Below are 100,975 nucleotides of genomic sequence, written 5' to 3' on the forward strand. Positions count from 1 at the left end.
ATGCTGTTGAAAAAAGGTATGATTTCATTTTCCCCGGCAGAATTGTATCGATTTTCTGCCACACTTTTTCAAAGGAATCCTGCACTATATCGCGTGCCTTCTCCTCATCTCTTATGTTCTTAAGGATAAACCTGAACAAGGCATCTGAGTGCTCATCCACACACCTGTTGAAAGCATCTATTCCCATTTACCGGAGAAATTTTAATTATGTGACGACATTGCAGGGGGAAAAGTTACACCAGGCATGAAAAAATTCCATCCCTCTTCCGGTGCCGCCCCTGACATGATAACTGACAGAGAGTAAACCCACGGTCACAGGGCCTGCATAAGAGCCCTTACCGGAATGCACCGGTCATACTTGCCGGACCAGTGTGCTCAATCAGACTGTCTTGCCATTTCAAGCGCACTTGTAGTAATGTAATACTTGGCTATCATGTTCGGAACTTCCCATTCCGGCATCCTGCCGTCAACCAGAAAGCGGAGGTATTTCCGGGTTACACTGGCAAAATGGGCTTCATGCCCAACATCATATACATCAGGCACATTAACCTTCCAGGAATCATCAATCCTTTCAAGCTCAATTCCCGGATATTTCTCCTGCACTGCAGTAAACTCTTCAGCAAGGATTTCCTCAAAATCATCCATTTCAATATGCCCGGCAGGCCTTATATACAATACCGGCTTGTAATCCTGCTCCTCACCCTGTTTTATGATCAAACTGGCATTGGTTCCCCTGGTAAGGGAATAGTGTGTATCACCTGCTCCCTCAGGTGCGCTGTAATCCCACTTTACAATTACGCGGGCGTGAACCCCGTTGAGAACATAATCCATTTCGCCGTTTGCGTATACCTGAAGAATTCCATCACTGTCAATGTACTCTTCAAGATAGTCAGGAAAAGCCTCTACACCTGTAACCCTCTCAAACTGTTCAGCTTCAAGGCCTGTGGGCCATCTGCTTGCCGAAAGCATTTCCACATCATTCTCATAGTCGATTATGACCCCGTGGAAACAAGACCACTGGATCAGGTCAACAAGATGTGTTGTTACATCAACAATACCATCGCCCTGCTGGTTGACATCAAAAAACCATGGCGGACGACGAAGGACCTGACCTGAAACATATTTGAAAAAATGGTGTACGCTTTCCTTGATTACAGCTGGGTTTTGCGGACTGCCCTTTTCGAGCAATCCGAAGACACCGGGAAGGCGCATGATCTCCTTTTGAAGAATGCTGGTAATTTCGTATCTCTCTGTCATTATATCATAAAGAAGTACATTATTCTTCCCGGCCGTTTCGAATGCCTCAACAAGAAGGTTAAAGTTCTTCTTATTGATTGCCATCGGCTTATCTGACAATACATTCAGTCCTGCATCAACTGAATTCATTATATAATTAGTCTTTAGTTGGTTATTCCCGGCCAACACCACTACATTTCCCGGTCTTTCCCTAAGCATCCTTTCGAGGTAGTCGCTTCCTGTATATACAACCTGATCCCATGAAGTGGGATTTTCTGCACGGGTGTTGTAGTTCTCTATCATAGCCAGATGCTGTACAACCTCCGGACTTTCAGGAGCATAAACATGAACTGTCGGGTTCACCTGATCGTACATATCCTTCTGAACCAAATATGCATGGAAGTGTCCGGGTGCAACAGTGATCAATTCAACTTCGCCTGGTGCACCTGTAAAGACCCGTTCTTCCCTGGGTCCGCAGGAACTTGTGAGTACTGATACCATGATTACCAATAAAATCTTTTTAAATAGTGTAATGTTCAACATAACTTAAAGTTTTAGTGCATTAGAAATTTTATATACCCATGCGTAGGGTGAAGGATTTAAACCAGGAGAGAGTGAGGGTGGAGTTATGGTTATACCCGTGCTGGTGACGGAAAAATCAATCTTCCCTTCATAACCAAGCATGCGTACACCTGACGGAGCACCAATTCCACTCACAATTATATCATTATCACTCCATTTTGTAACTATAAGAAAAAGATCGCTGCCTTTTCTTGTAAAATAGCTTGTTGTTTGTGCATCAATAACAGGGGCATCTTCCCAGGTACGGGTGCCATAGATCCCCTCGCCGTTAATCCTGAGCCAGTCACCAATATCCCGGAGTCTTTGCTGCTGGATCACCGGTATCCTGCCGTCAGCAGTGGGCCCGACGTTAAGCAGGAGGTTGCCTCCGCGTGCAACCTTATCGACCAGGTAATGTATAAGGAACTCCGAACTTTCATAGTCATCAAGAGATTCGTTCCTGTTGTAACCGAAAGAACCTCCAATTCCCCTTGTTTCCTCCCATGGATGGGTGATTACATCTCCACTGATAACCTGATCGTGGATCAGATCATACTCGGTTGTATAAAAGCCCCCATGCCTGCTTCTCGTTTCACTTCCCCAACGGTCATTTACAACTACATCAGACCTTGCAGGAGAATCGTTGTAAAGCCATGCCAGAAATTCAGTGCTTCTCCAGGTTTCACTTGGATGGTCCCATTCACCATCGGGCCAGAAAATATCAGGTTCATAACGAGTAACGAGGTCCTTCATCTGCGGAAGCATATGCTGGTCGACATATTTTTCAACATTTTCATGATATAGCGGATTAAACCATTCATAGAGGGAAAAGTAAAAACCCATCCGTAATCCATGCCCTTTAACAGCCTCACTCAAATCCCCTGCCAGGTCACGATGAGGGCCAACATCCCATGAGTTCCAGTTCCAGGAATGTTTGCTTGGCCACAGGGCAAACCCCTCATGATGCTTTGAAGTCAGGACAACGTATTTTGCACCTGCATCGGAAAAGATCGAAGCCCACTGATCAGGATCAAACATTTCAGCCCTGAAACCACTTACAAAATCCTGGTACATGAATTTATCCCCGTAAACACTATCGTGGAAATCCCTGAACTTGGCCCCCGCACTGGTTTCAGGCTGCATCATGCGCCGCCAGTACCACTCAGCATACTTTTCATAAACAGAACCGTCAACCGGACCCCATGCCGGAACTGAGTAGAGACCCCAATGAAGGAAGATACCGAATTTGGCATCAGAGAACCACTCCGGGACAGGGCGGCTGTTTATCGATTCCCAGTTGGCTTCATATCTCTCCTGTGAGTATGAGGCACAACAAATTGTCACAACAATGAATAACAGAATTGAACGCACCATATACTAAGTTTTAAATTATTTAAAATAACTGATCGGTTTTTTACAACGATTAAAGAATTATGCCAGCAGAGTTTCCGGGTTTATTATCTGTTTTGTCATTCCAGTTACTTAACAAGCCTTCCTTTCCAGTCAAATACTGCATAAAAGGAGGTGATAACAGTAAAACTAATATAAAATAAATAGAGAAGCTGCACTACCGGAAAATATTTCATGAGATTCTGCTGCCCGAAAAACCGGGAAACTGATAGAAGAAACGGAAAATCAATAACAGATTTTACTGCAATTATAAAACAGGCCGTCAGCAATAGCTGCGGGAAAACGGGAGAAACCAATATACATGCCGCAGCCAAAAAATTCACAAGGAATACAAGCAGCGCAGTAAACACTGATGCAGGATTCCTGTAATAACGGCTTTTCGAAGTCCACCTTCGCCTTTGCTTAAAAAACTCCTCCATTGTATCAATCGTGACAATACGAACGATTGCATTGCGGTCTTTCAGAAAGGAGATTTTTTTATCTCCCTTACTTTGCATGGCCATAAGCAGAAAGACATCATCGCCTGAAGCAATATCCCTACGAATCCCTTCCTTAACTTCAATATAGGCATCCCTTTTAAATGCAAGGTTGGCAGAACTGCACATAACTCCCTTACCAGCTGCGATCGACCCGGCAGTTGAGCCGGTAAGACTGAGAAATTCAAGTCTTTGAAATATTGAAAAGAAAGTATCCGGGCCATCCATCAGCACCGGACCGGAAACCAGGTCAGCACCAGAGCTGCAGAGTTTACCGGCCATTGCTTTTACCCAGCCGGGTGACGGAATGCAGTCGGCGTCGGTAGTGAGCACAAGCGGATAACGGGCCATTGAGACTCCCTTGATAAGTGCATTCTTTTTACCTTCCACACCATCTCCAAGCCTCAGATAACGGATGTTCCTGAATTTTTTTGCAAAAGACATAACCATCTCAAAGGTAAGATCAGTTGAGTGATCATCAATAATCATGATCTCCATAAGGTTCTGCGGGTAGTCCTGATCCTTCAGGGAATTTATCAGTGAAACAATGTTCAGCTCTTCATTTCTTACAGGAATTATTACAGAAACTTTACCCGTGGATACAGGGCTCCCCATAGAAACAGCAGGCATCCGGACCCATCCGGAAAAGAAAATCCCGATCAGTAAAAGATAGAGACTTGCAAGTATTACCGCAGTTATCCACAATACGGTCATAGGCAGTTCAAAATAACACCATTGAAACAGGTTCTGCCGGTTACTGAGGGATCCACTCAAACAGCTGATAATGTTCACTGTCCATCCCGAAATGTCGGTATACCTGCATTGCCTTTTTGTTGGTAATATCTACATACAATCTAATCCCGCCCAGTCCGGGATCATCTTCAACCCTTTGTTTAATATGTTCGTATAAATGACTAAATAAGCGTTTATTACGATGTTGCTGAACCACATAAACGGATTGTATCCATAAAATTGTGCGGTTCCTCCAGTCACTCCATTCATAGGTGATAAGAAGTGACCCGGCTATATTTCCATCGAATTCGGCTACATAGTAACAACCTTTACCGGGATCTGAGAATACAGCTTTCACTCCCTGCTCCACATCTGCAGGATCAAGCTCAAGTTGTTCCGTTTCCCTGGCCAAAAGGATCTGAAAAGATTCAATTATTCTGCTGTCACCCTCCTTCGCTTTCCTTACTACAATCATACTATACTGACATTAAGCCTATCCGAGAAATCAGTATGCAATATGAAGAAATTAATTAATAAAGCAAAGGGCTTATGACCAAAAAGATAAAGTTCGTCAGGCTCCCTGAATGTCTAAATTTGTAAGTCCCGCACGCCTGGCGGCGTTAACAGCATTACGGTACTCCCCTGTCGTTATTCTCCGGCTGATCCCGGGATAATCCCCGGCCTTGTACATTGGACGGTACTGCGACATTATGTTGATATAGGTGTCTTTCGGGAGATTCTCCCCAATCCAGTTCATTACCTGCTCAGATCCACCTACATTATTGGGCATAACCAGGTGTCTTACCATCAGGCCTCTCTGCATGATACCGTCGTTTGTTGTCTGCCCGGCAACACCAACCTGCCTGTTCATCTCGATCAATGCCTTTTTCGTAACTTCAGGGTATGATTCGGCACCGGGAGAGTATTTATCTGCCATCTCAGGATCAAAGTATTTAAAATCAGCAAGATAAATATCAACAATCCCGTCGAGCATATAAAGTATCTCCAGTCGCTCCCACCCGTGCGTATTGTATACAAGAGGCAGATTAAGTCCTTTTGATGCTGCTTCGTCAAGTGCAAGAAGTATATGAGGTGCGTAATGTGTAGGTGTAACAACATTGATGTTATGACACCCCATCCGCTGAAGCGAAAGCATCATATTCGCCAGCCTGCCTACGCTTACCCTATGTCCTGCACCTCCCTGGCTGATCTCCCAGTTAATGCAAAACACACAAAGAAGACCGCAATGAGTAAAGAAAACCGTTCCCGAACCGTTCCTGCCTACAAGCGGGCGCTCTTCACCAAAGTGGGGACTGAAGGATGCGACTTCCAGCCTTGAAGTTGCATTGCAATAATCGCCCTTCTGGCCCCTCAGCCTGTCATTCTCGCACTGGCGGGGACAGAGCCGGCAGGCAGCCATCATATCCCACATAACTTCAGCCCTGGCTTTAAGTTCACCCGTCCGGTGAAGTTTAAGGTATCCCGGCTCAAATTCACCGTTTTCAAAATTGTTTTTTGGGTTCATTACAGTCCCTGATTTTTCATTATCACTGCCGGAGTTTCCTGAAAAACAAGCTGCCATGGCAGGCATGGGCAACAGTCCGGCACATGATAACGATGCCATCTTTCTGCAAAACTCCCTGCGGCCTGATTTGAATCTGTCCATAATAGGATAATTTTATTTATTTTTTAACGGCAGATACCCTTTGAAAATTGCAACACGGCCCTTTGTTCTCCCTGTGCCGGCAAATTAATTGATTACAACGGCCCTTCATACTTTTATTTCCAGGCAGGCTTTTGATCTATCCCTATAATATGCCGGTATATAAACCGTTGGTAAAAAACAGTTAATTTTACACTTTACATTTTTTAAAATTTGGTTAACTAAACAACACAACTGTGAACAAATTTAGCAAATCATTTAAAAACCTGAGGTTATTGCCGGTATTTGCAACTATACTGATCATAACCGCAGGCCTGCTTACAGTATCGGCAACGCGGGATTTCCGCCTTGCACGGAACATGGATATCTTTTTCTCAATGATCAGGGAAATCAGCATATTCTATGTTGATGAAACAGATCCCGAAGTGCTCATTGAAAGAGGTATTTCAGGAGTTCTTGATGGTCTGGATCCCTATACAACCTATATTCCTGAATCTGAAAAAGAGAACTTTGCCACCATGACCACCGGCAGGTACGGAGGTGTTGGCGCCCTGATCAGACAAGTGGGAGACCATGTTGTGATAATCGAACCATACGAGAATTTTCCTGCGCAGAAATCAGGTCTCAGGTCAGGAGATATAATTATTGAGATTAACGGGGTATCTGTAAAAGGAAGGCTTGTAAATGAAGTAAGTGAAATGCTTAAGGGCCAGCCGGGAAGCAATATATCAATTACCGTAAAACGAGAATCTGAGAACAGCCTTGTTACAAAAGAACTGACCAGAGAGGAGATCAAGATAAACAATGTCACATGGGCAGGGACAGTAACTGATGGAGTCGGATATATCCAGCTTAACGGATTCACAGAAAATGCGCACCGGGAAGTGCGAGAAGCATTGGACAGATTAAAAAAAGAGAGTGAAATCACATCGCTCATTCTTGACGTACGAGGCAACCCGGGCGGATTGCTTATGGAGGCAGTCAGTGTCTCCAATCTTTTTGTGGATAAAGGAGAAGAGATAGTGAGCACAAAGGGAAAGGTAAGGCAATGGGATCAAACATACAGGGCCCGGAACAACCCCGCAGATACAGAAATCCCGCTGGTCGTGCTTACAGCACGCAGTTCAGCCTCGGCTGCCGAAATCGTTGCAGGCGCCATGCAGGATCTTGACAGAGGTGTTGTGGTAGGTCAGCGGACATTCGGTAAGGGACTTATCCAGACAACCCGTCAGCTCAGCTATGATGCTCAATTAAAGATCACAACAGCGAAATACTATACGCCCAGCGGAAGATCCATACAGGCAATGAATTTTTCAGACGATGGCGCTTCAGCTGCCATACCCGACTCACTTATAAATGAATTCAGGACAAAAAACGGACGGGTTGTTTATGATGGTGGAGGGATAATGCCCGACATACTGATAGAAGAAGAGAGGCCATCTGCTATACTTGTAAATCTTTATACACAGAATCACATATTTAATTATGCAACTCTCTACGCATCAAGAAATCCGGAAATACCGTCTGCAAGGGATTTTGTTCTTTCTGATGATGATTACCAGGATTTTTTGGAATACCTGGACCAGAACCGATTCGAATACCAGACGCAGACAGAAGCGAATTTCAGGCAACTTGTAAGCACAGCAAAACGGGAAAACTACTATGAACATTCTGAAAGCCTTTTTAATGAGCTTAAAGAAAGAATCAAGCTTGACAAAACCCGCGATTTTAAACTCTATCGCAAGGAAATAAAAAGATTGCTCGAAGAGGAAATTGTAAGCAGGTATTATTATCAGAAGGGGCGGGTTGAAGCAAGCCTAAAAGGTGATCCGTACATCGATAAAGCTTTGGACATCCTGCAGAACAAACAGTTATACGACTCGATACTCGGGGGGTCTGTTGTTGCTTCCAGATAGTTCAGGGCTCAGGTTCAGCCTGCCCGCTGATGAAAAAGATGACATATTTACGGTCTACCCTCACACGGGGCTGTTAAATTGTTTCATAAATGCTTAAGCACCATCAGTCGCAACAACGGTTAAGACAGTCTACTATCTGCGTGAGATTCTGATGCTTCAGATAATAATAGGTATTCTTGCCTTCACGTTTTGAAGAGAGCACTCCTTTGTCTTTAAGAATACCCAGGTGATGTGATGTTGTAGATTGCTCAATCTCGAGAAGCTCGTGTATTTGCGTGACAGTCAGTCTTTTGCCGTCCTCCAGGTATTTCAGGATTGCAATTCTCATCGGATGTGCAATAGCCTTAAGCATATTGGCAGCCTTTTCAAGCTTCTCGACATTTAATTCGCTTATTTGCATGACATTATCATTTAAAGTTAAAGTGAAAGTTAAGACCGGTTAAAGACAGCAGCGGTTAAGGGGGACCTGTTATTCACCGTTAATTAGTAATATGCAAATATATAAATACGTCTCATGTGGAAACATGATAATTATCAGAATGACCTGCAATTGATCCGGCCCGCTATAGGGCCAATGATCCTTTAAATTGCTATTTTTACAGCAAATTGATAACCATGAGCCTAACAAACATAATGGCACCGGTAAGCAGTGAAATGAAGGAATTCGAAAAATTCTTCAGATCAACTGTCAAAACAGATATTCCGCTGCTTGACCCTATCACGAACCATATCCTGAGGAGGAAGGGAAAGCAGCTTCGCCCGATGCTTGTACTTCTGTCGGCAAAGTTAACCGGCAAGCCAAACAAGTCAACTTTTACAGCCGCTGCAATGATAGAGTTACTGCATACGGCAACACTTATTCACGATGATGTTGTAGATGATTCTTATGAAAGAAGAGGCTTCTTTTCCCTTTATGCTATCTGGAAAACAAAGATTTCCGTTTTGGTGGGTGATTACCTTCTTTCACGGGGATTGCTCCTGGCGGTTGAGAACAAGGAATACCGTGTTCTTGAAATAATATCACAAGCCGTTAAGGAGATGAGTGAAGGGGAATTGTACCAGATAAAAAAATCCCGGAAACTTGATATTACAGAAAGTGAATATTTTGAGATCATAAGAAAAAAGACCGCAACACTTATGATCGCATGCACCGCTGCAGGAGCAAGTTCTGTCAACGCTCCCGGCAATGAGGTTGAAATGCTGCGTCAATATTCTGCACATGCGGGAATAGCCTTCCAGATAAAAGATGATCTCTTTGATTACCAGAAGAAGGGGATCACAGGGAAGCCTGCTGCAAATGACATAAAAGAGAAAAAATTAACGCTTCCCCTCATACACGCTTTATCCATTGCCCCGGGAAATGAAAAAAGAAAAATTATCAATCTTATCAGAAATAACAGGAACAATTCGCAGAAAATTGATAAAATCATAGATTTTGTGATCAGTAAAAACGGCATTGAATATGCGACGGCAATAATGGAAGAACACAAGGTCAAGGCAATTGAATCACTTATCAGCTTTCCTGATAATGAAGCCAAAAAGTCATTGACTGATCTTGCCATTTACATCACCGAACGAAAAAACTAGCAAGAAAGAGGCAGTTATTCATTCCATATCTGCTTGATATTATGTATCATACAATCTCGCACAGGATCTTTACTTTCACCCTTCTTCTCTATCTGTCATATATTCAGCTAGTTTACGTGCCCTTGCTTGTCCGATTACGGCCGATATCTCAACTTCTGAAGCAGCTGCGATGGCATCCCAGTTTTTGAAATGGTCATATAGTTTCTCTACTGTTCGCTTTCCAAGTCCGGGAACAGATTCAAGAACTGATCTGGCAAATACCGATGAACGTTTCTGCCGGTGGAACATAAGGCTGAACCTGTGTGCCTCATTCCGAAGATGCTGTATAAGTCTGAGTGTCGAGGAGGTTTTGTCGAGATAAAGAGGAACAGGATCACCCGGAAAGAATATCTCCTCAAGTCTCTTGGCAATAGCAATTACCCTTATCTTTTCGTCTAACCCGATATTTCTCAGGGCAACCATTGCAGCGCCAAGCTGGGCCTTCCCTCCATCGATAACAACAAGATCCGGAAAATCTTTATCTTCATCCTTAAGGCGTCTGTAACGGCGTCCGACAACCTCAGACATTGAAGCATAATCGTCGGGGCCCTTCACGGTATTTATATTATAGTGACGGTATTCACCCTTGCTCGGACGGCCATTTCTGAATACCACACACGCAGAAACCGGACTGGTGCCCTGGATGTTTGAATTATCAAAACACTCGATATAAACAGGCATACGGTCAAGCCCCAGATCTTCCTTTGCCTGTTTCAGAATCCTTTCAGATGGCTCTTCCCTTTTCTGTTCAGACAATCTTCTCTCCTTTTCTTTGATATAAAGTCCGGCATTCCTGGTTGAAAGATCAAGCAGTTTTTTTTTATCTCCCTTTCGGGGAATTGTAAACTTCACACCCGGGAATCCGGCATTCACAGGAAATGGTGTTATAACCTCACGTGCAGGAGTGAATTGTCCGCTCCTGATCTCAGCCATTACCAGCGCCAGCAGATCAGCCTTATCCTCACCAAACACTTTCCTGATCTCAATTGTACGTGACTGGACAACCGCGCCATCAACAACCTTGAGGAAGTTTGAAACTGCAATATTACCAGCATCTATAAAAGAAAAGACATCCAGATCACGCATTGCCGGATTGACTACGGTTGATTTGCTCTGGTACTTTTCAATAACATCAAGTTTTTCCTTGATCAGCTGCGCGTCTTCAAAAGCGTGGGATCCGGCAAGTAATCTCATGCGTTTCATAAGAAACTCCCTTACGCCCCTGATGTTTCCTTTAAGTATATCTCTTATCTGCGAAATATTCCGTTCATAATCTGCTGCTTGCTGTTTGCCTTCGCAAGGCCCCAAACAGTTACCAATATGAAATTCCAGGCAAACCCTGAATTTCCCCGATTTTATATTTACTTCAGACAAATTGTAATTACATGTTCTGAGGGGGTATAACTGCCTGATCATTTCAAGAACAGTTCTTACCATATGTAAAGAGGTATATGGCCCGAACCAGTCAGATCCGTCTCTTACAGGATTGCGTGTAGAAAATACCCGCGGAAAGGACTCGTTTTTTATACATATATATGGATAAGATTTATCATCTTTTAAAAGAACATTATATCTTGGTTTATACTCTTTTATCAGGTTATTTTCGAGAAGAAGGGCATCTGATTCTGAATCTACCACAATGTGGTCGATCGAACGGATTTGCTTGACAAGCACACGCAGCTTATTATTGTCGAATTGCTTTCTGGAAAAGTAAGACCCTACCCGTTTTTTAAGATTTTTTGCCTTCCCGGCGTATATAACCTTCCCATTTGAATCTCTGAAAAGATAAACACCCGGTAGTGCAGGCAAATTGGCTGCAGTCTTGATCAGCTGTTTTTTTTCAGGGTTGTCCATAAAATTCAACATTCAGGTATCGCAAAACAGATCAGTATAAGAGAACTCAGACACATCGAAAAGTCCCTTGTCACTGATTTTTAGCTCTGGTATAACCAGCAGGGCCATAAATGATAACGTCATAAAAGGTGATTTAAGAGTTGAACCCATTTCCTTAGCAAACCTCTCTACAGACCTGTATTTTTCAGATACATCGGAACCATAGGAATTAGTCATCAAACCACCAACCTCGAGACTTAATTCTTCACTCCGTCCGTCGGCTAAAGCAACCAGACCTCCCCGCATATCAATGATTCTGTTTATGGCTGCAGCAATCTCTTCATCGCTTGCTCCAACAGCAATAATGTTATGACTGTCATGGGAAACAGATCCTGCAATAGCTCCTCTATTCAGACCAAATCCCCTGATGAAGGCAGCCGCCGGAGGAATATCCCTGTACCTGTTAACAACAACTATTTTACATATATCTTTTTCAGGATCAGCAGCTGCTATTCCCTCAATTAAATTTGCTCTTTCAATACACGACCCGGTAAACAGCTGGCCGTCGAAGGCCGTTATCACTTTTATATTCCCACCCCTGGCCACAACTTTCAGATCATCAATGTCAATATGCCTTTTACGAAACGGAAAATCAATATTAATCTCAGATGCATTGAAATTAACCCTTCCATCACTATACACAAGCTCACCATTAATCCAGCTATCAGATACAATAAAATCCTCAAGACTATTAATAGCTATCATATCGGCCGGGTCACCTACCCTTAGCAATCCTACCGGTAAACCATAATGAAAGACCGGATTGACTGTTGCCGCCCGCAGCATCCTGAAAAGGTCAATCCCCTTTTTGACACCCCGGCTAACAATCTTATTTATATGTCCTTCCATTAGATCATCCGGATGCATGTCATCCGAACACATCATAACTGATCCTGGAAATTCATCAAACAATCTGCTAAAAACATCAAACCCTCTGGCAGCACTGCCTTCCCTTACCTGTATAATCATCCCGGCCCTGATTTTCTCTACAGCTTCTTCATACGTCAGACATTCATGATCAGTACTGATACCAGCCTTAATATATTTTTTCAGTTGTTTACCCCTTAGTCCGGGAGCATGACCATCAACAGGTTTATTCAAACTATGGGAGGCCCCTATTTTACTTAAAACTTCGGGGTCTTCATTCAAAACACCGGGAAAATTCATAACCTCAGAAAGAAACCAAATATCCCTTCGTTTAAGAAGATCGGAGACACTCTGTGAATTAAGAATTGCACCCGAAGTTTCAAACCCGGTTGCAGGTACACATGAAGGAGCGCCGAAAAAGAATTTTAAAGGTACAGTTTCACTGTTCCTGATCATGAAGTCTATCCCATCTTTTCCAGCAACATTGGCTATCTCATGAGGATCAGAAACCACCCCTACAGTTCCGTGCTTAACAGCAAGACAAGCGAATTGCGCGGGGGTTAGCATTGAACTTTCAATATGAATGTGAGAATCTACAAATCCAGGCATCAAATACCGATCGTAATTTTTCGAGGTGCCATTAATACCAATGATTTTCCCGCCTGCAATTATGATTTCTGCAGGATAAATCTTTTCATTCAACACATCTACAATATTCCCTTCGATTTTTTTATCCATTCAGAAGTAATTATTAATCTTTTTTCAGATTGTTCCACGTGGAACATAAAATTGCATAACAAAACAATAGCATTTACCTCCCAAGATAAACAAGAAGCACGCTTATGTCGGCCGGCGACACACCGCTGATTCTTGAAGCCTGACCTATAGTAACAGGTTTTACTTTTTTCAATTTTTCACGGCCTTCATGAGAAATAGATTTCAGACTGTCATAATCAATATTATCATTTATCTTAATATTTTCAAGACGGCTGATTTTACCAGCGATCATCTTCTCTCTCTCAAGATAACCCCTATATTTAATACTAATCTCAGTACTCTCTATAATATCACTATGGTACAAATCGTTTGAAACGATATATTCTTTAAATTCAGGTACATAATCAATGAGCTCTCTTAAGCTTACCTGGGGCCTAAGTAAAACATTGTTCAGTTTTACCTTTTGCTTCAACGGACTGGTGCCTTTCATCTCAAGCAATTCATTAATGACTTCAGGTCGACAGCTAAAGGATTCAAGAAAATTATTAATCTTCTCCTTTTTGCCAGTTTTACGCTGAAGCGCCATCATTCTATCCTCTCCGGCCAACCCCATATCATATGAGATTGGAGAAAGCCTCTCGTCAGCATTATCCTGTCTTAGCAGCAGGCGAAATTCGGCTCTCGAGGTAAACATTCTGTATGGCTCATCAACGCCTTTTGTAATAAGATCATCAATAAGAACACCGATATACGCAACATCCCTTCCCAAAATAAACGATTTCTTTCCCTGAATCTTTAAGTGTGCATTTATGCCGGCAATTATTCCCTGACCGGCAGCCTCTTCATAACCAGTTGTCCCATTTATCTGGCCGGCAAAATAGAGATTCTCAACGATCTTAGTCTCCAATGTGGGTCTTAATTGCACAGGTGGATAATAGTCATATTCGATTGCATACCCCGGCCTGTATATTTTAACATTCTCAAGTCCCTTAACAAACCTTAATGCTGATAACTGAACATCTAAAGGCAATGAAGATGAGAAACCGTTAATATAGTACTCGTTGGTATCGTAACCTTCAGGCTCAAGAAAAAGTTGATGTCTTTCCCTTCCGGAAAATGTAACAATCTTGTCTTCAATACTCGGACAATATCGTGGTCCGGTTCCCCTGATCCTCCCGGTGAAAAGAGGGCTTTTATCAAACCCTTCAGCAAGTCTTTCATGCACCTCACTGTTCGTATAGGCAATATAGCAGGGTAATTGCTTCTGAATTGGCCTACTACTATCAATAAACGAAAATTTTGAAGGGTTCTCATCTCCATCCTGCCTCTCAAGCTGATCAAAATCGACACTCCGGCCATCAACCCTGGGAGGCGTTCCGGTTTTCATTCTTCCTGTATTGAAGCCATGCCCAAGCAATACAGAAGTAATTCCTTCGGATGCAGGTTCTGACGCGCGCCCACCCCCGATTTTTACATCTCCAATGTGCATTAATCCGTTGCCGAATGTTCCGGTTGTTAAAATAACGGCGTCGCTATAAAAAAAACTTCCATATTTAGTCCTGACACCTTTTGCCGATTTACCGACAACCAGTAATTCCGTTACAGAATCTTGCCATAAATCAAGATTCGGCAATGATTCCAATATTTTTCGCCACTCAATTGAATACCCGGTCCTGTCACATTGGGCCCTGGGACTCCACATTGCAGGGCCCTTGCTTCTGTTCAGCATCCTGAATTGTATGGTAGTACGGTCGGTTACAATACCGGTATATCCTCCAAGTGCATCTATCTCCCTAACTATCTGCCCTTTAGCTATGCCGCCAATTGCGGGATTGCAACTCATGTGTGCAAACTTTCCCATATCCATGGTAATCAGTAAAACCCTGCTTCCCATATTTGCCGCAGAGGCAGCAGCTTCACAACCAGCATGGCCCCCACCAACAACAATTACATCATAATATTCACTGTGCATATATCCCTGTAACAATGTTATAGACCAAAGGCACCCTGTTCAGTTGTCAAAATTAATAAAATTTAATCTAAATAATAAAAAGGGCTGATCCTCCGACCCTGGTTATAAAAAACAACAGACCAGCTAATTATGTTCCCGGGGAGTTTTTAATTCATATACATCAAAATTCCAAATGAGGTTATCATAATGTTCCACATGGAACATTACAAATCATTATTATTTAAAATTAAAGAATCTCTATATAAGCCCCTGGAAGCAGGCCTTATCAAGATAATATGTCTCTTTCTCTCGCATAATCAGGCGATTTTTATCGTCATTATCATTGTATCCGATTATATGCAGAATGCCATGAGCAATAATCCTGCACAGTTCACGATAAAAACCTTCGCCATACATCTCTGAATTCTCCTTTACCCTGTCAATACTGATAATAACATCACCGCTAATAATATTGCCTTCACGGTAGTCAAAAGTAATTACATCGGTATAATAATCCTTATCAAGATATTGCATATTAAGAGAAAGCAAATATTCATCTGTAGTGAATACCACTGACAGATCACCCTCTTCGAATCCTTCATTAACAATCAGATAATTAATCCATTGTTTGAGGCTTCTGTTCCCCGGGGGTTCGAAATCTGCTTCGTGCGAGGTAATATAAACCGGCAATTTTATTTATTAGCTATAGATTGAAGACCATTTCAGAGACTCGCCCGTCATCATGAAAAGTAATTTCATCTGACAACTGCTTCATAAGAAAAATACCTCTTCCATTAACGTTTTCAATATTCTCAGGGGAAGTTGGATCAGGGACATTCTCAAAATCAAATCCCGGGCCTTCATCCCGGGTAATAACAGTCATTCGTTTATTATTTATACTGAAAGTTACATCAACTTTTTTTGTAGGATCAAGCTTATTCCCGTGAGAAATTGCATTATTAACCGCTTCGAGGCAGGCAATAAGAATATTGCCGTAGATTTCCGTAGCAATATCAAATTCTGCTGAGATCTCGTCGATGACTCGTTCTACTTCACGGAGATTATCAATTTTAGAATACAAGTTTAATTTCTTCTCCATATGGTACTAAATTAAACTGCAATGGTTCAGTGTGCAATAATTCATACATGCCACAATTATATTGACATCTGCATTTGTTAAATGCAATATCTTTAATATACTGTCTGAACGCCTTAATTGTTACAAAAAAGTGCGGATATTTACGGATAACATTATTTTTCATTGCCGGCTGAGCCAGAGCATGGGATCAAGTTTCCGGTTCTCTTCCCATATCCCGAGGTGAAGAACACTCTTATTACCTTCATCGGCATCAGTGAAAACCCGGCCGATAAGCTGACCTGTCCTCACAGTATCACCTGATCGAACAAACACATGAGATAAATTTGCATATACACTAAGGAAATTGCCATGCCTGATTAGAACAACATTGTTTAAACCCGGGATGGTTCTGACCTGGCGTACATCGCCGTCAAAAACAGCTTTCACATCGGCATTCTCAACAGTGCTTATAATAATTCCATCATTCTGTATCCTGATGCCCCTTAAAACAGGATGCGGATGTTCACCGAAAAAACCAGTAACAACACCTCTTTCCGTTGGCCAGGGCAATGCTCCCCGGTTATTCTCAAATCTGTCAGATAGAATTTTCTGCTCAGGGGTTAATTCATAAACTCGTGCTTCAGCAGCCCTGCGGGCCTCCTCCCTGAGTAAATCCTCTATAGCCTGTTGAAGGGATGCAGCAATTTTCTGTTGATTCTCCAGTTCACTTTTTAATTCCCTCTCACGTTTACGCAAATTCCTGACCATTTCATCATGTTGCTCTGACTCCCTGGCTATATTACGGGTCTCTTCCTGATGTCGGCGAAAAAGTAGAACCTGCTCCTGGCGATTACTTTCAAGTAATTCAATTTCAGACACGATTTCATTGGTCAACACTGATATTCGCTCAATCTGATTCCTTCTTGAAGCCGCATATTGCTGTAAATATTTATATCGGCGATAGGCCTGATTAAAATCATTCGCGGCGAGTATAAACATAATTCTTTGATGCGAAAATCTATGTTTATAGGCGATTTGTATCAATCGTGCGTAGGCAGCCCTTGCCTCTTTTAACTCATTTTCCAGTTCAGAGATACGTAACCTTTTATTCTCGATACCGTTTTCAATGTAACGTATCTCCGACTGAAGGGTTGCCGTTAAACTTTGCCTTAGTTGAAGTCGCCTGTTGAGAATGTTAAGTTGTTCCATTGAACTTTGCCGGGTAACACTGGTCTGTTCCAGCAACTTTGAAGTATTATCAATAATCTCCTGCGTCTCTTTTCGCCTTCTCTCCAACTCCTCCTTACTTTGCGCGTGCCCGTTGACACAAGCAAGTATAACCAATGAAACAGCTATGACAAAATACTTATTCACAAACATACTATTTGATTTCACGGAACCGGGAAGGCACATTAAATGGAAAACTAACATTATTTCCGGTTTCTATTCTTCCTATGGTAATATCTGCAGTCAAAGGAACATTATGTGATATAAAATAGAAGCCGATATCTACAGGCAAAAATCCATTGTCATAATTACCATAACTCCTGAAATCTATTCTTCCATACATATCTCCTTCACCGGAAATTTCTACACGGCTGGCTAGAAAATCTTTACCGACAGTAAGCCGGAACATCTGATTCCCTGTAAGATAAATATTGTTTTCAAGTTGTATATCTCCAGAAGATATAATAATTTTCCCATCTTGAAACCGGTAAGTTATATCAGGACTAAAAACCCTCCAATTCTTGTCAATAAAAGGAGCGGGTGACCCTGTAAAAACAAACTCAAAAAGCTCAAATGGCAATATATAAGGATAAAGCCTTGCAGCTTGCTTATAGTTCCCCTTAAAATATGAATTATTCAACCGGTCAAGTACCTTAACACTATCCCTTGTTAAAACGACCCGAGCAATTTCTATTCCGGCAAATGCACTTATGCTGGCCAGAATAGCGGAATCCCGCTTAATCCTGACATTAGCCCTGAAATTGACAGCATCTTCTCCTTCCTTTACCTGTACACTCACCCGTCCGGCAGAATAGGTATCAAACCCCGGATTACTATTGATTATGTTTTCAAATAATTCTTTTCCGCTGATCTCAGCATCCGTAACCACTGGCCTCAACGTACGGCAGGCGGCAGCTAAAACAATTATTGCAAATAAAATCTGCAAAAAATACAAGGACCTTCGGATATAATAATTTCGCATTTTTGCTTATTAAAACAATAAACTTGTGATCTGCTACTTTATCCAATCAACGCAATCCAGAAAAGCAAATCATAATAGCGCAAACCATAAACAGTACCGGAGTATCATAATTTCTTTCTGACAGTTTCAAGCAATATTTCAATCTCCTCTTCATCATCAGCCAGATCCCTGGCTTTGATAAAGTATATCTCGGCCTCCTCATTCCTTCCAAGCTGAATGAGTATTTGTCCGTAATGCTTTACAATCTCATATCTTTCAGAACCGGTATACTGATAAGCCTTTTCAATATAACTCAGAGCCTCATCGTACTCCCCAAGATTATAAAGAACCCATGCATAAGTGTCCAAAAATGCTGAATTGCCAGGTTCAGAATCAACTGCAATCCTGCTTAATTCGAGAGCCCTGTCAAGCTTTTCGCCTCTCAAAGCAAGATAATAGGCATGGTTGTTCATTGCAACAATATTATTACCGTCAGCATCCAATGACATCTTAAAGTATTGATCTGATAATTCAAACTCTTCCTTATTATTATAAATATCACCGAGAAGTGCGAATATGTGAGATCTCATTTCCAGTTCAATATTCTCATTACCTGCAGCCTCCGTAAGTAATTCTATTGCTTCATCTCTCAACTCCTTGCTGTTAAATGCATTACCGGTAAAATAAACAATAATTCCACTACCCGGAAAGCTATTTACCAATTTCGGACCTATTTCAACTATTTTGTCATTTTTTTCAAGGAATGAAAGCACACTGATCAGTTGCTCAGCAATTATAATATTCCCGGTATCATTTTCGTACAATTCCAGCAATACAGGGACAGACTCCTCGTATTGTCCTGACTGTATATGATACTCTGCGAGAATAATTCTTGCAGTATTGTAGCCGGGGTATTCATCAACAAGTAACCTGCCCAGCATCATGATGTCATTAATATCCCGGTTATTTATGCTTTCATCATATATTAATGCCCTTAGCACCTGTGCTTTGTCTGAATATTCGATCCCGGGATTCCGGAAGGCATTCACTAAATAATGAACAGCTTCATCAAACTTTCCGGTCCTCAAATAAAACTCCGCAACAGACAGCTGAGCCATCCCGTTTTCAGGGTCGAGCCTGAATACAGTCCTATAGCTTTCAAGCGCTTCCGAAAACATTTCCATTTCAGAATAAAGCTCAGCTAGTACACCATGATAGGCAGGCTCAAGAGGAAATTTATCAATAAGCCCGATAATCTCTTCGTGAGCTTTTTCATACTGCCCGGTTTCCATGTAGATACTTTTCCGCGAAAGCGAAATCTTCTCATTAATACCTGTTATTTCCTGGGCACGGTTGTATACTAAAATGGCCTCATCATACCGTTCTGTGTAACCAAGCATCGCCCCAAGTGTCATAAAAAGGTCTATTTCCCCGGGAAAGTATTCAAGTGCACTATAATAGACATTTATTGCATTATCAAAATCATCCAACTCCCTGTATATTCCGGCGAGATGCAAATAGTACCAACGGTTTTCAGGATCGAGTTCAAGCGCTCGGCCGGCATATTCCGTGGCATTCTCCTTTTCACCGGCGACAAAATAGACATAAGATAACTCATAATTTGCTACATCACTAAAAGGAAAAATATTCAGACTACGTTTCAGATAGTAATATGCATTTTCATAATCACCAATGATACGATATTTTATACCTTCATTCAGAGCATAAACATATTCTATCTGCCTAATCTCATTTAGTTTATCAAAATCCTCGCGACTTGTTATATCAACGCTACGGCACCCGGAAAAAATAATAATGGGATATATTAAAACTAATATAGATTTGGCTAAAGAGATTTTAACTGCCATTTTAAAATTTTCTTCTGTTAATTCTTTGGTTTAAGCCAAAAGGCATAGGTAGTATAAAGAAGGTCTAAAACAATATTTCTTTCAGGATCTGCCGGTATGTCCGAAACCACCGCTACCTCTTCCTGTTGAATTAAGCCCTTCGGTCTCTTCCCAGTCAATTTTGGTATATTTATTTATGATCATCTGGCAAACCCTTTCTCCGTTGTTAACAACATATTCTTCGCCGGACAAATTAACCAGTATAACCCTTATCTCTCCCCTGTAATCAGCATCGACTGTCCCCGGAGTATTCAATACTGTAACCCCGTATTTCGCAGCAAGCCCGCTTCTTGGCCGTATCTGAGCCTCGTAACCTTCAGGCAGCTCAATAAAAATTCCCGTCGGTATAACCTTCCTTTCCATAGGCTTCAGGGTTACTGGTTCATCAAGAAAAGCGCGAATATCCATTCCAGCCGATAAAACTGTTTGATATTCAGGTAACGGATTACCGGAGGTGTTTCTTATTTTAACAATCATATTATAAAAATTATTACTATAGTCAGCAGATGCATTTACCGCAGACCCAACAATTCCTTGATAAAACTCCTTTCCCTGTATATAATAAACCCTGCAAAAATAACAAGAATTAGGGTGTTTACAGTATATTTGAACAGAGCGTTTTCTCCACGGGTAACAGTAGAAATTAAATATACTGCCAAACCTGCCAAAATCATTATAATAATCTCTTTCAACCTGTAAGGCACAGGATAAACACTTCTGCCAATAGTAAATGACATAAGCACCATGCCAAAATAGGCCAGAAAATGACCCCATGCAGAGGCCATGTATCCATACTCAGGTATAAAAACCCAGTTTACCGTAATTGTAATAATTGCTCCACATACTGCGAAAAGAGCGCCGTAAGCAGTTTTTTCATTGAGTTTATACCATACCGACAAATTATAGTATATGCCAAGCATCAGATACCCGCCAAGAATAACCGGTACTACCCTGACTCCTTCATGATATCCGGAATCAATAATGTGTTTGAAAATGTCAATATAAAGTGTAATGACCAGAAAAACCAGAACGCCGGCTGCTACAAAATAATACATAACATCAGCATATATTTTGGGTCCCGATCGATTTTTCTCCTGGCTGAATATGAAGGGCTCAAACGCAAAACGGAACATTTGTATAAACAACATCATAAGAACGGCTATTTTTACATTTGCCCCATAAATACCTATCTGCTCAAGTGCATTAACATCATCTGGTAACCGGTATCGCAAAAGTATCCTGTCCAGAAATTCATTCACTGTCCCCGCAAGTCCGGCAACAAGTAACGGTATCCCATAATAAATCATTGACCTGAAAAGACTTGCCGAAAAACCATATCGCATTTTAAGTATCTCACCAGTGAAAATAGCCAGGGTCACCAGAGATGCCAGGAAATTGGAAAGAAAAACATACCCTACCCGGAATTCGGGATCATATAAAACTTCAACCAGCCAACCTCTGAGCCCGTTTTTATACATCCAGGGAAGGACAAGCAGGAACAGAACATTGAATAATATATTGACTACAACGTTCAGAAGTTTAATAAGAGCAAACTTTACCGATTTCTCTTTATACCGGAGGTTGGCAAAGGGAATGGCTACAAGTGCATCTGCCCCCAGTACAAGTCCGAGTAACAAAACAAAGGAACTATTATTACCATACCCAATAATGTGCGCAATTTCCTGATAAAAAAGTACAACAGCAATAATAAACAGCAATGAAGTAATTGATATTGAAGTAAGCGCCGTTGAATAAACAAGCCTTTGATTACTGTATCTGGCGGAGTACCTGAAGAAAGCTGTCTCCATGCCGTAAGTCAGTATAATGATAATGAAAGCTACATAAGCATATAGCTCGTTCACGATACCATACTCAGCTGTATCGGTAAATATCCGTGTATAGAACGGTACCAGCAAAAAATTAAGCACTCTCGCAATTACACTGCTAAGTCCGTAAACAGCAGTCTGACCGGCAAGCTGTTTTAAAGGATTCAATTCATTCAGGTTTCAGTAGGCAGTTATTGTTTTAATTCCTCCTTATATGCATCTATATAGATAGTAGCAACAATATCCAATTCACTCCTGATCCTTTTAATGAACAGGGCGGTAATTCTATTTGCATTATCAAGCTTGTAATTGCCTGGTAATTTTATATGAAAAGTAAGTTCCGTATGGTTGCCATATTTATGAATATTAAAATGGTGCGAATAAAGCTCTCCGGAATATATCTCATTTCCAATATTATTGATCTTATCAATCAATTCCTTATCGGGTTTTTCACCGAGTAGCGGATCAATACTATCCTTTACTATCCTGAAAGCAAGTATAAGTATCATAACCGATACAAATGCTCCAAGTGCACCGTCAATCCACCATATATACCGACCAAGAAGAATACCTACCAGTATAATCAGACTTGTAAAGGCATCTGACCTGTGATGCCATCCGTCGGCAAAAAGGGCCTTGGACCCTTCATTTCTGCTGGCATAAAATGAAATCTGGGCCATAATCTCCTTTACAACAAGGGAAATTGCGGTGACCGTAATAGCTAAATAACCAAATATAACAGTTTCTCCGGTGATTATCCTGTTTACACTTTCGTATAAAAAATTTATAGCAATAAGAACAAGTATAAGTCCGATAAACAGTGAGGCTATAACCTCAGCACGACCATGGCCATATGGATGTTCATTATCAGCTGGTTTTGATGATACATATATTCCGATCAAAAGAATAACCGATGATACAGAGTCAGACAGGGTGTGCCATGCATCTGCTATAAGGGCTACTGATCCGGTAACAAGACCAGCCCACAATTTGAATGCAAACAATACGGTGTTTCCGGCAATCGAAAAAAAACCGGCAAATTTTCCGCTGATGTTTCGGCCTTTGCTTTTTACAAATATCATATCTGTTTCAACAGTCCGATGATGTAAAAAAATCATCTAACTTTGTAAAGTTAATCAGGATTATGAAATATATTAATCTTAAAATTATGTTAAAGTATTTACCCCTGCTTTTAATCTGCGTAAGCTACGCATGTTCAGGCACTACAAATGATGACGGCGATAAAAGGATAGTCCGTGTCGAAACTGTTTACGGCAACATGGATATTATGCTTTTCAATGAAACACCCCTTCACAGGGATAATTTCATCAAACTCATTGAGGACGGATTCTACGAAGACCTTCTTTTCCACAGGGTTATAGATAATTTCATGATCCAGGGCGGAGATCCCGTGTCGAGGAATGCCACAGGGGATACGCAACCAGGTTCAGGAGGCCCGGGATATACAATACCGGCAGAAATTCATGACCACCTTTACCACCGTAAGGGTGCTTTAGCAGCTGCAAGACTTGGTGATAATGTAAATCCCGACAGGGAATCATCCGGATCACAGTTTTATATTGTCCATGGATCACTTTTTACAGATCAACAGCTTGATGAAATGGAGCAAAGGATACAGGCAATGGAGGAGCATGAATTTACCTCCCGTAACTTCAGGCGGCTTGAAAAAGAGTACCTCGACCGTGATGAGGTTCCTGATTATGCAGCAATTGCTTCACGTATTGAGGAGCTGGGAAATGAATATTATTCCTCTGGTAATCATTTCAAGTTTTCTGATGAAATGAGAGAGTCCTATACCACTGTTGGAGGGGCACCCCACCTTGATGGTTCATATACCGTATTCGGACAGGTAATAGAGGGTTTTGAGGTAATAGATAAAATCGCTTCTGTTGAAACCAACAGCGCCGCCCGGCCCCGTGAAGACATAAAAATGAATATCAGGGTCATAAGGTAACCTGTAGAACAATAAAGACCGTTACAATGCAGGATTTGATAAATAATTTACAGAAGGAGGCCGATCTGTTTGAGATAAAAGATATCTCTGATCTGGAAAATTTCAGAAACAAATATTTAAGCAAAAAAGGAGAGATCGCTGAGCTTTTCAAAGTGTTCAGGAATCTCTCCCCTGAAGAAAAAAAGATAACGGGAAAATTACTGAACGAGGTAAAAATCAGCATCCAGTCAAAATATGACAATTTTTTTTCCTCTCTGTCCGGAAATATCAAAGATCATGGAATACCGGACCTTACGCTTCCGTCAGATCATATAGCTGCTGGCAGCAGACATCCAATTTCGGTAGTGAGAAAAGAGATAATTGAAATATTCAGCCGCATCGGTTTTACAATTTCGGAAGGGCCCGAAATAGAGGACGACTGGCATGTGTTTTCAGCCCTTAACTTTCCTGAAGAACATCCTGCGCGGGATATGCAGGACACCTTCTTTATCGAAAAAGATCCGGATATTCTGCTCAGAACACATACTTCATCGGTACAGGTCAGGGTCATGCAATCAGTTGCTCCCCCTATCAGGACAATTTCACCTGGCAGAGTCTTCAGGAACGAGGCTATATCAGCAAGGTCGCATTGTATATTTCACCAGATCGAAGGTCTGTATATTGATGAAAAGGTATCATTCGCTGATCTTAAACAAACCCTTGAGTTTTTCGCCAAGGAGCTCTTTGGTGAAAAGACCAGAATACGCCTTCGTCCTTCCTTTTTTCCGTTTACAGAGCCTTCGGGCGAGATGGATGTTTCATGTACCTGTAACAGTAAGGGATGCCGTTTGTGTAAATACACCGGCTGGCTAGAAGTCCTTGGTTGCGGAATGGTTGATCCCAACGTTCTCAGGGATTGTGGGATTGATCCTGATAAATTTACCGGCTTTGCTTTTGGACTTGGCATAGAAAGAATAGCACTTCTGAAATATGATATCAAGGATATCCGGATGTACTTTGAAAATGATGTCCGTTTTCTTTCTCAGTTTAATGGAATAGTCTGATTAAACTACAACTTCCATTACTTCAAACGGTTTAAAATAATTACTGTTTACTGTATATCTTAACATATTTCAATTTATTTACTAAATTTACGCATTAGGTACTATTTTGTTCATATCACTGATCCGGTCATGATCAAACATACTGCAAATACACTGAATTGCGAGGGCTGCAAGAGCGAATTCAACAGTATCTTCAAGCATCTTACCTCTGAGCAGCACGAAATGATCTCTTTGGACAAAAATTGCGAACCATATAAAAGAGGATCCATAATATATCATGAGGGCAACAGGATTTCAGGATGCTACTGTGTCGGGAGCGGAATTGTTAAAATTTACAAGACCGGTATAGATGGAAAGGAACAGATAATAGCTTTTGCAAAAAAGGGTGATATCATAGGGTTCAGATCTGTTCTCAGTGGAGAACTGGCTTGCACCACTGCCAAAGTAATAGAAGAATCCCACCTCTGTTTTATACCTGGCGATACCTTTATTGACCTCTTCAGGGAAAATCCTGATTTCTCAATGGATCTTATGCAGCTTGCCTGCAAGGAGCTTGGTGAAGCGAATGCCTATATTACTGATATTGCCCAGAAAACTGTACGTGAAAGACTTGCAGAAGTTCTTCTGATACTGATGAAAAACTTTGACCTTGATGCGGAGCATTTTCTTCAGATAACGCTTACAAGGGAAGAACTTGCAAATATTGTCGGAACTGCAACCGAATCTGTTATCAGGTTGCTGTCTGAATTTAAATCTGATAATCTAATTGAACTTCACGGCCGAAGAATCAAACTACTTGATATAAAAGGCCTTAAAAAAGCGGGTAACGTCTTCTAAGATAAGCTATCCCTAGTCTAAGATCTTATTCACAATCACATGTGCTGCCAGTCCGGCTACAATCAATACACCGCTCAATATTAAAAGGGTATTGTTCGCCCTGTCCTGTATCAACAGCGCCAATGCAAGTATTAAAATGGCAATCAAAAATATTATCAAACCAATGTTTTGAATAATTTGCTTCATTTCCTTAGATATTTAACATTGCTTATTTATGTTGCCAAAAATAACTAATAATTTCAAAAAAGATAATCAAGTAATTGCATATTTCTACAGATATCAGAAAAGCAATGCCTGTCCGCCTTTAATATCCCTTCCAAGATGCCTTAAACCCAGCTCTGTTATTTCTCTTCCGCGTGGTGTTCTTTTAATGTACCCCTCTTTTATCAGAAAAGGTTCGTAAACCTCCTCGATAGTACCCGCATCCTCACCTATTGAAGTTGCGATTGTGGAAATCCCAACAGGTCCTCCTCCGAATTTATCAATTATAGTAAGCAATATCCTGTTATCCATCTCATCAAGCCCGTGCTTATCAATGTTCAGGGCTTCAAGTGAATATCTGGCTATTTCCATATCAATTTTACCATGCCCTTTTACCTGCGCAAAATCCCTTACCCTTCTCAGAAGTGCATTTGCAATTCTTGGTGTGCCCCTGCTTCGTCCGGCAATTTCTATTGATGCATTATTATCAATTTCTATATCAAGAATATATGCAGATCTCTTGATTATGCCATCAAGAATCTCAGCGTCATAATATTCCAGGTGTGAATTTATCCCGAAACGTGAACGAAGGGGCCCTGTAAGCAATCCGCTTCTGGTTGTTGCACCTATCATGGTAAACGGATTAAGTTTCAGTTGTACTGATCTCGCACCAGGACCTTTATCGATAAGTATGTCAATTTTAAAATCTTCCATTGCAGAATAGAGATACTCTTCGACAACCGCACTAAGCCGGTGAATTTCATCGATGAAAAGTACATCCATTTCGTCAAGGCTAGTCAGAAGTCCCGCGAGATCACCAGGCTTATCAAGAACAGGACCGCTGGTAATTCTTATATTGACCTCCATCTCATTGGCAATAATATTGGCCAGTGTAGTCTTTCCAAGTCCGGGTGGTCCGTGCAGCAGAACATGATCCAGGGCCTCATCCCTCATTTTAGCAGCTTTAACAAAAACCTTAAGATTTTCCACTGTCTTTAACTGCCCGCTGAAGTCCTCAAATACAATAGGCCTTAGCTTCTTCTCATACTCCAGGTCCTGGTTGTCAGGCATATCTTTTCTTATGTCATACTCGCCATCCATTTATTCAAAACTGTTGACAGTTCATTTTACATGTATGCAAATCTAATCTATTTATCTGCTGTTAACACACTATTATTATCATTAAAGTTAATTAAAATTAATAATGATGATGTATATAGCCTGTTGATACTGTTGAAAAATAAAACCGGTTAAAATACTCACATGTAATGAGCAGTAAGGCAATTTATCATTAACAATTAAGATTGTCATACATAACACTGTGTCAATAATATAAGAATATAAATTAACAATTTTGAGTAATGTTGAAAACCACTTTGTTAATTAAAGGCCGGCTTGGCCGTGTTAAGAAATTATTGATTCTTTATCTGATAAATACCTTTAGAATATTTTCAAATCACCACAATTTTTTTATAGGAACAATTAAACTTCAGAATCAATTATTTTAATAAAAATTTATCACCCGTTTTATTAATAGTAATTGTTAATTTTGTATTTCTTATCATAAACGCTGATAAATAATGCCTGAGAATATAAGATTAGCTTTAGGATCCGACCATGCAGGGTTCAAAGTTAAACAAACAGTCATTGATCATCTTAAAAAACATGGATACAGTTACCGGGATTTTGGAGCATATTCCGAAGATGCTTCAGATTACCCTGATTTTGCTCATCCCGTGGCACAGGCTGTTGAGAGCGGAGAATATGATTTTGGTATAGTCGTTTGCGGAAGCGGTAATGGTGTGAATATGGTGGTAAACAAACATTCGGGCATCAGGTCGGCTCTGTGCTGGAACAGCGATGTTGCCCGGGTTGTCAGGTTGCACAATGATGCCAATATATGTGCGCTTCCGGGCCGGTACATAGACGGTGAGCAGGCAACAGAAATAGTAAAGGTGTTTCTAAATACTGGTTTTGAAGGTGGCAGGCACCTGCATCGCATAAACAAGATACCGGTATAAACATATTCCCGTGACACAGAACCGGGGTAGTTGGTTCGCATATGGCAGGCATATATATTCATATTCCCTGGTGCAGGAAAGTCTGTATCTATTGTGATTTCCATTTTTCGGTATCGTTGAGGGACAGGAAAGAGATGCTTGATTGCCTTTCGGCGGAATTGCATATGCAAAAAAACTACCTTGCCGGTGAAAAAATATCTTCAATATATTTTGGTGGTGGAACACCTTCTGTACTTGAGGCAAGGGAATTAAGGATATTGCTTGACACGATATACAGCATTTTTGATGTTGACTGCAATGTTGAGATCACGCTTGAAGCAAATCCTGATGACCTCTTTCCCGGTTATCTGCTGGATATTAGTCATGCCGGAATAAACAGACTTAGCCTGGGTGTGCAGTCATTTTTCGGGGAGGATCTTGCCTGGATGAACAGAAGACATGACGAAGCTGCATCAATTGCATGTATTGAAAGAAGTATATCGGCAGGTTTCACAAATATAAATATTGACCTGATTTACGGGCTGCCGGGGATGGATGATGCCAGATGGAAAAGAAATCTGGGGTTCTTTTTCGGCACCGGAGTTAATCATCTCTCCGCCTACCACCTGACCCTTGAAGAGAAGACAGTCTATTACCACAGGGTAAAGAAAGGAATACTGACAAAACCTGACCAGAACAAAGGGGCACGACAGTTTGAGATGCTAATGGACAGGGCTGCCAGGGAGGGATTTATCCATTACGAGATATCAAATTTCTGCCGGCCAGGCAATTTTTCAAGACATAATACAGGATACTGGCTTCAGCATCATTACCTGGGAGTAGGTCCTTCTGCCAATTCTTACAATGGCGGCTCCAGGCAATGGAATGCCCGTAATAATACGCTTTATATAAAGAGCATCAAGGCCGGGAAAATACCCTTTGAATATGAGGAGCTTGACAAAGCAACCCGCTATAACGAATATATCCTTACATCACTTCGGACTGTATGGGGGGCTGACCCGTCATACGTGGAGAGGATTTTCGGAGAAGAGTATACCGGTCATTTCCTTAAGGAGACAGACAGGCTCACCGGTAAAGGCTTTATTGAGATGAGGAAAGGGAACATGGTGCTGACCAGGGAAGGCAGGAAGCTGGCTGATGGTATAATATCGGGGCTGTTCAGGGAAAATGAGTGATACGTTTTTGGGAATTATCCTTAACTACCTGCTAATGTTCACATTAACTATTGGATCATATCTTCTCTGATAATTCCCACCAGCCTGATTATTTCTTCAATATTCCGTGGATTGTAGACATATTGGCGCTCTTTCGAAACGATTGTCCTGCTTGCCGTATCAATAATCAGGTCATCCTCTTCGAAAAGGATCTCGACCGAGTCAAAGACGTTTTTAAGCTGCCTGAACATTAGCAGGTACCTGGCTATGAAAGGATCATCCTGATAGTTTGCAAGCAGCGCTGTCAGTCTGTCAAGAGAATATTTCTGGGCAAGTATTTGCTGTTCAAGGTTCAGGTCAGGATCTTCAGGATCATGAAAATGGCAGGCAATATACAGACCCTCAACCCATCCTCCTGCAATAATGAGCGCTGCTGCTCCGTGACGTTCGTTCTGCCTGAGCTGCCTGTCAGCTTCAATATAGAGACTGCTGGCTATTCTGAAAAGAGAATCGGGTTGATAGATAACCCCGTCGCGGACTGCCTCAGCCTGGTTGATTATATTGCCACCTATACCAAGTCTGTCGGCCATCCTGTAAATGACAGACATATAATTGATCGCTTCCTGTGTCTGCCCGAACATGTGTGCGAAACTCATGGCGGTTCCGTAAATACCAAGGTTGACAGCTATCTTGTTGCTCGAGTTATACCTGTAAATGTTTTCAGGCTGATTCAGAATATTCTCATCAAAGAGAATATTGATTTGCTGAAAAAGCCTTTGCGATTCCATGGGTGAAGCAAGATCATAGAATATGGCCCTTATCTCTTCAAGGTCATTTATGTCGAGGTCAATTTGGGTAACCTCAGGCATGAATGTTCTTGTTTCCTCCCTTTGCCTGCATGAAAAGGCAGTTATCACAATAAGGGCTGCCAGCATGGGCAACAGTACTTTAAGAGCCGGTTTTCGAGGTTTTGCCATATGTTCATTAACTGCAGTCATAATTATATTACTGTTCAGTTAGGTGATATAAAAATACAAAAAAAAGCTTACCGGCAACTGTTTGCCCGGATATTTGACTTTAAAAGAGCGTTTGGCAAGGAGTGCTTTGACTTTAGTATGCCGCGGCTATTGTCAGGAAACTATACGGTTGCCCAGTTGTTTTGCCAGCTGAATGCTTGCTGTTTTAAGTATCATATGACGTTGCTGAAGCAACAGAGATTCTTCGCTTTCTGCTGTTCTTAGCTTTTCTTCGGTATCCTTCAGCTCCTTTCTTACAAGGAAGCTCTTGAAGGCAAGGATTGTTGAGGGAACCAGCTGACCGAGCTTCATCTCCTCTGTTTCAATATTTGCTTCTTTCCTTCTCCATATCCTGCTGATATCGTATGAGGTGCTAAGCAGATCAGCTGCAGTACTGCTGATTGTGGTATCAGGGTGGTTGGAGAACTGTTTTCCCGAAACTTCACCGTTCTCAGCGATAATTAAGGCAGTCTCCCTTATAATGGTGTTGTAAACCGGATTTTCCAGTTCGAGTTCATCTCCCTGGAGCTCGCCGATAATATAGGCAGCCACTTTTACCGGTTTGTTGCCGGTATTCTCATCAGGCGGGAAAAGCTCAATGTTGCCATAATTCATCAGCAGACGGATTATTTCCCTTTCAATGGTCTCCCTTTCGGAGCGTTTGCCGGGCGATGCCTGTGGGCCTGACTTTGTCTTGGAGGACTTGAAACCGGCATCATTGTACCTGTAATTAAGCCTCTTTTCTGAATCCTTTCTTCTGATCTCGTCAGCCTCCCTGTAGAGGATACTCTCTTCCACGTTCAGTATTACGGCACACTCCCTTATATATACCATCCGTGTGATACGGTCGGGTATCCTGGCCACCGACCTTACAATGTCGGTTATCATCATCGATTTCCTTACAGGGTCGCTCTTTGCATCTTCACTTAGCAGCCGTGTTTTGAAGAGGACAAAGTCGAGCTCATTCTCATTGATGTAGCTGGTTATTTTGTCAGAATCGGTCTTTCGCGCGAATGAGTCAGGGTCTTCGCCTTCGGGAAACAAAAGGACCCTTACATTCATGCCCTCTTCGAGTATCAGGTCAATACCCCTCAGGGAGGCTTTAAGTCCGGCCTCGTCACCATCATACAGGACAGTAATATTTTTGGTGAAGCGCTTGATAAGTCGGACCTGCTCAGCTGTGAGCGCCGTACCGGATGAGGCGACAACATTTTCAATCCCTGCCTGGTGGAGCGAAAGTACATCGGTGTATCCCTCGACAAGATAACACTTGTCATTCTGGACAATGGCCTTTTTTGCATAATAGAGTCCGTAAAGAATCCGGCTTTTATGGTATATCTCCGACTCGGGCGAATTGAGGTATTTGGCGGTATTCTTGTCCTGCTTCAGTGTACGGCCACCGAATGCCGTTACCTTCCCCGAAAGGGAATGGATTGGAAACATCACCCTGCCGCTGAACCTGTCGAACAGCCTGTCGCCTTTACGTATTGACAAACCTGTTTTTTCAAGGAACTCTTCCTTGTAGCCGTTTTTCAGTGCTTCTCCGGTGAATTTATCCCAGCCTTCGGGAGAGTATCCGAGCTGGAATTTTTCTATCATGTGCTGCCTGTAGCCCCTCTCTTTCAGGTAAGCCAGGCCGACTGCCAGTCCCTCGTCGCTGTTGTTAAGGCTGTTGCTGAAGAAACGCTGGGCATATCCGGTAACAAGCATCATGCTTTCGCGTTCGTTCTGTTTCTCCTTTTCCTTGTCGCTTACCTCTGTCTCGACCACCTCAATGCTGTATTTGCGGGCCAGGAACCTGAGTGCTTCAGGCCATGAGACATGCTCGTGTTCCATTATGAAATTCACCGCGTTGCCACCCTTGCCACACCCGAAACACTTGTAGATCCCCTTGGCGGGCGAAACGGTGAAGGAGGGAGTTTTTTCGTTGTGGAACGGACAAAGTCCGAGATAATTGACACCGCGTTTCTTCAGGGTTACGAAATCCTGCACAACATCGGTAATCTCTGCCGTATCTATTATTCTTTCTATGGTTGCAGGATCGATCATTTGCACAGATCAGGGTTATATGTTCTGACGAAGAAAAAAAGAGCCGTGGTAAAGTTAATCAATAATCAACTCACATTTACAGCACGGGGGACTGTTGTTGTATTTTAGGCCGGAACTCATTATATTGTGCAATTGTAATAACAACAGCCGGCGGAATCAAACATTTTTTGCTATGGAGGGCAAATTGGAGATGTTGTGTAATGACCTATTGGCAGATATGAAAGCCCCATCAGACTTCGTCAGACAAAATAACATAAACAAACCATGCGGGTTCCATACGTTCAAGGCACTGAATACCGATAGTATGCTAAACATAATTCACTGATTATTAATTTGATTAACATGATTTGCACGTATGAATATGTAGCCGGATGTTAGTCTGAATTTTACACATAAAATACCCGGGCAGGATGGAAAAACTGGTTGTTTTATCCGGAGCCGGCATAAGCGCCGAAAGCGGCATTAAAACATTTCGTGATATGGGGGGGCTATGGGAAGAGTACGATATCATGGAAGTTGCAAGTCCGGAAGGATGGGCGCGAAATCCTAAGCTGGTTCAGAAATTTTATAATGACAGGCGAAGGCAGCTTCTGGACTGCAAGCCGAACAGGGCGCACCTGCTGCTTGTTGAACTTGAAAAGTTCTATGACGTTGAGGTCGTAACACAAAATGTTGACGACCTGCACGAACGGGCAGGCAGCAGCAGGGTGCTTCATCTTCACGGAGAGCTGAGGAAGGCGCAGAGCACTCATGATCCTTCGCTGGTTTATGATATTGAGGGGTGGGAGATAAAGGAGACTGACAGGTGTGAAAAGGGCTACCCGTTGAGGCCTAACGTAGTATGGTTCGGCGAGCCGGTGTATGCCATGGAGCCGGCAATGGACATTGTGTCAAAGGCCGGCATTCTGGTGGTGATCGGCACCTCGCTTAATGTGTATCCTGCAGCAGGCCTTGTGGACTATGTTCCTGACAACTGTTCGGTGTACCTTATCGACCCCAATGAGGTGATGTATTACGGAAGGAAAAAGGTTAACTTTATTAAGGAGAAGGCCGGTAAAGGCACCGGTATTCTGTTTGAGCAACTGACAGGGGAGAAACCGCCTTTTTGAAATACCCGGGTTGCCGGCAGAGGCATACCGGTAAATACTTTTTAAAATGAAGAGATACATATTCTTACTTATCTTTGGTGTGGTGGCGCTCTGTTGCCGGGATGCCGGCGCGCAGGTGTTCAATGCCGGTATGGGGGGAGGACTTAACATTGCACAGGTCGAAGGCGACGGTTTTTCAGGATACAACAAGCCGGGTGGTTTTTTCGGTCTTTTTGTATCTACCCCGGTAAGCGAATTTTTGTCTGCCCGCATGGAGATAAACTACTCTTCCAAAGGAAGCATGTTTCCTACTTCGATAGATAATCCCCGATATTACAAAATTGATCTGCGGTATGTTGAGATACCAGTGTTGATGCGCTACTCCTGGTCATCAGGCATTATTGCCGAGATTGGCCTGTCGGGCGGGTATCTGTTCTTCTCGCGTGAAAAGGATGCGGGTGGGTATATCCCCCCCGAAGAGACACTACCATTCAGAAAAGGAGAACTTGCCGCACACGCAGGAGCAGGCTGGCAGTTTACAGAAAAGATTTCTGGCCATGCGAGGGTTGCCTTTTCAGTTATACGGGTCAGAGAACATGCGGGCGGTGGAACCTACCGCTTCAACTGGGGCCAGTTCAACAATGTTCTGTCGTTTACGGTGCAATACACTTTTTTATCGAGTGCATTTTAAGCTATATACGGTTTTTAAGAGCAGCTCTCACTGCCAGTCAGGCATAGGCTATGGTGAGGATGCTGACCCTGACCCCCCGGCCCCGTAGCAGTGCTGATGCACATGCTTCCAAAGTGGCTCCGGTCGTCACAACATCATCAACCAGTATGACGTGCTTTCCTGTTACCTTTTCGGGCTTATCTACGCTGAAGCAGTTTTCAACGTTCTCCCATCGCTGCAGGCGCGACCTCCTGGTTTGTGTTTCTGTTCCTTCAAAGCGAACCAGCACATCGGCAGCTAATTCCTTCCCCATGCCCGATGCCAGTCCACCGGCAAACCACTCGCTCTGGTTGAATCCTCTTTTTCTTTGCCTGAGATGATGCAGAGGCACGGGAAGCAGCAGATCGGCCTCCGATAACAGCCGGCAGCCGGCCAGTTCAATGCCGTATAAGGCGCCGAGGTAATGTGCCAGTTCCTTTTTACCCCGGTACTTGATATGGTGAAGAATGCGCCTGCATTTGCTTGCTCTTTCAAAATAATACATTGCTGCGGCAGCCTCTATGCGGACCCTTCCCCAGAAGAGCTGTTCCATCGGATTATGCCGGTCTTTGTGGAAGTTGGTTTTTGGGAGCATATAGAGGCATCGCGTGCATATGTGCTCCTCCTGTTTTACCAGTGTGGTGCTGCAGCCTGCGCACAGGCGCGGGTAGATAAGGTCAAGCAGCTCCCTTGCGGTTTCAGTTATGATATTCTTCTGCATAGCCGGCGGTTGCTTATACAATTTACAAAAAACAACTGGCAAAGTCAATAGTTTGAACTGGTCAGGGGATCGTACTTATGAGGGAAACCTGATGTGACGGCACGAAAAATCACAGGCTCCTGCCTGCCAAAATCGATTCCGACGCGGTGGATCAGAACCTGGTGTTAACTACATTTGTGAACTGCGAGCCGAAACTGTATGCAAGTCCCACTGAGCCGGAAACCTGGTAATTGGTTGCGAGTCTGCGTTGTTGCAGCAGTATCTCTTCGAGTGAAAGATCACCCGCGGGCAGCGCTACAAGGTCGTTTATAAAGTCGAAATTACTTGTAAGATTAAGAGAGAGTCCTTTTATAACTCTCAGGTCCAGGCGGGCAAACAGAGATGCCCTGTTTGATTTAAAATCATGGAAGTGGTGGGATCCGGACAATCTTGCCCTGAATGAACCCCAGGGCTGCTGGAAGCTTGCCGAAAGGTTAACACTATGGTGAGCAAGGAATTCATGGTTTTTGCCGAAGATTGTCTCTTCCATATAATAGTGCTGACCTGCACCTGCACGATAAACTATGGTAATGGCCCTCCTGGTGGCTTCGCTGTAGGGATAGAGGCTGTACTCTATGCCGGGGCTGATCGTTGTATTGAAACTGATGTTATGAAAGGTGCTGGAGAGCATTCCTGTGAATATGCCGGCCGACCAGTGCTGGTCAATGCTTCTGATGAAGTTTCCCTGGAAACCGTGTCTTCGTGAACGGCTTGTTATTACCCCGTCGTCGGTCTTGAAGTTCCGTTCGTTAAGGTTGAAATAGGGCCGGATCCTTATTTTCCAATCTTCAGATACCTTGTCGGCCGAGAAGCCCCATCTTGAATCGAACCTGTCCTGGCTTGCTTCCTTGTTGAAGTTTGCTCCCCCGAATATTTCAAATACCCAGTTTTTCCAGGGGTCGTCGACGGGGAGCGACTCGGCCTCCCGGCCGCCCCTGATGCTGAGCGAGATATTGTGGACCATGTCGGTGCCGGCGATGTAGGGGACAAGTCCCATCTGTATCATATTGGCAAGGCCCCTCCTGGTATCATCTGAAGAGTTGTTGCCCGGCGCCCAGTAGGTAATGACATTGTTCATGCCCTCATAAGGTCCCCTTCCTATAAATGATATAACATAATTTTCACCCGTCGAACCCGAGCCGTGACGCGAAATCATTATGTGGACCTGTGACATCTCACGGTCTCTTACATAGTTTACAAATGTAACGGTCTCCCTTATATATTGCTGATGAAAAGGAAAATCGAGGAATACAGGAATGAAATTATTCCGGTCTGTTATTGCAGTCCTTTCGTTGCCAATAGCCAGGTTGTCAATAAAAGAGAATAGTATTAATGCAGACAGTATTATGAAATATCTGGTTGTTGAAATAAATCTGTTGTTCTTTGACATTATTAAAAATGATATCGGTGTTTATAAGTTCATAAATTCCCAGATAAAAAGGGGTTAATACAGGTGCAGTGGCTCCCAGGTAATTCGGGGAGGTCAAAGTTGTTTTAAAAAAACGGGGTCTGCAATTTGGAAGCTGTTAAATAAAGTTAATTCATGGCCGGCAACAGATCAGGATGGCTTGCGGGTGATGATGTCAAGAAGCCTGCTGGTCCGGGCTGCCGTAATGCCTGTACTGGGACACTTGCCGGAGCCCAGAAGTTCATTGGTAACAGCCTGGATAAGTGGTTGCTGAACATGCGGCGGCCGCGGATTGTCAATATAAGTGACTTTACCGTCGCATGTGAGTTCAGTCGGGGTGAAGCCGAAACATGAGAATTTAATCTTTCCCCTGTCTCCTGATATTTCTATAGTGTCTTCCCTCATATGCTCTGTTGCTGTAAAATTCCACACCCCGCTTCCGGCAACGCCGTTTTCGCATCTGAACCCGGCCGAGACAAAATCCTCGGGTTCATATAGTCCCCCGAGATTGGCGGTGTAGGAACCGGCCTCCCCGACAGGGCCCAGAACATAATCTATGAAGTCAAGCTGATGACTGCCAAGGTCATATATATAGCCGCCTCCTGATATTTCAGGCACCACCCTCCAGGGAGGTTTTTCTTCCAGGTCTTCCCTGTAGGGTGGCTGGAAGAACCTTATCATGAAGAAACGGGGCTGTCCTATGGCTCCGGAATCGACCAGCCTTTTGATTTCCAGGAATCCCGGGAGCATTCTCCTGTAATAGGCCACAAACAGAGGTATTCCGGTCTCCTCTGACACCCTGACCATCTCAAGGCATTCGGCATAGGTGGCAGCCATCGGTTTTTCCACATAAACAGGCTTGCCTGCCCGCATCGATTCCATTGCGTAAAGGGCATGGGAGCCGGGCGGGGTGGCTACATACACGGCATTGACATCAGGATCGTTGATAAGGCGGGAGGCGTCATCATACCACCTGGAAACGCCATGCCTCGCAGCATAGTCCCTGGCTTTATCCCCGTCACGCCGCATGACTGCCACCAGCCTTGAGCCTTTGGCCCTGTAGAGGGCGGGGCCGCTCTTTACCTCGGTAACTTTACCGCAGCCAATAATTCCCCAGTTGACGGTCTCCGGCATCGCTTCAAATTTTGATCATGCAATTTAGTGAATTTTAGTTATGCCGGCTGAAACTGCTGCCAATCTGGTCATGTGTTCCCGCAGCAACCGGACTGCTGTCCGGTCTCACCGTCCGCATCTTCGCCAGACCTCTCCTTTTCCTCCTCAACAGGCTCAGCTTTATAGCCCAGGTCGATCAGTGCCTTCTGCAGCTTTTCCGGATCTGTCCGCCTGCTGTTGTAACGCACGGTAACGATGTTTTTCTCCAGATCGAGAAGAGCATGTCTTACACCGCGTTCAAAGGTGAACATCTCTTCGATGGCATGCTTGCAGTTAATGCAGTCGGCCGACGTTTTGAAGCTAACCTCTTCGGTTGATCTCAGCTGCGACCATGCCGCTGTTGATACTAGCAGCATGATTGCTGCAAACGGTATTATCCTTGAAATCGTTCTCATGTGTATTAAGATTTTAGAAGTTAATATTATACAATTATCAGTTAAAAGTGTACCTTATTCCTGCATAAAATTTTCTTCCCATAAAGGGCCCCCAGATAAGGGATGAATCGAAATGCCTTCCGAACGGATCGTCGGCGGCAATTATCGGGTTATGCATCTTGAAATTTGTCAGGTTTTCCCCGCCAACGTATATATCCATATTCCTGAACCTGCGGGTGACCTGCGCATACATAATGTAATATACCGGTGAATATTCGGGGCGCCTGTATTGCTCAGGATTCTGGCTTGTATCGGGTATCCGGCTGGGACCGTTGAGCTGGTTTGTGATGTCAAACTTCCATTTATCAAAACGGGTAGCATAGGAGAGGGTCAGCAGACCCTTGTACCTGCCGGTGAGCGGACTCTCCATAAGCTCACCGTTGATAGTTGTCCATACATCATCTATCCTGAAGGCTGAAAAGATCTCAGCGCCTTCAAAAGGCTGAATCGTAAGGTCGGTCTGGAACGAATTGGACCAGGATCTGCCGTCCAGGTTGTAAAAGACAATCCTGTTGACGTCCTGGTCGATATCGGCTATAACCTGATTGATAAAATCGGTCCTGTAAAAATCGGCGCTCCAGGTTATGTTTCTTTCCCCGTCAAGGGGAAAAACATGTGTATAGTTAACTCCGTAGTTCCAGGCCTCCTCGGCCCTGAATTCCTCGGCAAAAACCATCTGCCGGGAGCTGGCAAAGATAGATGAGTGCTCTGAGAAGACATTGGCTGTACGGTAGCCCTTGCCTACCGATCCCCTGAGCGTCCCGTTCTCCACAACATGATAGCGGAAATGCATCCTTGGTGTTATGAACCAGTCGTGTATGCTGTGATGGTCAGCACGAAGTCCGAGAATCATTGTGAAAACCTCCGGCCACGTGTATGTGTACTCGCCGAATACCCCGGGTACCGACTCGGTGCGCCTCATAAGCAGGTCATTGAACTGCTCGTCATACTCATCGAGCTGGTAGCTTATTCCGGTGTTGATACGGTGGTTTGTGTTACCCAGTAACGACTGGTAAACAATGTTTGAGTAGAGGCTTTTCTGTTCGCCCGAATATTCGTTAAGTCCGAAATACGATTCCTGGTCGTAAAGGGTGCCTACGGCCATAAACCCTATGCTGGACTGCAGGGTTCCCGGCAGGAAGAAACCCGCTTTCATGAATCCCTGGAGCCTGGTGGTCCTGATCTCAGTTCCGTAGGCATTGGTCGTACCCCTGTCGGACGACCTGTCATAGAAGGTTTGTCCGCCAAACTTATTGTCGCCCAGCACATGCAGTCCGAACTGTACATGCCTCCTGTCCTCTACCTCATGATTCCACCTGTTCATGAAATTTACCTGGGTTCCCAGCGGTACATCAAGAAATGTATTGTTATTGTGGTCTATCTTCATCTGCTGGGTTGAGACATGCCCCAGAAGCATGGTGCTCCAGGTGTCGTTTATCTCATGGGCCGCGTTCATATTGGCCTCAAGACGGCCCTCATTGCTGGCGAACAGGTTGAGGAACAGGCTCTCTGACCGCTGCGGCTTTTTGTATTCGACATTTATCTGGCCCGTTGTCGATTCATAGCCGTTGAGCACCGAGGCGGTTCCCTTTGAGATCTGGATCGACTCCATCCAGGTGCCGGGTATATATGTCAGGCCATAAGCCGATGACAGTCCCCTGATACCGGGAAGGTTCTCGAACATGAGCTGCGAATATACGCCTGCAAGTCCAAGCATCTGAATGCGCCTGGCACCCGATATGGCGTCGGAATAACCTACATCGACGGTTGCCGTGTTTTCGAAGCTCTCTGAAAGGTTACAGCATGCAAGGCTTTGAAGTCCGGTAATCGTTATAACCTCCGTTTTTGACGGCTCAATGGCAGAGATGAAACTGCCCCCCATCCTGCGGCGGACGGTAACCTCTTCAAGCTGCACGTTTTCTGTAAGGAGTATCTCAACATGCGTTTTGCCCGGTGGTATTGCCAGTGTATCGGGGGTATAGCCTGTAAAGCTTACCACCAGGTAGAGGGTTTCGTTGGTATGGGGTTTATGGAGGTCAAATTTGCCATTCTCATCGCTTGTTACGCCCATCGTGGTGCCGGCCCAGTAAAGCGAGGCATAGGGAAGGGTTTGTATCTCCTGCCTGCCGTTAACGTCGACGGTGGCGCTGACCACTCCCCTCAGGTGTTCGTGTACTGTTACGACATTGTTTTCATAGCCTGCCATGGCCGTTGAGGGGTAATTTGCACCGGCATGGAGTGAAGCCGACATGATTACCGCGCCCAGCAATGGTATAATGTTTTTGTTAAATTGTTTATACATGACTTGCTTAATTTGAATGATACATAATCACAATATGACGTGCATTATTATAAATGCATGCCAGAACCGTTCAAAAAAGCAGTGTCATAAAATGAGTACACGGTGGAACAGGGAGAGGTTCCATCCGTACATCCCCGGGGGCGGGTCTCTGAAGGAAGTCGTTTTTTTTGCCCTGACCGGAGCCGGCTCAAATGCCAGTTCGTTTCCAAAGACAGGGCAGACACTAATGTTATCAGCAGTTGTTAAGGGCTGGTCTGTTTTGATAAAATGATCTTCAACAGCAATGAACAGGACGGTATTTGAACAGCACTCAGCCATTCCATCGGGTGCAGTGCAGTTATCAGCGCAGTCAGAATGCATACCGGAATGTCCTCTTGGGGTGGCGGATTGCTCATCGCTGCTTGCACAGCAGCCGCTATCACTGTTATCAATGGCGTGATGATCACAGGGCTCCTCGGTAAGGAGCGTAAAGAAAAAAAGATCGGTTATGTTTTCGGAGTGGCAGTGATGAACGGTAAGGTAAACGCCTGAAGAAGAGATAATGAATATTATCCCCACTGCAGCAAGAGCGATATGTCTTAAAACTCCGTACATATTATATCCAACCTTTACTTAACCTTAATTATACAAAAATAATTTGTAATTGTTCTAAACAAAATTTTTTTGGAATATTTTAACAATTTAATGGGTTCATGAGGCCAGACAGCCGCATGAGCGGAACCCCCCAGGATGATGTCAATTCCCATGCGCGCGTCAATGTACCCGGCATGAGCCGATTTGGCAGCCTGACCCGGCATGAGCTGATCCGGCAGCCTGACCCGGCATGAGCCGATTTGGCATCCTGACCCGGCATGAGCTGATTTGGCAGCCTGACCCGGCATGAGCCGATTTGGCATCCTGACCCGGCATGAGCTGATCCGGCAGCCTGACCCGGTCACTCAGCATGCCTCTATTATTGCCGAGGCAATGCACATGTCAAGAGTTGTGGTGATCTTTATATTATCCGGCTGCCCCTTTACCAGGTGTATTTTGTGGCCGGCTCTTTCCACAAGAGTTGCCTCGTCGGTAAATACCGGATCGTAATCCTGCCTGAAAGCCTCAATCAGCAAATCTGAGCTGAATACCTGCGGTGTCTGTACCATCCTGAACAGTGAGCGGTCGACCCTGAAATTACTGTCGCCTTCAATACGGCGGATCGAATCGGACAGCCCGGTCGCCGGAACGGCATTGCCCAGAACAGAGGCGGTATCGAAACAGGTGCGAATAAGGGCCTGGCTTACAAGGGGTCTGACGCCGTCATGTATTGCAACCAGCATACCAGGCTTTATTCTGTTAATTGCATTTTTAACCGAATGGTGCCTGGTCTCTCCGCCCTCCACTATCGTGTGTGGTATGCTGAACCCCTGTTTCCGGCAAAGGGTCTCCCAGTACTTTACCTGGTCGGCCGGCAAAACGACCACTATCTCCATCCCGGGACTGAAACTGTTAAATGCCCGTATTGTCCTCATCAGGACAGGCTCGTCATTCAGCAGGAGAAACTGTTTCGGTATTTCGGTATTCATCCGTGTACCGGATCCTCCTGCCACTATGATGGTCATCTGTTCCATAATCTGTTTTTCCGCCCCAAAATTTAATCTTCCGCCACTTGAATTGGGCATGTGGGCTTGTGGTCTTGTAAAAATACGCAATAGTTTAAAAATCCTGAATTTTTTAATGCCGTCATGTAACTAATTTTCCAGACGGTCGTCTCATATTCAGGAACCGAAAAGAAGGAGTTATGGGAACGCTTGACAGATTGATAAACCACCAGGAGGAGAAAATCGACCATCTGATGCAACTGAGGCGCCAGTATGCAGGCGGAGCAACGGATGATTTACCTGAAAGGGCCATAGCCCATCCTGCCAATATCGATCATGATATTGAAAAGGCCTACGAAGAGCTTACGATATACAAGATCAGGAAAATGATGGGACACTGTTAAGGGTCACCTTTCGCGGGTCATATAAAGAAAATTTCTATATTGCGGGAATATTTTAAGAAATGCATTGATTGCAAACCTTAACAATATTTCTGCTATGGATACCAGTAACCTCAGCCGCCTTATCGGGCAGCTCCCGAAGATCGGCATAAGACCGGCAATTGACGGCAGACGCAAAGGAGTAAGAGAATCCCTCGAAAAGCAGACAATGGATATGGCGCAAAGGGCGAAGACCCTGATTGAATCTGCTCTTCGTCACTCAGATGGCTCCGCGGTTGAGTGCGTCATTGCCGATACTTGCATCGGCGGTGTTGCCGAAGCGGCCGCATGCGCCGACAAGTTCGCGGCAATGGGAGTGGGGGTTTCGCTCACTGTCACGCCCTGCTGGTGCTACGGCAGCGAGACTATGGATATGGACCCTCACATCCCTAAGGCAGTATGGGGGTTTAACGGGACAGAGAGGCCAGGCGCGGTCTACCTTGCGGCCGTTCTGGCAGCACATAACCAGAAGGGGCTTCCTGCATTTGGCATTTACGGCCGGGATGTGCAGGACAGCAACGATGAGTCTATACCGGCCGATGTGGAAGAAAAGATACTGCGCTTTGCCAGGGCCGGACTGGCGGCAGCGACAATGCGGGGCAAGTCTTACCTTTCTATGGGGTCGGTCTCCATGGGAATTGCCGGTTCGATCGTCGACGCGCCGTTTTTCGAGAAGTACCTTGGCATGAGGTGCGAGTATGCCGATATGACCGAGTTCGTGCGGCGCATTAATGAAAGGATATACGACCAGCAGGAGTATGAACGGGCCCTTGCATGGGTAAGGGAGAACTGCCCGGAGGGAGATGACCGTAACCCGCCCGGTAAGCAGCGAAGCCGTTCGCAGAAGGAAGCCGACTGGCAGTTTGTTGTCAAGATGGCACTAATAGCGCGCGACATGATGGTTGGCAATCCCAGGCTGGAAGAGGCGGGATACGGCGAGGAGGCACTGGGCCACAACGCCATCGCTGCCGGCTTCCAGGGCCAGAGACAATGGACAGACCATTTGCCGAACGGCGACTTCATGGAAGCCATACTCTGCTCGTCGTTCGACTGGAACGGGATCAGGCAGCCTTACATGCTTGCTACGGAGAACGACGCCCTCAACGGCGTTTCCATGCTGTTCGGCCATCTGCTCACAGGCTCGGCACAGGTCTTTTCCGATGTAAGGACCTACTGGAGCCCCGATGCGGTAAAGCGGGTTACCGGCCATTTGCCCGGGGGGATAGCATCGGGCGGCTTTATACACCTTATCAATTCGGGTCCTTCAGCCCTTGACGGCACAGGTCAGCAGACCATTGACGGCAAACCTGCAATGAAGCCGTGGTGGGAAATCACACCTGAAGAGGCGCGACTGTGCCTTGAAAACACTACCTGGGGCCCCGCCACGACCGAATACTTCAGGGGAGGCGGCTTCTCGTCCACCTTCCTTACCAGGGGAGGAATGCCTGTCACGCTTTCGCGGATAAACATTATCGGCAATCTTGGCCCCGTCCTTCAGATTGCCGAAGGGTATACGGCCGAACTGCCGGAGGGGGTGCACGATATGTTGAATAAAAGGACAGACCCCACCTGGCCGACCACCTGGTTTGTGCCCAACCTGACGGGGAAGGGCGCCTTCAGCGATGTATACTCGGTGATGGCCAACTGGGGTGCAAACCATGGGGCATTTTCATACGGCCATATAGGCGCCGACCTGATAAGTCTGGCATCACTGCTCCGTATACCGGTATGCATGCATAACGTGCCGGATGAGAAGATATACCGCCCCTCGGCATGGGCTGCTTTCGGAATGGAGTCCGAAGGGGCCGATTACAGGGCATGCAGCGCTTATGGACCTTTGTACGGATAATACTGTCAAATCCCGGTGGAGGGAAGATGGCTGCCTGCCATGATGTAACAGCAGGAGCCCCGGGATTATAATTGCGGGCAATACAGTTATGGAACAATAACATGTGATTTATATATCTTTATTTAATTGACCAATGAGAAAAGCGACACCTCTTCTGCCTTTTATACTTGTTACCTCATTATTTTTCATGTGGGGACTGGCAAACAATATGACCGATACCCTGCTGGCTGCTTTCAGGAGGATAATGAGCATGTCCGATTTCCAGACCTCTTTTGTGCAGATGTCCTTTTACGGGGCATATTTCTGCCTGGCGCTGCCGGCAGCCATCTTCATCAAAAGGTTTACCTACAAGGCAGGCATACTGCTGGGCCTTGGGATGTTCATTGCCGGTGGACTCCTTTTCTATCCGGCAAGCATAACTATGACCTACGGACATTTCCTGGGAGCGCTCTTCATCCTTGCCGGGGGACTGTCGGTACTGGAGACCACTGCCAATCCCTACATAATTGCTATGGGGCCGGAGGAGTCGGGTACCAGGCGGCTTAACTTCGCACAGTCATTCAATCCAATCGGCTCAATAACCGGGGTTGTACTGAGCAAGTTTTTCATCCTGTCGCACCTCAACCATGCCGATGCGACACAGAGGGCAGTGATGAGTCACGAGGAGCTTACCCTTGTAAGGTCGCAGGAGCTGAACGCCATGATGGGACCCTATGTGGGTGTGGCGCTCTTCCTGCTGGTGATATGGCTGGTCATTGCATTCACAAAAATGCCGAAGGCATCTGATGTCAGGGCAAAAGTCGATGTCAGGGCCAGTATAGGGCGGCTTCTGAAAAACTCCAGGTACGTTAGCGGTGTTATCGCCCAGTTTTTCTATGTAGGGGCACAGATAGGCGTCTGGTCCTTTACCATAAGGTATGTTATGATTGAGCTTGGAACCAATGAGCAGCAGGCTTCTTCATGGTACATAGCAGCGCTGGTGGTGTTCACCGTGCTGAGGTTTGTTTTTACCGGACTGATGAAGTTTTTCAGTCCCCGTCACCTTCTGAGCTTCTCGGCGGTGCTGGCCATAATATGCACCCTCGGGGTGGTTACCCTCAGCGGGTATGCCGCCACGGTTTCACTGGTGGCCATATCGGCCTGTATGTCGCTCATGTTCCCGACTATTTACGGTATATCGGTCAAGGGGCTGGGAGATGATACCAAGATAGGGGCAAGCGGACTTATAATGGCAATTCTGGGTGGCGCGGTACTGACCGCCATACAGGGCCAGGTATCCGACCTTACCGGCAGCATAAGGCTGGCCTACCTGGTACCCGGGTTCTGCTTCCTGCTGATAGCTGTTTACGGCTATTTCGGCAGCTTCAACATTTTCAGAAGGGAGCCGGTAATATCCTGACGGTTATTTTAGTCACGCCGGCCTCACCATATAGGACTGGTTACCAGTACGCCGGAGCCTGATAATAATTCAGCCTTTTTCAACAAGGTTTATGAAATTCCTGAATACATTATCCCACATGCCGGTATCTTCGGGCATGTAAACCTCTGTATCAAATGAGTTTTTTACAATACTGCGGATCTCTTCAAGCGAACTGACCTGTCCGCAGGCCAGTGCCTGCATCAATATGTTGCCCGCCGCGGTGCCCTCGGCAGGGCCGGTGATCACCTTTTTTCCCGTTGCATTGGCGGTGAACCGGCACAGCATCTTGTTGCGCGTGCCTCCGCCTATAATGTGTATTGTATTTATCTTCCTTCCCGACACTTCCTGGAGCTGCTCGAGCACATACCTGTACTTAAGGGCAAGGCTTTCAAGGATCGCCCTCACATATGCGCCCCTTGAAGCGGGTTTCGCCTGGCCTGTCTGGTTGCAGAATGCATCGATTTCAGAAACCATGTTTCGGGGACTGAAAAACTGTTCGTGGTCGGGGTCTATCAGCGCCCGGAACGGTTCGGCCTTTCCGGCCTCCTCAATAAGTGAGGGGTAATCGCAGCCGGGATCGGCCTCCTTCCATTTTTCGCGGCACTGTTGCAGCAGCCACAGGCCCATTATGTTTTTCAGGAACCTGAACCTTTTCCCGGCACCGCCCTCGTTGGAGAAGTTATATTTGAAGGTTTTCTCATTCACCAGTGGCGCATCAAGCTCCAGTCCCATCAACGACCAGGTTCCCGAGCTTATGTATGCCCAGTCGTCACCCTCTGCGGGCACGGCAACAATGGCCGAGCCGGTATCGTGAGAGCAGACAGATGCAACATCAACATTTTTCAGCCCCGACTGCCGGCAGGCATCATCACTAAGGCTGCCGATCACCTGCCCGGGTTCAATGATCTCGTTCATAAACGAACCATCGAGTCCGACCGCACCCAGAAGCTCCTCTTCCCACTCTCCCCTGAAAGGGTTGTAAAGCTGTGAGGTAGTGGCAAAGCTGAATTCTGTCTTTTTCACACCCGACAGCAGGTAGTTGAGCAGGTCGGGAAGAAACATGACCCGCTCACCGGCATCCAGTGCCAGGTCATTGCTGAGTCTCATTGCATGGAGGTGGTAGAGGCTGTTGAACGGCTGCATCGAGATGCCTGTAAGCGCATAGATCCTTTCCGGAGGAATGATCCTGTGAAAATCATGCATAGCTTTGATTACCTGTGGATCGCGGTAGGCATAGGGTATACGGACTATTGTCCCGTCAGCGGCCAGCATACCGAAATCAACACCCCACGAGTCAACCGCTATGGAACGCGGCTCTGAATCTTCTTCCCTGCAGCAAATAAGGGCCCTGATCATCTCTTCGTAAAACCTGTAAATGTTCCAGTAAAGATGTCCGCCCAGGGGAAGCATGCCTGTTTTAAATCTGTATATCTCTTTCAGCACCAGCCTTTCTCCCAGAAAAGTGCCTGCTACAGCCCGGCTGCTCTCCGCCCCGAAGTCAAATGCAAGAAACGGGCCTTCTTTTTTTGTCATTGAAACAAGGTTTTCGGTAATGCCCTAAAATACAAAAAAAGGAGCCATTTCCAATAAAATGAAAATGGCTCCGGGATCAGTATCTATTAAGAGGCAGAGCCCCGAAATCTTACACAGAATTTATTGTTTCTGAACCGCAGGACAGAATGATGCTATTCCTCCTCCATGTAGAGGAAACGCTTGATGCTTTTCTTCGGGGTTTTTTCAAACTCCTCCGGGTAAATCCGGACCTTCGAAAGGCTCATGTAGACCGGCATCTCCTTGTTGAGGTTTTTGCGATGGTTCTCCATGATCGCCTCCAGCTGCACTTCATCAACCCCGTCGGCTTTTGCCGTTTCGTAATCGGGATAAACAAGTCCGATCAGCTTACTTGTTTTTTTACTCTCTATAACCACAGATTCGAGGATGTAATTCATATTGTTCAGCTTGGCCTCGATCTCCTCAGGGTAGATGTTCTGGCCCGAGGGTCCGAGCAGCATGCTCTTGCTGCGTCCCTTGATAAAGACGAAGTTCTCATTGTCAATGATGCCAAGGTCGCCGGTGCGCAACCATCCATCGTCGACGAGGACTGCATTGGTTGCCTCTTCATTCTTATAATAGCCCAGCATGACATTCTCTCCGCGAACCATGATCTCACCCACTTCATTGTAGGGGTCGGCCGAGTCGATCTTAACCTCCATCCCGTCAACAACTTTTCCGGCTGAACCAAGCTTGGTCTCTTTCCATCCCGCATAGCTGATGAGCGGACCGCATTCGGTCATGCCATAGCCGATAGTGAATGGAAATCCTATTTTGTTGAAGAACAGTTCCACATCCTTGTTAAGCGCAGCACCTCCAATTACCACTTCGTGGAAATTGCCGCCGAACACATCGATCAGTTTGTTCCGGATCTTTTTGTATATAAGCTTATTTATGCCCGGGATCTTCAGCAGCACCTTCATTGCAGGTTTTTCAAGAGCGGGCAGAAGCTGTTTCTTATATATTTTTTCTATGATAAGGGGCACTGCAAGAACAAGCCTTGGCTTAATCTCCTTGAATGCCCCGAGTATGATCTGGGGCGAAGGTGTCCTGGTGAGGAATGTGATGTGGCACCCCAGGGTGAAGGGGAAGAGGAACTCGAAAGCACATCCGTATGAATGGGCAAGCGGCAGGAACGACACAATGGCGTCGCCCGGCTGGAGAGGCATATTGTTGTGTGCGAACACTACATTGGATACAATGCTGTTGTGCGCAAGCATGACCCCCTTTGAAAAACCAGTTGTCCCGGAAGTATAGCTTATCACTGCCAGGTCGGAATTGGGCACCTCCTCAAGGCTGAAGTTTTCAGCCGTAAGTCCGCCAGGGTATTTTTCTTCATAAAGCTTGTCAATACCGGCCACTACATCTTTCAGTGCGCCATTACCCATATCCGACAGCAGAGAAAAATCGTTAACCGAAAAGATCCCGCGAAGGTTTTTCATCTCCTTTTCGCTGAGAGTTTCAAGGATATTGTCGGCAACGAACAACACAACCGAATCGGAGTGGTTGACGATATGGTGTACGTCATTTGGCTTGAAATCCGGTAAAACAGGCACAATTACCGCTCCATAGGATATGGTCGCCAGGTAAACCATGGTCCAGTGTGCCGAATTCTTGCCGAGAAGTGCGATTTTATCGCCCCGCTTCACCCCGCCTTTCTCAAAGGCGATATGGATACGGGCGATCCTGTGGGCAACATCGGAATACTTGTAGCTTGCTCCCTTATAGTCGGAGAAGGCCGAAATGTCCCAGTTATTCCTGATACTGTCCTCAATGAACTGAACAAAGTTTTCTTTCATCATAGTTTTTGGGAAAGATTGGTTTGACCGTAAATTTAAATAAAGAATGAGAGAAATTCAACCCGGAGCAGAAAATAGTCGAAAAATAGATAGTAATATAAGCTGCGAAGGTTAACAGGTTACATTTTTGCAGATGAGCCATATTGCCTGTAACCGGTGATAATTAACATGTGCAGGGCACTGAAATTCTGACTTTGACATCCGTATAATCATTTGATTTTCCTGCCATTGTTTGAAAAAAAATACTTAAATTGCCGTTAAAAGATTTCAGGCAGAGCTCATGGCAATTATTATTATCTCTATTAAAAACCAACCATAATCATTGACAATGAAGCAGATTATTGTACCACTTGATTTTTCTGATGAGTCAATCAACGGGCTTGAACTGGCCATTATGATATCATCAAAAACAAAAGCAGGCATCCAGCTTGTTTATGTAATTGGCAAAACTTCGGAGATCAGTGACATGTCAAAGGATGAAGAGCAGCGTATAGCCAAGTCGAAGCTCCGGGAGATACAGGCCAAATATGAGCACAAGCTCCCTTCAGGGGTTGAGCTGAGCTATATTGTCAAAAAGGGCAAGGTGTATAAAGAGGTTGTCGAACAGGCAGATGCCTTTGAAAATTCCATAATTGCAGCATCAACCCAGGGAGCCTCCGGTTTTGAGGAACGCTTCATCGGAAGCAACGCGTTCAGGATCATTACTGCGAGTGAAAAGCCGGTAATTACAATAAGGCACGGCGTGGTGCCCAAGACATTCAGGAAAATACTGCTGCCCATTGACTATACCCAGGATACCAGGCAGAAGGTTCCCTACACGGCAGAGGTAGCAAGAATTTTCGGGTCGAAGGTCCATGTGCTTGCCGTTTCCGGCGGAAGGGACCAGGAGCTGGTGCAGAGGGTCAAATCATGGGCCAACCAGGTTGTTGAATACCTTAACGACGGCGGTATTGAGACGGAGTTTTCCACACGTACCGGGGAAGATATAACTGATATAATCGTTGATTATGCCGGTTCAGAAAAGATTGACCTTATATCGATCATGACTGACCAGGCCTCTTCGATCGCAAATTTCATAATCGGGAATAATGCCCAGCAGCTGCTTAACAGATCGCCCGTACCGGTTCTTTGTATAACCCCCAGGGATTTGGGTGTGAAGGGAGGCTTTGCCACCTCAGGAGGCTGACAGCATGATGATATGAGGCAAAGGGGCGAGCAGTGATTTGCCCCTTACTAAAATTCCCATTTCTCTTCTATAGACCAATTAGCCCTGGTATTTATTACCGTGTGGAAGAAAAGGACTTTTTCTGGCTGTATCCCCTTAAGGTAATTACCTGTATCCCATTTACGGTTCTCATTGTCGTCAAATATAGCTTTCAGCCTGAATTGGCCGGGCTGCAGAAAGTCAAACGTGATTGTGGTATCTTCGCTGGTATAGGACTCCCTGATCACTCTCCCCCGGTCATTTATGAGCTGTATGATCAAAGGTCCTGTAACTCCGCTCAGATTTAATACAATGCTACCGTAGTCATCCTTCGCCCTTGTCCGGAACGCAAGGCTGAGTGAATCGGAAAGCACCCCGAATATATCTTCAAAAGCACCCGGTAGGGCGGTAAAGCGGTATTCTTCCGCCTCCAGCCACTCAGTTACAAGATCAAATTTCCTTATGCGCAGGGAATCTTCAGTAAGTTCAAAGCTGCGGGAAACCGTATCATTGTCCCTTATGACAGCCAGGTCCATTAACGAATAATCAAACGATTCAAGTGGCGAGGGAAAGGATAACCGGAGGTTCCGGTTTAGTTCCATGTTGCCCCTTTCAGCAGTCCCGAAAGTTACCTCAAGGACGGGTTCCTCAGCCGCAGCGGCCTGCCGTCGTGCAGTGGTGCGTGCCACGTAATTCAGGGTGACGGTATCAGTAACGGTCCTGATTGAATCGGAAGGCCCGTCAGCCCTGTAACTGACGGCAAACCGCAGGGACTCCCGGCTTCTTGTTTCGGCATCTGTGATCCATAACCAGATACTGTCGTTACGGGTATTCCTCTCTTTCATCATCCAGTCCGCCGGGGGATCAAAGTTGAGAGGTTCGGCCGACCAACCCGGGGTAACGGGAAGGTTGAACACAAAAAAGAGCTTACCCTGGCGGGGCCTTTCGGTGCGTCTTATATACTGACGTCCTGCTTCCTCTTTGAACAGAAAAAGGGTGTCTTCGGTCCGAAAACCGAACCGGGGGCCGGGATCATAATAATCTTCAGTCACCGGCACCGTATCAACGTCATGCACTCCCGCATGAACAGCGGCCCCTTCCTGCTGCGGCGCGACGATTGTGTCAGTCTGCTGCTGTGCCCCGGCGATTGTGTCAGTCTGCTGCTGCATATCAGACATTTGCTGCATGTCTGGCATCTGCTGCATGTCTGGCATCTGCTGCATGTCAGGTTCTTCCGGCTGCCGTGTAATGCCTTCTCCCGGTGGCTCCTCCGTCACGGGAAGGACCTCTTCAAATACCAGGGTGTCAGGAATAAGATCCGGCCGGGCAGCGTCTGGATGGAAGTCCGGAACCAGTAGATCCTCATGGAAAGCTATTGCCTCTTCACCTGGCTGGTTATACAGGTAATTGTTCCCGGCACCCTTCAGGGCAAACACCTTTAAGGTGTCAGTTCTCAGGTTGTTCAGCCTGAACCGGCCGTCTTTGCCGGTACGGGTGGCATAAAGAGGCATCTGCCTGTAAGGAACAGAATCGTGCAGATTGTCATACAGCATAACAATCACACCCTCCATAGGTTCGTTGTCAAAGGCATTGATTACAATACCCGAATAATACAGGGAATCAATAATGTCGCCGGTTGAAAAGACGAACTCGAAATTTGTAAGAACGTTACCCTCGTTCAGGTCGACTATCGCTTCGCCAAAATTGAGTGTGTAGGTCGTGTTTGGAACAAGCTCCGAATTCAGGTCTATCAGAAGGTTTCTTCCCCTGACCCTGAACTCAGGCCTCTCTTTCTGCGGAGGGGTAATTATGAACTGCTGGTTAATGTTGCGCAACTGGATGAACTCATCGAACTCAATCCTTATCGCAGTACCTGTAAAACGCGTCGAATAGTTGGGCGGTTCGCTGCTGACCACTTCAGGGGGAATCGTGTCGCGCGGCCCTCCTGTTGGCGGGATAATATTGGCGCAACGGGGGAAAAGCAGCGGCAGGACAAGCACTGCAGCTAAAAATATTGCTGCAAGGGGGATCTTCTTCAACAAACTCATAATGTATTTCAAGGTGCAAATATATTACAATAGGGCATAAATATTATTAATAATACTTGTTTCCACGGCCTATTATTGCGATTCTTTTATATTTTTACCATCCCATTAAAACAAACAGCTATGCTACTGACTTCCATAGAGTGGACCGCCGATCCCGAAATATTCAGAATTGGCAATTTTGCTGTTCGATGGTACGGGTTGCTTTTTGCATCGGCCTTTTTTTTCGGGTACCTGGTTTTTCTCAGGATATTCAAAAAGGAGGGCATTTCGGTCGAACTGCTTGACAGGCTGACGGTATATACTGCTATAGGCACCATAATAGGAGCAAGGCTCGGACACTGCCTCTTCTATGAACCTGCCTACTACCTCAGCAATCCACTGGAGATACTGAAGATATGGAAGGGGGGACTTGCAAGTCACGGTGCGGCCATAGGAATACTGGTAGCTCTTTATTACTATTCAAAAAGTGTCAGGAGGCCATACCTGTGGATTCTGGACCGTATAGTAATTGTTGTTGCCCTGGGAGGGTTTTTCATACGGATGGGTAACCTGATGAATTCAGAGATATACGGTGTGGAAACGTCCCTGCCATGGGGATTTATCTTTGCGCTTGCCGGGGAAACGGTACCAAAACATCCCACGCAGATATATGAAGGGCTTTCCTACCTGGCCATTTTCGGGCTGCTTTATGCAATGTACTTTAAGCAGGATGGCAAACCGAAGGAGGGTTACCTGTTCAGCATATTTCTCATACTGCTGTGGACAGTCAGGTTCCTGATCGAATTCATTAAGGAGGTGCAGGTTGATTTTGAAATGGCAATGAGACTAAATATGGGACAGTGGTTAAGTGTGCCGTTCATTATTGCAGGCGTGGCATTGCTTTTGTGGTCCTATAAAAGAGGCCGTGAAATACCGGCAAAGGGAAAATAATCATGCAGGCTCCCGGGTCTGACCCCGGTAGCCGCAGTTTTTATCCCGGCAGTGTATGTATTTGTTATTCAAGTATTAATCTTTTTAACCAGAGGTAAATCGATGGACAAGGAGGGAATGACTGACAATTCCGCGAAAGCGAAATTATCATCACAAAAACTGACAAGGATACTGATAGGGCTGACAGCACTTTTGGTAGTGCTGATTGTGGTACTCGGCTGGCTTCTGTACGACAGGAAGCAGGAGGCCATCAAACTGGCGGAGGTAACAGAAGAAAGGTTCCATCTTATACGCGATTTCGAAGATCTTTCGTATGAGTATGCAATGCTGAGGACTGATAATGACAGCATGAATGCACAGCTTGATGCCAGGCAGGAAGAGATCGAGGGCCTTATTGAAGAACTGAACCGCACCAGGATCAACAATGCTGCTGCAATAAACCAGTACAGGAGGGAACTTGGCACACTGAGGGATGTGCTGAAGAGTTACATCGTGCAGGTTGACTCTCTTAACCAGGCTAATATACAGCTGAGGCAGGAGAATGTGGCGGTAAGGCAGCAGGCAGCAAGGTTTGAGACCCAGCTGCAGCAAGAAAGGGAGATCAAGGAAGATCTGTCGGCGAGGGTTGAACTTGGTTCAAGGCTTATTGTTGAAAATCTTGTGGCCTCACCCATTAACCGGCGGGGACGTGAGATTAGCAGGATCGGGCGCACCGAGCAGATACAGGTCTGTTTTACCCTGAAAAGAAACGCAATTGCTGAAGCCGGAATGCGCACGGTATATATGCGGATCAAAAGACCTGACGGACTCGTGCTGGCAACTTCGGCCGACAATGTAATGATGGTTGATGGCGAACCGTTTGTTTTCACGGCTTCAAGGCAGATAAACTATGAAAATATCGATCTTGATGCCTGTATCTATTATGATGATGACGGAAGCCTGATCGCAGGCGATTACCAGGTTGAGGTATACGCCGACGGGTACATTCTGGGATCAACCGGCTTCTCACTGAGATAGTGGTCGGCAGACTGTAAAATGCCTGATCTGCAGGATGAACCGCTTCGCTTTAACTTATATTATTTAACAGTTGAAACTTATTTATCGTCTATGAATTTATGAAATGGTTCAGAAACCCTGCTTTTCAATGCGTTGAATCCTCATGCCGGGCTCTATACTTTGATCTGTCTGTAAATGATGAGGATTTCCCATTAAATCTTTTTTCATCCGTCTGTGTATAATTTGGATGAAAAAAATTTCATGTATATTTGAGTATTATTTCGTTAAGTAAAATTATTAAACAATAAATTCAGATGGAGAAAGTCAGAATATTCCGTTATTTCGTTCCTGCCGTTGTTGTTGCGCTTCTGTTCTCATCATGCGGCGGCAGACAGGAAAGAGAAACCAGGACCGTTACCGCCGAAAGGGACAGGACAGAAACAACCGTCCGTTCCATTGAGGGTCTTGAAGATTATCCAATCCCAACTTCAGTGGAAGTTGTTCAGATGCTGAATCGTGCTGGTGCAGCATATATTCTCGGGATTTCAAATCCTGCTGCTAATGTTGACAACTACTTTACCGAGTACAGCAAGGCCCTGAACCTTGGAGTGTACGGGGCTGATCTGAGCTATGCGGCAACCTATGAGATGCACCAGGACATCAGGAAATACCTCCAGGTTTGCAAGCAGCTTATAGACGAGCTAAATATTTCCACCACATTCAACCAGGTCTTTGTACAGCGTGTGGAGAGGAACCTGGAAGATAAGGATTCGCTTATAGCAATAGTTTCTGAATCGGTTTACGATACTTATCTTTTCCTTACCGAGAACCGGAGGGACGACCTCTCGCTGCTTGTTATGACCGGAAGCTGGATTGAAGGTATGTACCTCACCTCGCAGATTGCAATTGGTGCCAGGGACAATACAGAAATTACCGATATAATCCTGGCGCAGGATGAGCCTCTGGAAAAACTTCTCGAACTGTTGGATGATCATGAGGATGATCCTTTCATTTACGGTTTTTACCAGGATCTGGAAGAGATATACATATTTTTAAAAGATATCCGTTCGCCCATGACTGCGCAGCAGCTTGATACTTTTGCCGAAAAGATTGAGACACTCAGATACCGGATAACATCCTGATAGTAAGACATTAGGGGCGTTTAAGGCCGGCATCTGGTTTTTGCCGGCTTTTTTGTAAGCTTGCATGACAGACATTTGCCGGGTATGACATATAAACGAGTCCTGAAGCCGGGCTCCGGTGAACCGGACAATATATGTTCCGGTTACCTTGAAATTCTGAACTTTAAACCTTAACCGGAAATGAGTGAATCAATTTTAAATGCGTTGATTCATTTGTTTGCACTTGTTGCCAATGTAAACGACAGGCGGGTCTCCGAGAGGGGCCGTGCTGTTGTACGCTCCTATCTCAGGCAGCACGTTGATGATGACGCTGCTGAAGAATACCTGAAACTTTTTGACGACTATTTTGATTTTTATACCCGGGAGCTGAAGGAGACCGGTGATGACTGGCCCGACAGCCGTATGCTGAGATCGCAGGTTGAAAATATCTGTAATCAGATCAACCGTGACCTGCATCAGAACGACAGGATGATAGTTTTCCTGAGGCTGCTGGAGTTTGTAAACGAAGACTATATACTTTCCAGCGCCGAAAATGAATTTATACAGGCCGTTGCAGAGAACTTCAATATATCTTCCAGGGAGGTCGAAGATGCTATGGCCTTCATCCTGGGAAAAAAGTATGGGAAGATAGCGCCTGAAAACAGGCTTGTGATCAGAAAACCAGATGAAACCACAATCGATGAGCTGGAAGGAGCATGGGTTGATAGGCATAAACCCAAAAACGCCGATAAGCAGATTGTCATAGAAAGGGAAGGCCTGAAGGGGAAGATCATAGTCCTTCTTATCAGGAGTTCGGGTTTCTTTGTCTTCAGGTACACCGGCAACGGCCATCTCACATATGAGGGGCAACCCATTTCAAATGAGAAATTCTATATTTTCAACAGGGGTGGCATAATAAGAGGTAAAAAGATAGACCCGGTCTATTATACGGAGATATCGTCCATATTTTTCAGGATTTCGCGCGGTATCAGGATAGTTCTGAGCGCCGAAGATGTTGAATACCGGTACCCGCTCAGCAGTAATGGCATCAGGCCCTTCAGCTTCTCCGAAGAATCAGGGCAGATAATCGGCATCATGGGCGTGAGCGGATCAGGTAAGTCAACCCTTCTGAATGTCCTCAACGGCAAGCTGAAGCCACGCCGCGGAAGGGTTCTGATAAATACGTTTGATGTACACAGGGAGCCTGACAAGATCGAGGGACAGATAGGCTTTGTTCCACAGGATGATCTCCTTATCGAGGAACTGACCGTTTTTCAAAATCTCTATTACAATGCGAGGCTCTGCTTTGGCAATCTCGATAGCGAGAGTATAAACGGCCTTGTTGACAGGGTGCTTGCTGATCTGGGACTTGAGGAGATAAAGCATCTCAAGGTTGGCAGCCCTCTGAAGAAATTTATAAGCGGCGGACAACGGAAACGGCTGAATATAGGGCTGGAGCTTATACGCGAACCATCCATCCTCTTTGTCGATGAGCCAACCAGCGGTCTCTCGTCGCTCGATTCCGACATAGTGATGGCCCTTCTCAAAGAGCAGGCCATGAAGGGCAAGCTTGTCATTGCCAACATTCATCAACCCTCTTCAGAAAATTTTAAACTGCTCGACAAGCTCTGGATAATCGACAAGGGAGGCTATCCCATCTATAACGGGAATCCGCTCGATGCACTGGTCTATTTCCGGACTATCAGCGGGCATGTGAGTCCGGGACATACAGAGTGCAGCTGTTGCGGCAATGTGTCTTCAGAGCAGATACTGAAGATAGTGGAAGCCAAGGAGGTGGGTAAAAGCGGGCATTATACCCAGAAAAGAAAGACTGAGCCTGAGCAATGGTATGAGCATTACAGGGAAAAGATTGCCGGCGGGCTGGAGAAAAAGGTGATAAGCAATGTACTGCCACCCAATAATTTTTCCCTTCCGGGGATAGAGAAGCAGTTCTGGATATACAGCGTCAGGAACTACCTGGCAAAGTTCAGCAACAGGCAGTATCTGCTTGTAAGCCTTCTGGAGGCCCCGGTGCTGGCTATCATCCTGGGCTATTTTACAAAATATTTACATGAGGGGCAGTATATCTTTGCCGAAAATGTGAATATCCCGGCTTTCCTTTTCATGGCTGTTGTGGTAGCGCTGTTTCTCGGCATGTCGCTCAGTGCTGAGGAGATCATACGTGACAGGAAGATCCTGGAGAGGGAATCTTTCCTCAACCTTAGCTGGTTCAGTTATCTGAATTCAAAGTTGGGCTGGGTATTCCTTGTGTCTGCTGTTCAGATGATAACTTTTGTGATAGTTGGTAATCTTATTCTTGAGATCAGGGGGATGACACTCACTTACTGGCTTGTTCTTTTCAGTACGGCCTGCTTTGCCAATGTACTCGGTCTCTTTATCTCGTCGGCGTTCAACTCGGTGGTTACAATCTATATACTGGTTCCTTTTCTACTGGTACCCCAGTTGCTGCTTGGCGGCGTTGTGGTCAGGTTTGACGACCTGCACGACAGTGTTGCAGACAAGAGGTTCGTGCCCATTGTCGGCGACCTGATGGCTTCCCGCTGGGCACTCGAGGCCCTTGCAGTTGAACAGTTTGCACAAAACCGCTTTCAGCGCCATTTCTTTCAATATGAGCAGCAGAACAGTTTCGCATCATACAAGTCGACATTCCTGATCCCCCGGCTTATTGCCAAGGCAGAGCTTGCCGAAAGAAACCTGGGTTTGGGGATCGATTCAATACCGACGGCAAGGAACCTGTTGATCCTGAGAAATGAGATCGATTACCTGCAAAGGGCTTCAGGCCTGATGCCCTTTGAGTTCATCGGCAGGATTAATATGGAGGATTTTGACCGGTTCACTGCCGAAGAAACGACAGGCTATCTTATTTATATGAGACTTCATTTTTCCCAGATTGCACGCCAAGCTGCAAGGAGCCGTGACAGTGCCTACCGTGCGCTTGAATTGCGTATCGGCAGTGATCAGCTTCAGCGTATGCGTCATAATTATCATAACAAGGCGCTTGCCGATATTGTGCAGAACCGGCACGAGGTCAACGTGATATACAAGTCCGAGGACCGCCTCATACAGAAGAGGGATCCGATCTACCTTATACCCGACAACAACTGGGGCAGGGCACATTTCTACGCGCCGGTCAAAAGGTTCAACAATGTTTACGTTGACACCCTGTGGTTTAACATCTCAGCACTCTGGCTGATGTCGCTGCTGCTCTATCTCGGCATACTCCTGCATATACCAAAGAAGGTGGTAAACTACCTGGAGAGCTTCAGGTTCTATTCCTTCAAAGGCTGATCATCGCAGGCCTGGGTGGGCTATCAGGCTCTGATTTTCAATTGCAGGCAATGACTGACAATCTTATTGCCTGCTTGCCGACCCCGCCCGGCAGTCGCTATAAAATCTCCAGCCTTGCCGGCACTGAATGCGGGATGCGGTATAAAGGCTGTTGGATTGGTGTTGTTGATAAAACAGAAAAACCCCCTGCAACGTGATTGTTACAGGGGGTTTTCTGTACCCGGGGCCGGGATCGAACCGGCACGGCATTGCTGCCACTGGTGTTTGAGACCAGCGCGTCTACCAATTCCGCCACCCGGGCATGGTAATCAGGCTCGCGGGCATGCGAAGATAAATAATTGTTGCATAACAGACAAAATATATATCCCGGCAAAAATACATCCTTGGCTTTTAAGCTAAAGGCTCCGGCAAGATAAAAAATCATTTGTAAGAGAAATCGAACGCGGGTCAGCAAAACCCGGGGGTTAGAAGCGTTTGCCATGGTTTACCGTCAGCCGGTTGAAGAGAGGACTCTTTTGCGAAGTTGCCGGCATGAACGGCAAGGCACCAGAATTTGGTTGCCGTCAGCCGGTAGAAAAGAGAACCCTTTTGCCCGCCAGCTTTTTGGCTGACCTGACAATGCCTGCCTTGTCGAACCCGCACTCAGCATATAGCTCCGAGAGGGTACCCTGGTCGGTGAACCTGTCAGGTATTCCCAGCCGCACTACCCTGGCCCTGTAATCATGGACCGCCATGAATTCAATTACAGCCGACCCGAAGCCTCCGGTAATCATACCGTCTTCTATGGTAATCACCCTGGTGAACTTGCCGAATATGGTGTGTAGGAGTTCCTCGTCAAGGGGTTTTACGAAGCGCATATCATAATGTGCCGCGCTGATATTGTCCTTTTCGAGTTCTTTGCAGGCCTCTGCCGCAAAGTTGCCCGGATGACCGATACTGAGGATGGCCAGATCGGCACCGTCGCGCAGTTTCCTTCCCCGGCCGACAGGAATCTCCCTGAACGGCTTCCTCCAGTCCACCATAACCCCGTTGCCTCTTGGATAGCGTATCACAAAAGGCCCCTTATCTTTCAGCTGGGCTGTATACATCAGGTTTCGAAGCTCTTCCTCGTTCATGGGTGCCGACACGGTCATATTGGGAATGGCCCTCATATAGGTGATATCAAAAAAGCCGTGATGGGTTGCCCCGTCATCTCCCACCAGTCCCCCACGATCCAGGCAGAAGACGACGTTGAGATTTTGCAGGGCAACGTCATGAATGACCTGGTCATAGGCCCTCTGTATAAATGATGAGTAAATGTTGCAGAAGGGCAGAAGTCCCTTGACTGCAAGTCCGGCAGAAAAAGTTACTGCATGCTGCTCGGCAATGCCCACATCAAAGGTGCGGTCGGGCATCTTTTCCATCATGATGTTGAGGGAACACCCGGTAGGCATTGCTGGTGTGATGCCCACTATGGCTTCATTCTTTTCGGCAAGCTCAAGGATCGTGTGACCAAAAACATCCTGGTACCGGGGAGGCAGGGGTTCATCAGAATGCACCCTGAATATCTCACCTGTTTTTTTGTCGAACAGGCCCGGTGCATGCCACATCGTCTGGTTCTTTTCGGCATGCGGGAACCCTTTGCCCTTTATGGTTCTTACATGCAGCAGTTTCGGACCGGGAATCTGCTTAAGGTCCTTCAACACCCTGGTAAGGTATACTACATCGTGTCCGTCAATTGGTCCGAAATACCTGAAATTCATTGATTCAAACAGGTTGCTGTGCTTCAGCAAAGCTGTTTTAAGACCGTGTTCTATCTTCTGGGCCGCCTCTCTTGCATTTGGCCCCAGCTTGCTTATCTTTCCGAGAAGATGCCACAGCTCGTCCTTTATCTTGTTGTATGTCTGCGATGTAGTTATATCCAGCAGGTACTCCTTGAGGGCGCCGACGTTGGGATCAATGGCTATATTGTTGTCGTTCAGTATGACAAGCAAATTGGAGTTTCTTATGCCGGCGTTGTTAAGTCCTTCGAATGCAAGTCCCCCGGTCATTGAACCGTCGCCTATAACTGCCACAAACTGCCTCTCACTCTCTTTTTTGATTTCTGAGGCGACTGCCATACCCAGTGCGGCTGATATTGAGGTGGAGGAGTGTCCAACTCCGAAGCAGTCGTGTTCACTCTCTTTCAGCTTGGGAAAACCGCTTATGCCCTTGTACTTTCTGTTGGTGTGGAACACTTTTCGCCGGCCGGTCAGTATCTTGTGACCGTATGCCTGGTGTCCGACATCCCAGATAATAGTATCCCTGGGTGTCGTGAACACATAATGGAGTGCAACGGTCAGCTCGACAACACCAAGGCTGGCCCCGAAATGTCCGGGATTGGCAGAAACCACATCAATAATAAATTTTCTGACCTCATCGCTTACCCCGATGAGTTCTTCAGGCGATAGTTTCTGCAGGTCTGCAGGATAATCTATCCTGTCCAGAAACGGATAATCAGTATTTGTCGGCTTCATTTTTTAAATCCCTGCCTCCGCTAAAAGTCAAGCAAATGTACATAAAATTTTTTTCATCAAAATTTCACAAAGACAGATGACAAAAATTTTTATGGGAAAGCGAAGCGGTTCCGACTGTAAGACAAAATTTTGTTTCTTTTTAAAGACAAAATTTTGGATTATTTACAGGAGAAATGTACATAAAATTTTTTTTATGAGATAGCCAAAATGCCTGGATCAACATATTATTACAGGCCGGCTAAACGATAATATTAGAGGTTAAAGCCCGTTTTATCTCTTAATTGACGAGTTACTTCTTATATTTGCAGGCACAAGTAAAAACAAACTTTTTCCAATGGGCAACTATAAATCAATCTTTGTGTTTACCGTCATAATGCTCGCAGCTTCATGTGTTCCCGCAAAACACTTTCAGGAAATGCGGGATGAAAAGGTTCGTTCGGAACAGGAACGTGATTCGTTGCTTATTGAGAATAAGAGAATGGATGTGGCCCTGACTGAGATGGAAGCCCGGATCTTGGTGTTGAATAATGAAATAGAACAACTTATTTTGGACAGCACAGACAGGGCGCTTATACTGCGTAACACAAGGGCCGAGCTGGAGAGAACACGTCGCCAGTACAATGAGCTGCAGGAGACACAGGAGGCGGTACTCAAGGGGAGCGCCCGGGAGACCACCAGGCTGCTCCAGCAGCTTCAGACCACCCAGGAAGATCTGATGGCACGGGAGGACCGCCTGAAAGAGATTGAAAAGGATCTTACAGAGAAGGAGCAGGCACTCGGCACTTTGAAAGCTGACCTGGACAGGAGAAACGAAAGGCTTATGGAGCTGGAGGACGTACTTGCCCGTCAGGACTCGGTTGTCAATGCCCTGCACAACACAATCTCGGCCGCACTAAGGGGATTTGAGGGACAGGGTTTATCAGTGCATGAGAAAAACGGAAAGGTTTACGTATCGCTTGAGGAGCAGTTGCTTTTCCAGACCGGCAGCACCGTGGTTGATACAGAAGGCGAGAGGGCGCTGAGAGATCTGGCAGAAGTGCTTGAAGAAAATCCCGAAATCAATATTATGATTGAGGGGCATACCGATAATGTACCTGTGATACCCGGTCCGAGGATGAGGGACAATTGGGACCTTAGCGTGCTAAGGGCAACATCAATAGTAAGGATACTGCTTGATGGCACCGGAATCGACCCTACCAGGCTTCTGGTTGCAGGCAGAGGCGAGTATATGCCGCTTGAGCAGGGTGATACCCCTGAGGCCCGGAGAATAAACCGGCGTACAGAGATCATCCTCACTCCCCAGCTGGATGAGCTGTTCAGGATTATCCAGCCGAATTGATTCCGGTAGAAGCATCACTGGCAAAACGGGGTGCAGACACCATAATACGATGGTCCAGGTTCAGATGAACGCGGTCAGAATCGTTTGCCGATAATCAGCACATCGTCAAGCTGTTCGTAATCGTTACCCATCCACTCAAGCAACGTTTTTTCCAGGACAACCTTCTGCTCTGTCAACGGCCTGGAGCTAATGTCGGTAAGAAGCCGTTTGAGGTTTTTGGACATGAACTTTTTTCCCCTGTCACCTCCAAACTGATCGGCAAAGCCGTCGGAGAAGATATATATGGTATCTCCCGGCTTTATCTCTATTTCATGATTGCTGTAATTCTGTTCTCCGGGCTCGTGACCTATAGCCAGTTTATCGGCCTTGTATTCTGCAAGTTCTCCATTCCTCACAAGGTAAAGAGAGTTATATGCTCCTGCATATTCGACGATATTATTATCCTGGTTATAGACTATAAGCGACATATCCATCCCGTCCCTGACACCTTCGCTTACTTCCACATTCTGGTGAAGCGTATGGTATACCTCTTCATTCAGTTTGTCGAGTATCTTACCGGGCTCTGTTATCTTCATTTCTTTCACAACTTTGTTCAGGCCGTTGTGACCGATAAGCGACATGAAGGCCCCCGGAACGCCGTGACCGGTACAATCGACGGCAGCGATCATATCTGTGCCGTTACTCCTCAGCATCCAGTAGAAATCGCCGCTCACAATATCTTTGGGCCTGAATAACACAAAAATATCATCGATTATGTCTTCTGCCGGGAGTATGGCATCCTGTAGCCTTTTTGCATAGTTTATGCTGTCTGTAATGTCCTTGTTCTTCATTGCCAGGAGGATATTCTTTTCTGATATCTCCCTGGTCCTTTCCTCCACCTTCTCTTCAAGTACCCGTTTTTCCCTGATCAGGTTCCTCTCCCTGATTTTAATGTAGAGTACTATTGTGATAATGCCTGCAATAATAAACGAGGTAATCCCCCACCAGCTTGCATACCACGGGGGCCTTATCCTGAAGCTGAAGCTTGCCGGTTCAGTGTTCCATATATCCTGGCTGTTGGTTGCCATCACCCTGAAGGTGTATCGTCCCGGAGACAGTCCCGGATATATGGCACTTGTCTCACGGGTCACCGGGCGCCAATCCGGGTCAGCTCCTTCGAGCATCACCCTGAATCTCACTGCACCGGGATTGGTGAGGCTAATGCTGTTATAATCGAAGATCAGTGAATTTTCCCGGTAACTCAGCTGAAGTCCCTCCTGAAGGTCCCTGTCAACATAGTTGACCCTGAGGCGGGTGAAATGGGTGTGTGATTCTGCCAGTTCAACGGGCGATAATTCCGGCTCATATACCATTGCACCCATTACAGTCCCGAACCACAACCTGCCTCTGTTATCCCTGTAAGCAGCATTTCTTACCGCTTCAATACCCGTGAAGCCGTTATGCCTTGTATAGGTAAAAATCCTGTCCTTTTTAAGGTTGTACCTGTTGAGTCCCCTGCTGGTACCAATATAGATATTTTCATCATCAGATATTATCAGACTGATGTAATTACCAAGGAGACCATCGGCCACTTCAAGCCTCTTTATTATGCCACTGCCGTCAGTAACAATTACGCCGTGTGATTCTGTCCCTATCCATATATTCCCGGCGGTATCCTCGGTCATGCACAGGGGTGTGAACTGTTCGTCAAGTTCAACAGGTGACGCAGTCATATTTTCGTCGATGATGGCAATTCCCCTTCCTGCCGAACCAACCCAGAGCCTGCCCTGTGTATCGTAAAACAGGGATGAAATGTCATTACCGGCTATACCGGAGCCCTGGGTGAATATTCCGTTATCACCGGTATCTATGTTATACCAGGCTACAAAGGAGTTGGTCCCGAGCCACAGGTTGTTATTGTCGTCAATCTCCATCGCGGTGGGACTTACCGAACCCCTGGGAAGCAGGTCGCCAAGTATGAAATCTGTTGTATAATCCCTGAACCTGCCCGTAGAGGTGTTGTACATGCCCACACCGGCAACATCAGTGCTTATCCAGATATTGCCGTTCTGATCTCCCCTGATGAGCCTGACCCTTTCGAGCGAAAAGTGATCAAAAGAGGTAAAGCTCGAAAATGCCTCATTGTCGGGCAGAGAAGGGTCAAACAGGGTGATCCCGCCCTGGGTCCCTATCCAGAACCGCTGAGACCTGTCCTGGTAAACGGCCCATACCTGATTATCTACCAGTCCGTCTGCCATCTGGTATGAAACCAGATGTTCTCCCTTATATATGGCAATACCGTTCTCATTGGTCCCGATCAGCACATTCCCTTCCTTGTCGCCGGCAAATGCCCTGATCATATTATCGGTCATCCCGTTATCAACATCGTAAACAGTTATTTGCTGATCCCTGATCCTGGTTATTCCTCCTCCCCAGGTGCCGATCCAGATGGCGCCCTCATCGTCTTCGAAGATACAGCTTATCCAGTTGTGGGATAATCCGTCACGGGCATCGTATATGGTCAGTTCGCCATCTGTGGTGTTATATTTGTAAAGGCCTCCGTTGTATGTCCCGAACCACATATTGTTGCGGCTATCCTCGAACATACAGGTGATCTGGAAATAGCGAGGCAGCCATTCGGGCCTGAAAGGGGTAAAGATATTTTCCTGACGGTTGTATGTGCTGATACCCATGTCAGTAATAAAATAAAGGGTTCCGTCCCTGCCTTTGTGGGATTCAAAGATGCGGGGACTGATGGTGCCGCCGCTGTAGTGCTCCCAGGTAAAATCGTCAGGGTTATCATACGGATTAATGATTTTCATTGTACCGTTACCCACAGTGGTTATCCATATCTCTCCCGCTTCTGTTTCAATGATTGAGCTTATATGGGTGCTTAATTCGTTCCCGCTGAACGGAGGAATGTGGAAGTTCTCGCCGTCGAAAAGGGATACCTGGCCGTCGTGATGCCCTGACCAAATACGCCCCTCCCTGTCCTCGAGCAGCACCCGGATAGCTCCCGGTGCCAGTCCGTCTCCGGCTGAAAAGTTTATGAAGACATGCCCGTCAAATGATGACAACCCGGCATCCGTACCCATCCATATATAGCCCTTACGGTCCTGCAGCAGATCATATACCTTCGACTGTGCCAGTCCGTCAGCCACACCATAGCTGTCAAAAAAATATGTCTGCGACAATGCGGGGCGGACTGCCGTGATGCAGATAAAAACAAGAAAGACCAGCAGGCCTGAGGGCTTGCTGGTCTTTTTCGGGCGACTTTTGTCAGGGTTTCGCATAATGGTTTTTATTGCTGCAGGCTGCCTCCATCCTTATTGCAGGCAACTTGTGGTTAAACTGACGTTAAGATACCTGCCTGTATACTGGCAGTATAATTGCAGAATACCGGAAGTGACATGGCTACTGTTCCCGCGCCACGAAGAAGAAGGTGCCGCCTTCATCCTCAAGTCCGGCGATCTTTCCAAACCTGGGCCTGGCCTGGTTATTGCGCGATGCAGCTATCGTTACCTGGGTAACGATGTTCTCTATCGGCAGGCAGGGATTGGCATTATTTGCCAGGGCGCTTGCAAATGTATTTGTAAAGGCCGAATTCTCGGTAGCGAATTCGTAACCTGAGGAGGTAAGCACCTGTGATGACCTTGCCGGCCCGGACATCAACTCACTGCAGCTCCGGTTAGTGGGTATTGAACGCATAGCCTGGTAAAATGTGGGGCCCGATTCACAGGCATCAGTCACTACCAGGGTGTTCGTTACCGATTCGGAGTATTCTCTGAGCGACTGCCTGAGCGAATTCATGTTATAGTAGGTGAACTCATCGTCGAGTGTGGCATCCACAGGTATCCAGTAACCAATGTTGTTAATGAATTTACCGTGACCGGCATACCATACCATGATAGCGTTCACCTCATTCTCTACCACAAGGTTACGGAACTCTTTTGCGAAAAAATCTTCCATCTCCTGTTTTGTCATGTTCTTGACATGAATGATCCTGTCAATCAGATAACCCTGGAGAGAGCTCTTCATAAGCTCAATGTCGGTTGTGGGGCCGGTAAGGCTGGCAAAAGATTCGTAATCGGTGTTTTCAATGAAGACCACCCATGTTTTTCCCATGGGATTGAATTCCTCCTGTGCAAAGAGCGCCGGAGAAAGACAGAGCAGGATTAATAACAATCTTAGCTTCTTCATATCAATAGATTTAATTTAATTATTGCCACATTTAATCCCTGTGCTTCATGGCATTTTATTCCGTAAACTGAAGCAGGTCAAATAATAAATGATATAAATCAAAATTACAGAAAATCAGGAACGAATCCAACACCATTGGCGTAAACAGCCATAAGTGTCCGAAACGTCATTCATTTATAGGTTGTTAGGGGATAAATTCAGATGAGCTGTTATATATAAACTGCAAATGACTGTTACCGGTCTCCATCTGCCTGACGATTTTTCCCTGCAAAGACGGCGCCTTAACCCCTTTTCTGAAGTCTTTTGGTCCGGTGAAGACACGTGCCTCATCCCACAGATTTTTTTCAATAAACCTCGAAAGGGTGTATGCCCCCCCTTCAATAATAAGCGACTGGATATCCTGTGAATGCAGGTAGTTCAGCATTTGCATCCCGACAGTATCGTCAAATAACAGGGGTACATAACGGATATTGTTACCTTCTGCGGGATAAACCCTCTCTTTAGCGGTTGAGGTTTTGCAGGGTTCGGTAAAGACTACCGTACTGATGCTGTTGTCAAGCACATGATGCTGCCTGCCCAGTTTCAGGCTCCTGTCGATGACCACCCTGAGGGGATCACGGCCTGACCACAACCGTACGTTAAGACGCGGGTTATCCTTGAGAACTGTATTTGTGCCTGCAAGAATAGCCTGCTCCTCAGCCCTCCATTTGTGAACCAGGATACGTGCAGTCTTTGAGGTTATCCAGTTTGGCCCGACAGGCGAGCCGGGGGCTCTCACAAGATCGATAAAACCGTCGGCCGACTGTGCCCATTTGAGTATTATCCATGGCCTCCTGTGGAGGTTCCAGGTAAAAAAGCGCCGGTTGATATGCCTGCAATCACTTTCCAGAATTCCGCCGTTGACCTCTATCCCATTTTCTTTAAGACGGGTTATGCCCCGTCCTGAAACAAGGGGGTTGGGGTCTGCAGTCCCGATGACGACACGGGGGATCCCGCATTTAATGATAAGATCGGTGCAGGGTGGTGTTTTACCAAAATGGGAGCAGGGCTCAAGGTTGACATAAAGTGTTGAATCTTTGAGGGTGCCGGGGTCTTTTACGTTCCCAATTGCATTTGTTTCTGCATGGGCGCCGCCGTATATTTTGTGGTACCCTTCGCCTGTGATGACGCCGCGGTGCACAATAACAGCTCCCACCATCGGGTTTGGCGCCGTGTATCCTTTTCCTCTGAGTGAAATTTCAAGGCAGCGGCGCATATATTTTACTTCTTCAGCGGGTTGCGGCATCAACTTTTTTTATATGTTTTGTGATTATTTAACAAAAAATATCAATCTTTGGAGAATGAACCGGGAAGCCCCCGTTGTTGGCGATGCGATCAGACATATCAGGAATGAGCTTGCCGGCATCTATCCGGCCGGGGAGATCAGGGGTTTTACCGAACTTATATTCGAGCATCTCTTCAAATATTCCAAAACTGATTTGCTGATACATAACGATACAAAATTATCCAATTCTGCGTTTTTTCAAATAGAGGATTTTGTAAGGCAGTTAAAACATCATAAGCCGGTTCAGTATATCCTTGGCGAGGCATGGTTCTATGGCCTGAAGCTTGAAGTCAATCCGCGGGTACTCATCCCGAGGCAGGAGACAGAGGAGCTTGTCAGGTGGATAATCGAAGATACCGGAAGCAGTTCTGTGAAGATACTGGATATAGGGACGGGCAGCGGTTGCATAGCTATTGCCCTGGACCTGAATTTGCCGCTTTCAGATGTTGAGGCATTTGATAAATCTGCCGGCGCCGTTGAGGTTGCTTCGGGAAATGCTGCCAGGACCGGCGCCTCAGTAAGTTGTTACTGCGATGATATTTTAAATCCGGTTGTTGTAAATACAGCCATATATGATATTATTGTAAGCAATCCTCCGTATGTGACAGTATCGGAAAGATTGCTGATGGACAGGAATGTTCTCTGTTATGAGCCCGTTGAAGCACTGTTTGTTCCTGACAGCCAGGCGCTGATCTATTACGAGGCTATTGCCGGGTTCGGGCGTGAATCTCTTAAAGAGGGAGGAAGGCTCTACCTGGAAATCAACGAGGCGAAACACGGGGAGGTCCTGCAATTGCTTAAAAGACACCTGTACAGGAATATTGAATTAAAAAAGGATATTAACGGCAAATACAGGATGGTAAAAGCTGTTATCTGAACAGGTGCCGGTTTGGTTTTTCGCTGCCCGGGAAATAGTCATGTTCATAATATTGTAATTGATAAAAACAGATGAGTACGAAGAAGGTCATCAACCATTCAGAGGCACTTGACAAGATACGAAAATTTTGTGCTGCCGAGGAGAAATGCCGGTATGATGTGAGAAAGAAACTTTTTGACTGGGGAGTTAGCTCAGGTGATACAGAAAAGATAATCAACTCGCTGGTGGAAGATAAATTTGTCGATGAGTGGAGGTTTGCAAGACTGTTTGCAGGCAGTAAGTTCCGCAATAACAAATGGGGCAGGATCAAGATATCCTATGAGCTTACCAGGAAAAACATTGCCCGGAACATTATTGAGGATGCTCTGATAAGGATAGATGAGACAGAATACCTTGACATGCTCACAAAAGAACTCAGGAAAAAACAGAGATCGGTTTCGGCCGGTGATGAATGGACTCTCAGGGCCAAGCTTCACCGTTACGCAAGCAGCAAAGGCTATGAAAATGAGATCATCAACAAGGTGCTTGATGATATGATAACAACTACCGAAGCCTAGCTGATTGAGGCTTTGCACCGTGATTATACCGTATGAGGTCGTAAATTATTATCTATTACTGAAAACCATCTCTCCTTCCGTCGATAGAATAAGATATTGCAGATTTCCACTTCTATGCGGAGGTTCGCCCGGATATCCCATAAGGTTGATGATATTGCTTGAAATGGCGAATACACGGTCAACATAAAAACTGCTACTGGCAATAACAGGAGTAGTTTGCAGGAGTCTCCCGTCAAATGATACGTCGGCGATCATCAGGCCCCAGTCGGTTCCATTGTTGCCGGTTGTCAGTAATTCATTAAGATAGACAACATATTTGTCTTCTGCCCTGACCATCCCGGCAAAATTGCCTTTAACATTCAACTTTGTTTCCCATGAAACTTTACCTGTTGAATCTGCCTGGCAAACCGATATTTCAGAAAAGAAGGTGTCATCATCTTTTGCTTTTTTGCCCATCACTATATGACAGAGCTGGTTTATCTCATCATAGGCAAGGTATAGAGGGTAGCCGTTATTTTCAATTTTCTCCTGATAGATAATATTGCCGTTATTGTCGATGTGGACCAGTGTGTTAATGTAACTAACAGTACCCGGCGCAATGAAGTCACTATCATTCCCGGTTTTTGCTGAAGAAAGAATGATTACCCCGTTTTCGTATGCAAACACCTTTTTTGCCGTGTTGTCAAGGATAGTTACATTCCTGTTTGTAGTTCCGACTTCTTTTATCCATTCAATTTTCTGTTCTTCTGATATTTTTGCAACAAACGGAACGTTTGTCCCGGACTTTCTTGCATAACCCGCTGCAAATGCCGGAATTCCATGCAAATAGGCAACATCTTCGGTAAAGTAGACGGAATTTTCGTCGGGCAGTCCGGCAGGAAACGGACTGAGCGGTATCAGCACTCCGTCACGTCCTTCTGCAGGGGGAAAAGATCTTCTCGCCATTTCTTCATTTCTGAAATAGGCATTAAGATTTCCCAGGCCATTATTAAACCAGGATTTAAGGAAAAGTTGCTGATTGTTGTAATGCTCCCGCAGTCCGCTCACACCATTGTAATAATCGTCAAAGAAATCCCTGAAACGCCCGGCTCTCTCAGGTGTTATTGCACTATTGAACTGGTCAAGTTCTTCAAGGGTTTCATTCAACTGCAAGGCAAGCCTGTAGTAATACCGAAGTTTGCGGGCCATTAACAGCATGCTGCTGTCATTTGGGTTATTGATAGTGTTCCTGGAAAGTTGCAAAAATGATTGTCGTTTGTCATTGTAATTAAAAAGTTCTCTTATCAGTGAGTTATTGTCAAATCGCCCGAGCCTGAACAGGAATAATTCATCGAACGAATCAAGGGCGGTTTCCTGGTCAATATGGGGTGCCTGGGTGAGGTAACTGTAATTGTAGATGAACTTTTTTTCTATCTCTTCAATCTCCTGCCTCAGCGCAAGAATATCGTTCTGATATATATTCCTGAATTCTTTGACCCATGCACCATAATCCCATATGTTAAATTCATCCATAAGGAAGTCACTGTTGGTGATCCCGTCAAGCCTGAAGGTATTTATTGGTCTTGTTCTGTACTCCTGGTTATAGTCCGTTAAGGGGAACTCATCAATCAGCGCTTTGTACCTGTCAAACGCCTTTATTGTATTTGCATACTCCTGTTCAAGTTCATCGAGATGTGAAAGAAGAAACATGTCAGTTCTCAGCAGGGCCTCATTATAACTGTCATAACTGTTATTGATTTCGTTAAAGAGCCTTACACAGTTATTATAGTGGTTTTTTGAGCTTTCCAGCGCCTCAAAGATCGTGGTTAGTTTTTCTTTAAAGAATTTATTGTGTTCAAGTCGGTGTGCAACATATTCAAGTACATCCTCATTGGTAAGCCTTGAATCTGATGCAGTAACCGGGATGTTTGAATATAGCTCCCTGTTTCGTCTAACCTCATTGCTTTCGAGGAAGACAGGGAAGAGTCCGTAATATACAATCGCATTGTTTATATAATGCTGAACAAGCCTGTATTGTCTTAATGGGTCAAGCTCCTCAATGATTTTTTCACAAAGATGTCCCAGCTGAATATAGGTGTTGGCAAAAGCCGGATTTTGATGCTGGTATTCAAATAGCCTGTAATAGGCCTGCTCATTGGTAAGGTTGTCCAGGTTGCTTATAATATCTTCAAAAGATTGCTGCTGCCCGCTTGTTATAAAAAGCAGTCCTGTTAAAAGTATCAGCAAACATGAAACGCATATTCTTCTAATCATGTTCATCGGTAATATCTTGGTTATTGTCACTGGCAATTTCAATTATTTTGAACTCTACCCGTCTGTTCATGGCCCTGTTATCTTCCGATGTGTTGGGCATCAAGGGTCTGTTGGAGCCGTATCCCCTTGATACAAGCCTGTTTTCAGCGATATCGTTATCCAGCAGATAGTTTACGACTGACCGGGATCTTCTGCCTGAAAGAAGCATATTGTAGGCATCAGTGCCAATGTCGCAGGTATGGGCGGATATTTCAATCGTTATCCGCGGATTGTCAAGGAGCAGTCCGACAACCCGGTCAAGCTCAATGAATGATTCACTAGTCAGATCGGCCGAATTCGTGGCGAATGTAATATTGTTCAATACGATTGCCACCTCTTCACGCAGGGGGGCCAGTTCAACCCCGATATCGGCCCCCTCAACATCAGGTATGCTGATTACCTCATTGTGGAACAGGTAACCCTCGGCCCCGCTTATGGAAATTTCATATTGATCGCTTTCCCTCAGCCATACAGAAACCGTCCTTGACCGATATCTGCTCAATAGCTCTTCCAGCATATCTGCCCTGTACTCTATATTCAGAATATCTGAGCTGATCATACCTTCACTGTAGAACAGGTCGATCCTGACCTGATTATTACCCTCATTGAGAAACACCACACTTTCATTTACAATTGGTTTATCAGGGGTCAGATCAAGGTTTGCTTTTGTAATATGAGTTTCATTGTTAACGTAGAGGTTCATTCTCTCAACCGGATATCCTGACGAGATACTGTATATGACAGGGTATCCCGTGCTGATACTTTCAAGATTGTTTTCGGTAATCCATCTTATCTCAGGTTTGTGCAGCGGCCCGGATGGGCTGTCAGCTATTTTTGAGGGGGCCGGACCAATGCCGAGTCCGGAAATGTCCCATATTTTCAGGGTATCACAAAACCGGGATGCAGCAAAAAGCTCTTTTCCGTCCGGTCTTATGTTGACAGATGTTACCGGTTGAGCCTGCAGGCCTGAGTGGAAGGCAATACCGCCTGAATTGATATCTGAGACAACCAGGTATCTGTCTTCTCCTCCACTGATGATATACCTGCCGTCGGGACTGAAACAGAGATCGCCGACATTACCGGTGTGTACAAGTATGGCGTTTTCAAGGGTGAGATTGTAGGTATTCCATATGCTTATCCGGCTATTGTTGCCTGAACTTGCAATAAAATTGCCACTGGGACTGAATCGCAGTGTATTTATTGGACCATTCTTTTTAATATCAGAGCTTATCAGGCTGCCTGTCGCAAGGTCCCAAACAAATATTTCTCCCATGCTGGTTCCTGCAGCCACCTTCTGTCCGCCCGGATGAAAATCCACTTTCGTTATTTTGCCATCAGGTTCGTCAAAAACATGGATATTATTTCCTGTTGCGAAATCCCATATCCTTACTGTTCTATCACCGCTGCCCGATGCAATAAACCTGTCATCGAAGCTTACAGCAACAGAGGTGACCGCGTCAGTATGACCGGGCAGGCTCCTTAAGATCTCACCTGGAACTGCATCCCAGACAGAAATCATGTTGTTCATGCTTCCTGCAACCAGGTATTGGCCTGTGGATGAGAAACTGACCGACAGTGGCTGGTGAGGCAGGCCTGTTATTTCGTTCAGAATATGCCCTGTTCCGGCCTCTTTGATGATAACTCTCATATCTGCACCGGCAGTGGCCAGGTATTTGCCATTGGGGCTGTAGTGTGAGGAGACCACATAGTGGTTGTGTTCAACCACAATTTGTTCAGTGACCTTCTGCCCGGAAAGGGGGCTATTGCAGGCCAGTATAAGCAATATGCCAAATAAGCGCCTCATTATATTTTCTTTATGTTGTTAACACCTGTTTAATTAATTAAATATCCACTCATGCCACGCCTCTTCTATCGTGGGACTGACATTTGTCTGCGGTGTTTGTTCGGCATTGTTAACCATGATAGATCTTATGGCAACCGTTTGTCTCAAATAATCCGAAAACTCCCTGTAGGTTATATTACCCTTGGTCTCCTTAATTTTATTCAGAGCGAAGTAGGTAAAAATTCCGTGTTGCTTTTCCCTGAATGGATGAGCTATCTGGGCTTCACTGCTGGCAGAGAAAACCACCAGGTTCCCGCTCAGCATGTCTTCTCTTGGGCGCACTCTTACCGCCCTTGCCGAAACAAGTCCCACATTCCGTGCACCTCCGCTGAAGCATGCATCAAGAAAAACCGTTACCCTGTTTGCCGGATATTTGGTGAGCTGGCCATAAAGGTCACTCAGTTTAACTGCAAAATCCAGGTTTGAGCCTGTAACATCTACAGGAATGATATAGGGATCCCTGGTATTATGATCGGGTAGGCCATGTCCTGCATAATAGAAAAAGACCTCCGCATTGCCGTCGAGAGCGTTTATTATGCCTGCCAGTTTTCTTATCTCAAGTTGCATCTCTATGCTTCGTGCGTTGGTAAGGAAAAGGATGTTCTCTTCGGGCACACCAAATACATTAATGGCATATTTCCTGAACAGCTCGGCGTCCCTTATTGCGTAATCGACATTTGCCTCCCTCTGCAGTCCTACCTGGTAGGAGCTGTAATCTTCGTTCCCTATTATTAGAGCAAACCGGAGAGGATTAGAAGGGTTACGGAATGGGATGAAGCTGATGTCATCCTGTCGCGGACTTGCCTGTGCTACCGCTCCGGCTGCATCATCAGGCACCGGCTGTGAGAATGTGTTGACCGATATTACCTCTTCCCTGTTCAGGTTCTTAAAGGTAACCTGTGCATTTACCGGCAGACTTGTTTCATTATCGGTTATTGCAACCTCGAACATTCTCTTTCTTGGTTCCAGGGCGATATCTCTTTCGAACCTGGAGAAAATTATATCTCCGAAAAGGTCAAAATCAAAACTGTCACTTTCAAATCCGCCGGTCGCTGCGTTAATCCGGTAATTGTTACCTACAGGTAAGCGGAGGGTGAATGACCCCGGCTCATGGGCGATCGCCTCAATCATTTTGTTCTCGTTAAGATTCAACGCATGAACATCTGCATCAAGAGGCCTGAATATTTCACTGTCGTAAACAGAAATATCCAGCTCAACCTCGTTAAACAACTCAATGAGTGGTGGTCCGGTAATCTTTTCCTCCTGTCTGTAGTCAATCTGGAAGCTGGCGAATGAAAACCCCGGGTTCCTTATGTCAATTATATAATTTGCCTCATCGAGCAGTTTGAGATGATACATCCCTGTCTGACTGCTACTGAAAAATTCACCCAGCCGGTTCAGTGTTATAGGGTCATATACCACAAGCGGTGTGTTTAATGGCTGTTTGCTTTCAAGGTGCTCTATCCTGCCGGTTGCCGCTATTGTTTTAAGGGGGCTGAACTGTTCAGGCAGCCCTGACCTGTATATAGTGCCTGTAATATCCCTTCTTGTTTCGGTTCGGATCAGGAAATAGATGTTGTTGCCGGCAATCCTGGGATAAATATTGGTTGCTTCAGATCCTATATTTTCGATCAGCATTGGTATCGTCCATGCACCCAGGATCTGTCTGACATAATATATGTTATACCCGTCTCTGTGATTATCCTGGTCGACAGAGGAGAAATATATGGATCTTGTATCAGGGGCAATGTATAAACCATATTGGCAGTCCTGGTTGATGATGTCATGCAGAGGTTCCGGCTCACCCCATTCTCCCAATTCATTTTTTGTCAGAGAATAGAAGATCTCACAATCCGGGGTCCTTGGTGGTTTTCGTATATCAGCATCAGGATTGCTGCGTGAGAAATAGAAGGTCAGCATTCCCGGTGGCATGGCAGGATGTAATTCATCTAGCGGACTGTTAACCCGGGTACACATCGGAACAGGTTCGCTCCAGCTATTGTTTTCCCGAACCGAATAATAGATATCATAACCCCCTTCACCACCGGGGAAATTCGCATGGTAGTATAAAATGCTTTCGTCAAAATAGAGGAATGGTCCTCCGATATCGGAGTTACCGTCGCCAAAACTGTTTATTGCATTGAGGGGGGTGGGATAACTCCATGCACTTCCGTCAAAACGGCTTTCAAACAGTTGCCCTCTGTTGTTCAGCCTCATTGCGACCACCATATAATCTTCGGTGGAACTGATATCGAAACCTGTCACATTATTCCATTCTGAAACCCTTACCGGTTTTTCGGCCTGGCCTGAAGCAACGGCAAGGTTCAGTGCCAGGACAGATATCAGTATTGTTTTGAGTGAATTCAAAATAGGGCTCATCTGCATAATAAAAGGTTGGCAAATAGTTGATCAGCAATAAAACAAAATCAAATTAGAGAAAACCATTCAATTTTGCAAAAACGAACAGAAAAAACATCAAAAAACTTTACACAAGAAACCTTATCCATGGGACAAAACCTAATTATTAGGCTTGTCTTGTGGCAGGATTATGTAAATTTGCATTAAAACCATTCGATATGATTACGGCAGATAACCTTAAAGATCTTGTAAGGCGGAGTGATGCGCTGAGGAGGCATCTTTGACATAGACAAAAAGATATTACAGATTGAAGAACAGGAAGAGAAGACGCAGGATCCCGATTTCTGGAATGACCCGAAAGAGGCTGAGAAGCAACTGAAGGCTATATCTTCTTTGAAGAGCTGGACCGGTGGTTATGAAAAGGTTCGGAATGCAGTCGAAGAGCTGGAGATCCTGTACGATTACTACCACGAAGACGAGGCTGATGAGAATGAGGTAGATCAGCAATACAAAAAGGCACAGAAGCTTATTGAAGACCTGGAGTTCAGGAATATGCTAAGCCTGGAAGAGGATGTGCTCGGCGCCATACTTAAGATAAATGCCGGTGCCGGCGGTACCGAAAGCCTTGACTGGGCAGAGATGCTGATGCGTATGTACCTGAGGTGGGGAGAGAAGAACGGGTACCAGGTGAGGCAGCTTGATTTCCAGGACGGGGAGGAGGCGGGTATCAAGACCGTCACTTTTGAGTTTACCGGCGATTTTGCATACGGCTACCTGAAGAGCGAATCGGGTGTTCACCGGCTGGTGAGGCTGTCGCCTTTCGATGCCAACCACAAAAGGCATACATCATTCGCTTCGGTCTTTGTATCGCCTCTCGTTGATGAAAGCATAGACATAGTTGTTAACCCGTCGGATATTACCTGGGAAACCTACCGGGCGAGCGGTGCAGGCGGCCAGAATGTGAACAAGGTCGAGACCGCGGTAAGGCTCAGGCACCTTCCATCAGGGCTCGTGGTTGAGAACCAGGAGGACCGCTCACAGTTGAAGAACAAGGAGAATGCGATGAAGATACTCAGGTCGCAGCTTTATGAGATGGAACTCGAGAAGCGCCGGCAGGCGCAGGCCGAGATAGAGAGCGGCAAGAAGAAGATAGAGTGGGGCTCGCAGATCAGGAACTATGTGCTTCACCCGTACAAGCTCGTGAAAGATGTAAGGACCGGTTACGAGACATCGAACGTTCAGGATGTGCTTGACGGTGAGCTGGATGACTTCATCAAGGCTTATTTGATGGAGTTCGGGTCGCAGTAAAGAGTGAAATACGTGATATCAAAACCTAAATTCCTCTTACCATGTCCTCACCAGTTTTCAGATTTCAGCAACAGTTCCCCCTGGGGGAAGAGAAAACCGATTATTACCTGCTAACTGCAAATCATGTGTCCACCGCGCTCTTTGAAGGCAAAGAGATGCTGGTAGTCGCCGGGGAAGGCCTTGCAGAGCTGGCCCGGGCAGCCATGCATGACTGCTCTTTTATGCTGCGTACCACACATATCAGTCAGGTGGCAGCAATTCTGGATGATCCTGAAGCAAGTGAAAATGATAAGTATGTGGCGTTGACGATGCTCAGGAATGCGGAAATTTCTGCCAAAGGGGTGCTCCCTTTCTGCCAGGATACCGGCACGGCCACCATCATTGCAAAAAAGGGTCAGCAGGTCTGGACCGGCGGTGGGGATGAAGAGGCCCTGGCCAGGGGTGTTTTCAAGACCTTTACAGAGGAGAATCTCAGGTATTCGCAGACCGTGCCGCTCGACATGTACACCGAGAAGAACTCGGGCACCAACCTGCCGGCGCAGACCGACATCTATGCTGTTGACGGCAGCGAGTACAACTTCCTTTTCCTGGCCAAGGGAGGCGGATCGGCCAACAAGACCAATCTTTACCAGGAGACCAAGGCTCTGCTTAACGCGGAAAAGCTCGAAAAGTTCCTGGTTGAAAAGATGCGTTCGCTGGGCACCGCCGCCTGTCCGCCTTACCACATAGCCTTCGTTATAGGCGGCACTTCGGCCGAGGCCTGCCTCAAGACGGTAAAGCTGGCTTCTGCAAAATACCTGGATACACTTCCCCGAAAGGGTAATCAGGACGGACAGGCATTCAGGGATGTGGAGCTCGAAGAAAGGGTACTTAAGGCCTCCCGGGAACTCGGGATAGGAGCCCAGTTCGGGGGTAAATATTTTGCCCTCGACATACGGATCATAAGGCTTCCCAGGCACGGGGCCTCATGTCCGGTAGGCATGGGTGTGTCGTGCGCGGCCGACCGGAACATCAAGGCGAAGATAAACAGGGAGGGTATCTGGATCGAGAAGCTGGAGAGGGACCCGGGAAGGTTCATACCTGGCCCGTACAGGAAGGATGAAGTGAACGGCGCGGTCAGGGTCAATCTTGACAGGCCGATGAAAGAGATACTTGCACAGCTTTCTGAACACCCGGTCGGCACCCGCCTGTCGCTTAACGGTACCATAATTGTAGGACGCGATATAGCACATGCCAGGCTCAAGGAGAGGATTGACAAGGGAGAGGGCCTGCCTCAGTATATCAAGGACCACCCGATATATTATGCCGGACCGGCAAAGACCCCCGAAGGCATGCCCTCGGGATCGTTCGGACCCACCACCGCAGGGCGCATGGACTCTTATGTTGACCTTTTCCAGGGCAATGGGGGAAGCATGATAATGATTGCCAAGGGCAACCGGAGCAAGCAGGTTACTGATGCATGCAAAAAGCATGGCGGCTTTTACCTGGGCAGCATAGGAGGGCCCGCAGCGCTGCTTGCCCAGGAGAACATCAGGAAGGTCGAGCTGCTGGAGTACCCCGAACTGGGAATGGAGGCAATCTACCGAATAGAGGTGGAAGATTTTCCTGCATTCATACTTGTTGACGACAAGGGCAACGACTTTTACGCGCAAAACTGCTGAGCTTTTTTGTTAACTCTGCAAACAAATAGTTGATTATGTACAGAACAGAACATGATACCATGGGGCCTGTTGAGGTTCCTGCAGATAAGTACTGGGGCGCCCAGACACAGCGCTCAATAAATAATTTCAGGATAGGCGGCGAAAAGATGCCGGTTGAGGTGATCAGGGCATTTGCCGTTCTGAAGAAGGCAGCGGCCCTTACCAATAATGAACTCGGAGTGCTGCCCGATGATAAGACAACCCTTATCTGCAGTGTATGTGATGAGATCTCTGCCGGACTGCTTGATGAGCATTTCCCTCTTGTTGTGTGGCAGACCGGGTCGGGTACCCAGACCAACATGAATCTTAACGAGGTGATCGCCAACCGGGCCCATGTCCTTGCCGGCGGAAGTGTGGGAGAGGGGACACCCCCGGTCCATCCCAATGACGATGTCAACCGGTCGCAGTCCTCCAACGACACTTTTCCCACTGCAATGCATATTGCCGCCTACAAAATGCTGATGGAGGTCACCATACCCGGACTTGAAAAACTGAGGGAGACGCTGGCGGCCAAGTCGAAAGAGTTTGCCGGCGTTGTGAAGACCGGCCGCACACACTGGATGGATGCAACTCCGCTTACCCTGGGGCAGGAGTTTTCGGGCTATGTATCACAGATTGATCATCAGATGAAGGCCCTGCGCAGCACACTGCCCCACCTTGCCGAACTGGCTCTTGGTGGCACCGCTGTGGGGACCGGACTGAATGCACCAAAAGGGTATGACGATCTGGTGGCGGCTAAAATTGCTGAGCTCACCGGCTACCCCTTCATCAGTGCACCCAACAAGTTCGAGGCTCTCTCGGCAAATGATGCGGTGGTTAAGGTTTCGGGCGCGCTTAAGGGAGTTGCTGTAAGCCTCATGAAGATTGCCAATGACCTCAGGGCCCTGGCCTCAGGACCCCGGTCCGGCATAGGCGAGATCATCCTGCCTGCAAATGAGCCGGGCTCGTCAATTATGCCAGGCAAGGTAAACCCCACGCAGATAGAGGCCCTTACTATGGTCTGCGCCCAGGTAATCGGCAATGACCTGGCCATCACCACCGGGGGAATGCAGGGGCATTTTCAGCTCAACGTGTTCAAGCCGGTAATGATATATAACCTCCTGAATTCTGCCCGGCTGCTGGGTGATGCTGCTGTTTCCCTTAACGACAATTGCGTTGCCGGCATTGAGCCTGACAGGGAAAAGATAGCACGTAACCTGGAAAACTCACTGATGCTTGTTACCGCGCTTAATCCCCATATCGGCTACGAGAATGCTGCCAGGATAGCGAAGAAGGCATATGCTGAGAACAAAACCCTCAGGCAGGCTGCCCTGGAACTGGAGCTGCTGACAGAAGAGCAGTTCAGCGAATGGGTGGATCCTGAGAAGATGATATGACCAGTCCGGCCGGCCATGAAAAGATGATATGACAGCTCCGGCAGGCCATGTTGTGGTGAACGGCTCCGGCTCCGGAAGCCTTTATGATCGACCTGCTGTTGTTCCCGGCACGGATTTCAGGCAGGATCGACCTGATGTGGTTAACGGGTCCGGTTAGGTTATCAGGTCGTGCCGGCGGGAACCAATCTGGCGTGAAAGGGCCCGGCTCCGGGATCAGAACTCTGCGTTCTCCTTCACAAACCGGGTGATCAGTTCGGCTGATCGTTCCGGCTCCTCTACAAAGCCAATATGGCCCGAATTATCAAGTGCCTCAAACTGTCCGGTCCGCGGAAGCTTAACTTTTTTTGCAGCATCCTCAAACGGGATATAGTTATCATGCCTGCCGGCTATTAAAAGCACAGGCTTACCGGTTGCGGCAAGCAGCGTTTCCCTCGAAGGCCTTTTCATCATGCCGTTAAGGCAGGCCACAATGCCTTCATCGGGTGTTGAAGTTGCAATGGCGGTGGCCCTCTCAACCTCGTGTGCCAGCCGTTCAAGATTAACTGAAGCAAATGCACGCGGAATGTTTATTTTGGATATCAGCTCCTTTTTGCCCTGGTTTACAAGCACTATCTCACGGCACCTGTTGTTCATCACCTGTTTCGTGTCGGGCAAAGGGTGTGAGTGAAACAGGCACAGCCCTGCAAGCCGGTCAGGATAAAGCTCCAGAAATGCAAGTCCCCCATAACCCCCCATCGAATGCCCCACGATAAAGCATTTATCAGCTTCGCAGTGGTCCAGCACCGCGGCAACACTTTCTGCAAGCAGCTCCATTTCATGCACTTCGCCTGTTACACCCGATTTCCCGTGGCCCGGGAGGTCGGGGCAGATAACCCTGAAATGTTTCTCAAGCCGTTCCCTGAAGCCGTCCCATATTTCAAGCGATTCGAGGTAACCGTGCAGGAGCACCAAGGCAGGACCTCTGCCGCTATCGGTAAACCTGAGGCTTGTATTGAGGAATGGGATCGTTTGTGTCATGGCAGTCATATTTTTGTTCTTGCCAATCCTGGCACCCCGCAAATTTATCAAAAGTTGAAAATATAAATGGAATAAATATAAATTAACTGTAGATGACCTTTTTATGTTGAAAATATGTTATGAAGGGAATATATTTGTTTAACCGGTATTTTTCCGGCAGATGTTTCCGATAACAGTTCTAATTTTAAGCCTATGAGTAGTTTTTTGAATGCATCGATTGGCAGGAAATTCCTTGTAAGCATTTCCGGCCTGTTCCTGATAACCTTTCTTGCCGTGCACCTTACCGTCAACCTCTTTTTACTGGTGGGCCAGGAAGCATATAATATGGCTGCACACTTTATGGCAACCAATCCTGCCATCAAGATTATGGAGCCGGCGCTGGCGCTTGGATTTCTTTTGCATATTGTGGTTTCTGCCTACCTTACCCTGACCAATCAGGGCACCAGGCCACAGAGATATTCCATGGTTGATCAGCGCAAGACAAGCAGCTGGCCTTCGCGCAACATGTTTATCCTGGGGCTGCTTATCCTGATATTCCTGGCTCTGCACCTTTCCAATTTCTGGTATAAAATGAAATTCGGAGGAGTGACCTATATAGAATATGACGGTGTACAGGTCCAGGATGCCTATACCCTGGTAACCGGAAAGTTTATTATCTGGTGGTATGCCTTGATCTATGTTGCAGGCGCGGTAATCCTGGGGCTCCATCTGTTGCACGGTTTTCAGTCGGCTTTCCAGACCCTGGGTCTGAGCAACCAGTTATGGCACAAAAGGCTTACTGTAATAGGCACTGTCTATGCATTGATAATAGCTGCCGGATTTGCCATTATTCCGGTCTGGTTCCTTTCCGGGACCTTTCTAAACTGATCTGCCGTGTATTAATTAATAAACGTTATTAACCAATCACTCCAATAAGATATGAGCAAATTAGATGCAAAGATCCCCGGAGGCCCGCTGGCTGATAAATGGAGCAATCACAAAAACAGTGTAAAGCTCGTTAACCCTGCCAATAAGGCAAAGCTTGACATAATTATGGTCGGCACCGGGCTTGCAGGAGCATCTGCCGCTGCAACCCTGGCTGAACTGGGGTATAACGTCAAGGCGTTCTGTTTCCAGGACTCTCCGCGCAGGGCCCACTCCGTCGCTGCGCAGGGGGGCATTAACGCTGCCAAGAACTACAAGAATGACGGCGACAGCGTTTTCCGCCTTTTCAACGATGTTATCAAGGGAGGCGACTACCGGTCACGGGAGGCCAATGTATTCCGTGCCGCCGAGGTCAGCAACCAGACGATAGACCAGATGGTTGCCGCGGGAGTGCCTTTTGCACGCGAATACAGCGGCTATCTCGACAACAGGTCATTCGGGGGAGTTCAGGTTTCGCGGACCTTCTATGCGAGGGGGCAGACCGGACAGCAGTGTCTCATTGGCGCTTACAGCGGAATGATAAGGCAGATGGCAAAAGGCAAGGTGACTGTGTACAGCAGGAGGGATATGCTCGATCTTGTGGTGGTTGATGGCAGGGCAAGGGGAATAATAACCCGCAACCTGGTTACCGGTGAGATTGAGAGGCACTCGGCGCATGCCGTCGTGCTTGCATCGGGGGGCTATGGTACCATTTACTACCTGTCGACCCTGGCCGTCGGCTCAAATGCCTCGGCAGCATGGTCAGCTCACAAAAAGGGCGCTTTTTTTTCCAACCCGAGCTTTGTGCAGATTCATCCGACAAGCCTTCCCCAGCTTAACGATTACCAGGCCAAGCTCACGCTGATGTCGGAATCGCTGAGGAACGACGGGCGAATATGGGTGCCGAAAGAGAAAGGTGACAAGAGGCATCCCAACCAGATACCTGAAGAGGAGAGGGACTACTACCTTGAAAGGCGTTACCCGGCATTCGGCAACCTGGTGCCAAGGGATGTTGCATCAAGGGCCGCCAAGGAGAGATGCGATGCTGGTTACGGGGTTGGCGATACGGGGCTTTCAGTTTACCTTGATTTCAGCCGGGCTATTGAAAAACATGGCAAGGAGGCTATAGAGGCCAAATATGGCAACCTCTTCGAAATGTATGAAAAGATAACGGGAACAAACCCCTACAATGAACCTATGAGGATATACCCGGCAGGCCACTATACCATGGGGGGACTCTGGGTAGATTACAACCTGATGACTACCATACCGGGACTTTTTGCAATAGGGGAGTCAAATTTCTCCGATCACGGGGCCAACAGGCTGGGAGCAGGATCGCTTATGCAGTGTTCGGGTGACGGTTATTTCATATTACCTGTTACAATAGGTGATTATCTTGCCGATGAGATAAGGACTCCACGCATACCCACCGACCTGCCTGAGTTTGAGTCAGCCGAAAAAGATGTGGTTGACAGGTTGCACAGCCTTTTGGCTGTTAACGGGAAACAGACAGTTACCTCGTTCCATAAGAGGCTGGGGAGGATAATGTGGGATCAGTGCGGCATGGTACGTAGCGAGGAGAGCCTGAAAAAGGCTCTTGGCATGATTGAGGAGCTGAAGGAAGAGTTCTGGAGAGATGTGAAGATACCCGGAACAGCCGGGGACCTGAACCATGAGCTTGAGAAGGCGGTTAAGGTGGCTGATTTCTTTGAGCTGGGACGGCTGATGTGCCAGGACGCACTCGACAGGAAGGAATCGTGCGGCGCCCATTTCCGCGAAGAGAGTCAGACACCCGAGGGGGAAGCACAAAGGATAGACAGCGAATATTCATATGTGGCTACATGGGAGTATAATGGAGAGGGTAAGGACCATAAGCTTCATAAGGAGGAGCTGAAATTTGAGAATGCCAGGATCCAACAGAGAAGTTACAAATAACAGTGCTGCAATCACAAGGTGAACGCTTGCAGCTGCAGTGCACAGGCAGACATGGTAACGGCATGCATGAAACAGATAATAAAACATTACCAATATGGATATTAAACTCAAAATCTGGAGGCAGGAGGGCCCCAAAAGCGCGGGCAGTTTCGTCGACTATAACCTGACAGGTGTTTCGAAGGATATGTCCTTCCTCGAAATGCTGGATTTTCTCAATAAGAGACTTATTGAGAACGGAGATGACCCTGTTGTCTTTGAGCATGACTGCCGTGAAGGCATTTGCGGTTCATGCGCCCTATATATTAACGGCCGGCCCCATGGACCAGACGACCTGGTTACCACCTGTGAGCTCAGGATGACAAAATTCAATGATGGTGATACAATTGTGATCGAGCCATGGAGAGCAAAACCTTTTCCAGTTATAAAGGATTTGATAGCAGACAGGCATGCATTTGACAAGATAATGGAGGCGGGAGGGTTCATCTCGGTCAATACCGGCTCAGCTCCTGAGGCCAATTCCATTCCCGTGCCAAGGGAAAAAGCTGAAGAAGCTTTCGACGCGGCTGCCTGTATCGGATGCGGTGCGTGCGTGGCAGCCTGCAAAAACTCCTCGGCCATGCTCTTCGTGGCGGCAAAGGTCTCACACCTTGCACTGCTTCCCCAGGGCAGGGCTGAATCAGGAAAGAGGGCGCGGGCGATGCTGGCCAAAATGGATGAGCTCGGCTTTGGCAGCTGTACCAATACCGGAGCATGTGAAGCAGAATGCCCCAAGGGGATATCGCTTGCTCATATAGCAAGGCTCAACCGGGAGTTCCTGAAAGAAGGATTCAGGAGCTGACGGCCGGGACCAAATAATTGTAGTATAATTTGCCTCCTTCAGCAAGCACCAGTTGATGAGCTTCAGGAACCGACAGGCTGCTGCATGGTATGTTCTATCTCTGCCACTGTTTTGGGTATCGGTATTCCCAGTACCCTGCATCCCTCAGCAGTAACCAGTATATCATCTTCAATGCGTATTCCCCCGAAATTCTTCCATTGTTCAACCTTGCCGTAATCGATGAAATTTTTGAATTTGCCCTCACTTCTCCATTTGTCAATCAGGGCGGGGATGAAATAGATGCCCGGTTCGGAGGTAAGCACAAAGCCCTTTTGCAGCCTTCTTCCCAGTCTCAGAAATGCCAGTCCGAATTGCCCGGACCTCTTTACCTCATCATCGTATCCCACGTTGTCCTCTCCCAGGTCTTCCATATCATGGGCATCAAGACCCAGCATATGTCCCAGTCCGTGAGGAAAGAACAATGCATGTGCGCCCTGATGAACCGCCTCTTCGGGATCTCCCTTCATCAGGCCCAGATCAATGAGTCCCCTTGCAATTATTCCGGCAGACTTAAGGTGGATGTCACGGTAGGGCACGCCTGGTTTTATCGAATCGACAGAGGATTGCAATGCGGCCAGCACTATCTGATACACATCCTTCTGCTGCGGCAGGAATTTTCCGCCGACAGGCACCGAACGTGTAATATCGCTTGAGTAACGCATTGATGTCTCACTGCCTGCGTCGGTAACCATTATCTGCCCTTTTTTCAGGATATTGCCGTGGTAATGGTTATGCAGGGTCTGACCCTGTACGCTCAGTATTACAGGGAAGGAGACAGGGTTGCCATGAGACAGTGAGATGCCCTCAACCCGGCCGGCTATCTCTCTTTCATACACCCCGGGCATTGCCATTTTCATGGCGGCGGTATGCATTTCACAGGCTATGTCAACCGCCTTTTCTATCTCGGCAATCTCTTCATCAGATTTGATTGATCGCTGACTGACAACTGCCTTTATAAGTGCCCTTGAAGCCCTTTGCTGTACCTCTGAGTGATGGATGCCCAGCCAGCTTTCCAGGCGCAGTATCCTCTCCTCACGGTAAGGCGGCAGGTAGTGGATTTCTCTATTCGAGTCAACGGCCTGTTTCAGTATTTTCCCCAGCTCTTTGTACGGCATGGCCTTATCTGTTCCCGACTTTTCGCCCAGTGAACGGATTGAGGGGCGGGGACCCATCCAGATAATATCGTCAATCCCTGCATCGTCGCCAAACAGCATGTGGACATTCTCATCGAGGTCAATAAGTCCGGCCAATCCCTGCTGGTCAATACCAAAAAAATAGAGAAACGAGCTGTCCTGCCTGAAGTGATAGGTGTTGGCCCTGTAGTTCATTGAGGCATCTTCATTGCCCGGCAGAAGCACAAGTCCCTTTCCGGTATCTTTTGCAAGCCTGTTCCTTCTCTGCCTGTATACGTCTGGTTTGAACATTATTACATTGGTTTTTTGGGACAGGTGGATCGCTTCTCCTGTTACCCGGTTAAAGGCATTTGCCAGCTGCTAAAATAACATCAAAATAATTTTCGTCAAAATTATTGCGAATAGCTGTTGTTGTTTAATATAATATTATATATTCGCAGAAACGACTCCTTTATCAACAGGTTATTAACGAAGCTCTGTTAATTATGCCCTACCGGCGTCTTCCAAATACGGACAAAGCACGTCTTAAGGCGATGAACATTGCCCTTTCCAAGGGAAAGGAGCTTCCACCATTCAAGCTGGCCTTTAGTCAGAAAACATTCCAGAACCTGCAGTCTTTCCTGAGCACATATGAAAATGCTATCCTGTTCTACAGGCAGTCCTATACCATGCAGACAAAAAAGAACAAGGAGTATTCGGTAAGTCTCAAAAAGGCAAAAATGTACATCTCCCATTTCATCCAGGTCATGAACATGGCAATTTTACGCGGCGATCTGCAGCCGGCAATAAGAAAATATTTCGGTATTGATGCAGATGAAACAAAAACGCCATCGCTCAGTACTGAGGGGGACGTGATAGAGTGGGGTTCCAGACTGATTGACGGTGAGGCGAAGCGCGTCATTGAGGGGAACACCCCGGTAACAAATCCGACCATCGCACTTGTTCGTGTAAGGTATGAGACTTTCATGGACAGGCACCACCACCAGAAAACCCTTCAGAAGAACACGGCCAGGGCGCTCGAAAATCTCACCGAACTGCGTAATGAGGCTGACAGGATCATACTCCGTATCTGGAACGAGGTGGAGGACTCATTCAAGGACCTGCCCGGCGACCTGATGAGGGAAAAGGCAAAGGAGTACGGACTGGTATACGTTTACCGGAAGAATGAGATTGGCAGCATTAACTTCTTCGGCAACAGCAAAACCGGGGCTGGTTGACAACAGGAGGCTGAATCTTCCTGCTGACAGCGTCCGCTTGCCGGGTGCAGGCACCGGCCGGGCCGGTAACGGGTCCCGGGGGACTGCCTGCCTGACGGTGTGTAACCGGACTTAGCCTCTTCTGTACAATGTTGGTGACTGCCGTTTTTCTTTACTGTAGAATATCCCGATAAAGACTGTGAATACCAGCACACTTGCAAGGGCATATATCCAGTCGCCCTCGCCGGCTCCTATGGTCTCTATCTCTTCACTCAGCTGGTTTTTGTAAATGAAGTAATAGACGAATACTGCCGCCGCGTTGTTAACGAAGTGAGCCAGTACTGGCACCCACATTGTCCCGCTCCACACCAGCAGGTAGCCGAACAACGCCCCCAGGACGGTGCGCGGCAGGAAGCCGTAAAACTGAAGGTGCATGGCGCTGAAGATTATGGCGGCGATCCATATTCCCAGGTGGTGGCTCCTGGTCCATTCCGAAAACAGACGCTGAATGACACCCCTGAACAGCAGCTCCTCACCAACGGCAGGGATTACAGCTATCATCACGAGGTTCACGAACAGGCCGGTTACCGTGTCAACCCTCAGGAAACTCTTTATCAGGTTTTCAGCAGTCTCTTCGGTAGTTTTCATCCACTCTTCGAGCCCTGACAGCGCTTCCGGCAGGGAAAGCTGGGCGTTGAACCAGGCAAGCAGGTTGATCAGGGGTATGGCCGAGAGCATCACCAGGACTGTAAGAATTGCAGCCCTGCGGCTTATTCCCCTGTCCATGTTGAGGTAACCCAGGATACTGCCTCCGAAGAACCATGCCAGTATGAACGGGGGTATAACGAAAAGTCCGATTGACTGCACTACCTGGAAGTACCTGAGCAGGTCAAGGTACCTGGGATGCGCTATATTGGAAAGACTCTCAAACAGCTCGATAAAACCCAGTCCGAACAAAGGTATTGCCAGCAGGAGTCCACCAAGCAGGGTTGCCAGAAAAACAGAGATGACAATAAATGCCGAAAAGACCAGCTTGACGAATGGTCCTGTATTTTGAAGAGGTCCGTTGCGCATACCGGCAAAAATATGAAATTATGGCCAATCGTTCACACAGAACAAAAAAACCTCTTAATTTTGCTGGTCAAAAAATTCAGCATCCCGGTGAAGATCGATAACATAGAGCTCAGAGAGAGGCCCCTGTTCCTCGCGCCGATGGAAGACATTACCGATCCGTCTTTCAGGTTTATGTGCAAGAAATTCGGGGCAGATATGATGTACACTGAATTCATATCGAGCGACGGACTTATACGGGATGGCAGGAAGAGCCTGAGGAAACTTGACATATTCGATTATGAGAGGCCCATGGGCATCCAGCTTTACGGCCACATAACAGACTCCATGGTTGCCGGCGCACGTTTGGCTGAAAAGTCCGCTCCCGATCTTCTGGACATAAATTTCGGATGCCCGGTAAGGAAGATATCCAACAGGGGCGCCGGCTCGGGAATGTTTCGCAATATCCCCCTTATGATCAGCATGACCGGCGAGATTGTCAGATGCACCACCCTTCCCGTGACCGTCAAGACCCGGCTCGGGTGGGATGAGAACAGCAAGCCCATAGTCGAGGTTGCCGAGCGTTTGCAGGACCAGGGGATAAAGGCCATCACCATACATGGCCGCACGCGGTCGCAGATGTACAGGGGGGTGGCGGACTGGACCCTGATCGGGGCGGTCAGGAACAATTCGAGAATGAAGATCCCGGTGATAGGGAACGGCGACATCGATTCTCCTGAAAAAGCCGCAGAGATGTTCGACAGGTACGGGGTTGACGGCATCATGATAGGAAGAGCCACTGTGGGCCGGCCCTGGATATTCAGGGAGATAAGGCACTACCTGGATACGGGTGAGCTGTTGCCGCCGCCAACCCTGCAGGAGAAGTCCAATATCGCACGCGAGCATTTCCTCAAATCGCTCGAATGGAAAGGGGAGAAGGTGGGAATACTGCAGATGAGAAGGCATTTTGTGGCGTACTTCAAAAGCCTGGCACACTTCAGGGATACCAGGCTGAAGCTCCTGACATCGCTCGACCCGGAGGAGATCCTCTCCATCATTGATAGAATACCCGGGCAGTTCAGGGAAATAAAGCAATAGAAGCCACAGGCCTGCCCGGGCGCTCCCCGGGAAACAGCTTCATTGTAAGGCCCGCCAGCCGGGGTTGCCGGGTTCACACACGCCGCCGGCACACCCCCATGCTGCCCATCGCCCCCGGCACACTACCGTGCTGCCCATCGCCGCCGTGATGCCAATTTTCCCCGGCCTTTCTGTGAACATTTTTTTGTATTTTGCGCGCTGTTAACAAACCAACTGCATTTACGACATGACAAAAAGAGCTCTTTCCATCCTGATGGCAATATGCCTTTCACTCCTGCCGGGATCACTGTGGGCGCAATCCTCCACGCTCTCACTGGAAGATATAATGAAAGGTGAGGAGTTCACCGGGCACCAGCCCTCATCCATAAGCTGGTGTGACGACAGCAGGCTTGTTTATTTCTGGTGGAACCCCGAAAACAACCCCTCCGATTCGCTGTATATATATGATACGGGAACGGGCCAGGTGAACAGGGCCACACCGGCTCAAAGGAGGCAGCTTGCTCCCCGGCAGGCTGTTTATAATGAGGAGCGGACAAAAAAAGTATATACCAGGAACGGCGACCTTTTCATAACCGACCTCAATTCCTCACAAACCAGGCAGCTGACCGAAACACTGCAGCCGGCCTCCTCACCTGCTTTTACCGGCAACGAAAAGGGGATAACCTATATATCAGGCAATAACCTTTTTCTGTACGACCTGGAAAAAGGCACAATCCGCCAACTGACCGATTTTCGCCGGGGCCGGGAACCCTCTGATTCCCCGGAAAGTGAACAGGACCGGTGGCTGGAGAGTCAGCAGACCGGACTTTTCGAGGTCCTTCGTGAGAGAAAGGAACTTGAGGAGTTACGCAGGGAGCAGCGAGAGAGGGAGCAGCCCGACAGGCCGCTTGCAATATATACCGGAAATGCTGCCGTAAGGGATATCCGCTTATGTCCACGCGGCCGGTTCATAACTTATATGTATTCCGTAAGCGCCGATGCGCGGCAGACCATGATGCCCGACTACGTTACCATGTCGGGCTATACCGAAGAGACGATGGTAAGGCCAAAGGTGGGCGCCCCACAGATGCCAGTCTCCATGGGTATTTACGACACGGAAAAAGGGGAAAAATATGATGTAGGCACCGGTAACATACCCGGGCTGAGAGATGTGCCAGCCTATATGAGGGAATACGGTTTTGAGGATGAGGAGCTGAAAGCCGACAGGGAGGTCTCCATTACGGCCCTTTTATGGTCGCCCGATGGCAGCCGTGCCGTTGTCAATATCAGGGCAAGGGACAACAAGGACCGCTGGATCATGCTTCTCGATCCGGAAACGGGAACACTGAGTCCGCTCGACAGGCAGAGGGACGAGGCATGGATAGCCGGGCCCGGCATCAATGTGTGGGGCCGGTCGGGCATGGGCTGGCTGCCCGACAACAAAACGATATGGTTCCAGAGCGAGGATTCGGGCTATTCGCATCTCTACACCCTTGATGTCACTACAGGCAGGAAAAGGGCCCTGACCTCCGGCAGGTTTGAGGTGTACAACCCGCAGTTATCGAAAGATAAGGATTACTGGTACTTCACCTCCAATGAGGTTCATCCCGGTGAGCGTCATTTTTACAGGATGCCTTTCGGCGGAGGTCGCCGCACACAGATCACTACGACAGAGGGGAGGCACGATGTGACCCTCTCTCCCGATGAGAAGACGCTTGCAATACGTTATTCCTACTACAACAAACCCTGGGAACTTTATATAATGGATAACCGGCCTGATGCTGCGATGGAGCAGGTTACCGAATCCCTAACCCCGGAGTTCATGGCATACGACTGGAGGGTGCCTGAGCTTATAACCTTTACGGCGGAAGACGGCGAAGAGGTATGGGCCAGGCTGTACAGGCCCGAAAACCCTGAGCCGGGCGGACCGGCGGTAATCTTCGTGCACGGGGCAGGATACCTTCAGAATGCGCACAAGTGGTGGAGCAGCTACCACAGGGAGTATATGTTCCACAATCTGCTCGTTGACCTGGGGTTCACGGTGCTTGACACCGATTTCAGGGCCAGCGCAGGTTATGGCAGGGACTGGCGCACTGGTATTTACAGGCACATGGGAGGCAAGGACCTGTCAGACAATGTTGACGGAGCCCGTTTCCTGGTCGAGGAGTACGGCATCGATCCCGGCAGGATCGGTATTTACGGTGGATCTTACGGAGGGTTCATAACCCTCATGGCGATGTTCAACCACCCCGATGTTTTCGCGGCCGGTGCGGCGCTGCGGTCGGTAACCGACTGGGCGCATTACAGCCACGGGTACACCTCCAACATACTGAACACCCCGGTGTGCGACAGCCTGGCCTATGTTCGCAGCTCGCCCATATACTTCGCAGAGGGACTCGAAGGGGCGCTGCTGATGTGCCACGGGATGGTTGACGATAACGTGCACTTCCAGGACATTGTAAGGCTCACACAGCGACTTATCGAGCTGGGCAAGGAGAACTGGGAACTGGCGGTTTACCCCGTAGAGCGGCATGCCTTTACTGAAACCAGCAGCTGGGTTGACGAGTACAGGAGAATTCTCAGGTTGTTCAAAGAGCTGTAAAATATGAAAGGGACAGAGATATGAAAATACTGATGGTGCTGGACCACGAGTTTCCGCCTGATGTAAGGGTGGAGAATGAGGCTCTTGCACTTGTCAACGCCGGCCACGAGGTGCACCTGGCTTGTTATACCAGAAAGGACCGGCCGCAAAGGGATAATTTCAGGGGTATCATCATTCAACGGATCCCGCTGTCAACCCTGCTGTACAAGGCAAGTGTTGCCGCGCTGACCTTCCCGTTCTACTTCAGCTTCTGGGAGCGGTTCCTCGATAAGATAATCAGCGATAATGGTATAGAGGCCCTGCACATACATGACCTGCCACTTGCAAAGGTGGGGAAGATACTGAAATACCGGTATGGCCTGAAGCTGGTGGTTGACCTTCATGAAAACTGGCCGGCCCTGCTGAAGGTGTCGGCCCATACCAGGACAGTTGCCGGACGGCTGCTTTCACCGGTCTTCCTTTGGGAGCGGTATGAAAGGAGCATCTTGCGCCATGCAGATGCAATTATCGTAGTAGTGGAGGAAGCCAGGGATAGGCTGGCCGCTGAAGGGCAAGACAGGGAAGGTATTGCGGTTGTAAGCAATACCCTGAACAGGGACAGCTTTCAGCTGCCCGACAAGGGTCCCGACCCTGATCATTATACATTGTATTATGCAGGGGGCATTACTTATCACAGGGGGCTGCACACGGTAATAGAGGCGCTTTCGCTTGTCGGCGACAGGATCCCCGGTATCCGCCTCCGGATAGCAGGATCGGGAAAATACCTGGAGCCACTGAAGGATCTTGCAGGCAAAAAAAACCTTGGCACCCGTGTTGAGTTTACCGGGCAACTTACCCTTGAAGAGGTAGCCGGCTACCTGGCAGAGGCAGATGCCGCACTGATCCCGCACCTTAAAACCGGTCACACAGACAGTACGATCCCGCATAAACTTTTTCAGTACATGTATGCCAACAAACCGGTTATTGCAAGTGACTGCCTCCCTTTGGAAAGGATCATAACAGAAACACAGTCGGGTATAATCTTCAGGTCGGGTTCGGCCACAGACCTGGCAGACAAACTGGTGGCGCTCTACGAAAAGAGGGTAACAGTTCTTCCCGCCAGAAAGTGGGTTGAGCAGAAGTATAACTGGGAGGCCGATGCCGGCGTCCTCGTTTCGCTGTACGAAAAATAACCAGGCCCGTCACCGGCAGGACCTGTGCGCAGCAATGCATGCAGATATAAGGGGTTTCACCGGCAAGCCCTGTCCGCCAACCTCTACCGGCAGTTATCAGGCCCTTCCCCGGCGGTGAGGGTCAGCCCCTCTTCGGCCGCAGTATAGAAACTATATCCTCCCGGTAAACCCTTGTCATGCCCGCCGCCACATAAATGACCAGTAGCGATGAGGTAACAAAAGGCTCCAGGGAAAAAGCAACTTTCAGGATCTCAAGAGCTATAGCGAGCACCACAACAGACAGGGGGAACGAAAAGACTTTGGTATTGTCGTACGCCGACGGGGCATGCCTTCGCTGCAATATCTGCAAGGCAATGATCTGAATGATGTAGGCTGTCAAAAAAGCAATGATGGCGCCGTAATAGCCGATCTTTGGTGTAATCAGCCAGTTGATGCCCAGGTTGATCGCCAGCACGGAGCTGTTGAGGTAGAAGAAAATGGCGGACTTCTTTTTGAAGAGCAGCGGCCAGGCGAACACCTGGTATTGCGCCCTCAGGATGAACCTCACGAACACCACGGTTACCAGTCCCGCCGACATGGTCAGCCCTGTTTCATAGAATACTGAGATGAAGACCATGACAGGGATTATGCTTACGGCAATGATACCGGTGGCTTCAGCCATGAATATGCCGGTGAGGGATCTTATCTCCTCTTTTCGTTTGTCTGCCCCCTCCTTGAGGTACCTGAAAATCTCAGGCTGGACGGCGCTTGAGAGCCCCTGGATTATCATCTGGAGGCCAATTGCAAACTTCATCGCATTATCGTAGATGCCCAGTGATTCAGGATCCTTTAGCAGAAAGAACCTGTCGGCGAAAAGAAGTCCCCAAAAAATCAGTTCGGTCATGAAGAGGGGGCCTGTAAAGCGACGCAGTTCGCCCATAAGAGACCTGTTATAACGAAGTCCGCATCTGCTATAGGTATAGACTACCAGGATCAGGGCAATTACCGACCCTCCTGCCGCCGTCCCATGCACGTAACCAATGAATGAAAGTTCAAGCAGGAAGACCCCGGCCAGCTGGAAGCCCGACCTGAAGATGCCAGAAAAGAAGCTGACTGCAGCAAAGGCCTGAACCTTCTTTTCATTCCTGTAGAGGGCGAGAAGGGTTGTTATTATTGACCTGTTGAGGCCCGAGATAACCAGTGCGGGCCCGTACCTGCCGAAATCCTGCAGCGCCTCCTGCGGGAAAAGCTGACCGATATGCGGAGCCAGCACCAGCACCACTCCCAGTAGAAGCAGTCCCCTCCCCAGTATGCCGGTGAGTATGCCCGACACCAGGTTCTTGTACCCGGCGGGGTCATCCTTGTGATCGTAATAGAACCTGGTTATCCCGCTGCCCATTCCGAAGGTGCAGACTATAAATACAATGGTTATGATAGCCTCTGTAATGGCAAGGTATCCGAAGTCGACCGGACCGAGCCGGGCCTCGCCCTCGATCACCGGGTAAACCACAAGCTGCAGCAGGGCGGGGAAAGCGGCAAAAAATGTATATATGGCCGAAAGCTTGAAATGTTCTCTCAGGTTTATCATCCTGCCGGAGTCGATATATGGTTTAAGCAAAAGTAACAAAAAAAAGCACCTGCAGCAGCCGTACCCTTCCCCGAAAGGGATATCACTTCAAAAAAACCATGGCCGGGCCTTATAACTAAACATTTTCCCTTATTTTTGTCGGATTGTTCAAACTGCCGGGCAACCTGCAGCACACCCGCCCGGCGGCGGAAGCTTTACAGAAACATCTGATTATGAAACAGGAAGACCTCTTTAAGAAACTCACGGCCCATTGCAAGGAGTACGGCTACATTTTCCAGTCGTCGGAGATCTATGACGGCCTCAGCGCGGTATACGACTACGGGCAGTACGGTGCAGAACTCAAGAATAACATCAGGAAATACTGGTGGGACGCGATGGTGCTGCTCAATGACGAGATAGTCGGCATCGATTCGGCTATTTTCATGCACCCCGAAGTATGGAAAGCTTCGGGTCACGTCGATGCTTTCAACGACCCGCTGATCGACAACAAGGATTCCAAGAAGCGCTACAGGGCCGACGTGCTTATCGAAGAGCACATCGAGAAGCTCGAAGAGAAGATCGGCAAGGAGGTAAACAAGGCGGCCAAACGTTTCGGCGATAGTTTTGACGAAAGGATGTTCCGCCAGACCAACCAGCGGGTACTTGACACGGCAGGGAAGATAGCCTCCATAAAAAAACGTTATGTCGATGCATCAGAGCGGGACGACCTGGCAGAGATAAGGCAGATCATCATCGACTGCGAGATAGCCGATCCCGTTTCGGGGTCGCGCAACTGGACCGACGTAAGGCAGTTCAACCTGATGTTCGACACGAAGCTGGGCTCGGTAAGCGAAGACGCCAGCAAGATTTACCTGCGCCCCGAGACAGCACAGGGTATCTTTGTCAACTTCATGAACGTGCAGAAGTCCGGCCGCATGAAGCTCCCCTTCGGCATTGCCCAGGTAGGGAAGGCCTTCAGGAACGAGATCGTTGCAAGGCAGTTCATCTTCCGCATGCGCGAGTTCGAGCAGATGGAGATGCAGTATTTTATCCGCCCCGGCGATGAGCAGGAGTGGTACGAGCACTGGAAGGAGAAGCGGATGAGGTGGCACAAGGCGCTGGGCTTCGACCCCGGCAAGCTGCGTTTTCACGACCACGACAAGCTGGCCCACTATGCCAAGGCTGCCACCGATATAGAATTTGAATTCCCGTTCGGGTTCAAGGAGGTTGAGGGGATACATTCGCGCACCGACTATGACCTGTCGCAGCACCAGAAGTTCTGCGGCCGCAAGCTGCAGTATTTCGACAACGAGCTGAACAAGAGCTACGTGCCATACGTGGTTGAAACCTCGATCGGGCTTGACAGGATGTTCCTGACGGTTATTGCCGCCGCCTGGGCAGAGGAGAAGATCAAAAAGGAGAACGGCACAGAAGACGAGCGCGTGGTACTGAGGCTTCCGCCCGCCCTGGCGCCGGTCAAGCTGGCAATATTCCCGCTGGTAAAGAAGGACGGACTTGCTGAAATATCGGCCGCGATACGCGATGAACTAAGGTTCGATTTCGCCTGCCAGTACGAGGAGAAAGATTCGATTGGCCGCCGTTACAGGAGGCAGGATGCCATCGGCACACCCTTCTGCATCACCGTCGACCACCAGACGAAGGAGGACGAGACCGTAACCATAAGGCACCGCGACACGATGGAGCAGGAGAGGGTGCCGGTAAAGGCGCTGCGCGAGATAATAGGAGAGAAGGTAAACATGAAGAAGCTGCTCAGGGCGATTTGACCGGGCCCTGGTTTTGCGTTAACCGGCACACTGTTATTAAGGTTTCCCGGGCAGCAGCAAAGGATCATGACCGTTTCCCTTACGGGGAAGAAAACGTTGCAGTAAGTACAGCAGATGGCTGCCGTTGTTAAACCATTATCCGCCTCCGGCAACAGAGCATTATGAAAAAGGTCCTGATAATAACCTATTACTGGCCTCCCAGCGGCGGAGCAGGAGTTCAGCGCTGGCTCAAGTTCTCCAGGTACCTGCCTCAGTACGGCATAGAACCCTTCGTAATTACCGTCGATAAGGATTATGCCTCCTACCCCCAGCCTGACCCCAGCCTCGAAAAGGATGTTCCCGGGCAACTGAAGGTTTTTAAGACAAGGTCATTCGAAGTGTTGCGTGTCGTGGCCCGCCTTTTCGGAAAAGATAAGATGCCTTACGGCGGATTCGCAAATATTGACGATGCCGGCAGTCCCCTGCAGACCATCCTGCGGTTCATACGCGGCAACTTCTTCATTCCTGACGCCCGCAAAGGCTGGAACCGGTATGCCCTGAAAAAGTCCGCCGAACTGATCTCCCTGCATGGTATAGAGACCGTCATCACCACCGGCCCGCCCCACTCCACCCACCTGGTGGGCAGGAAGCTGAAACAGAAGACGGGAGTACGGTGGATAGCCGACTTCAGGGATCCGTGGACCGACATATATTATTATAAGAGGCTTCTGCATACACCACTGGCAAACAGTATTGACCGCCGGCTCGAGAGGAAGGTGCTGGAAGAGGCCGACAGGGTGATAGCCGTGAACAGCTCGACGGCGCGGCTGCTGGGCAGCAAGACAGGGCGCCTGGATGCAGGCAGTATAGAGGTCATCACCAACGGGTACGATGAGGAGGACTTCAAGGAGCCGGCTGCACCTGCCACCTCGGTTACCCGGCCCGATCCGGTTGCCTCTGGCACCACTGGCTCCGCGGTTGCTCCGGGTACCCGGCCCGATCCGGACACCAAGGCCGTTTCGCCCGATCCGGACACCCCGGCTGGTTCTCCCGCCCCGCCCGCAGATTTTACCATAACCTATTCGGGGACCATCTCCGGGCAGTACCGCCCGAAGGTTTTCTTCAGGGCCTTTTCGAAGCTTATCGGGCAGCATCCCGGCATCAGGTTCAGGCTGCAGATCGCAGGAAGTGTTGCCGCCGGCACAGAAAAGGAGATAAAGGAGAGCGGGCTTGCCGGTAATTACGAGTACCTGGGGTATCTCAGCCACGAAGAGCTCGTCTCTCTCCTCAAAAGCAGTACAGCCCTGCTCTACATGTTTCCCGACATCCAGTCTTACAGCGGCTCATCGGGCAAGCTGTTCGAGTACCTGGCAGCAGGCAGGCCTGTTATTGCTGTCGATTCGGCCGGCAGCGATGCCGCGGCGATCATCGCCGAATGCGATGCCGGCAAAAGCTTCACCAGGGAAGATGAGGAGGGGCTTTACAGCTATATGAACGAACTGGTTGAAAGATTTAAAAAAGAGGGCAGCCTGACAGCCGGCAACGGCAGGCAGGTTGAATACACCAGGAAAAACCTCACCGGCCGGCTTGCCCGGCTTATCACATCCACTTCCTGACTGTTCACGTTATCCTGTGCTATTTCCTATTTTCCGGCAGTTGACCAGATTGACAGCATACCCTTTGAATCAGACCATATATATATGGCCACCCTTAATAAGACGGATGATGGTGTGTATGTATCTCATTTACCTGATAATTGTAACGTGTCCCTGGATAGGAGGCTTACCTATGTCCCTGTATATAATGTAGAAGTAGGAATCCATCGGCAGTATCTGCCCGTTGTTGCTTGTGCCATCCCAGGGATCGGGATAACCCACCCGGGAGCGGTACACCAGTTCACCCATCCGGTTGTAAACCTCCACTACAGCATTGGGATATAGCTCTCCAAGTCTTCCGGCCACCGTTGAACCGATTACCCAGTAATCGTTAAATCCGTCATCATTTGGAGTGAACGCATTGGGTATCCTGATGCAAAGTTCGTGGGCCACATCCACCAGTATTGTATCCAGGAGGATGCAGTTGTTGAAGTCTTCTATGGTAACATAATAGACACCCTCTCCTATATTATATATATTCTCGGTAGTATGTCCGCTTGACCATGAATAGATGTAGGGGAATGTACCTCCGCTAACATTAAGCTCGATAGAGCCGTCTTCAATTTCATCGCAGAATGGCAGGTTCACCTCGGGATCGGTTATGAGCCTCTCAGGTTGATATACCCTGATAGTGGTATCAAGAATACAATTATTGACGTCAGTTATCCTGAGGAAGTGAGACCCGGCAGGAAGTCCGGTTGCCACAGGAGATGCCTGTCCGTCCTCCCAGTTAAAGTATAGTTCACCGGTTCCGCCCCTAACATCCAGTGAGATAAGTCCATCACTGAACCCGTAACAGCTTACATCATCCACATAAGCGCTTAGCACTATCTCCTCCGGTTCGGTAACGACCACGGTTGCTTCTGACGGGCAGCCAACATCATCGAGAACATGCACATAGTATTCACCTGCCGGCACATCTACAAGGTTCTGTTCTGTAGATCCGTTTGACCACTGGAAGTTGAACGGCGGATATTCACCGATAATTTCAAGTTCAACCGTGGCATCTGATGATCCGTAACAGGAGACGCCATAACCATGATAGTTTGTCCTGACAAAAGCAGTTACCTCAAAGGGCGGCAGCGCACCGACCTCAATCGTTATACTTTCAACACAATCCTTAGCATCAGTGACCCACAGTGTATATGTTCCTCCTCTCATATGAGAGATATCGGCTGCTGTATTGTCCGGCAGTTCATATCCTTCAGGAGCCTCCCAGTAGTAGGTATATGGAGCCGTTCCCCCGGTAACTGTTGTTATTGCACTACCATCATCGTTAATGTCGCAGGTGGCATCGGTAACATCGACTTCAATTGATATCGGATCCGGTTCGCCGACCAGCAGAGTGTTCAGTGGGTCATAACCGTCGAGCGAATTGTATTCACAACCCTTTCCGTCGGTTATTGTCACACTGTACTGTCCTGCTATCAGGTTGCTCTGGTTCTGAGTTGTGTTATCTTCGAAAACAAAACCTTCCGGTCCCACCCATTCGAATGAGTATGGAGGCCCGCCACCCTCGCGTACAGTTGTTATCCTTAATCGCCCGTCAGATCCTCCATAGCATGAAACATTGTCACGGGCAAAGTTCACTGCAATAGGATCGGGGTTGGAAAGTCTTAATGACCCCTCAGCCACACAGTTATTCGCATCTGTTACGGTCACGTCATAGCGGCCGAAAGCAATATGTCCTATTACCTCCTGGTCGGATGTAAATCCGTCGGGCCCCGTCCATCTTATCTCAAATGGCCCCGAACCTGTCGCGGGCACAACAGTAAGCTCGCCAGTAAACGATCCGAAACATTCAACATCCTGGCTGATAAAGAGAGTGTCAATAGGTATCGGGTTCACCCTGATAACCACATCGGTCGGAATCCCTGGTGCACATCCGGTTGAAAGAGCCACGGGAGTTACCGTATATGTTACATACTGGGTCCTTTTTGTATGGTTCTCCAGGTTCTGAAGAATATTTGCTCCCTGTGCAAGGTTGTTCCCTGACGGGGTAAACCCGGTAACATCACCCGGATCTCCTGTTGCCGTGGTTACATAGTTGAATGTGATCACACCGTCAGTAACCGTGGTCGGAGAGGTAAGGAAAAAGTCTGCGAACGAGCCTGTACATATTGTATCCCTGTCGTTCAGGAGCGACGACGTAACTATTGGCGTGGGATTGAGATAAATGGTAAAGTTAAACTCACCGCCCTCGCTGCAGTAACCGCTGCCCGGTCCGCGATAATCCCTTATCCTGGCCTTGAAATTGTAATGAATTACCTGCACCTCGTTGGTCAGGTTCTGCAGGTCGTGAACAAGGTCAACCCTGTCGTAGTCGCCGTCAGCAGGCACACCCGCCACCATGCCTGTTTGGTATGTTGTTGTAAGCGTGTAAATCTTATCGCCAATAACCGCCCCGTTGAGGTCTTCGATCTCAAACACGATCTCACTCAGGTCACAATACACGGTCTCTTCGAGCGTGACGGAGATCAAAGGTGTCGGGTTGACATAAACGTATATTGTGGTATCCCCGCCCTGGTCACAATACCCGAAATTGTTTCCGGTCCGGTCGTCCCTTATCATTGCCTTGAAGTGATAGGTAACAACCTGTACTTCGCTGGTATGGTTAACCAGGAAGTCGGAGAAGTCCGTTCCCGCCTCATACTCGCCTGTTGCGCGGACCCCTTCCACTGTTCCCGTGAATGATGTGGTAAGCTGGTAAACCTTTTCTCCTTCCACATCGCCCAACAGGTCGGTTACATCGATAGAGACTGTTGATGAATCGCACACGATTGTGTCGGCAATGAATACCTCGAGCCTTGGCGTCGGATTGACAGATACCGTAATGGAGGTATCTCCTCCGGTATCGCAATACCCGAAGTTGTTTCCGCTGCGGTCGTCTCTTATGAGTGCCTTGAAGTGGTATGTTACAGTCTGGACCTCGTTAGTATG

Annotated in this window: 76 protein-coding genes and 1 tRNA gene (1 of these 77 running past the window's edge); 32 read left to right on the forward strand and 45 right to left on the reverse strand. The window is 47.1% G+C overall.

The genetic code is table 11. From position 1 onward, the window contains the following. The 6 genes from EA408_08405 to EA408_08430 form a co-directional block, all read right to left on the reverse strand. Positions 1-187, reverse strand: partial view of an RNA polymerase sigma factor gene (locus EA408_08405; protein TVR71655.1) — the 5' end (the start) only. Its footprint begins 299 nt before the window's first position; 187 of the gene's 486 nt are visible here — the first part of the coding sequence; the start codon lies at positions 185-187; the stop codon falls past the left edge of the window. A gap of 188 nt (positions 188-375) precedes the next feature. Beyond that, positions 376-1,737, reverse strand: a complete 1,362-nt coding sequence (locus EA408_08410) for an oxidoreductase (GenBank protein ID TVR71656.1) — start codon at positions 1,735-1,737, stop codon at positions 376-378. Between the two features lie 45 nt (positions 1,738-1,782). Then, positions 1,783-3,171, reverse strand: coding sequence for an alpha-L-fucosidase (locus tag EA408_08415; GenBank protein TVR71657.1), 1,389 nt, complete (start codon positions 3,169-3,171; stop codon positions 1,783-1,785). A gap of 104 nt (positions 3,172-3,275) precedes the next feature. Further along, complete coding sequence (locus EA408_08420; protein ID TVR71658.1) at positions 3,276-4,397, reverse strand: glycosyltransferase; 1,122 nt, start codon at positions 4,395-4,397, stop codon at positions 3,276-3,278. A 40-nt stretch (positions 4,398-4,437) separates the two neighbouring features. Further along, the gene (locus EA408_08425; GenBank protein TVR71659.1) at positions 4,438-4,890 is read right to left on the reverse strand and encodes a GNAT family N-acetyltransferase; all 453 of its coding nucleotides are present in this window, start codon (positions 4,888-4,890) and stop codon (positions 4,438-4,440) included. 96 nt (positions 4,891-4,986) lie between these two features. Further along, on the reverse strand, positions 4,987-5,940 hold the full coding sequence (locus EA408_08430; protein ID TVR71660.1) for a radical SAM protein: 954 nt from the start codon (positions 5,938-5,940) through the stop codon (positions 4,987-4,989). Positions 5,941-6,353: 413 nt separating this feature from the next. Between EA408_08430 and EA408_08435 the strand changes: the two genes are divergently transcribed. Next, positions 6,354-7,994: a S41 family peptidase gene (locus EA408_08435; GenBank protein ID TVR71661.1), complete on the forward strand. Its 1,641-nt coding sequence runs from the start codon at positions 6,354-6,356 to the stop codon at positions 7,992-7,994. A gap of 103 nt (positions 7,995-8,097) precedes the next feature. Here EA408_08435 and EA408_08440 read toward each other — a convergent pair whose 3' ends face one another. Next, positions 8,098-8,394, reverse strand: coding sequence for a transcriptional regulator (locus tag EA408_08440; GenBank protein ID TVR71662.1), 297 nt, complete (start codon positions 8,392-8,394; stop codon positions 8,098-8,100). Between the two features lie 215 nt (positions 8,395-8,609). Between EA408_08440 and EA408_08445 the strand changes: the two genes are divergently transcribed. Then, positions 8,610-9,581 (forward strand): polyprenyl synthetase family protein, encoded by a 972-nt coding sequence (locus tag EA408_08445; protein ID TVR71663.1) that lies wholly within the window; start codon positions 8,610-8,612, stop codon positions 9,579-9,581. Positions 9,582-9,656: 75 nt separating this feature from the next. Here EA408_08445 and uvrC read toward each other — a convergent pair whose 3' ends face one another. The 11 genes from uvrC to EA408_08500 all read right to left on the reverse strand — a co-directional run bounded on the left by uvrC (position 9,657) and on the right by EA408_08500 (position 23,129). Further along, positions 9,657-11,474 (reverse strand): excinuclease ABC subunit UvrC, encoded by a 1,818-nt coding sequence (uvrC, locus tag EA408_08450; protein TVR71664.1) that lies wholly within the window; start codon positions 11,472-11,474, stop codon positions 9,657-9,659. Positions 11,475-11,486: 12 nt separating this feature from the next. Beyond that, on the reverse strand, positions 11,487-13,118 hold the full coding sequence (gene ade / locus EA408_08455) for an adenine deaminase (GenBank protein TVR71665.1): 1,632 nt from the start codon (positions 13,116-13,118) through the stop codon (positions 11,487-11,489). Positions 13,119-13,191: 73 nt separating this feature from the next. Beyond that, entirely contained in the window at positions 13,192-15,069 is a 1,878-nt protein-coding gene (mnmG, locus tag EA408_08460; GenBank protein ID TVR71666.1) for a tRNA uridine-5-carboxymethylaminomethyl(34) synthesis enzyme MnmG, read from the reverse strand. A gap of 237 nt (positions 15,070-15,306) precedes the next feature. Continuing rightward, the gene (ybeY, locus tag EA408_08465; GenBank protein ID TVR71728.1) at positions 15,307-15,726 is read right to left on the reverse strand and encodes an rRNA maturation RNase YbeY; all 420 of its coding nucleotides are present in this window, start codon (positions 15,724-15,726) and stop codon (positions 15,307-15,309) included. Between the two features lie 25 nt (positions 15,727-15,751). Continuing rightward, a complete protein-coding gene (locus tag EA408_08470; GenBank protein TVR71667.1) occupies positions 15,752-16,147 on the reverse strand; it encodes an ATP-binding protein in 396 nt (131 codons plus the stop codon). A 159-nt stretch (positions 16,148-16,306) separates the two neighbouring features. Next, entirely contained in the window at positions 16,307-17,557 is a 1,251-nt protein-coding gene (locus EA408_08475) for a hypothetical protein (GenBank protein ID TVR71668.1), read from the reverse strand. Beyond that, positions 17,508-18,335 carry a DUF4292 domain-containing protein gene (locus EA408_08480; protein ID TVR71669.1) on the reverse strand — a complete coding sequence of 276 codons (828 nt, stop codon included), beginning with the start codon at positions 18,333-18,335 and terminating at the stop codon, positions 17,508-17,510. The genes EA408_08475 and EA408_08480 overlap by 50 nt, the downstream gene beginning before the upstream one ends. Positions 18,336-18,439: 104 nt before the next feature. Beyond that, positions 18,440-20,182, reverse strand: a complete 1,743-nt coding sequence (locus EA408_08485) for a hypothetical protein (protein ID TVR71670.1) — start codon at positions 20,180-20,182, stop codon at positions 18,440-18,442. Between the two features lie 81 nt (positions 20,183-20,263). Continuing rightward, positions 20,264-20,698 carry a dUTP diphosphatase gene (locus tag EA408_08490; GenBank protein ID TVR71671.1) on the reverse strand — a complete coding sequence of 145 codons (435 nt, stop codon included), beginning with the start codon at positions 20,696-20,698 and terminating at the stop codon, positions 20,264-20,266. A 35-nt stretch (positions 20,699-20,733) separates the two neighbouring features. Beyond that, on the reverse strand, positions 20,734-22,224 hold the full coding sequence (locus tag EA408_08495; protein ID TVR71672.1) for a polysaccharide biosynthesis protein: 1,491 nt from the start codon (positions 22,222-22,224) through the stop codon (positions 20,734-20,736). A gap of 14 nt (positions 22,225-22,238) precedes the next feature. Beyond that, positions 22,239-23,129 (reverse strand): cation transporter, encoded by an 891-nt coding sequence (locus EA408_08500; protein ID TVR71729.1) that lies wholly within the window; start codon positions 23,127-23,129, stop codon positions 22,239-22,241. 86 nt (positions 23,130-23,215) lie between these two features. On the opposite strand from EA408_08500, the gene EA408_08505 reads away from it, so the two are divergent. The 3 genes from EA408_08505 to EA408_08515 all read left to right on the forward strand — a co-directional run bounded on the left by EA408_08505 (position 23,216) and on the right by EA408_08515 (position 25,902). Next, the gene (locus EA408_08505) at positions 23,216-24,022 is read left to right on the forward strand and encodes a peptidylprolyl isomerase (protein ID TVR71730.1); all 807 of its coding nucleotides are present in this window, start codon (positions 23,216-23,218) and stop codon (positions 24,020-24,022) included. Between the two features lie 26 nt (positions 24,023-24,048). Continuing rightward, the gene (locus tag EA408_08510; GenBank protein ID TVR71673.1) at positions 24,049-25,065 is read left to right on the forward strand and encodes a phenylalanine--tRNA ligase subunit alpha; all 1,017 of its coding nucleotides are present in this window, start codon (positions 24,049-24,051) and stop codon (positions 25,063-25,065) included. Between the two features lie 129 nt (positions 25,066-25,194). Beyond that, entirely contained in the window at positions 25,195-25,902 is a 708-nt protein-coding gene (locus EA408_08515; GenBank protein TVR71674.1) for a Crp/Fnr family transcriptional regulator, read from the forward strand. A 279-nt stretch (positions 25,903-26,181) separates the two neighbouring features. On the opposite strand, the gene ruvB is transcribed toward EA408_08515, so the two are convergent. After that, entirely contained in the window at positions 26,182-27,204 is a 1,023-nt protein-coding gene (gene ruvB / locus EA408_08520) for a Holliday junction branch migration DNA helicase RuvB (protein TVR71675.1), read from the reverse strand. Between the two features lie 479 nt (positions 27,205-27,683). Between ruvB and rpiB the strand changes: the two genes are divergently transcribed. Next, positions 27,684-28,124 (forward strand): ribose 5-phosphate isomerase B, encoded by a 441-nt coding sequence (gene rpiB, locus EA408_08525; GenBank protein ID TVR71676.1) that lies wholly within the window; start codon positions 27,684-27,686, stop codon positions 28,122-28,124. A 41-nt stretch (positions 28,125-28,165) separates the two neighbouring features. Continuing rightward, positions 28,166-29,299, forward strand: a complete 1,134-nt coding sequence (gene hemW / locus EA408_08530) for a radical SAM family heme chaperone HemW (protein TVR71677.1) — start codon at positions 28,166-28,168, stop codon at positions 29,297-29,299. 47 nt (positions 29,300-29,346) lie between these two features. Here the strand turns inward: hemW and EA408_08535 are convergent, their stop codons facing one another. Beyond that, positions 29,347-30,213 carry a hypothetical protein gene (locus EA408_08535; protein TVR71678.1) on the reverse strand — a complete coding sequence of 289 codons (867 nt, stop codon included), beginning with the start codon at positions 30,211-30,213 and terminating at the stop codon, positions 29,347-29,349. Between the two features lie 195 nt (positions 30,214-30,408). Continuing rightward, complete coding sequence (gene dnaG, locus EA408_08540) at positions 30,409-32,343, reverse strand: DNA primase (GenBank protein TVR71679.1); 1,935 nt, start codon at positions 32,341-32,343, stop codon at positions 30,409-30,411. Between the two features lie 410 nt (positions 32,344-32,753). Between dnaG and EA408_08545 the strand changes: the two genes are divergently transcribed. Both EA408_08545 and EA408_08550 read left to right on the forward strand, forming a co-directional pair. Further along, a complete protein-coding gene (locus tag EA408_08545; protein TVR71680.1) occupies positions 32,754-33,452 on the forward strand; it encodes an NAD-dependent deacylase in 699 nt (232 codons plus the stop codon). Between the two features lie 46 nt (positions 33,453-33,498). Next, the gene (locus EA408_08550) at positions 33,499-34,122 is read left to right on the forward strand and encodes a PorT family protein (GenBank protein TVR71681.1); all 624 of its coding nucleotides are present in this window, start codon (positions 33,499-33,501) and stop codon (positions 34,120-34,122) included. A gap of 37 nt (positions 34,123-34,159) precedes the next feature. Here the strand turns inward: EA408_08550 and EA408_08555 are convergent, their stop codons facing one another. The 8 genes from EA408_08555 to EA408_08590 form a co-directional block, all read right to left on the reverse strand. Then, a complete protein-coding gene (locus EA408_08555; GenBank protein TVR71682.1) occupies positions 34,160-34,861 on the reverse strand; it encodes a ComF family protein in 702 nt (233 codons plus the stop codon). 151 nt (positions 34,862-35,012) lie between these two features. Beyond that, positions 35,013-36,290 carry a hypothetical protein gene (locus EA408_08560; GenBank protein TVR71683.1) on the reverse strand — a complete coding sequence of 426 codons (1,278 nt, stop codon included), beginning with the start codon at positions 36,288-36,290 and terminating at the stop codon, positions 35,013-35,015. A 168-nt stretch (positions 36,291-36,458) separates the two neighbouring features. Next, positions 36,459-37,442 (reverse strand): gfo/Idh/MocA family oxidoreductase, encoded by a 984-nt coding sequence (locus EA408_08565; protein ID TVR71684.1) that lies wholly within the window; start codon positions 37,440-37,442, stop codon positions 36,459-36,461. A gap of 68 nt (positions 37,443-37,510) precedes the next feature. Then, positions 37,511-37,876 (reverse strand): heavy-metal-associated domain-containing protein, encoded by a 366-nt coding sequence (locus tag EA408_08570; GenBank protein ID TVR71685.1) that lies wholly within the window; start codon positions 37,874-37,876, stop codon positions 37,511-37,513. Positions 37,877-37,913: 37 nt separating this feature from the next. Further along, entirely contained in the window at positions 37,914-40,217 is a 2,304-nt protein-coding gene (locus EA408_08575; protein ID TVR71686.1) for a TonB-dependent receptor, read from the reverse strand. An 84-nt stretch (positions 40,218-40,301) separates the two neighbouring features. Next, complete coding sequence (locus EA408_08580; protein TVR71687.1) at positions 40,302-40,811, reverse strand: hypothetical protein; 510 nt, start codon at positions 40,809-40,811, stop codon at positions 40,302-40,304. A 14-nt stretch (positions 40,812-40,825) separates the two neighbouring features. After that, positions 40,826-41,113 carry a hypothetical protein gene (locus EA408_08585; GenBank protein TVR71688.1) on the reverse strand — a complete coding sequence of 96 codons (288 nt, stop codon included), beginning with the start codon at positions 41,111-41,113 and terminating at the stop codon, positions 40,826-40,828. A gap of 42 nt (positions 41,114-41,155) precedes the next feature. Continuing rightward, the gene (locus tag EA408_08590; protein TVR71689.1) at positions 41,156-41,824 is read right to left on the reverse strand and encodes a 2-C-methyl-D-erythritol 4-phosphate cytidylyltransferase; all 669 of its coding nucleotides are present in this window, start codon (positions 41,822-41,824) and stop codon (positions 41,156-41,158) included. 170 nt (positions 41,825-41,994) lie between these two features. Here EA408_08590 and EA408_08595 point away from each other — a divergent pair, with 170 nt between their 5' ends. The 3 genes from EA408_08595 to fucP all read left to right on the forward strand — a co-directional run bounded on the left by EA408_08595 (position 41,995) and on the right by fucP (position 45,482). Then, positions 41,995-42,198: a hypothetical protein gene (locus EA408_08595; protein ID TVR71690.1), complete on the forward strand. Its 204-nt coding sequence runs from the start codon at positions 41,995-41,997 to the stop codon at positions 42,196-42,198. A 94-nt stretch (positions 42,199-42,292) separates the two neighbouring features. Beyond that, entirely contained in the window at positions 42,293-44,083 is a 1,791-nt protein-coding gene (locus tag EA408_08600; protein ID TVR71731.1) for an L-fucose isomerase, read from the forward strand. A gap of 133 nt (positions 44,084-44,216) precedes the next feature. Further along, a complete protein-coding gene (fucP, locus tag EA408_08605) occupies positions 44,217-45,482 on the forward strand; it encodes an L-fucose:H+ symporter permease (GenBank protein TVR71691.1) in 1,266 nt (421 codons plus the stop codon). Positions 45,483-45,551: 69 nt separating this feature from the next. Here the strand turns inward: fucP and EA408_08610 are convergent, their stop codons facing one another. Both EA408_08610 and EA408_08615 read right to left on the reverse strand, forming a co-directional pair. Next, on the reverse strand, positions 45,552-47,036 hold the full coding sequence (locus tag EA408_08610; protein TVR71692.1) for a rhamnulokinase: 1,485 nt from the start codon (positions 47,034-47,036) through the stop codon (positions 45,552-45,554). Positions 47,037-47,188: 152 nt separating this feature from the next. Beyond that, positions 47,189-48,856 (reverse strand): long-chain fatty acid--CoA ligase, encoded by a 1,668-nt coding sequence (locus tag EA408_08615; protein TVR71693.1) that lies wholly within the window; start codon positions 48,854-48,856, stop codon positions 47,189-47,191. Positions 48,857-49,181: 325 nt separating this feature from the next. Here EA408_08615 and EA408_08620 point away from each other — a divergent pair, with 325 nt between their 5' ends. Next, positions 49,182-50,039, forward strand: a complete 858-nt coding sequence (locus tag EA408_08620) for a universal stress protein (protein TVR71694.1) — start codon at positions 49,182-49,184, stop codon at positions 50,037-50,039. 47 nt (positions 50,040-50,086) lie between these two features. On the opposite strand, the gene EA408_08625 is transcribed toward EA408_08620, so the two are convergent. Next, the gene (locus tag EA408_08625; protein ID TVR71695.1) at positions 50,087-52,105 is read right to left on the reverse strand and encodes a hypothetical protein; all 2,019 of its coding nucleotides are present in this window, start codon (positions 52,103-52,105) and stop codon (positions 50,087-50,089) included. A 120-nt stretch (positions 52,106-52,225) separates the two neighbouring features. Between EA408_08625 and lgt the strand changes: the two genes are divergently transcribed. The 4 genes from lgt to EA408_08645 all read left to right on the forward strand — a co-directional run bounded on the left by lgt (position 52,226) and on the right by EA408_08645 (position 58,461). Further along, positions 52,226-53,035 (forward strand): prolipoprotein diacylglyceryl transferase, encoded by an 810-nt coding sequence (lgt, locus tag EA408_08630; GenBank protein ID TVR71696.1) that lies wholly within the window; start codon positions 52,226-52,228, stop codon positions 53,033-53,035. A 102-nt stretch (positions 53,036-53,137) separates the two neighbouring features. Then, on the forward strand, positions 53,138-54,052 hold the full coding sequence (locus EA408_08635; protein TVR71697.1) for a hypothetical protein: 915 nt from the start codon (positions 53,138-53,140) through the stop codon (positions 54,050-54,052). Positions 54,053-54,345: 293 nt separating this feature from the next. After that, positions 54,346-55,173: a hypothetical protein gene (locus tag EA408_08640; protein TVR71698.1), complete on the forward strand. Its 828-nt coding sequence runs from the start codon at positions 54,346-54,348 to the stop codon at positions 55,171-55,173. A gap of 180 nt (positions 55,174-55,353) precedes the next feature. After that, a complete protein-coding gene (locus EA408_08645) occupies positions 55,354-58,461 on the forward strand; it encodes an ATP-binding cassette domain-containing protein (GenBank protein ID TVR71699.1) in 3,108 nt (1,035 codons plus the stop codon). Between the two features lie 217 nt (positions 58,462-58,678). Here EA408_08645 and EA408_08650 read toward each other — a convergent pair. Next, positions 58,679-58,762, reverse strand: a tRNA-Leu gene (locus tag EA408_08650). Between the two features lie 262 nt (positions 58,763-59,024). Then, positions 59,025-60,956, reverse strand: coding sequence for a 1-deoxy-D-xylulose-5-phosphate synthase (gene dxs / locus EA408_08655; GenBank protein ID TVR71700.1), 1,932 nt, complete (start codon positions 60,954-60,956; stop codon positions 59,025-59,027). A 334-nt stretch (positions 60,957-61,290) separates the two neighbouring features. Here dxs and EA408_08660 point away from each other — a divergent pair, with 334 nt between their 5' ends. After that, positions 61,291-62,295 carry a flagellar motor protein MotB gene (locus EA408_08660; GenBank protein TVR71701.1) on the forward strand — a complete coding sequence of 335 codons (1,005 nt, stop codon included), beginning with the start codon at positions 61,291-61,293 and terminating at the stop codon, positions 62,293-62,295. Positions 62,296-62,369: 74 nt separating this feature from the next. Here EA408_08660 and EA408_08665 read toward each other — a convergent pair whose 3' ends face one another. The 3 genes from EA408_08665 to ribD form a co-directional block, all read right to left on the reverse strand. After that, on the reverse strand, positions 62,370-65,567 hold the full coding sequence (locus tag EA408_08665) for a hypothetical protein (GenBank protein ID TVR71702.1): 3,198 nt from the start codon (positions 65,565-65,567) through the stop codon (positions 62,370-62,372). A gap of 121 nt (positions 65,568-65,688) precedes the next feature. Then, the gene (locus EA408_08670) at positions 65,689-66,474 is read right to left on the reverse strand and encodes a caspase family protein (GenBank protein TVR71703.1); all 786 of its coding nucleotides are present in this window, start codon (positions 66,472-66,474) and stop codon (positions 65,689-65,691) included. A gap of 184 nt (positions 66,475-66,658) precedes the next feature. Beyond that, positions 66,659-67,729: a bifunctional diaminohydroxyphosphoribosylaminopyrimidine deaminase/5-amino-6-(5-phosphoribosylamino)uracil reductase RibD gene (gene ribD / locus EA408_08675; protein TVR71704.1), complete on the reverse strand. Its 1,071-nt coding sequence runs from the start codon at positions 67,727-67,729 to the stop codon at positions 66,659-66,661. Between ribD and prmC the strand changes: the two genes are divergently transcribed. After that, positions 67,557-68,675 (forward strand): peptide chain release factor N(5)-glutamine methyltransferase, encoded by a 1,119-nt coding sequence (gene prmC / locus EA408_08680; GenBank protein TVR71705.1) that lies wholly within the window; start codon positions 67,557-67,559, stop codon positions 68,673-68,675. The two genes, ribD and prmC, sit on opposite strands and share 173 nt — an antisense overlap. A 71-nt stretch (positions 68,676-68,746) precedes the next feature. Continuing rightward, complete coding sequence (locus EA408_08685) at positions 68,747-69,232, forward strand: RecX family transcriptional regulator (GenBank protein ID TVR71706.1); 486 nt, start codon at positions 68,747-68,749, stop codon at positions 69,230-69,232. A 48-nt stretch (positions 69,233-69,280) separates the two neighbouring features. On the opposite strand, the gene EA408_08690 is transcribed toward EA408_08685, so the two are convergent. The 3 genes from EA408_08690 to EA408_08700 are packed head-to-tail and all read right to left on the reverse strand — an operon-like array spanning position 69,281 to position 75,752. Next, positions 69,281-71,458, reverse strand: a complete 2,178-nt coding sequence (locus tag EA408_08690) for a hypothetical protein (protein TVR71707.1) — start codon at positions 71,456-71,458, stop codon at positions 69,281-69,283. Between the two features lie 19 nt (positions 71,459-71,477). Next, positions 71,478-73,328 (reverse strand): hypothetical protein, encoded by a 1,851-nt coding sequence (locus tag EA408_08695; protein TVR71708.1) that lies wholly within the window; start codon positions 73,326-73,328, stop codon positions 71,478-71,480. A gap of 33 nt (positions 73,329-73,361) precedes the next feature. Next, positions 73,362-75,752, reverse strand: coding sequence for a caspase family protein (locus tag EA408_08700; protein ID TVR71709.1), 2,391 nt, complete (start codon positions 75,750-75,752; stop codon positions 73,362-73,364). 191 nt (positions 75,753-75,943) lie between these two features. Here EA408_08700 and prfB point away from each other — a divergent pair. The 3 genes from prfB to fumC all read left to right on the forward strand — a co-directional run bounded on the left by prfB (position 75,944) and on the right by fumC (position 80,109). Next, positions 75,944-77,033 (forward strand): peptide chain release factor 2 gene (gene prfB / locus EA408_08705; protein ID TVR71710.1). Its coding sequence is split into 2 segments (ribosomal slippage): positions 75,944-76,006 and positions 76,008-77,033, totalling 1,089 coding nucleotides; the frame shifts between segments, so codons are not numbered across the junction. A gap of 41 nt (positions 77,034-77,074) precedes the next feature. Continuing rightward, on the forward strand, positions 77,075-78,694 hold the full coding sequence (locus EA408_08710) for a fumarate hydratase (protein TVR71711.1): 1,620 nt from the start codon (positions 77,075-77,077) through the stop codon (positions 78,692-78,694). A gap of 35 nt (positions 78,695-78,729) precedes the next feature. Continuing rightward, complete coding sequence (gene fumC, locus EA408_08715) at positions 78,730-80,109, forward strand: class II fumarate hydratase (GenBank protein ID TVR71712.1); 1,380 nt, start codon at positions 78,730-78,732, stop codon at positions 80,107-80,109. A 213-nt stretch (positions 80,110-80,322) separates the two neighbouring features. Here fumC and EA408_08720 read toward each other — a convergent pair whose 3' ends face one another. Further along, entirely contained in the window at positions 80,323-81,177 is an 855-nt protein-coding gene (locus EA408_08720; GenBank protein ID TVR71713.1) for an alpha/beta hydrolase, read from the reverse strand. A gap of 141 nt (positions 81,178-81,318) precedes the next feature. Between EA408_08720 and EA408_08725 the strand changes: the two genes are divergently transcribed. The 3 genes from EA408_08725 (at position 81,319) to EA408_08735 (ending at position 84,802) form a co-directional block, all read left to right on the forward strand. Continuing rightward, positions 81,319-81,993 (forward strand): succinate dehydrogenase, encoded by a 675-nt coding sequence (locus tag EA408_08725; GenBank protein ID TVR71714.1) that lies wholly within the window; start codon positions 81,319-81,321, stop codon positions 81,991-81,993. Positions 81,994-82,044: 51 nt separating this feature from the next. Further along, positions 82,045-83,964, forward strand: coding sequence for a fumarate reductase/succinate dehydrogenase flavoprotein subunit (locus EA408_08730; protein ID TVR71715.1), 1,920 nt, complete (start codon positions 82,045-82,047; stop codon positions 83,962-83,964). A gap of 94 nt (positions 83,965-84,058) precedes the next feature. Further along, on the forward strand, positions 84,059-84,802 hold the full coding sequence (locus EA408_08735; protein TVR71716.1) for a succinate dehydrogenase/fumarate reductase iron-sulfur subunit: 744 nt from the start codon (positions 84,059-84,061) through the stop codon (positions 84,800-84,802). A gap of 62 nt (positions 84,803-84,864) precedes the next feature. On the opposite strand, the gene EA408_08740 is transcribed toward EA408_08735, so the two are convergent. Beyond that, positions 84,865-86,265 carry an aminopeptidase P family protein gene (locus EA408_08740; protein TVR71717.1) on the reverse strand — a complete coding sequence of 467 codons (1,401 nt, stop codon included), beginning with the start codon at positions 86,263-86,265 and terminating at the stop codon, positions 84,865-84,867. Positions 86,266-86,507: 242 nt separating this feature from the next. Here EA408_08740 and EA408_08745 point away from each other — a divergent pair, with 242 nt between their 5' ends. After that, entirely contained in the window at positions 86,508-87,191 is a 684-nt protein-coding gene (locus tag EA408_08745) for a hypothetical protein (GenBank protein TVR71718.1), read from the forward strand. A 111-nt stretch (positions 87,192-87,302) separates the two neighbouring features. On the opposite strand, the gene EA408_08750 is transcribed toward EA408_08745, so the two are convergent. Further along, positions 87,303-88,244, reverse strand: a complete 942-nt coding sequence (locus EA408_08750; protein TVR71719.1) for a CPBP family intramembrane metalloprotease — start codon at positions 88,242-88,244, stop codon at positions 87,303-87,305. Between the two features lie 87 nt (positions 88,245-88,331). On the opposite strand from EA408_08750, the gene dusB reads away from it, so the two are divergent. The 3 genes from dusB (at position 88,332) to EA408_08765 (ending at position 93,071) form a co-directional block, all read left to right on the forward strand. Next, positions 88,332-89,318: a tRNA dihydrouridine synthase DusB gene (dusB, locus tag EA408_08755; protein TVR71732.1), complete on the forward strand. Its 987-nt coding sequence runs from the start codon at positions 88,332-88,334 to the stop codon at positions 89,316-89,318. A gap of 226 nt (positions 89,319-89,544) precedes the next feature. Next, a complete protein-coding gene (locus EA408_08760) occupies positions 89,545-91,899 on the forward strand; it encodes a S9 family peptidase (GenBank protein ID TVR71720.1) in 2,355 nt (784 codons plus the stop codon). Between the two features lie 20 nt (positions 91,900-91,919). After that, complete coding sequence (locus tag EA408_08765; GenBank protein TVR71721.1) at positions 91,920-93,071, forward strand: glycosyltransferase WbuB; 1,152 nt, start codon at positions 91,920-91,922, stop codon at positions 93,069-93,071. Positions 93,072-93,192: 121 nt separating this feature from the next. Here EA408_08765 and EA408_08770 read toward each other — a convergent pair whose 3' ends face one another. Then, complete coding sequence (locus EA408_08770) at positions 93,193-94,638, reverse strand: lipopolysaccharide biosynthesis protein (GenBank protein ID TVR71722.1); 1,446 nt, start codon at positions 94,636-94,638, stop codon at positions 93,193-93,195. A gap of 212 nt (positions 94,639-94,850) precedes the next feature. On the opposite strand from EA408_08770, the gene EA408_08775 reads away from it, so the two are divergent. Both EA408_08775 and EA408_08780 read left to right on the forward strand, forming a co-directional pair. Then, positions 94,851-96,401 carry a glycine--tRNA ligase gene (locus EA408_08775; protein ID TVR71733.1) on the forward strand — a complete coding sequence of 517 codons (1,551 nt, stop codon included), beginning with the start codon at positions 94,851-94,853 and terminating at the stop codon, positions 96,399-96,401. A 161-nt stretch (positions 96,402-96,562) separates the two neighbouring features. After that, positions 96,563-97,996 carry a glycosyltransferase gene (locus tag EA408_08780; GenBank protein ID TVR71723.1) on the forward strand — a complete coding sequence of 478 codons (1,434 nt, stop codon included), beginning with the start codon at positions 96,563-96,565 and terminating at the stop codon, positions 97,994-97,996. Between the two features lie 129 nt (positions 97,997-98,125). Here the strand turns inward: EA408_08780 and EA408_08785 are convergent. Next, positions 98,126-100,975, reverse strand: a 2,850-nt coding sequence (locus tag EA408_08785; protein TVR71724.1) for a hypothetical protein, incomplete at its 5' end; no start/stop codon positions are given.

It is taken from the genome of Marinilabiliales bacterium (genome assembly GCA_007695015.1).
Classification (GTDB): Bacteria; Bacteroidota; Bacteroidia; order Bacteroidales; family PUMT01; genus PXAP01.

What these genes read in the sequence shown, in the direction of transcription:
- EA408_08410 (TVR71656.1), bottom strand. Translation starts at nt 1,737, where the DNA reads ATGGTATCAGTACTCACAAGTTCCTGCGGACCCAGGGAAGAACGGGTC.
- EA408_08415 (TVR71657.1), bottom strand. Translation starts at nt 3,171, where the DNA reads ATGGTGCGTTCAATTCTGTTATTCATTGTTGTGACAATTTGTTGTGCC.
- EA408_08420 (TVR71658.1), bottom strand. Translation starts at nt 4,397, where the DNA reads ATGACCGTATTGTGGATAACTGCGGTAATACTTGCAAGTCTCTATCTT.
- EA408_08425 (TVR71659.1), bottom strand. Translation starts at nt 4,890, where the DNA reads ATGATTGTAGTAAGGAAAGCGAAGGAGGGTGACAGCAGAATAATTGAA.
- EA408_08430 (TVR71660.1), bottom strand. Translation starts at nt 5,940, where the DNA reads ATGAACCCAAAAAACAATTTTGAAAACGGTGAATTTGAGCCGGGATAC.
- EA408_08440 (TVR71662.1), bottom strand. Translation starts at nt 8,394, where the DNA reads ATGCAAATAAGCGAATTAAATGTCGAGAAGCTTGAAAAGGCTGCCAAT.
- EA408_08445 (TVR71663.1), top strand. Translation starts at nt 8,610, where the DNA reads ATGAGCCTAACAAACATAATGGCACCGGTAAGCAGTGAAATGAAGGAA.
- uvrC (TVR71664.1), bottom strand. Translation starts at nt 11,474, where the DNA reads ATGGACAACCCTGAAAAAAAACAGCTGATCAAGACTGCAGCCAATTTG.
- ade (TVR71665.1), bottom strand. Translation starts at nt 13,118, where the DNA reads ATGGATAAAAAAATCGAAGGGAATATTGTAGATGTGTTGAATGAAAAG.
- mnmG (TVR71666.1), bottom strand. Translation starts at nt 15,069, where the DNA reads ATGCACAGTGAATATTATGATGTAATTGTTGTTGGTGGGGGCCATGCT.
- EA408_08470 (TVR71667.1), bottom strand. Translation starts at nt 16,147, where the DNA reads ATGGAGAAGAAATTAAACTTGTATTCTAAAATTGATAATCTCCGTGAA.
- EA408_08475 (TVR71668.1), bottom strand. Translation starts at nt 17,557, where the DNA reads ATGTTAGTTTTCCATTTAATGTGCCTTCCCGGTTCCGTGAAATCAAAT.
- EA408_08480 (TVR71669.1), bottom strand. Translation starts at nt 18,335, where the DNA reads ATGCGAAATTATTATATCCGAAGGTCCTTGTATTTTTTGCAGATTTTA.
- EA408_08485 (TVR71670.1), bottom strand. Translation starts at nt 20,182, where the DNA reads ATGGCAGTTAAAATCTCTTTAGCCAAATCTATATTAGTTTTAATATAT.
- EA408_08490 (TVR71671.1), bottom strand. Translation starts at nt 20,698, where the DNA reads ATGATTGTTAAAATAAGAAACACCTCCGGTAATCCGTTACCTGAATAT.
- EA408_08500 (TVR71729.1), bottom strand. Translation starts at nt 23,129, where the DNA reads ATGATATTTGTAAAAAGCAAAGGCCGAAACATCAGCGGAAAATTTGCC.
- EA408_08505 (TVR71730.1), top strand. Translation starts at nt 23,216, where the DNA reads ATGTTAAAGTATTTACCCCTGCTTTTAATCTGCGTAAGCTACGCATGT.
- EA408_08510 (TVR71673.1), top strand. Translation starts at nt 24,049, where the DNA reads ATGCAGGATTTGATAAATAATTTACAGAAGGAGGCCGATCTGTTTGAG.
- EA408_08515 (TVR71674.1), top strand. Translation starts at nt 25,195, where the DNA reads ATGATCAAACATACTGCAAATACACTGAATTGCGAGGGCTGCAAGAGC.
- ruvB (TVR71675.1), bottom strand. Translation starts at nt 27,204, where the DNA reads ATGGATGGCGAGTATGACATAAGAAAAGATATGCCTGACAACCAGGAC.
- rpiB (TVR71676.1), top strand. Translation starts at nt 27,684, where the DNA reads ATGCCTGAGAATATAAGATTAGCTTTAGGATCCGACCATGCAGGGTTC.
- hemW (TVR71677.1), top strand. Translation starts at nt 28,166, where the DNA reads ATGGCAGGCATATATATTCATATTCCCTGGTGCAGGAAAGTCTGTATC.
- EA408_08535 (TVR71678.1), bottom strand. Translation starts at nt 30,213, where the DNA reads ATGCTGGCAGCCCTTATTGTGATAACTGCCTTTTCATGCAGGCAAAGG.
- dnaG (TVR71679.1), bottom strand. Translation starts at nt 32,343, where the DNA reads ATGATCGATCCTGCAACCATAGAAAGAATAATAGATACGGCAGAGATT.
- EA408_08545 (TVR71680.1), top strand. Translation starts at nt 32,754, where the DNA reads ATGGAAAAACTGGTTGTTTTATCCGGAGCCGGCATAAGCGCCGAAAGC.
- EA408_08550 (TVR71681.1), top strand. Translation starts at nt 33,499, where the DNA reads ATGAAGAGATACATATTCTTACTTATCTTTGGTGTGGTGGCGCTCTGT.
- EA408_08555 (TVR71682.1), bottom strand. Translation starts at nt 34,861, where the DNA reads ATGCAGAAGAATATCATAACTGAAACCGCAAGGGAGCTGCTTGACCTT.
- EA408_08560 (TVR71683.1), bottom strand. Translation starts at nt 36,290, where the DNA reads ATGTCAAAGAACAACAGATTTATTTCAACAACCAGATATTTCATAATA.
- EA408_08565 (TVR71684.1), bottom strand. Translation starts at nt 37,442, where the DNA reads ATGCCGGAGACCGTCAACTGGGGAATTATTGGCTGCGGTAAAGTTACC.
- EA408_08570 (TVR71685.1), bottom strand. Translation starts at nt 37,876, where the DNA reads ATGAGAACGATTTCAAGGATAATACCGTTTGCAGCAATCATGCTGCTA.
- EA408_08575 (TVR71686.1), bottom strand. Translation starts at nt 40,217, where the DNA reads ATGTATAAACAATTTAACAAAAACATTATACCATTGCTGGGCGCGGTA.
- EA408_08580 (TVR71687.1), bottom strand. Translation starts at nt 40,811, where the DNA reads ATGTACGGAGTTTTAAGACATATCGCTCTTGCTGCAGTGGGGATAATA.
- EA408_08585 (TVR71688.1), bottom strand. Translation starts at nt 41,113, where the DNA reads ATGCCAAATCGGCTCATGCCGGGTCAGGCTGCCAAATCAGCTCATGCC.
- EA408_08590 (TVR71689.1), bottom strand. Translation starts at nt 41,824, where the DNA reads ATGGAACAGATGACCATCATAGTGGCAGGAGGATCCGGTACACGGATG.
- EA408_08595 (TVR71690.1), top strand. Translation starts at nt 41,995, where the DNA reads ATGGGAACGCTTGACAGATTGATAAACCACCAGGAGGAGAAAATCGAC.
- EA408_08600 (TVR71731.1), top strand. Translation starts at nt 42,293, where the DNA reads ATGGATACCAGTAACCTCAGCCGCCTTATCGGGCAGCTCCCGAAGATC.
- fucP (TVR71691.1), top strand. Translation starts at nt 44,217, where the DNA reads ATGAGAAAAGCGACACCTCTTCTGCCTTTTATACTTGTTACCTCATTA.
- EA408_08610 (TVR71692.1), bottom strand. Translation starts at nt 47,036, where the DNA reads ATGACAAAAAAAGAAGGCCCGTTTCTTGCATTTGACTTCGGGGCGGAG.
- EA408_08615 (TVR71693.1), bottom strand. Translation starts at nt 48,856, where the DNA reads ATGATGAAAGAAAACTTTGTTCAGTTCATTGAGGACAGTATCAGGAAT.
- EA408_08620 (TVR71694.1), top strand. Translation starts at nt 49,182, where the DNA reads ATGAAGCAGATTATTGTACCACTTGATTTTTCTGATGAGTCAATCAAC.
- EA408_08625 (TVR71695.1), bottom strand. Translation starts at nt 52,105, where the DNA reads ATGAGTTTGTTGAAGAAGATCCCCCTTGCAGCAATATTTTTAGCTGCA.
- lgt (TVR71696.1), top strand. Translation starts at nt 52,226, where the DNA reads ATGCTACTGACTTCCATAGAGTGGACCGCCGATCCCGAAATATTCAGA.
- EA408_08635 (TVR71697.1), top strand. Translation starts at nt 53,138, where the DNA reads ATGGACAAGGAGGGAATGACTGACAATTCCGCGAAAGCGAAATTATCA.
- EA408_08640 (TVR71698.1), top strand. Translation starts at nt 54,346, where the DNA reads ATGGAGAAAGTCAGAATATTCCGTTATTTCGTTCCTGCCGTTGTTGTT.
- EA408_08645 (TVR71699.1), top strand. Translation starts at nt 55,354, where the DNA reads ATGAGTGAATCAATTTTAAATGCGTTGATTCATTTGTTTGCACTTGTT.
- dxs (TVR71700.1), bottom strand. Translation starts at nt 60,956, where the DNA reads ATGAAGCCGACAAATACTGATTATCCGTTTCTGGACAGGATAGATTAT.
- EA408_08660 (TVR71701.1), top strand. Translation starts at nt 61,291, where the DNA reads ATGGGCAACTATAAATCAATCTTTGTGTTTACCGTCATAATGCTCGCA.
- EA408_08665 (TVR71702.1), bottom strand. Translation starts at nt 65,567, where the DNA reads ATGCGAAACCCTGACAAAAGTCGCCCGAAAAAGACCAGCAAGCCCTCA.
- EA408_08670 (TVR71703.1), bottom strand. Translation starts at nt 66,474, where the DNA reads ATGAAGAAGCTAAGATTGTTATTAATCCTGCTCTGTCTTTCTCCGGCG.
- ribD (TVR71704.1), bottom strand. Translation starts at nt 67,729, where the DNA reads ATGCGCCGCTGCCTTGAAATTTCACTCAGAGGAAAAGGATACACGGCG.
- EA408_08685 (TVR71706.1), top strand. Translation starts at nt 68,747, where the DNA reads ATGAGTACGAAGAAGGTCATCAACCATTCAGAGGCACTTGACAAGATA.
- EA408_08695 (TVR71708.1), bottom strand. Translation starts at nt 73,328, where the DNA reads ATGAGGCGCTTATTTGGCATATTGCTTATACTGGCCTGCAATAGCCCC.
- EA408_08700 (TVR71709.1), bottom strand. Translation starts at nt 75,752, where the DNA reads ATGCAGATGAGCCCTATTTTGAATTCACTCAAAACAATACTGATATCT.
- EA408_08710 (TVR71711.1), top strand. Translation starts at nt 77,075, where the DNA reads ATGTCCTCACCAGTTTTCAGATTTCAGCAACAGTTCCCCCTGGGGGAA.
- fumC (TVR71712.1), top strand. Translation starts at nt 78,730, where the DNA reads ATGTACAGAACAGAACATGATACCATGGGGCCTGTTGAGGTTCCTGCA.
- EA408_08725 (TVR71714.1), top strand. Translation starts at nt 81,319, where the DNA reads ATGAGTAGTTTTTTGAATGCATCGATTGGCAGGAAATTCCTTGTAAGC.
- EA408_08730 (TVR71715.1), top strand. Translation starts at nt 82,045, where the DNA reads ATGAGCAAATTAGATGCAAAGATCCCCGGAGGCCCGCTGGCTGATAAA.
- EA408_08735 (TVR71716.1), top strand. Translation starts at nt 84,059, where the DNA reads ATGGATATTAAACTCAAAATCTGGAGGCAGGAGGGCCCCAAAAGCGCG.
- EA408_08740 (TVR71717.1), bottom strand. Translation starts at nt 86,265, where the DNA reads ATGTTCAAACCAGACGTATACAGGCAGAGAAGGAACAGGCTTGCAAAA.
- EA408_08745 (TVR71718.1), top strand. Translation starts at nt 86,508, where the DNA reads ATGAACATTGCCCTTTCCAAGGGAAAGGAGCTTCCACCATTCAAGCTG.
- EA408_08750 (TVR71719.1), bottom strand. Translation starts at nt 88,244, where the DNA reads ATGCGCAACGGACCTCTTCAAAATACAGGACCATTCGTCAAGCTGGTC.
- EA408_08760 (TVR71720.1), top strand. Translation starts at nt 89,545, where the DNA reads ATGACAAAAAGAGCTCTTTCCATCCTGATGGCAATATGCCTTTCACTC.
- EA408_08765 (TVR71721.1), top strand. Translation starts at nt 91,920, where the DNA reads ATGAAAATACTGATGGTGCTGGACCACGAGTTTCCGCCTGATGTAAGG.
- EA408_08770 (TVR71722.1), bottom strand. Translation starts at nt 94,638, where the DNA reads ATGATAAACCTGAGAGAACATTTCAAGCTTTCGGCCATATATACATTT.
- EA408_08775 (TVR71733.1), top strand. Translation starts at nt 94,851, where the DNA reads ATGAAACAGGAAGACCTCTTTAAGAAACTCACGGCCCATTGCAAGGAG.
- EA408_08780 (TVR71723.1), top strand. Translation starts at nt 96,563, where the DNA reads ATGAAAAAGGTCCTGATAATAACCTATTACTGGCCTCCCAGCGGCGGA.